At 51.9% G+C, this 90,702-nt stretch carries 74 protein-coding genes (1 of these 74 cut by a window edge); 55 read left to right on the forward strand and 19 right to left on the reverse strand.

The features are described from left to right. The 10 genes from AC4IE8_RS13595 to putP form a co-directional block, all read left to right on the forward strand. Positions 1-836: the 3' portion of a RelA/SpoT family protein gene (locus AC4IE8_RS13595; protein ID WP_068990810.1), read on the forward strand. 1,369 nt of this gene lie to the left of the window's left edge; 836 of the gene's 2,205 nt are visible here — the last part of the coding sequence; the start codon falls outside the window, past its left edge; the stop codon is at positions 834-836. Between the two features lie 150 nt (positions 837-986). Beyond that, a complete protein-coding gene (gene rlmN / locus AC4IE8_RS13600) occupies positions 987-2,072 on the forward strand; it encodes a dual-specificity RNA methyltransferase RlmN (protein ID WP_490791236.1) in 1,086 nt (361 codons plus the stop codon). Beyond that, the gene (pilW, locus tag AC4IE8_RS13605) at positions 2,069-2,857 is read left to right on the forward strand and encodes a type IV pilus biogenesis/stability protein PilW (protein WP_068990817.1); all 789 of its coding nucleotides are present in this window, start codon (positions 2,069-2,071) and stop codon (positions 2,855-2,857) included. The genes rlmN and pilW overlap by 4 nt, the downstream gene beginning before the upstream one ends. Then, on the forward strand, positions 2,854-3,879 hold the full coding sequence (locus tag AC4IE8_RS13610; RefSeq protein WP_490791237.1) for a RodZ domain-containing protein: 1,026 nt from the start codon (positions 2,854-2,856) through the stop codon (positions 3,877-3,879). Before pilW ends, AC4IE8_RS13610 begins: the two co-directional genes overlap by 4 nt. 176 nt (positions 3,880-4,055) lie before the next feature. Continuing rightward, the gene (hisS, locus tag AC4IE8_RS13615) at positions 4,056-5,327 is read left to right on the forward strand and encodes a histidine--tRNA ligase (RefSeq protein ID WP_068990829.1); all 1,272 of its coding nucleotides are present in this window, start codon (positions 4,056-4,058) and stop codon (positions 5,325-5,327) included. Between the two features lie 55 nt (positions 5,328-5,382). After that, positions 5,383-6,009 (forward strand): YfgM family protein, encoded by a 627-nt coding sequence (locus tag AC4IE8_RS13620; RefSeq protein WP_068990832.1) that lies wholly within the window; start codon positions 5,383-5,385, stop codon positions 6,007-6,009. A gap of 7 nt (positions 6,010-6,016) precedes the next feature. Next, positions 6,017-7,174: an outer membrane protein assembly factor BamB gene (gene bamB, locus AC4IE8_RS13625; RefSeq protein WP_490791238.1), complete on the forward strand. Its 1,158-nt coding sequence runs from the start codon at positions 6,017-6,019 to the stop codon at positions 7,172-7,174. Then, positions 7,174-8,565, forward strand: a complete 1,392-nt coding sequence (gene der / locus AC4IE8_RS13630) for a ribosome biogenesis GTPase Der (protein WP_490791239.1) — start codon at positions 7,174-7,176, stop codon at positions 8,563-8,565. Before bamB ends, der begins: the two co-directional genes overlap by 1 nt. 11 nt (positions 8,566-8,576) lie before the next feature. Then, positions 8,577-9,872 carry an SPL family radical SAM protein gene (locus tag AC4IE8_RS13635; protein WP_490791240.1) on the forward strand — a complete coding sequence of 432 codons (1,296 nt, stop codon included), beginning with the start codon at positions 8,577-8,579 and terminating at the stop codon, positions 9,870-9,872. Between the two features lie 11 nt (positions 9,873-9,883). Next, on the forward strand, positions 9,884-11,311 hold the full coding sequence (putP, locus tag AC4IE8_RS13640) for a sodium/proline symporter PutP (protein WP_068991758.1): 1,428 nt from the start codon (positions 9,884-9,886) through the stop codon (positions 11,309-11,311). On the opposite strand, the gene AC4IE8_RS13645 is transcribed toward putP, so the two are convergent. Genes AC4IE8_RS13645 through AC4IE8_RS13660 form a run of 4 tightly spaced genes read right to left on the reverse strand, consistent with a single transcriptional unit; the run spans position 11,249 to position 14,655 of the window. Then, positions 11,249-12,211, reverse strand: a complete 963-nt coding sequence (locus AC4IE8_RS13645) for an alpha/beta fold hydrolase (protein ID WP_490791241.1) — start codon at positions 12,209-12,211, stop codon at positions 11,249-11,251. The genes putP and AC4IE8_RS13645 overlap by 63 nt on opposite strands. Then, a complete protein-coding gene (locus AC4IE8_RS13650; RefSeq protein ID WP_490791242.1) occupies positions 12,208-12,639 on the reverse strand; it encodes a hypothetical protein in 432 nt (143 codons plus the stop codon). Before AC4IE8_RS13650 ends, AC4IE8_RS13645 begins: the two co-directional genes overlap by 4 nt. Next, the gene (locus AC4IE8_RS13655; RefSeq protein ID WP_490791243.1) at positions 12,627-13,925 is read right to left on the reverse strand and encodes an ABC1 kinase family protein; all 1,299 of its coding nucleotides are present in this window, start codon (positions 13,923-13,925) and stop codon (positions 12,627-12,629) included. Before AC4IE8_RS13655 ends, AC4IE8_RS13650 begins: the two co-directional genes overlap by 13 nt. After that, positions 13,918-14,655: a TetR/AcrR family transcriptional regulator gene (locus tag AC4IE8_RS13660; RefSeq protein WP_068990848.1), complete on the reverse strand. Its 738-nt coding sequence runs from the start codon at positions 14,653-14,655 to the stop codon at positions 13,918-13,920. Before AC4IE8_RS13660 ends, AC4IE8_RS13655 begins: the two co-directional genes overlap by 8 nt. Before the next feature lie 271 nt (positions 14,656-14,926). On the opposite strand from AC4IE8_RS13660, the gene AC4IE8_RS13665 reads away from it, so the two are divergent. Continuing rightward, positions 14,927-15,571, forward strand: a complete 645-nt coding sequence (locus AC4IE8_RS13665; protein WP_068991760.1) for a TetR/AcrR family transcriptional regulator — start codon at positions 14,927-14,929, stop codon at positions 15,569-15,571. 218 nt (positions 15,572-15,789) lie between these two features. Next, positions 15,790-16,881: an iron-sulfur cluster carrier protein ApbC gene (apbC, locus tag AC4IE8_RS13670; RefSeq protein WP_490791244.1), complete on the forward strand. Its 1,092-nt coding sequence runs from the start codon at positions 15,790-15,792 to the stop codon at positions 16,879-16,881. A gap of 167 nt (positions 16,882-17,048) precedes the next feature. Here the strand turns inward: apbC and rnt are convergent, their stop codons facing one another. Further along, positions 17,049-17,687: a ribonuclease T gene (gene rnt, locus AC4IE8_RS13675; RefSeq protein WP_490791245.1), complete on the reverse strand. Its 639-nt coding sequence runs from the start codon at positions 17,685-17,687 to the stop codon at positions 17,049-17,051. 166 nt (positions 17,688-17,853) lie between these two features. Here rnt and AC4IE8_RS13680 point away from each other — a divergent pair, with 166 nt between their 5' ends. After that, positions 17,854-18,576, forward strand: coding sequence for an MlaA family lipoprotein (locus AC4IE8_RS13680; protein WP_490791246.1), 723 nt, complete (start codon positions 17,854-17,856; stop codon positions 18,574-18,576). Positions 18,577-18,590: 14 nt separating this feature from the next. On the opposite strand, the gene pyrC is transcribed toward AC4IE8_RS13680, so the two are convergent. Then, entirely contained in the window at positions 18,591-19,625 is a 1,035-nt protein-coding gene (gene pyrC / locus AC4IE8_RS13685; RefSeq protein ID WP_068990916.1) for a dihydroorotase, read from the reverse strand. A gap of 334 nt (positions 19,626-19,959) precedes the next feature. Between pyrC and AC4IE8_RS13690 the strand changes: the two genes are divergently transcribed. The 11 genes from AC4IE8_RS13690 (at position 19,960) to AC4IE8_RS13740 (ending at position 35,786) form a co-directional block, all read left to right on the forward strand. Further along, on the forward strand, positions 19,960-20,292 hold the full coding sequence (locus AC4IE8_RS13690; protein WP_069006257.1) for a sulfur globule family protein: 333 nt from the start codon (positions 19,960-19,962) through the stop codon (positions 20,290-20,292). Positions 20,293-20,382: 90 nt separating this feature from the next. Beyond that, on the forward strand, positions 20,383-21,054 hold the full coding sequence (locus tag AC4IE8_RS13695) for a sulfur globule family protein (RefSeq protein ID WP_068990919.1): 672 nt from the start codon (positions 20,383-20,385) through the stop codon (positions 21,052-21,054). A gap of 335 nt (positions 21,055-21,389) precedes the next feature. Continuing rightward, a complete protein-coding gene (gene aceE / locus AC4IE8_RS13700) occupies positions 21,390-24,044 on the forward strand; it encodes a pyruvate dehydrogenase (acetyl-transferring), homodimeric type (protein WP_068990923.1) in 2,655 nt (884 codons plus the stop codon). A 79-nt stretch (positions 24,045-24,123) separates the two neighbouring features. Then, on the forward strand, positions 24,124-25,473 hold the full coding sequence (gene aceF / locus AC4IE8_RS13705) for a dihydrolipoyllysine-residue acetyltransferase (protein ID WP_490791247.1): 1,350 nt from the start codon (positions 24,124-24,126) through the stop codon (positions 25,471-25,473). Between the two features lie 535 nt (positions 25,474-26,008). Then, on the forward strand, positions 26,009-26,857 hold the full coding sequence (locus AC4IE8_RS13710) for a cytochrome-c peroxidase (RefSeq protein ID WP_490791248.1): 849 nt from the start codon (positions 26,009-26,011) through the stop codon (positions 26,855-26,857). Continuing rightward, positions 26,854-30,087 carry an EAL domain-containing protein gene (locus tag AC4IE8_RS13715; RefSeq protein WP_490791249.1) on the forward strand — a complete coding sequence of 1,078 codons (3,234 nt, stop codon included), beginning with the start codon at positions 26,854-26,856 and terminating at the stop codon, positions 30,085-30,087. Before AC4IE8_RS13710 ends, AC4IE8_RS13715 begins: the two co-directional genes overlap by 4 nt. Before the next feature lie 343 nt (positions 30,088-30,430). Then, positions 30,431-30,652 carry a hypothetical protein gene (locus AC4IE8_RS13720; RefSeq protein WP_068990932.1) on the forward strand — a complete coding sequence of 74 codons (222 nt, stop codon included), beginning with the start codon at positions 30,431-30,433 and terminating at the stop codon, positions 30,650-30,652. A 346-nt stretch (positions 30,653-30,998) separates the two neighbouring features. Next, positions 30,999-32,723, forward strand: coding sequence for a dihydrolipoyl dehydrogenase (lpdA, locus tag AC4IE8_RS13725; protein WP_490791250.1), 1,725 nt, complete (start codon positions 30,999-31,001; stop codon positions 32,721-32,723). A 45-nt stretch (positions 32,724-32,768) separates the two neighbouring features. Further along, positions 32,769-33,965: a class I SAM-dependent methyltransferase gene (locus tag AC4IE8_RS13730; RefSeq protein WP_490791251.1), complete on the forward strand. Its 1,197-nt coding sequence runs from the start codon at positions 32,769-32,771 to the stop codon at positions 33,963-33,965. Then, the gene (locus AC4IE8_RS13735; protein ID WP_068990942.1) at positions 33,965-34,744 is read left to right on the forward strand and encodes an alpha/beta fold hydrolase; all 780 of its coding nucleotides are present in this window, start codon (positions 33,965-33,967) and stop codon (positions 34,742-34,744) included. The genes AC4IE8_RS13730 and AC4IE8_RS13735 overlap by 1 nt, the downstream gene beginning before the upstream one ends. A 91-nt stretch (positions 34,745-34,835) precedes the next feature. Then, complete coding sequence (locus AC4IE8_RS13740; protein ID WP_490791252.1) at positions 34,836-35,786, forward strand: TAXI family TRAP transporter solute-binding subunit; 951 nt, start codon at positions 34,836-34,838, stop codon at positions 35,784-35,786. A gap of 53 nt (positions 35,787-35,839) precedes the next feature. Here the strand turns inward: AC4IE8_RS13740 and AC4IE8_RS13745 are convergent, their stop codons facing one another. Further along, positions 35,840-36,829: a calcium-binding protein gene (locus AC4IE8_RS13745; protein WP_068990948.1), complete on the reverse strand. Its 990-nt coding sequence runs from the start codon at positions 36,827-36,829 to the stop codon at positions 35,840-35,842. Between the two features lie 341 nt (positions 36,830-37,170). On the opposite strand from AC4IE8_RS13745, the gene AC4IE8_RS13750 reads away from it, so the two are divergent. Next, complete coding sequence (locus AC4IE8_RS13750) at positions 37,171-38,133, forward strand: hypothetical protein (RefSeq protein ID WP_490791253.1); 963 nt, start codon at positions 37,171-37,173, stop codon at positions 38,131-38,133. A 279-nt stretch (positions 38,134-38,412) separates the two neighbouring features. Here the strand turns inward: AC4IE8_RS13750 and AC4IE8_RS13755 are convergent, their stop codons facing one another. Further along, complete coding sequence (locus AC4IE8_RS13755; RefSeq protein WP_490791254.1) at positions 38,413-39,147, reverse strand: DUF481 domain-containing protein; 735 nt, start codon at positions 39,145-39,147, stop codon at positions 38,413-38,415. Between the two features lie 64 nt (positions 39,148-39,211). Here AC4IE8_RS13755 and AC4IE8_RS13760 point away from each other — a divergent pair, with 64 nt between their 5' ends. Both AC4IE8_RS13760 and sbcB read left to right on the forward strand, forming a co-directional pair. Further along, the gene (locus tag AC4IE8_RS13760) at positions 39,212-41,722 is read left to right on the forward strand and encodes a TRAP transporter permease (RefSeq protein ID WP_490791273.1); all 2,511 of its coding nucleotides are present in this window, start codon (positions 39,212-39,214) and stop codon (positions 41,720-41,722) included. Between the two features lie 96 nt (positions 41,723-41,818). Next, the gene (gene sbcB, locus AC4IE8_RS13765; protein WP_490791255.1) at positions 41,819-43,255 is read left to right on the forward strand and encodes an exodeoxyribonuclease I; all 1,437 of its coding nucleotides are present in this window, start codon (positions 41,819-41,821) and stop codon (positions 43,253-43,255) included. A gap of 111 nt (positions 43,256-43,366) precedes the next feature. On the opposite strand, the gene AC4IE8_RS13770 is transcribed toward sbcB, so the two are convergent. After that, positions 43,367-43,651: a hypothetical protein gene (locus tag AC4IE8_RS13770; protein ID WP_068990967.1), complete on the reverse strand. Its 285-nt coding sequence runs from the start codon at positions 43,649-43,651 to the stop codon at positions 43,367-43,369. Between the two features lie 36 nt (positions 43,652-43,687). Further along, entirely contained in the window at positions 43,688-44,335 is a 648-nt protein-coding gene (locus AC4IE8_RS13775; protein WP_068990969.1) for an ankyrin repeat domain-containing protein, read from the reverse strand. Positions 44,336-44,640: 305 nt separating this feature from the next. Here AC4IE8_RS13775 and AC4IE8_RS13780 point away from each other — a divergent pair, with 305 nt between their 5' ends. The 3 genes from AC4IE8_RS13780 to AC4IE8_RS13790 all read left to right on the forward strand — a co-directional run bounded on the left by AC4IE8_RS13780 (position 44,641) and on the right by AC4IE8_RS13790 (position 47,579). Further along, positions 44,641-45,033, forward strand: coding sequence for a hypothetical protein (locus tag AC4IE8_RS13780; protein WP_490791256.1), 393 nt, complete (start codon positions 44,641-44,643; stop codon positions 45,031-45,033). A gap of 246 nt (positions 45,034-45,279) precedes the next feature. Continuing rightward, the gene (locus AC4IE8_RS13785) at positions 45,280-46,872 is read left to right on the forward strand and encodes a potassium channel protein (RefSeq protein WP_068990974.1); all 1,593 of its coding nucleotides are present in this window, start codon (positions 45,280-45,282) and stop codon (positions 46,870-46,872) included. Next, positions 46,872-47,579 (forward strand): potassium channel family protein, encoded by a 708-nt coding sequence (locus tag AC4IE8_RS13790; RefSeq protein ID WP_490791257.1) that lies wholly within the window; start codon positions 46,872-46,874, stop codon positions 47,577-47,579. The genes AC4IE8_RS13785 and AC4IE8_RS13790 overlap by 1 nt, the downstream gene beginning before the upstream one ends. Before the next feature lie 91 nt (positions 47,580-47,670). On the opposite strand, the gene AC4IE8_RS13795 is transcribed toward AC4IE8_RS13790, so the two are convergent. Next, positions 47,671-48,018 (reverse strand): hypothetical protein, encoded by a 348-nt coding sequence (locus AC4IE8_RS13795; protein WP_490791258.1) that lies wholly within the window; start codon positions 48,016-48,018, stop codon positions 47,671-47,673. 107 nt (positions 48,019-48,125) lie between these two features. Here AC4IE8_RS13795 and AC4IE8_RS13800 point away from each other — a divergent pair, with 107 nt between their 5' ends. After that, entirely contained in the window at positions 48,126-49,067 is a 942-nt protein-coding gene (locus tag AC4IE8_RS13800; protein WP_068990981.1) for a DUF3108 domain-containing protein, read from the forward strand. A 54-nt stretch (positions 49,068-49,121) separates the two neighbouring features. On the opposite strand, the gene AC4IE8_RS13805 is transcribed toward AC4IE8_RS13800, so the two are convergent. The 4 genes from AC4IE8_RS13805 to AC4IE8_RS13820 form a co-directional block, all read right to left on the reverse strand. Then, on the reverse strand, positions 49,122-49,904 hold the full coding sequence (locus AC4IE8_RS13805) for a hypothetical protein (protein ID WP_068990985.1): 783 nt from the start codon (positions 49,902-49,904) through the stop codon (positions 49,122-49,124). A 54-nt stretch (positions 49,905-49,958) separates the two neighbouring features. Then, entirely contained in the window at positions 49,959-50,804 is an 846-nt protein-coding gene (locus AC4IE8_RS13810) for a sterol desaturase family protein (protein ID WP_068990988.1), read from the reverse strand. A 196-nt stretch (positions 50,805-51,000) separates the two neighbouring features. Continuing rightward, entirely contained in the window at positions 51,001-52,065 is a 1,065-nt protein-coding gene (gene nadA / locus AC4IE8_RS13815; RefSeq protein WP_068990992.1) for a quinolinate synthase NadA, read from the reverse strand. A 14-nt stretch (positions 52,066-52,079) separates the two neighbouring features. Next, complete coding sequence (locus tag AC4IE8_RS13820) at positions 52,080-52,757, reverse strand: NUDIX hydrolase (RefSeq protein ID WP_068991773.1); 678 nt, start codon at positions 52,755-52,757, stop codon at positions 52,080-52,082. Positions 52,758-52,970: 213 nt separating this feature from the next. Between AC4IE8_RS13820 and AC4IE8_RS13825 the strand changes: the two genes are divergently transcribed. Beyond that, a complete protein-coding gene (locus AC4IE8_RS13825; protein WP_068990993.1) occupies positions 52,971-53,837 on the forward strand; it encodes an HDOD domain-containing protein in 867 nt (288 codons plus the stop codon). A gap of 12 nt (positions 53,838-53,849) precedes the next feature. Further along, positions 53,850-55,043: a sensor domain-containing diguanylate cyclase gene (locus tag AC4IE8_RS13830; RefSeq protein WP_490791259.1), complete on the forward strand. Its 1,194-nt coding sequence runs from the start codon at positions 53,850-53,852 to the stop codon at positions 55,041-55,043. 61 nt (positions 55,044-55,104) lie between these two features. On the opposite strand, the gene AC4IE8_RS13835 is transcribed toward AC4IE8_RS13830, so the two are convergent. Both AC4IE8_RS13835 and AC4IE8_RS13840 read right to left on the reverse strand, forming a co-directional pair. Continuing rightward, positions 55,105-56,499: an integrin alpha gene (locus tag AC4IE8_RS13835; protein WP_490791260.1), complete on the reverse strand. Its 1,395-nt coding sequence runs from the start codon at positions 56,497-56,499 to the stop codon at positions 55,105-55,107. 332 nt (positions 56,500-56,831) lie between these two features. Beyond that, positions 56,832-58,349, reverse strand: coding sequence for a dynamin family protein (locus AC4IE8_RS13840; RefSeq protein ID WP_068991003.1), 1,518 nt, complete (start codon positions 58,347-58,349; stop codon positions 56,832-56,834). Between the two features lie 660 nt (positions 58,350-59,009). Between AC4IE8_RS13840 and AC4IE8_RS13845 the strand changes: the two genes are divergently transcribed. The 8 genes from AC4IE8_RS13845 (at position 59,010) to AC4IE8_RS13880 (ending at position 69,309) form a co-directional block, all read left to right on the forward strand. Further along, positions 59,010-59,405 carry an SCP-2 sterol transfer family protein gene (locus AC4IE8_RS13845; RefSeq protein WP_490791261.1) on the forward strand — a complete coding sequence of 132 codons (396 nt, stop codon included), beginning with the start codon at positions 59,010-59,012 and terminating at the stop codon, positions 59,403-59,405. 147 nt (positions 59,406-59,552) lie between these two features. Further along, positions 59,553-60,623, forward strand: a complete 1,071-nt coding sequence (locus AC4IE8_RS13850) for an efflux RND transporter periplasmic adaptor subunit (RefSeq protein ID WP_068991780.1) — start codon at positions 59,553-59,555, stop codon at positions 60,621-60,623. A 113-nt stretch (positions 60,624-60,736) separates the two neighbouring features. Further along, positions 60,737-64,867, forward strand: coding sequence for an efflux RND transporter permease subunit (locus AC4IE8_RS13855; protein ID WP_490791262.1), 4,131 nt, complete (start codon positions 60,737-60,739; stop codon positions 64,865-64,867). A gap of 120 nt (positions 64,868-64,987) precedes the next feature. After that, positions 64,988-65,563: a hypothetical protein gene (locus AC4IE8_RS13860; protein ID WP_490791263.1), complete on the forward strand. Its 576-nt coding sequence runs from the start codon at positions 64,988-64,990 to the stop codon at positions 65,561-65,563. A gap of 278 nt (positions 65,564-65,841) precedes the next feature. Then, a complete protein-coding gene (locus tag AC4IE8_RS13865; protein ID WP_068991016.1) occupies positions 65,842-66,909 on the forward strand; it encodes a hypothetical protein in 1,068 nt (355 codons plus the stop codon). 90 nt (positions 66,910-66,999) lie between these two features. Then, positions 67,000-67,635, forward strand: a complete 636-nt coding sequence (locus AC4IE8_RS13870; protein WP_068991019.1) for a ParA family protein — start codon at positions 67,000-67,002, stop codon at positions 67,633-67,635. A 186-nt stretch (positions 67,636-67,821) separates the two neighbouring features. Continuing rightward, on the forward strand, positions 67,822-68,394 hold the full coding sequence (locus AC4IE8_RS13875) for a DUF302 domain-containing protein (protein WP_490791264.1): 573 nt from the start codon (positions 67,822-67,824) through the stop codon (positions 68,392-68,394). Positions 68,395-68,874: 480 nt separating this feature from the next. Next, a complete protein-coding gene (locus tag AC4IE8_RS13880) occupies positions 68,875-69,309 on the forward strand; it encodes a hypothetical protein (protein WP_490791274.1) in 435 nt (144 codons plus the stop codon). A 105-nt stretch (positions 69,310-69,414) separates the two neighbouring features. Here AC4IE8_RS13880 and AC4IE8_RS13885 read toward each other — a convergent pair whose 3' ends face one another. Next, complete coding sequence (locus tag AC4IE8_RS13885; RefSeq protein WP_068991024.1) at positions 69,415-71,496, reverse strand: EAL domain-containing protein; 2,082 nt, start codon at positions 71,494-71,496, stop codon at positions 69,415-69,417. Positions 71,497-71,620: 124 nt separating this feature from the next. Continuing rightward, positions 71,621-72,676: a 3-deoxy-7-phosphoheptulonate synthase AroG gene (gene aroG / locus AC4IE8_RS13890; protein WP_068991025.1), complete on the reverse strand. Its 1,056-nt coding sequence runs from the start codon at positions 72,674-72,676 to the stop codon at positions 71,621-71,623. Positions 72,677-73,586: 910 nt separating this feature from the next. Between aroG and AC4IE8_RS13895 the strand changes: the two genes are divergently transcribed. From AC4IE8_RS13895 to AC4IE8_RS13960, 14 genes are all read left to right on the forward strand, one after another. Beyond that, on the forward strand, positions 73,587-74,243 hold the full coding sequence (locus AC4IE8_RS13895; RefSeq protein ID WP_068991026.1) for a hypothetical protein: 657 nt from the start codon (positions 73,587-73,589) through the stop codon (positions 74,241-74,243). 652 nt (positions 74,244-74,895) lie between these two features. Continuing rightward, entirely contained in the window at positions 74,896-76,029 is a 1,134-nt protein-coding gene (locus AC4IE8_RS13900; RefSeq protein ID WP_490791265.1) for a glycosyltransferase, read from the forward strand. A gap of 57 nt (positions 76,030-76,086) precedes the next feature. Then, positions 76,087-77,313, forward strand: coding sequence for an O-antigen ligase family protein (locus AC4IE8_RS13905; RefSeq protein ID WP_068991033.1), 1,227 nt, complete (start codon positions 76,087-76,089; stop codon positions 77,311-77,313). A 393-nt stretch (positions 77,314-77,706) separates the two neighbouring features. After that, positions 77,707-78,822 carry a glycosyltransferase family 4 protein gene (locus AC4IE8_RS13910; RefSeq protein ID WP_068991040.1) on the forward strand — a complete coding sequence of 372 codons (1,116 nt, stop codon included), beginning with the start codon at positions 77,707-77,709 and terminating at the stop codon, positions 78,820-78,822. A gap of 286 nt (positions 78,823-79,108) precedes the next feature. After that, on the forward strand, positions 79,109-80,131 hold the full coding sequence (locus AC4IE8_RS13915) for a sugar-transfer associated ATP-grasp domain-containing protein (protein ID WP_068991051.1): 1,023 nt from the start codon (positions 79,109-79,111) through the stop codon (positions 80,129-80,131). 115 nt (positions 80,132-80,246) lie between these two features. Then, on the forward strand, positions 80,247-81,437 hold the full coding sequence (locus tag AC4IE8_RS13920; protein ID WP_490791266.1) for a glycosyltransferase family 4 protein: 1,191 nt from the start codon (positions 80,247-80,249) through the stop codon (positions 81,435-81,437). 76 nt (positions 81,438-81,513) lie between these two features. Then, positions 81,514-82,629, forward strand: a complete 1,116-nt coding sequence (gene wecB, locus AC4IE8_RS13925; protein WP_068991056.1) for a non-hydrolyzing UDP-N-acetylglucosamine 2-epimerase — start codon at positions 81,514-81,516, stop codon at positions 82,627-82,629. A 296-nt stretch (positions 82,630-82,925) separates the two neighbouring features. Next, a complete protein-coding gene (locus tag AC4IE8_RS13930; RefSeq protein WP_490791267.1) occupies positions 82,926-83,330 on the forward strand; it encodes a hypothetical protein in 405 nt (134 codons plus the stop codon). 287 nt (positions 83,331-83,617) lie between these two features. After that, entirely contained in the window at positions 83,618-84,211 is a 594-nt protein-coding gene (locus AC4IE8_RS13935; protein WP_068991063.1) for an LbetaH domain-containing protein, read from the forward strand. A gap of 167 nt (positions 84,212-84,378) precedes the next feature. Continuing rightward, positions 84,379-84,789 carry a serine O-acetyltransferase gene (locus AC4IE8_RS13940; RefSeq protein WP_490791268.1) on the forward strand — a complete coding sequence of 137 codons (411 nt, stop codon included), beginning with the start codon at positions 84,379-84,381 and terminating at the stop codon, positions 84,787-84,789. Positions 84,790-84,917: 128 nt separating this feature from the next. After that, complete coding sequence (locus AC4IE8_RS13945; protein WP_490791269.1) at positions 84,918-86,450, forward strand: exosortase C-terminal domain/associated protein EpsI; 1,533 nt, start codon at positions 84,918-84,920, stop codon at positions 86,448-86,450. A 463-nt stretch (positions 86,451-86,913) separates the two neighbouring features. Beyond that, entirely contained in the window at positions 86,914-87,963 is a 1,050-nt protein-coding gene (locus tag AC4IE8_RS13950) for a FemAB family XrtA/PEP-CTERM system-associated protein (protein WP_490791270.1), read from the forward strand. Positions 87,964-87,977: 14 nt separating this feature from the next. Beyond that, positions 87,978-89,132 carry a glycosyltransferase family 2 protein gene (locus AC4IE8_RS13955; protein WP_068991076.1) on the forward strand — a complete coding sequence of 385 codons (1,155 nt, stop codon included), beginning with the start codon at positions 87,978-87,980 and terminating at the stop codon, positions 89,130-89,132. Continuing rightward, positions 89,133-90,299, forward strand: coding sequence for a DegT/DnrJ/EryC1/StrS family aminotransferase (locus tag AC4IE8_RS13960; RefSeq protein WP_068991080.1), 1,167 nt, complete (start codon positions 89,133-89,135; stop codon positions 90,297-90,299). The last annotated feature ends 403 nt before the right edge of the window (positions 90,300-90,702 follow it).

Raw genomic sequence — 90,702 nt, forward strand, 5'->3', positions numbered from 1 at the left:
TGCGCAGTGGCGAGATGGTTGAGATCCTGACTGCCAAGAACGGCACGCCAAGCCGTGATTGGATCAACCCCCATCTGGGTTATCTGCACAGCTCGAAGGCGAGAAACCGGGTCAAGCAGTGGTTCAAACAGCTTGATTACGAACACCATGTGGAGCTGGGGCGCTCAGCGCTGGAGCGGGAGATGACCCGGCTCTCGATCAGTGAAAAACCCGATCTGGAGAAGGTTGCGGCGAAACATAACCTGCAGCATGGGGAGGATGTCTACGCGGCCATCGGTCGCGGTGATCTGTCGCCAATCCAGGTCGCCGGTTTCGGTGGTCGGGAGAGGCCGGCACCCCGTTCCAGGGCGATTCCCGATTCGAGCAAGTCGTCCGGGGTGGCCAAGGGGGAAGTGGTGGTTGCCGGGGTTGACGATCTGATGACCACGATTGCCCGCTGCTGCAAACCTGTCCCCTACGATGCCATCATCGGCTATGTTACCCGTGGACGCGGAGTTACCGTTCACCGTCGTGACTGTCCCAATGTGCGGGCGATGCCTGATGATGAACAGGACCGGTTGGTGGCGGTGCACTGGAGCGAAGAGCAGCAGGAGACTCAGTATGCGGTGGACTTCATGGTCACCGCGAGTGACAGAAAGGGATTGCTCAGGGACATCTCAGCGGTCCTTACCAATGAGAATATCGATGTGAGTGGCGTCAATACCAACAGTGACCGAAAGACCGATACCGCAACCATGCGCTTCACCATAGAGGTCCAGGATATGAATCAGTTAAGCCGGGTATTGTCCAAAATCGAGCAGTTGCAGGATATCAACCTGGTTAAAAGACTGCTGTGAGCGGGAAATCCGGTGTGGTGTCTCATACTGACCATGCGCAATTGCCAGTCCGCTCCAGCAGGTCTAAACTAACGCACTGTAATTTTATGTGTTTTCCTCGAAACCGGTATCACCATACCCTATTGCGAACCACTCGAATTGGCTAACGAAGTGACAAAAACCAACCTTTTAAATCTTGATCTGCAAGAGATGGAGCGCTTTTTTGTGGCGCTCGGTTCGAAGGCATTTCATGGTCGCAATGTATTCAAATGGATCCATAAGCATGGGGTTGTGGATTTCAATGCCATGACCGATATCTCGAAACGCCTGCGGGAGCAGTTGCAGCAGGTGGCTGAGATCACGATCCCGCGCTTGGCGCTGGAACAGCCGGCACAGGATGGCACCCGTAAATGGCTGCTCGAACTGGAGGACGGTCAACGCATCGAAACGGTCTATATACCGGATAATGGACGTAGCACCATCTGTGTCTCCTCCCAGGTCGGTTGTGCCCTGGATTGCTCCTTCTGTTCTACCGCCAGACAGGGTTTCAATCGCAATCTAACGGTTGCTGAAATCATCGGCCAGGTCTGGGTGGCGGCCCGTGAACTGGGTGAGCCGCCGAGTAATATCGTAATGATGGGAATGGGTGAGCCGCTGGCCAATCTGGAGGCGGTGATCACCGCCATGAATATCATGCAGGATGATCTGGCCTATATGGTCTCCAAATACCGGGTGACCGTCAGCACCTCCGGTATCGTGCCCGGTCTGCAACGCCTCAGGGAGGTCTGTGACATCAGTCTGGCGGTCTCCCTGCATGCACCGGACAATCAGTTGCGCGATCAGCTGGTGCCGATCAACCGCAAGTATCCCCTGGAGGAGTTGATCCCGGCCTGTCGCGAATTCGTGCGCGGGGATAAGCGGCGCAAGGTGACCTGGGAGTATGTCATGCTGGATGGGGTGAATGACTCCCTGGCTCATGCCAAGGCCTTGATACGGCTGCTGGAAGGGACTCCCTCCAAAGTCAACCTGATTCCATTCAATCCATTTCCGGGTACCGATTACAAGGCCTCGCCGGCGGATCGGGTTGAAGCTTTCCGGATGCGTCTGAAACGCTCAGGCATTATTGCCACAACCCGTAAAACCCGGGGTGATGATATCGATGCGGCCTGTGGGCAGTTGGTGGGTAAGGTCAGGGATCGCAGCAGTCGACAGCTGCGTTTTGAGCGGCTGGATAGTCTCAAACAAGGTGTTTCATGAAATCAATCTCTGCTAGCCGGGTGATCTTCACCTTCCTCCTCGTGCTGCTACTGTCAGGATGCGCCACGCAACAGAAGAGTGCAGATACCACCGGCAGCCTCGGGCGCGAGAAGCGTAACAGTCCGGCCAAGATCTATGTGGATATGGGCATCGAGTATATGCGTGATGGCCAATCCGCAGTGGCGCTGAAAAAGCTCAAGAAAGCGATCAAGGTCGATGATGATTATCCCCAGGCACACAATGTGATCGCGATTCTCTATGAGCGACTGGGCAATCAACAGTTGGCCGGGATCCACTATGAAGAGGCGATCAAGCTGGATGGACAGGACCCCTATATCCGCAACGCCCGAGGCAGTTTCTACTGTAAGCAGGGCAGACTGGAGGAAGCGGAGTTCGATTTTCAGCGGGCTCTGGCCAATCCGCTCTATCCCACACCCTGGGTGGCACTGACCAACGCGGGGCTCTGTCGTGAGCGTGCCGGTGAAAAGTCAAAGGCGGAAAACTACTATCGCCGGGCGTTGACGGCCAATCCGAAATACGCCACGGCCCTTTATCAGATGGCGGAGCTTTCACTGGAGCAGCAAAAGGACCTATCCGCACGTGCTTATCTGGAGCGCTATCACGGTGAGTCGAGGCCGTCTGCTGCCTCTCTTTTGCTTGGTATAAAGATTGAGAAGAGACTCAAGGATTTGGCCAAGGCAGACGAATACAAAGGCAAGTTGTTCGCCGAATTTCCTGATGCGCCAGAGATACAGATGCTCTACCAAGCTGAAGAAGTGCAATGAACCAAGCCAAAAATGACGATCAGGATAAAGCAGTATCTGCCTCCGAGCAGGGACCTGGTTCACTGCTGAAAAAGGCCCGTGAGCGACAGGACATGAGTGCCGCATCAGTAGCAGCGCAACTCCACCTCCAATCCAACATCGTTGATGCCCTTGAGCGGGACGAATACGACAGCCTGCCGGGGCCGGTGTTCGTGCAAGGCTATCTCAGGAACTATGCCCGCTTGGTCGGTCTGCAAGAGGATGCTGTCGTCGCTGCCTATCAGCGACTCTTTCCAGAGATCGAGGAACAGACGACCCTGAACAATCCTGAGCGTGGTGAGGGCAAAACCATACACAGCAGTCATGGGTTGATGCGTCTGGTAACCTGGGGCATTGTCATCGCTTTGGCTGCATTACTTTTCTTCTGGTGGCAGACCCGGGCCGAACTGGAACCGCCTGAACCTTTTCCGATTACTGAGGAGAGTCAGCCGCAGGAGTTGCCAATGGCGAAGCCGCCGGCCGATACCGCTAGGCCGGTCGATGCGGTGGGTGGACTACAAGACGAGCCACATCTCCTGGATGATCCCCGGCCTGAGCTTGAGGAGACGGCTGCACCCCTGCGGAGCGAAGCCATGGAGGAGCCGGTAGCTGCCGATCCGCAACCTCAGCAAACCACCCCGATGCCAGAGTCGGCTGAGCCCCAACCTGAACCTGAGGTGGTGGAGATGGAGCCCGCTCAGATTGAGCCCGTAGCGGCCGTTGAAGAGCCACCTGCAGCGGTCGAGAGCCGCTCAAAGTCACTGCTGTTCAGCTTCGAGGGTCCCTGTTGGACTGAGGTCAGAAGCCTGGATGGGAAAGCCCGGATCATCGGCGAGATGCGCAGTGGCACCAAGCGGCGCCTGAGCAGTGACTACGGTCCGTTCAGTGTGGTGTTGGGCGATGTTGCGGTAGTGACCCTGACGATTGACGGTCAACCCTTCGATCTCGCCCCGTTCACACGTGGCAAAGTAGCCCGCTTCACCCTGGATCCCGATAAGCTGTAGCAGTTTTCCCGAAATACTCTGCTAGCGTTTCGCTGAGCGGCACAGAATCGATCAGCCGTTCTGCTGGTGACCGATGGTCCGCTGCCCCACAGATTTCACGCATTCGCATCAGACAGTACACCAGGCCAAGATAACATGTTAATCTTGCCTGCTTTTATCCATATTTTTGAGTCCAAATGGCAAAGCAGATCCAGGCCATCCGCGGGATGAAGGACATCCTGCCCCAGCAGACCCCTGTCTGGCAGTTTCTCGAAGACCGGGTGCGCTCGGTATTGAACCGCTATGGGTATGCGGAAATCCGTATGCCAATTGTTGAGATGACTGACCTTTTCAAGCGCTCCATCGGTGAGGTGACCGATATCGTGGAGAAGGAGATGTATACCTTCGAGGACCGCAATGGGGACAGTCTCACCCTGCGTCCGGAGGGCACGGCCGGATGTGTGCGCGCTGGACTGGAACACGGCCTGATCTTCAACCAGACCCAGAGACTCTGGTATCAGGGCCCGATGTTTCGCCATGAGCGCCCGCAGAAGGGGCGTTATCGTCAGTTTCATCAGATCGGGGTTGAGAGCTTCGGTATGAGCGGGCCGGATATCGATCTTGAACTGATTTTGATCACCGCCAGGATCTGGCGTGAGCTGGGTCTTAAGGATCTGCAGCTGCAGATCAACACCCTGGGCACGCCGGCAGAGCGGGCAGCGTATCGGGATCAGCTGGTCGACTACTTCAAACAGCACCTGGAACTGCTGGATGAGGACAGTAAGCGCAGGCTGGAAACCAATCCGTTGCGGATTCTCGACAGTAAAAACCCCGCCATGGCAGAGCTGATCGCCCAGGCGCCAACCCTGATGCAGCACCTGGGGGAAGAGTCGCTCGCCCACTATCAGGCGATCTGCCAGGGACTGGATGATGCCGGAGTGGCGTATGTGGAAAATCCCCGGCTGGTACGCGGCCTGGATTACTACAGCCGGACCGTGTTCGAATGGATCACCGACGCTTTGGGCGCCCAGGGTACGGTATGCGCCGGCGGTCGCTATGATGGTCTGGTGAAGCAGCTGGGCGGCAGAGAGACCCCGGCGGTGGGATTTGCGATGGGGCTGGAGCGGTTGATCGCGCTGCTGGAAGAGACCGATGTGATGGAACGTCTGTCGGTTCCTGACGTCTATCTGGTGACCCTTGGGCAGGCGCCTGAACGGGAGGGCGTCAAGCTGGCGGAACAGCTGCGGGATCGTCTGCCCGTACTGCGACTGATCAGTCACTGCGGAGGTGGCGGTTTCAAGAGCCAACTGAAAAAGGCGGATAAGAGCCTGGCCCGTTTTGCCCTGATCCTGGGCGAGGATGAGCTGCAGAAACAGGAGATCATCCTGAAACCGTTACGCGGTGGCGAACAGCGCCAGATTGGAATATCAGAACTTGAGTCGACCCTTGCTGAGATCCTTGCCGGGTAATCAGTAAGCACGACCTATCATCAACAATCAAATGACTTTAATGGGTTAGAGCATTATGAGTACATATCAGACCGAAGAAGAACAGGTCGAGGCCATAAAACGCTGGTGGAAAGAGAATGGCACCTCGGTAATTGCCGGCTTGGTGATCGGGCTGGGTGGCGTATTCGGCTGGCAGGCCTGGGGTAACTACCAGGATCGTGTCGGTGCCGAGGCCTCTACAGCGTTCAGTCAGCTGGTGGGTGCCGTACAGCGTGGCGACAGTCCATCTGCAAGCAAACAGGCTGAGCTGCTGAAACAGAATTTTGAAGGCAGCAGCTATGCCACCTTTGCCGCGCTTTCGGAAGCTCGGTTGCATATGGAAGCCGGGGAGAACGATCTGGCAAAGCAGAAGCTGAGCGGGATCATTCAGCAGGGCAAAGTGCCCGCGCTGATCCAGATGGCACAACTCAGTCTGGCCAGAATCCTGCTGGATGAGGGTGACCTGGCCGGTGCGGAACAGCAGGTCGGTGTTACCAGCGGCAGTTTTGCCGGAGAATTCGCCGTGGTGCGCGGGGATATCGCCCATGCGAAAGGGGATCTTGAAGGGGCTGCAGCGGCCTATACCGAAGCGATGACCCATGAGGTCAATGATCGTTCACTGCTGCAGATGAAGCTTGACGATCTGGCCATTGCCAAACCCTGAAATGGCCATGCATCGTGTTCTGATCTGGCTGCCTTTGCTGCTGCTGACCGGTTGCAGCCTTTTTACCGGTACCGACAATACGGATCCCCCCTCTGAGCTGGTTGAGCTGGAGCCGGAGCTGCGCATCGAAACCCTTTGGGATGAGGATTTTGAAGGGGGTGACGGGGCGCAGCTGAAGCTGCCGCCAGCCTACCAGACTGGGGTGATCTATCTTGCCGAGCCCTCCGGTGAAGTCTATGCCCTGGATGCCAAGAGCGGTGACGAGCTCTGGTCGGTGGATACCGAGAGTCCGCTGAGTGGTGGTCCCGGCCTGGCAGAGGGTCTGCTGGCTGTGGGTACCATGGAAGCGGAACTGATCGTACTCGATAGCGAAGCAGGAGAGTTGCGCTGGCGCAAACGGGTCGGAAGCGAAGTGTTGTCGGTGCCTGCCATCGGTGGTGGCTCCGTGGTCTGCAGAACCGGTGATGGTGGTGTGGCCGCTTTTTCCGCCGACAGTGGCGAGCAGCGCTGGCTCTACGATCGCAGTGTTCCTGTATTGTCCTTGCGTGGTGACAGCTCTCCAATGATCAGCGATTCGCTGGTAATCTCCGGGTTTGCCGGTGGCAAGCTGATCGGTCTGACCCTGGATGCGGGATTGGTGGCCTGGGAGGCGTCGATCTCCACCCCCAAGGGGCGTACTGAACTGGAGCGGGTGGTCGATATCGATTCCGATCCGAAACTGGTGGAAGGGACAGCCTATGTGGCCGCCTTTCAGGGTGAGGTCGCAGCGGTCTCCGAATCGAGCGGTGTGGTGCTTTGGCGTCGGGAGATCTCATCCCATGCGGGTCTGGATGCCTCCTGGCGACAACTGTTTGTGACCGATGACGAGGATCATGTCTGGTCGCTGGATGCCACCAATGGGGCTACCCTATGGCAACAGAAGGCGATGCATGCCCGGCGCCTGACCGCTCCCGCAATGGTGGGGGACTATCTGGTAGTTGGTGATCTGGACGGTTATGTTCATTGGCTCTCCCAGGAGGATGGGCATCAGATGGCGCGGATCAAACTGGGAAGTGATGCAATACGCTATCAACCCCTGGTGATCGATGATCGAGTCTATATCCTGGATGAGGGGGGAACCCTGACCGCCCTGAAGGCCCACCCCTTGAATGCCGAGACACCCTGATGTTACCGGTGATCGCTCTGGTTGGACGCCCCAATGTGGGTAAGTCCACACTCTTCAATCGCTTGACCCGCAGTCGCGATGCGCTGGTGGCCGACCAGCCCGGATTGACCCGTGATCGCAAGTACGGCACAGGGAAGCTGGGTAAGCACCCCTATGTGGTGGTGGATACCGGAGGGATCAGCGGCGATCAGTTGGGTATCGATCAACTGATGGAGCAACAGGTGCATCAGGCGATCGGTGAAGCGGACCATATTCTGTTTCTGCTGGATGGCCGTGAAGGGTGTACCGGCGGGGATGAGATCATCGCCCAACAGCTGCGCAAGACCGGCAAACCTGTCACCGTCGCGGTGAATAAGAGCGAAGGGCTGGATGAGACCCTCGCCGCCAGCGATTTCTATCGTCTGGGGCTGGGTGATCCGATTGCCATCGCTGCGGTTCATGGACGCGGGGTTCGTACCCTGATTGACGACATTCTGAGCCAGTTTCCACCTCCGGAAGGGGCGGGTGCGGATGAGGAGAAGGGGATTCAGATCGCTGTGGTGGGTCGCCCCAACGTCGGCAAATCCACCCTGGTCAATCGTCTGCTGGGCGAAGAGCGGGTGGTGGCCTACGATCAGCCTGGTACCACCAGGGACAGCATCTATATTCCGATCACCCGCAATGAAAAACGCTACACCCTGATCGATACCGCCGGTGTCAGACGCCGTGCCAGGATCAAGGAAGCGATCGAAAAATTCAGCATCATCAAGACACTGCAATCAATGCAGGAGGCCAATGTGGTGCTGCTGGTACTGGATGCCCAGCAGGAGATCGGTGAGCAGGACGCCACCCTGGCCGGTCATGTGCTGGAGAGCGGCCGGGCATTGATTCTGGTGATCAACAAATGGGATGGCCTGTCCCAGGATCAACGGCAGTGGATCAAAACCGAAATCGAACGCAAACTGCCGTTTCTGAGTTTTGCCCGGCGCCACTATATCTCCGCCCTGCATGGTTCCGGTGTTGGCGATCTGTTCGGTCTGGTGGATCAGGTCTATAAAAGCGCCATGCGGGATCTGGCCACCCCTGAACTGACGCGGATTCTGGAAGCTCTGGTGGAAGAGCATCAACCGCCGCTGGTCCACGGCCGGCGGATCAAGCTGCGCTATGCCCATCAGGGGGGGAAGAACCCGCCGCTGATCGTGATTCACGGCAATCAGACAGAGCGGGTTCCGGATGGCTACAAACGCTATCTGATCTCCCGCTTCCGCACGGTTCTCAAACTGCGGGGTACCCCGATACGCATTGAGTTCCGTTCCGGCGACAATCCTTTTCAGGGCAAGCAGAACAAACTCACCAAGCGTCAGATACAGAAGCGCCAGCGACTGAAGAAGTTTGTGTCGCGCAAGCGGTGAGGCGTCTAGGCATGACCCACTCCTCAGCCGAACAGGCACGAGTCACCACGCTGCTCAAGCAGGCCGGCATCGACCGCCTGGCCCCGACCCAGCAGCAATTTATCGAACAACAGGCAAACCGGCACCGCTTCACCCAACAGGAGCTGAGGCAGCTGTGTGACATGGCCGCCGATCTGGCGATGTGGGGTGAGGGTGAGCTGGCGCAATACTGGGCAGCGGATGTTCCTCTCGAGCTGGCCCCCAAACAGCGGCGCAAGCTGTTCCTCGATCATCTGCGGGCAGCCTGGCAGGGATTGCGCGAAAAACCTAACCACTACCCCGCCATTCCATTGACCCCAGCGCGGGCGGAGCAGCGAATCCGCCGGGTTGACGTTGAGAAGCGGAAACTGGGGCTGGGACCCTGTCCGGTGGCATCCCCGCGGACCCGCTGTTGTAATCTGCTGACCCTGGATGCGGTGGAGAACTGTGGTTTCGATTGCAGTTACTGCAGCATTCAGTCTTTCTATCACGGTGATGAAGTCCGCTTCGACAGCCGCTTTCCGGAAAAACTGGCACAACTGGAGATCGACCCGGATCGCTTCTATCACATCGGTACCGGACAATCCTCCGACTCCCTGATGTGGGGCAATCAGGGCGGCATACTCGATGCTCTGCTGGAGTTTGCCTGGCAGCACCCGAATGTGATTCTGGAGTTGAAGAGTAAATCGAAAAACATCCAGCATCTGTTGAAGCGGGATCTGCCAGACAATCTGCTCTGCACCTGGTCACTCAATACCCCCACCCTGATCGCCCATGAAGAGCATTTGACCGCTTCCCTGGATGAGCGCCTGATGTGTGCGCGGCGGATTGCCGACCACGGGGCGTTGATCGGATTTCATCTCCACCCGATGATTCACTACGACAACTGGCACGAGGAGTACGCAGCGCTCTTCCAGCGCCTGCTGGATGAGTTCACTGCCGAGGAGGTGGTGCTGCTCTCTCTGGGTACCCTCACCTATATCAAGCCGGTGATCAAAAAGCTGCGCGCGCGCAAAGGTTTTCAGAGCAAGATACTGCAGATGCCCTGGGTGGAGAGCGACGGCAAACTCTCCTACCCGAAGGCGATCAAGCAGGAGATGTTCTCATTTGCCTATCAGTCGTTGCAGCCCTGGCATAAGGATGTGTTTTTCTATTTGTGCATGGAAAACCACGATCTGTGGCAACCGGTATTCGGTTTTGAGTATCCCACCAATCAGGCCTTTGAAGCGGCGATGAAATCGGCCTATCTGGGGAAGATAAAACAACGGCAAAGAAGGAGTGAGGTGTGAGTCAGCAACTGATGGTCGGCTTGAGTTTTGTTTTCTACCTCCTGGTGGTGCTGGGGATTGGTGTGGTTGCCTGGCGACGCACCCGCAATCTGTCCGACTTCGTGCTCGGTGGCCGGCGCCTGGGCAGCTGGGTTGCTGCACTGAGTGCCAGTGCCTCGGATATGAGCGGCTGGCTGCTGCTGGGGCTGCCCGGCTACGCCTATCTGGCCGGGCTCGAAGCGATCTGGATCGCACTCGGCCTGTTGTTGGGAACCTGGCTCAACTGGCGGCTGGTTGCCGCCCGGCTGCGCACCGCATCCGAAACGGCCGGCAATGCCCTGACCCTGCCGGAGTATCTCTCCAACCGGTTTGAGGATAACAGCGGATTGATCCGGGTGGTCTCTTCGATCTTTATCCTGCTGTTCTTTCTTTTCTACACCAGTTCCGGGCTGGTGGCCGGTGGCAAGCTGTTCGAAGCGGTTTTCGGGCTACCCTACGTCTGGGCGGTGGCGAGCGGGGTGCTGGTGATCATTCTCTATACCGCATTCGGTGGTTTTCTTGCGGTCTCCTGGACCGATCTGTTCCAAGGCCTGCTGATGCTGTTGGCGCTGGTCGCCATCCCCCTGTTTGCCCTGCAGGGATTCGGCGGCGTTGAGCCGATGAGCGAGCTGATTGCCCAACAGAATCCGGCTCTGCTCGATCCGATGACCGACAGTAAGGGTGAGCCGCTGGGATGGATTGCGATCCTCTCACTGATGGCCTGGGGGCTGGGCTATTTCGGTCAGCCCCATATCCTGGCCAGATTCAAAGCGATTCAGCAGGTCAGCTTCGTCCCCAGGGCCAGACAGATTGCCGTCAGCTGGGTGTTTATCACTCTGGCCGCCGCCTGTCTGGTTGGAATGGTGGGTATCCCGATCTTCGAGGCACCCCTTGAGGATGCGGAAAAGGTCTTCATCCGGCTGGTCGATATGATGTTTCACCCGCTGCTGGCAGGGATCTGTCTGGCCGCCATACTGGCCGCCATCATGAGTACCGCGGATTCACAGCTGTTGGTCTCTTCCAGCACCTTTACCGGTGACCTGTATCGTCTGATACGCAAACAGGCCACAGAGAGGGAGTTGGTTGTGGTAGGACGCCTGGCTGTGGTTTCCATTGCGCTGGTCGCTTTTCTACTGGCGCTGGACAGAGAGAGCAAAGTGCTTGATCTGGTGGCCTATGCCTGGGCCGGTTTCGGTGCCGCGTTCGGCCCAGCAGTACTGCTCTCACTCTACTGGCGGGGTATGAACCGCTGGGGGGCTTTGGCCGGCATCATTACCGGTGGATTGACGGTGGTGGTGTGGAAGCCCATGTCGGGTGGTCTGTTCGACCTGTATGAGATCGTTCCCGGTTTTATCCTCTCACTGTTGATGATTCTGATCGTCAGTCGCACCACGGCTGTTCGCGACGGGGATTCCGCTTAGAGGTTGTTGGATGAACGCCAGGCAGGCTTGCAGGCAGCTCTGATCCCTGAGGATCTTCTTGTGTCCCAGGCCGCTGGTGGTATGCAGTCTCGCCTGTCCGGCAACAGCGAGAAGATTTTCAGCATGCCGGTAGGGGACTTCCAGGTCCTGTCTGTCATGCAACAACAGAATCTCATGCTCAATGGTTTGGATGGTCTTCAGGGGTGACAGATCTCGCCATTGCCAGGCCTTACCAAGATGTTTTGCGTAACGACGTTGTGCCTCGTCCCGCATCGCGCCAATCACCTCACTGTTCATGCCGAAGGCCTCGCCGAACTGATCAGTTACCCAATAGATATCATCAAAACAGCTGAACAGGATCAGTTTTTCAGCATCAACCTGAAAACGGTTCATCGCCAGTAGGGCAATCCCCGAACCAAATGAGTGACCGACAACGGCTTTAAGCGGGCCCAGCGATTCGGCCAATGCTACCAGGATATTGGTCACCTCCAGCATGTTGGTGCGTTTTCCGCCCGACTGGCCGTGGGCAGGGGCATCGAAGGTAACCGCCTGGTAACCCGCCTCAACGATGAGTTCGACCAGGGCATGGAAATGACTGCCCCGTCCCCCCCAGCCATGGCTGAACAGTATTGGTTCGCCTTCACCCCATCGATAGACTGCGATGCGCTGGCCGTTGATCTGCTGAAACTGATGATCACTGTTCTGCTCTGCAACGCTTTCCCGGCGGCGTGCAGGAAACCTGGGTGGCGTCATGAACAGCCTCAGAGCCAGCTTCCCCGTCAGCGTCGGCGCAACCCTGCCGAGGATCCCGAAAAATGTCCGCGCTGTGGCGAAAAAGAGCCGTGCCCTGAGCGGGAATTTGTGGCTTTTGAACGGGTTGCCTGATCGATTGCGGTTCATTGCAGCGTTCGTCCCATCTGCCGAATTCCGGCCAGATGAAGTGAGCCGATGAGAAAACTGATGATTGAACTGATGATCAGAAAGTTATCCACTTGCCCGGGTGAGATCAAAAGCATTGGCAACAGACCGATACCCCGTAGCAGATAGATCAGGGTGATGATGACCAAGACTGGTTTTAGCCAGGGCAGACGGCGCAACACACCGGCCGCTGAAAAGGCATACAAGGCCCAACCGAAAAACACCAGGGCGATGACCAGGGTGATCACGCCCGGATAGATTGAGCCTTGTCTGGAGAGCTCCACGATCGTCTCACCGGCGCCAAAAAAACCGTACCACTCGGTTCCCCCGATGATGATGAGCAGGTGCAGCAGGGCCGTGGTCAGACTGCAGAGACCTGCGATGATCAGTGTTCTATTCAGATTAGCCATTGATGCTCCATGTTCACTTCGGCCTCCATGCGTTCGAATATCTGATAGAGACCGAATAAGGTGCGATCAAAATAGATGAACTCGTTGGCGATCGTGTCGATTTTCTTTATTTGGCTGAGTTTTCCGAAGATCTCCAGCCCCTCTTTCATATAGGCGGAGTCTCGCTTGGAAAAATCGAATCTGCCGGCTTTGAATGGTTTGGTTAACCAGTCACCGAACGGTTTTAACAGCGCTTCATAAAAGTCCTGTTGCTGGCTGGCGTCGAGACCTTCGACCACCATGCCCAGTTTTTTGTAGTAGTTCAGAACGGCACTGGCATCCTGTTCCAGATAGGCATTCAGAAGCGGCGGCATCAGAGTCACGAAATCCGCAGAAAAATGTCTTACGCAGCCGAAGTCGATCAGACCGAGGGTGCCATCCTCAGCAAACAGGTAGTTGCCGGGGTTGGGATCGGCATGCAGAGCATTCAGGCCATAGAACGAGTCGACGAACAGGTCATAGAGGATCTGTGCAAAATGGTTTCGTTCCGCCTGGCTGGGGTTGCTGGAGAGCCACTGATCCATATGCTCACCGGCTAGGCGGGTGGTGGTGATGATGCTTTTGCTGGAGTAGTTGCGGCGTACCTCGGGGATTCTGATCGGGGCGAGTTGTAGTGCCGAGCTGAACCACTCTGTATTGTCCGCTTCCTGATGATAGTCGACCTCTTCCTGAAGGCGTTGACTGATCTCATCCAACGAAGAGAGCAGCAGCTCAGCATGGGCTGTCCGTTTGACCAACATCCGCATGATTTGCAGATCGCTGTCGATGGTGATATCGATCCCAGGGTACTGCAGTTTCACCGCCAGCTCTTCCCCCTCACGGCTCCTCGCCCGGTGGACCTGACCGAGGCTTGCTGCGGCAAAGGCCTGAGAGTCGAACTCGGTAAATATTTTCTCGGGCGCACGGCCGAACTCCTGCAGAAACAGTTTTCGGATCAGCGGACGTCCCAAAGGTGTTGCCTGATGGCACGACCTGGCCAGCTGTTTGCGCATCGGCTCTGGTAGGAAGTGGCTGTCCATGCTCAACATTTGAGCCAGCTTCAGCGCTGTACCTCTGAGTTGGGAGAGGGCATTGAAGAGAATCTCCGCTGTCTGCTGATCGAGCAGCGTTTTCTCTTCCTGGCAGTTCTCACTGCTCATGAAAGGGCGGCGTGCGAGATGGGAGAGATGTTTGCCACCAGCTTTGAGCATTGCACCGCTGGCCAGACGGGAGCGGGCCAACTTCCCTGTCGGTACCGGTTTAGTCATCGTGGCTGGCCATGAACTGCCGCTTGGCTTTTTTCCAGGGGCGTGTGTAGTCACCGAAGCTGTTGAGGGTTCGGCTGATGTGGGTACGAAACAGAAAAGAGACCAGTTCCATGGTTTTACCGATCACACCGGTCTGCAGCACGATTGCGATCAGCTCGACACTCTGGTCAACCAGTCGGGTGGTATTGGCAAAGCCTTCTGAGTCGTCACGCAACCAGTAGGCGAGTATTGCGGTCGTATAGTCCCAGTAGAGCGGAGCCAGCAGGGATTGGTAGGGCTGTTCCGGTATCTCACCCGCCTCGACCGCATTGTCGATGATCTCATCCACCATCCGATTGAACAGTCGGCGGGTTTCTGCCAGGTTGACCAGGCTGGCGGCGGGTGAGTAGAAGGTCGTATCGAATACTTCTCCAAGAAACTCCCGGTCGGGCAGCCACAGGGTCAGCTCTGTTTCGATCAGCTGATGCAGCTGCTCCTGGATGGTGTACTGATCGAAGCCGTCGAGTTCACGCAGTGCCTGGGCCACTTCGTTCTGGCGGTTTTCACAGTAGCCGTACAGGAGTTTTTCCTTGCTGGGAAAATAGTTGTAGATCGTAGCGTCGCCTACTTCGGCGCGGCGGGCGATTTCTCGCATAGAGGCGGCTTTAAATCCCCGTTCCGCAATCACTTCGGAAGCGGCAACCAGGATTTTGTTACGGGTGGCCGCCTTCTCCTGCTTGCTGATTTTCATGCTCACCCCTTAAAGTGAAAATACACTTAAAAAAAATTAATATAATCGATACTATAGTATAGTAATTATATTTATCAAATCATGATAAGTTCTGATCTCCTGCTATTCTTAATACGTGTTAAAAAATCTCACATCTTTCTTCCACCGTGTGCGACAGATCACTGTGTGAAGATAAAAAATGGTGTGATATTGCTCTGACCCTTGTTTGATAGGGAAGGTCGAAGTTCTTAAAACAGTTAAACACATTGAACGTGTTGAAATGGGAGACAACATGGGAAGACGGGGAGAACACAGCAAGTCAGAAATCGAGAATATGGCACTCGTGGCAGCTGAAGAACTAATAGAAACCCAGGGCTATGAGGGACTATCAGCCCGCAAGGTTGCTTCAGCCATCGGCTATACAGTCGGAAGCCTCTATTTTGTATTCAAAAATCTTGATGAACTGGTGCAGAGGGTGAACGGGAGAACTCTGGATCAGCTCTATATGGTGCTCAGTGAACGGTTGACCGAATGTCGGCATCCACAGGATTGCCTCTACACATTGGGATCAGCCTATCTCGACTTTGCTTCAAAGCACGCCCATCGTTGGCGCATGGTGTTTGAACACCAACCGCAGACAGAAGGGTTGTTGATGGAGATTCATGAAGACAAGTTGGATCGTCTTTATGAACTGGTTGAGCGTCAAATTGCCGCACTGACCATGAACAAAATGCCGCAAAATGAGATCGCATTGGCTGCCAGAGCGATCTGGAACGGCATACATGGCATCGCAATCATGCGCACCACCAACCAGCTCCAGACTTCCGGGCAGGGTTCTGTAGCGTCACTGGTTGAACACCTGATAGAGCGCTATCTGGCCGGTCTTAATGCCCTTCAGTCAACGGATAGAGCTCTTCCGCATCAAGAAGTCATCTGATCCGGCCCAAAGCGGATAGGAAGACTCTCAGCGGCTAAATCCGTGAGATACGGACACGCCTTCAGGATACTGAAGGCGTGGGATTTCCTGTGCTTGAATTAAAACCCAGGAAAATGCTTGGTATCTTGTCTTGTTTTTCGTGTAGAATCCCCCGCCATGAAGTTTTCAGTAATATTGACGGGCCAAACCCATGCGTCCGCTTGCAGGAGTAACTGACGATGTCTGAATTGACACAAGATGCTGTGAAAGAGGCAATCAAAGGCTATATCGAACCAAATCTGGAAAAGGATTTGGTAACAGCTAAAGCGGTAAAGGCTGTGGAACTGGATGGGGGCAGCGTAAAAGTCGCCATTGAGTTGGGATTTCCAGCCAATGGTTGTCACGCCAATATCGAGTCGGCGGTCACTGAGCAGGTTAAAACAGTTTCCGGTGTGGAATCGGTTGAGGTTTCCATTACCACCAAGATCGTGGCCCATTCGGTGCAAAAGGCACTGAAACCCATCGACAACATCAAGAACATCATTGCCGTCGCTTCCGGTAAAGGGGGCGTGGGTAAATCCACCACGGCGGTCAATATCGCCCTTGCCCTGGCGGAAGAGGGGGCCAAGGTCGGGGTGCTGGATGCGGATATCTATGGTCCGTCACAGCCTCGTATGCTCGGCATCAACGGCAAGCCTGATTCCAAAGACGGCAAGAGCCTCGAGCCGATGGAAGGTTATGGTCTGCAGGCGATGTCGATCGGTTTTCTGATTGATGAAGAGACGCCGATGATCTGGCGTGGCCCGATGGTGACTCAGGCCTTGGAACAGCTGCTCAATGACACCAACTGGGACAGTCTGGACTATCTGGTCGTGGATCTGCCGCCGGGTACCGGTGATACCCAGTTGACTCTGGCGCAGAAGGTGCCGGTCTCTGGAGCGGTGATCGTCACCACACCTCAGGACATCGCCCTGCTGGATGCCCGCAAAGGCCTCAAGATGTTCGAAAAGGTTGAGGTGCCCGTGCTGGGTATCGTGGAGAACATGAGTACCCATATCTGCTCCAAGTGTGGTCATGAAGAGCACATCTTCGGTCAGGGTGGCGGCTCCTCCATGGCTAATCAGTACCATGTGGATCTGCTTGGCGCCCTGCCACTGGATATCCGCATCCGGGAAGAGACCGACGGTGGTAAACCGACCGTGGTTGCCGAGCCGGAGGCGCGCATCTCTCAGATCTATCGGGAGATCGCCCGTAAGACAGCCGCCAAGCTCTCCTTGCAGGCCAAGGACTATGCGGCGAAATTCCCCAACATTGTGATTCAGAACAACTGATCTGGATCGATCCGGAAACCCTCCCCGCTATCCATCGGTAGTGGGGAGGGTTGGGGTCTGTTCTGTCGGACAGATCAGACTGAAAATCCATTGGCGTCTCGTCCGCGTTCATTTGCGGACTTTAGAATCTTCCGATTAGCATTGAGGACAAGGGCCCGAATCCGGTTCTATTCGAGTGGTGCCGGTGTGCCGCACGCCTGCTGCCACTGATTGATGATGGTACAGAACAGCCTGGCTGTCTGTTCGGTGTCGTAGATCGCTGAATGGGCCTGGGCGCTGTCCCAATCCAGTCCCGCCGCCTTTGCGGCTTTGGCCAGCACGGTCTGGCCATAGGCCATACCGGCCAGTGAGACGGTGTCGAAGGTGCTGAATGGGTGAAAGGGGTTTCGCTTGATGCCACAGCGCGCCACCGCGGCATTGAGAAAGCCGAGATCGAAAAAGGCGTTGTGCCCCACCAGGATGGCTCTTTTACAGCCGCTTGCCTTGATGGCTTTGCGAATCGGTGTAAACAACTGCTTCAATCCGTCGGACTCCGTTAGCGCATCACGGAATGGATGGTCAGGATCAATGCCATTGAACTCCAAGGCTTTTGGGTCGATATTCGCCCCTTCGAACGGCGTGATATGGTGGGCAAAGGTCTCTGCTGGATGGAGCAATCCCTGCTCGTCCATGGACAGGGTGGTGGCCGCGATCTCCAGCAGGGCATCCTTGCTGGCATCGAAGCCGCCGGTCTCTACGTCGACGACAACCGGCAGGTAGCCCCTGAAGCGATGTGCAATCGCATTGTTATAGATGGTGTCACTCATCCGGCCAAGGATAAAGAAAACAGAATTCTATTTCGAGATTATTTAGATTTTTTTTCTCTAGGGTTTACAATCCCCCCTGGCAACTGGTGTAGTGTGTGTGATTAGCGCCAGATCTTAATTCTCAATTGGGCCGTTCGTCGTGTTAAAAAGGATTCCTGCGATATTATTGATTCTGCTGTTCCTCTCGGGGTGTTCCAGCTTCCAGAGCCGGCATCCGGCAGATCCAATCGAATCGTTCAACCGAAAATCGGATCAGTTCAATCAGGACTTCGATCGGGCCGTGGCCAAACCGGTTGCCCAGGGGTATCGCTATGTGACTCCTTCGGTGATTGATCTCGGGGTTACCAACTTTTTCAGGAATCTGGCCGACATCCCGTCTGCGGCGAACAACCTGCTGCAACTGAAACCTGGACGCGCCTTGTCGGATCTCGGGCGTGTCTGCATCAACTCCACGCTGGGTATTTTCGGTCTGTTCGATGTTGCCAGCGATATGGGGATTCCCAGCTACAAGGAGGATATGGGACAAACCCTGGGTTACTGGGGAATGGGCGATACGCCCTATATCGTGGTGCCGTTCCTTGGGCCGTCCACCTTGCGGGATCTGTTGGGCAGGGTTGGAGATACACTCATAAACCCGATCAGCTATCCCTCCCAGTCAGCCTATCTGGCCTTGAGTACACTGCAGCTTGTGGATATCCGGGCCGACCTGTTGGAAGCCGGCAATGTACTCGATGAGGCGGCCGTCGACCGATACGCCTTTCTGCGGGAGTTCTATCTGCAGCAGCGACAGACAGCGATTAAAGACGGACCGAACCATATGGATGATGACGAGCTGTTCGACGAAAGCCTGTTTGAAGATGAAGCGCTGTTCAACGAAAACGCTGAGTGATCAAATCATCAACCCTACTCGGTGATCAGTTGCCAATGGACTGTCTGGCCAGCCTTTAAGGGCACAACCCTGTCTTTGCCGAATCGATAGCTATCCGCTACCTGCCAATCACGCTTCTGCAGAGTGATCTGCTGAGCATTACGTGGCATGCCGTAGAAGTCGGGGCCATGGTGGCTGGCAAATCCTTCCAGTTTATCCAGGGCATTTTCAGCTTCAAAGATCTCCGCATAGAGTTCGATGGCCGCATGGGCGGTATAGCAGCCCGCACAGCCGCAGCCACACTCCTTGGCGTGCTGTGGATGCGGCGCGCTGTCGGTACCAAGAAAGAAGCGGGGGTTGCCACTGGTCGCCGCTTCGATCAGCGCCTCCTGGTGGGTCTCCCGTTTGAGGATGGGCAGACAGTAGTAGTGGGGTCTGATGCCGCCGGCCAGCATATGGTTTCGGTTGTACATCAGATGCTGAACCGTAATCGTCGCCCCGGTGGGGCCGTTACTCTCGCGCACAAAGTCAACGGCATCGCGGGTGGTCACATGCTCGAAGACAATGGCCAGCTCGGGAAAGTCCTCTCTCAGCATGGCCATGTAACGATCGATAAATACCCGTTCACGATCGAAGATGTCGATCTCAGGTTCGGTCACCTCGGCATGCACCAGAAGCGGCATCGATTCCCGCTGCATGGTTTCCAGCACCGGATAGAGTTTACGGATGTCGGTAACACCCGCATCGGAATTGGTGGTGGCCCCTGCCGGGTAGAGTTTGATGCCATGGATGAATCCGCTCTGTTTTGCCCGGATCACCTCCTCCGAGGTGAGTCGATCTGTCATATAAAGCGTCATCAATGGGGTGAATCCGCTGTTCTCGGGCAGGGCACTGAGGATCCGCTGACGATAGTCTGCCGCCAGTTGGGTATTGGCTACCGGGGGTTTCAGATTCGGCATCACGATCGCTCTGGCGAATCGTTCGGCGGTGTGTCCGACCACGGAGGCCATCGCTTCGTCATCGCGTAAATGGAGATGCCAGTCATCAGGTTTCGTCAGGGTGATCTTCATGTTGTGTTGTCGTTGGAATACTAAATCTAATCCGACATTGTCGCACAGTCACCGGGGATCATAAATCGAGGTGAGGGCAGAGACGGTATCCGATGAAGTGGGCTGTAGGCCGGGACAACCATCGACACAGCCGCTGCCCCAACTCAGTCGACAGTAGAGGAATGAGTTTCCTAAGCAATGTTTCCTTAGGTTTTTGCTATTTAAAACAATTTAACAATTGAAATTTGTTATTTGTTAATTTAAGTAATTTCTAATATTCTATATCTCGAAAGCTGCGCAGTATCTGCTTTCTTAACAAAATTCGAAGACGACATTCTATCTTGAGGAGAGTGAAATGAAAAAGACCGTTCAAGCTGCTGCCGCTGCTGCACTAATCGTTGCTTCCGCTTCTGCATCTGCATGGTGGGGTGGCCCTGGTTACAACCGTGGATGGGGTAACGATGGTTGGGGCGACGGCTGGGGTGATGGCTCCGGTGACTTCAGCTTCGGAATGAGTGGTAGTGCACGTGGTTCTGGTTATGGTCGTGGCAACAACTACTACCGTGGATACAACGGCTATGGTCCTTATGGCTATGGCGCGCCTTACGGTTACGGTTATGCCCCTTACGGCTATCCTGCACCAGCAGCTCCAGCTGCTCCTGCAGCGCCTGCCGCTCCTGCTAAATAAGCAGTTTATATAAAAGGATCTTCTTGCACAGGGACGTGCCTAGATAGACATGCGTAGTTTTCAATACACAGATTTTTTGGGTACTTTAAAATGAAAAAGATTTCAATCATTGCCGCTGCGATTGCCTTGGCAGCCAGCTCCGCAACCGTTAACGCCTGGTGGGGTGACAGCTGGAGTGACGACTTTTTTGGTGATGGCTTCGGCGCCGGAGACTTCGACTTCTCATTCAACATGCGTGCTCGTGGTAACGGCTACGGACGTGGTTATGGCCGTGGTTACGGTTATGATCATCCTTACTACACTGGTTATGCCCCTCACTATGCACCTGCTCTGACCGAAGAGCAGCAGAGTGCCATGGCTGAGCAGCAGAAAGCATTTGCCGAGCAGCAGAAAGCTTTCGCCGAGCAGCAGCAGAAAGCATTCGAGCAGGCTGTCGCCGCACAGCGTCAGTACGCTGAGCAGTTCAGCAACTCTGATCCTTTCGCCGCCATGGAAGCTGACATGAAAGCCAGACAGGAACAGCAGGAAGCTTACCGCAAAGAGATGATGGCCCGTTTTGAGCAGACTGCTCCGAAGCGTCCTGAGATGCCGGAAGCTGTTGCCAAACGTATGGAAGAGTCCAAAGCCCGTCGCGACGAGATGGTTAAAGAGATGGAAACCCGTCGTGCGGAAGCTATGAAGCAGATGGAAGAGCGCCGTAAGGTTGCCATGGAGCGCAAACCTTTCGAAATGCCTTCAATCGACGCTCGCAAAGAGATCTGATTTAATTGAGATCCATTGCAGAAAAGGCGCATCCAGAGCGATCTGGATGCGCCTTTTTTTATGTTTTCAGGATTTTTTCAGAGCTGTGCTTTTGGCTTCATTAAAATTCAGTATAAATCCTAATTCAATTGTAAAAACAGTAGATTAGGTCATCAAAAATTACTATCAGATAACGCTGAAATCCTTCTCATCTTGATGTATATTACTGGGATCAATCCAAATTATTGGTAATCCAAATAGTTTTCATTCTTAGTCTGGCGGATTTCTCCGGCAGAGGTGAATGGAATTGCATCAGCTTAATCCCTGACGCCAAACCGAACAGCTAGAGAATAACAATGCCAAGTAGACCCGATATCGACCCCATTGAGACACAGGAGTGGCTGGACGCCCTGGAGGCCGTACTCGAGAATGAAGGGGTGGAGCGTGCCCATTTTTTGATCGAACGCCTGGTTGATAAAGCCCGGCGCTCCGGTGCTTATCTGCCATTCAGCGCCAACACCGCCTATGTCAATACCATCCCGGTAACCAAACAGCAGCGATTTCCGGGCGACCGGGCAATGGAGCGTCGTATCCGCTCCTTCATTCGCTGGAATGCCATGGCAATGGTGGTACAGGCCAATCGGATTTCCACCGAACTTGGTGGTCATATCTCGAGTTTCGCCTCCAGCGCGACCCTCTTCGATGTGGGTTTCAACCACTTTTTTCATGCTCCCACCAAAGAGCGGGATGGGGATCTGATCTTTTTCCAGGGCCATTCCGCACCAGGCGTTTATGCCAGGGCCTACCTGGAGGGAAGGCTGAGTGAAGAGCAGCTCTACAGCTTCCGTCAGGAGGTGGATGGTCATGGACTCTCCTCCTATCCTCACCCCTGGCTGATGCCGGGATTCTGGCAGTTCCCCACTGTTTCCATGGGGCTTGGCCCGTTGATGGCGATCTACCAGGCCCGCTTCATGCGCTATCTGCATGATCGGGGAATGGTCAGCACGGAAGAGCGCAAAGTGTGGGCCTTCTGTGGCGATGGCGAGATGGATGAACCGGAAGCCTTGGGAGCGATTTCCCTGGCGGGCAGAGAGCGTCTCGACAATCTTGTCTTTGTCATCAACTGTAACCTGCAGCGACTGGATGGTCCGGTGCGCGGTAACGGTAAGATCATCCAGGAGCTGGAAGGAGTCTTCCGGGGTGCCGGCTGGAATGTGATCAAGGTCGTCTGGGGCGGCTACTGGGATCCGCTCTTCGCCCGGGACAAAAACGGCATCCTTATAAAACGCATGGAAGAGTGTGTGGATGGTGATTACCAGGCCTACAAGGCGAAGGGTGGCGCCTATACCCGAGAGCACTTTTTCGGTAAATATCCTGAGCTGGATGAGATGGTCGCGAATATGACCGACGAGGATATCTGGCGCCTCAATCGAGGCGGGCATGATCCCCATAAGGTGTTCGCCGCCTATGCCGAAGCGACCGCCCACAAAGGTCAGCCAACTGTGATTCTGGCGAAAACCGTGAAAGGTTACGGTATGGGTGTGGCCGGTGAAGGGCAGAACATCACCCATTCACAGAAGAAGATGGGTGAAGCGGCTCTGAAGGCCTTCAGGGATCGCTTCAACATTCCGATTTCCGATGATCAGATCGGTGCGGCACCTTTCTATAAGCCTCCGGCAGACAGCGCGGAGATGAAATACATGCATGAGCAACGCAGCAAGCTGGGTGGCTTTCTGCCTCAGCGGCGCACCAAGGTTGAAGCCATGACGGTGCCGCCGTTGGAGAGTTTCAAAGCACTGCTGGAGGGAAGTGGCGATCGGGAGCAATCCACCACCATGGCCTTTGTCCGGCTGTTGAATATGCTGGTAAGGGATAAGCAGCTTGGTAAACAGATCGTGCCGATTGTGCCTGACGAGGCACGTACATTCGGTATGGAGGGTATGTTCAGGCAGCTGGGGATCTACTCGTCGGTGGGGCAGCTCTATGAGCCGGTGGATGCGGATCAAGTGATGTTCTATCGGGAGGATAAGAAAGGCCAGATTCTACAGGAGGGTATCAATGAGGCAGGCGCCATGTCCTCCTGGATTGCTGCCGCTACCTCCTACAGCAACCACGGGGTCAGTATGATCCCCTTCTATATCTACTACTCCATGTTCGGCTTCCAGCGTATCGGCGATCTGGCCTGGGCGGCCGGTGACATGCAGGCACGCGGATTTCTGATCGGCGGTACGGCAGGCAGAACAACCCTGGCCGGTGAGGGATTGCAGCACCAGGACGGCCATAGCCATCTGGTGGCGGCGACCATTCCCAACTGTGTCTCCTACGATCCGGCATATGCTTATGAAATGACTGTGATCGTGCAGGATGGCATGCGGCGCATGTATCAGCAGCAGGAGAATGTTTTCTACTACATCACCGTGATGAATGAGAACTATCTCCAGCCGGCCATGCCCGAGGGTGTGGAAGAGGGCATTGTGAAGGGCATGTACCTGCTGAAAAAAGGCGGTAAGCACAAGAAGCGTGTGCAACTGCTGGGCAGCGGCACGATTCTGCGTGAAGTGATCGCCGCCGCCGAACTGCTGGAAAAAGATTTCAAGGTCACTGCGGATATCTGGAGCGTAACCAGCTTCAACGAATTGCGCCGCGAGGGTCTGGACGTTGAGCGCTGGAATACTCTCCACCCGGAAGAGGATCAACGACAGAGCTATGTGACCCGGCAACTCGCCGGTCAACAGGGGCCGGTGGTTGCCGCAACAGACTATATCCGCAGCTATGCCGATCAAATCCGGCCTTTTGTACCCGGTACATACAGTGTGCTGGGCACCGATGGCTACGGTCGCAGTGACATGCGCAGTCAGTTAAGAAAATTCTTTGAAGTCAATCGCTACTATGTGGCACTTGCCGCCCTGAAATCACTGGCAGATCAGGGTGATCTGAAGGATGACGTGGTCACTCAGGCGATCAAGAAATACAAAATCGATCCGGATAAGCCCAACCCCTGCACGGTATAAACGGTTGGTCAATAAACTTGTGCGGCATGTCCGGACGTTAAGAAACAGAGTGCCGGAATGGCAATAAAGAGGATGAGACGTGGGTAAAACGACAGATGTACTGTTACCTGATATTGGTGATTTCGAATCGGTGGAAGTCATTGAGATCCTGGTTTCTGAAGGTGACGAAGTCTCCGTTGAAGAGTCCCTGCTGACCCTGGAAAGCGATAAAGCCACCATGGAGATCCCCTCTCCACATGGCGGGAAGGTCAAGCAGTTGAAGGTTAAAGTGGGTGACCGGGTCAGTGAGGGGGATGTGATCCTCACAATTGAAGCGGGTGAAAGTGAAGCGGCTGCTGAGGATGCGCCGGCAACCGGATCAGCTCCGGCACCTGCAGCCGAAGAGGTGGAGACTGTACAGGCACCTGCGCCTACGCCTAATGAAGAGGCTGGCGGCGAAGCGGTGACAGGTCGTCGCCCGGGGGACAAAGAGGTCCGCATCCCACCGGTGCCGGAGAGTCCGATAATCAGCGGCGAACAACATAAACCCCATGCCAGCCCTTCTGTCAGACGCCTTGCCCGTGAGTTGGGGGTGGACCTCTCACTTGTGAAAGGTCATGGTCCTAAGCAGCGGGTATTGAAAGAGGATGTACAGAACTTCGTCAAACAATCGTTGCGCCGGGGTGAAGCGAGCGGTTCTGGTCGCGGCAGTTTTGAAATGCCGAGTGGACCGGATGTGGACTACAGCCGCTTTGGTGAGGTTGAATCCAAGCCAATGGGGCGGATCAAGAAGATCAGTGCTGCCCATCTGCACCGCTGCTGGCTCACCGTACCCCATGTCACCCAGTTTGATGAGGCGGATATCACTGAATTGGAGGCCTTTCGAAAGGCACAGAAAGCGCTCGCAGAGCGGCGGGATGTTCGACTCACGCTGATGCCGTTCCTGATGAAGTCGGTTGCCGCCGCACTGACGGAGATGCCGGCGTTCAATGCCTCCCTGGATAGCGAGGCCGAAGCACTGATCTATCGACACTACGTCAATATTGGTGTGGCGGTGGATACGCCCAACGGTCTGGTTGTGCCGGTAATCCGTGACGTGGACAAGAAAAGTGTCTTCGAGCTGGCGGCGGAACTGATGGCTGTCAGCGAGCGGGCCAGAGCCGGCAAACTGGCACCGGCAGATCTGCAGGGAGGCTGCTTTTCAATCTCCAGCCTGGGTGGTATTGGCGGGACCGCCTTTACCCCGATCGTGAATGCACCGGAGGTGGCAATCCTAGGGGTCTCCCGCAGCACCATGCAGCCGGTATGGGATGGGGCGAACTTTCAACCCCGGCTGATGCTACCCCTCTCCCTCTCCTACGATCATCGGGTGATCGACGGCGCAGAAGGGGTCAGATTCACCCGACTGCTCGCATCGTTGCTGGAGGATATTCGCCGCTTGCTGCTGTAGTGGTTGATGAGGTTTGTTTCTATCACAAAGCAGATCCGGGGAATTTAAAAATTTAATTCTGAATCCTTATGCAAATTAACAAGTTGTGGCTTGTTGTATGGTTGCATAACAACTAAAGTTTAGTTATTAGAGTTTCCTTTTGAACGGATTCTCATCAGCTCAGTTGCAGGCACAATCAGCCGTACTCCGCAGATACAGTTGTGATATAGGGGCAGGGATGCGACCTGTGCCTCTTCAACTCGTGGAATCTCCAATTTTCTGACGGAAAGCAATTCCTTAGGCTTTAAAGTAATTTCAAGCTTGTCCGATAAAGAATTAACGGTTGGCTTGAACTTGGATTGGAATAAACAAATACGTATCGAATCTGAATCAAAGGCTGTTGTCGTGGTGCAGCAGTTGGCTGGTTTAGGTTCGGTGTCTGGCTGATATGCATAAGACGCTGTTATTACTGATATTTTTACTATCTTATGTGCCATATCTTTGGGCTGATGAGATAAAGAATGAGCCCATCCGGCCCCTTAAAATGGGTTTTGAGGTGAACCCGAAGCTGGTTGCACTTGGGGATCAGCTGTTTCACGATCGACGTCTCTCCCATGACAACTCTTTAAGCTGTGCCAGCTGTCATCTGCTCTCGACTGGCGGTACGGATCTAAAGCCACGTTCAACCGGGGTAGGTGGCGTGATGGGGGGAATCAAGGCGCCAACCGTGTACAACAGCAGTTTCAATCTTGCCCAGTTCTGGGATGGGCGGGCGGAGAGTCTTGAGATTCAGGCCGCAGGCCCTGTGCACAATCCTCTCGAGATGAACTCAACCTGGCCTGAGGTGATCTCCAAGCTGAGTCAAGATGCCGCCATGGTTGAGGTGTTCGGTCAGCTCTTCAGTGACGGCATCACCGGTGAGAACATTGCAATCGCCATCGCCGCCTTCGAAAAAACCCTGGTGACTGAGAACTCCCGTTTCGATCGCTGGCTGAGTGGCGAGCAAATCCTGAGTGAGCGGGAGTTACGCGGCTACCGACTGTTCAAAAGCTACGGCTGCATCAGCTGTCACCAGGGAGCCAATGTGGGCGGCAATATGTACGCCTTTATGGGTGCCAAGGGTGACTATTTCAAAGACAGAAACACAGAAATTACCGAGGCTGACTATGGCCGATTCAATGTCACCGGACAGGAGGATGACAAGCACTATTTCAAAGTTCCGAGCCTACGACTGGCAGCGGTCAACTCACCCTACTTTCATGATGGTTCCGTAACAACCCTGGATGAGGCGATCCGGGTGATGGGGCGTTATCAGTTGGGTCGTGAGATACCCGATGAGGATATCCGGGATATCGTCGCTTTTCTGCACACTCTGGTCGGCAAGCATCGTCGGTTCAAGCCATGATTAAGTTCCTTAGATCAATTGGCATCAGACGCGCCGCACTGCTGATCGGCTTGAGCCTGGCATTTGCCTTGTTACTGGGGCTGTTCTGGGATGATGAGTCCAGTGAGTATGCAGAGATCTCACACAACATGCTGCAATTGAAGAAGCTGGATGCCCGTCTCGACCGGGATATGTTGAGAATCGCCTCATTTCTGATGGTTCAGTATGACCCATTGGTTATGACGACCAACAATCTGCGAGAAATGAAAGATAAGATCGATCCGCTGATCGATCAGCATGATCAGCAACTCAAGGATCTTTTTTCCACCTATTGGCAGGGGGTGGATGAAAAGCTCTCCCTGCTGGAAAAAATCAAGTTTCAGGCGGCATTGGTGCGCAATGGTATTCACTACCTGCCCATCATCGCGGATGAGTTGAAAGAGAGTGAGCCGAGACTCTACGAAGATATTCTGGTGCTGATCAACCAGCTCTATACCTACCATCTTTTCTCTGCGGATTCACAATTCAATGAAGTAAAACGCTCTCTGGAACAACTCAAGCAGCAGAAGCTAGAGGTCACCGAGAGCCAGTCATTATTGGATCAGGTCCTGTTTCATATCGACTCTGATCTGCATGGTCTTGCCAAGTTGGGTCTATTGAAGCGGCGTTATCTGGCGATTCCAAGTCAGCATAATTTCGAGGCGATTCACATCAGGCATGAAGCGAACCGGATCGCAGAGACCAGCACCAAACGACAGATGATCATGCTGCTGATGGTTGTGGTATTCATTCTGCTGCTCGGTCTATGGCAATTGATCAGGAGTCTGCATAATGCCCATCAGGAGGTGAATCGTGCCTGGTATCGACTGCATGATGCGGTGAACAATCTCTCCGAGGCGTTTGCCCTTTTCGATGCGGATGGTCGTCTGGTGTTGTTTAACCGCTGTTTCGAGGAGTTCTATCCCTGGCTTAAAGAGCGAGATATGGAGTCTCTCACCTTGAAGAAGATGCAGACCGCTGCCGGTAGCCGGGTGAAAAACCTGAACCTTGAAGGCGATGCGATACTCGATGTCTCGCCTCAGGGTCAGTATCTGGAAAAACTCGATAGCGGCGCCTGGTATCTCAGCAGTAACAACCGCACCACTGAGGGTGGGCTGGTCTGTGTTAGAAGTGATATCACAGAGTCAAAAAAGGCTGAATCGGACCTGCGTAAGCTGGGTCGGGTACTGGAGCAGAGTCCTGCGTCAGTGATCATCACCAATACGGAAGGGATTATCGAGTATGTGAATCCGAGATTTGAAAAGGTCTCCGGTTACACGGCAGCTGAAGCGATTGGGCAAAACCCAAGGTTCCTCAAGAGTGGCGACAAGACCAAACAGGAATACAATGAAATGTGGAGCAGCCTGCTCGCAGGTAAAGAGTGGCGTGGTATGTTCCACAACAAGCGCAAAGACGGCAGCATTTATTGGGAATCCGCGTCGATTTCACCACTACGGGATGAGCGAGACAAAATTACCAACTTCATAGCCGTCAAAGAGGACGTCACAGCGCAGAAGCGGGCTGAAGATCAGTTAAGAATGAATGCCACCGTGTTTGATACCACGGCGGAAGGCATCATGGTGACTGATGACGAGAACCGGATTAAAACAGTCAATCCTGCCTTTACAAGAATCACCGGTTACAGTCAGGAAGAGGTATTGGGACGTACACCCAATATTCTCAGTTCCGGTCGCCACAGCAAATCCTTCTATGAAGACTTATGGGAGTCTGTGCTGCAACAAGGCTATTGGTCAGGTGAGATCTGGAATCGGCGTAAGGATGGCAGTGTCTTTCCGGAATGGCTGTCGATCTCAGCAATCAAAGGTGAACACGGCATCGCAAAAGAGTTTGTTGCTGTATTCTCCGATATTACCAAGCACAAAGAGAACGAAGAGCAGATCCGCTATCAGGCCAATTATGATGCCCTGACCGGGCTGCCCAATCGTTCACTGTTGTCCGACCGGCTGAATCAAGCTATCGCTGCTGCCCACCGTGAAAACTGGATGCTGGCGGTGCTGTTTATCGATCTCGATCACTTCAAGGTGGTAAATGATACGTTCGGCCATGTGGTGGGGGATGAGCTGTTGCAGCTGGTGTCCGCCCGGATCAAAGCCTGTCTGCGTGAATCGGATACGGTAGCCAGATTCGGCGGGGATGAGTTCATCATTCTGTTGCAGGATGTTACGGAGATGGATTCTGTGGCGAATGTGGCCACCAATATCATCGATCATATAACCCGAGTTTTCTCTCTGTATGGGCGTGAGATCTATATCGGCGCCAGTATCGGTATCACGGTCTACCCGGATGATGCGGTGAATGCGGACTCTCTGCTGCGAAATGCGGATATGGCCATGTACCAGGCGAAGGAGCGGGGTAGAAATACCTATCAGTTCTTTACAGCATCGATGCAGCAACACACCTTGGAGCGCCGACAGCTGGAGCTGGATCTGCGCCAGGCGATCAAACGGGATGAGCTTGAGATCTACTATCAGCCGGTGATCAATCCAACTCAGAACAAGGTGGTGAGTGTCGAGGCTCTGTTACGCTGGCATCATCCACATCGGGGGACCGTCTCTCCGGCTATCTTTATCCCGGTTGCTGAAGACAGCGGACAGATTGGTCCTATTGGTGAGTGGGTACTGAAGCGATCCTGTCAGCAGTTGAAGCAGTGGCACAATGCCGGTTTCAGTGATCTCAAACTGGCGGTGAATCTCTCCAGCAGACAACGGGAGCTTGGTCTCGAGGCTAGCTTTTTGCTAGGTGTGTTGGCGGAGACCGATCTCTCTTCCGATTATCTTACTCTTGAGATCACTGAGAGCCTGTTGATGCGCGATACCGATGAGGCTATGGCTTGGTTGTCTGATTTCAAGGCGCTGGGCGTTTCCCTGTCAGTGGATGATTTTGGTACCGGCTATTCATCACTCAGCTATCTGAAGCGGTTCCCGGTTGATACGATGAAGATCGATCGCTCATTTGTCAGTGATTTACCGTATGACGTTGAAGATGTCACCCTGGTGCGAACCATTGTTGCGATGGCGCAGAGCCTCAATCTGTCCCTGATCGCGGAAGGGGTTGAGACCCGAGAGCAGGCTGAATTCCTGGTCGATACCGGTTGTGACAATCTCCAGGGCTTCTATTATGCCAAACCGATGTCAGCGAAAGAGTTGACGCATTGGCTCGGTTCCGATGTGCTGGAAACAGGCACCACTTAGGGGCCGTCCATACGCATTCCATCGGCCATGAACTGCTGAACGCCATTATCAAAATTACCGTGCCCGAAACTGAGTGTCCGATCCAGGCGTAAATAATTGCACGCTGTTTTTTGGTCAATATCGGTGCCCCTGTCACAACCTCAATCCCTAATTGGTTATATAAAACCGCTGCGGAATGAACTCCAGCGGTGATACGGATTGAAGTTGCCCTGTGGCTCGATGGTGATCCAGAGAGTTTTTTGATCTGTCGGCTGACTGGAGAAGTGGTTGCAACCTGTTTGACGGAAGTTGTACCACCGAAAGAGATTACTAGGACAAATTTGCAATATTGAGGGATTGAAATATGAAAACACTGACTACCATTGCCTTGTTAAGCCTTACCCTGACACTGGTCGCCTGCAGCGACTCAACTGGCCCGGATAGCAGCACCACAGACAATACCACATCATCGATGACTGAACCGGCAGAGCCCGTCGTGAGCGGCCAGGGTATGGAACAGGGTGATCAGGCAGCATTTGAAGCTGGTATCGATGCTGCCAATCAGACCGCATCTGAGAAACAGTAGTGGTGACAGGGGGAGCCCCTGACTGGAGTACATTCTCCCAGCCTACCTTACCAAACCGCGTTTTCTAACTCATAGGCGGCTTCAGTCTTGCCATTGAGCGGTGTGGTCACGACTTCTGTAGAAACCTCACTCTGTTGTTGAAGCGGCAGAGTGGGGCTACTGGTTAATCCGGCTATTAGCAGGGTTAACAGCTATTTCATGTCTGAATGTTCGTTCTCAGCGGCAGAAATGCTATAAAGGGTTAGTAAATACACTATCCTGTGTTCAATATCGAATCACCCTGGTGGTGATCGATGCCTATTGCATACAAGCATATTTAAGAAAACTAATACTGTGAGGAGCCTACATGAGCGGCATTGTCGAAGTGACCCTTCCCGATATCGGTGATTTCGAGCAGGTGGATATCATTGAAATTCTGGTATCTCCAGGCGACCGGGTCGATGCGGAAGATTCCATTATTACCCTGGAGAGTGATAAGGCGACAATGGACATTCCCTCCCCGCACAGCGGAACAGTCAAGGAGCTGATGGTCAAGGTTGGGGATAAGATCTCCATGGGTGGGGCGATCCTGAAACTGGAACTGGCCGCCGGGGAGAAGGCGGAAACCCCGCCGGCAACCAGCAAGGCGCCGGTATCCGAGGCGGTTAAAGGTGCTGCGGACAAACAGGCTGATGTGGTGGTGCTCGGGGCGGGCCCTGGTGGTTATACCGCAGCTTTCCGGGCAGCGGATCTGGGTAAGAAAGTCATTCTGATCGAACGCTATGGGGCGCTTGGCGGGGTCTGTCTGAATGTTGGCTGTATTCCGTCGAAAGCCCTGCTGCATGCTGCGGATGTCATCAATGAAGCGGCTGAAATGGAGGATATGGGGATCAGCTTCGGTAAGCCGAAAGTCGATCTCGACAAGCTGCGCGCCGGCAAGGACAAAGTGGTGCAGAAACTCACCGGTGGTCTCAAGGCGCTGGCCAAGCAACGTAAGGTGGAGGTGGTTCACGGCCTGGCCCGTTTCGAATCACCAAAGCGAATTGCGGTGAATGGCGCTGAGGGTAGCACCTCGATCGATTTTACCGATGCCATCATCGCCTGTGGCTCCACCCCGGTCGAGATTCCCGGGTTTCCCAATGACGATCCCAGGCTGATCGACTCAACCGGGGCACTGGAACTGGCTGATGTTCCAAAACGTATGCTGGTCGTGGGTGGCGGTATCATCGGGCTTGAAATGGCTACGGTCTACAGCACATTGGGCAGTAAGATCGATGTGGTTGAACTTCAGGACAGTCTGATCCCCGGTTGTGATAAGGATCTGGTCAGGCCGCTGCAGAAACGGATCAAAAAGCGCTACAACGCCATCATGCTGGGTACCAAGGTAACCGATATCCAGGCCCAGAAGAGTGGTCTGAAGGTCAGCTTCGAAGGCAAACAGGCACCGGACAAGCCGCAAACCTACGATCGGGTGCTGGTCTCTGTGGGGCGGGTGCCGAACGGCAAGAAGATCAATGCTGAAGCGGCAGGCATCAACGTGGATGAGCGTGGTTTCATTCCGGTTGACCAACACATGCGGACCAATGTGCCGAACATCTATGCCATTGGTGATGTGGTGGGGCAGCCGATGTTGGCCCACAAGGCCACCCATGAGGCCAAAGTGGCTGCTGAAGTGATTGCAGGGCTGCCATCGAGTTTCGACCCCATGACCATTCCGTCGGTTGCCTATACCGACCCGGAAGTGGCCTGGATGGGGCTCACCGAGACCGAAGCCAAGGCACAGGGTATCGAATATGAGAAGGGGGCATTTCCCTGGGCTGCCAGTGGCAGAGCCTTGGGCATCGGCCGTGATGAAGGGGTGACCAAACTGCTGTTTGATCCAAAATCGAAGCGGATTCTGGGTGCCGGCATCACCGGTCCGAATGCGGGTGAGTTGATCGGTGAAACCGTACTGGCGCTGGAGATGGGTGCCGATGCGGAGGATATCGGTTTGACCATACACCCCCATCCAACCCTCAATGAGACCATCTGCTTTGCCGCAGAGATGGCCGAAGGCAGCATCACCGACCTGATGCCACCGAGAAAGCGCTGAGCAGAGCTGGTTGAGATCCCGACTGGGTAAAACAAGTTGGACCGGGTGACTGCGGCTGTTCGGGCCTTCTATGAAGCCTACCCCTATCCGCCGGGTAACAGGCCCGATTGCGATGCCTACCATGGACGGTTGCTGCTGAGTTACATCGAACGACCCGAAGGCATCCCTATGCAGCTTCAGCTGCTTGAGGCGGGTTGTGGACGGGGGATCAACCTGACCGAGGCCGCCGCCCTGCAACCAGATGATCAGTTCACCGGCATCGATATCAACCGGGTGGCGATCGACGAAGCATCGGCGAATATCCGCACAAAAGCGCTCGCCAACCTCAATTTTCAGCTGGCCGATCTGCTCGACCCGGCCTCTCTGCCAGGGGTGAGTCGGGGCTATGATGTGATTCTCTCCTATGGGGTGATACACCATCTGAGTGACCCACTCAAAGGCCTGCAGCAGCTGACTCAACAACTGGCGCCCCATGGGGTGTTGTCACTGATGGTCGATGGTCGGTATGGCCGCCAGCCTCTGGATCGGTTTCTCCATGCGCTGGAGATGATTTCAGCCTCGGGTGACCGAGATGGACAGAGGGCAGTGACGGCCAGGGCCCTGGCCCGGATCGCCGAGAGGGGGGTATTTCATGGCAACTGCTGGCAGGGTACCTCGTCTGTGGATGAGGTGGAGTTTGCCGACCGGTGTCTGCATGTGCATGAGCAGAGTTATGACATCGAGGGCTTGTGGCAGTTACTGGATAAGGCTGGTTTGAAGTTTATTCGTTGGCACGAGCCTGATGATTGGTCGCTAAAGGCGATCTGTGACGATGAGGCGCTGATCGAACAGCTGCAGGCCGTTGATCCCTCAGTGGCCTATCAACTGATCGAACGCCTTACCTACCGACCCAAACTGACTCTGGTGGCGGCAAGAAAGGAGGATCAGCCCCGACTTCCCCTGAGCAGGGAAGCGTTCCTGTCAAAACGGTTTTACCTGAGTCCTCAGTTAAAACGGGTAACCGATGAGTCCGGTGACACAGAGTGGATGCTGCGTGGACGCAAGCTGTCGATCGCTGCACAAGGGTTGCCGCATCAACTGCTCACTGCTGCGTCACAAATCGACAGCGGTTTTACCGCTTCGCAGTTGCTTCAGCCACTAACCGGGGAGTCCATTAGCCCACAGCATGGCCTGAATCTGCTCATGCAACTCTATGATCTTGAGTGTCTCTACGCCTCCCATGAAACAGAGAGGGCAGTGTGATGAGTGATACTCCACCGCTCTACTTCAGAGATCTGGGTGATCCGCAAAAGCCGGTCCTCTGTCTGATGCATGGACTGTTCGGTTCCTCCAGCAATTGGATGGGTATAGTCCGGCGGCTTCAGGATCAGTTCAGGATCATCAATCTGGATCTGCGCAACCACGGCCGATCTCCACACGACAGTGAGATGAGCTATCCGCTGATGGTGGATGACCTGCTGGCACTGTGTGACCATCTTGATCTGCAGACCGTTTCACTGCTGGGACACAGCATGGGTGGTAAAGTGGCCATGCTGACCGCTCTGACAAACCCTGAGCGGGTGGACAGGCTGGTCGTGGCGGATATTGCACCGGTCGCCTACGAGAACCGTTTTGCATCCATATTCAAGGGGCTGCAGACTATGCCCCTGGAGCAGCTTGAGAGTCGTGATGCGGCCGATCTTCACCTGTCCGCCTATGTTGCCGAGCCAGGAATTCGTCAATACCTGCTGCAGAATCTGCTAAAAAAGGGGGAACGCTGGGAATGGCGCTTCAATCTGCAGAGCTTAATCGAAGCGATGCCGCTGCTGACAGACTTTCCAGAGGTGGGACACAGTGCTTTCCCTGGCGATGCCCTGTTCATTCACGGTGAACTTTCGGACTATGTGAATCAGCAGGCGATCAGGGTCATCGACGACTACTTTCCCCACAATCGCCGAAGGATGCTCCACGCTGCGGGTCACTGGCTCTATGCAGAACAGCCTGCCCCTTTTGCTCAAGCGGTGGCCAATTTTTTGAAGTAACAGCAGCAATTTCCACAGTGGAAGCCTGTCTGAAGTGTGGGCAAACAGAATTAAAATTCAAAGATCAAAAATATAACGGAGGTCGTGAAACATGAAAAAGTTAATCGGGATAGGTCTGTTGATGTTACCGCTGATCGGTGTCAGTGCCGAACAGCAGTTTATCAGTATAGGGACTGGTGGCCTTACCGGGGTCTACTATCCGACAGGTGGCGCCATCTGTCGGCTGTTGAACAAGGGCAGAAAGGCTCACGGTATCCGCTGCTCTGTGGAGTCCACCGGCGGTTCCATTTTCAACCTCAATACCATTGCTGCGAAAGAGCTGGATTTCGGTGTGGCCCAATCCGATTGGCAGTATCACGCCTACCAGGGCAGTTCAAAGTTCTCAAAGCAGGGTGCCAACAAGAGCCTGCGGGCGGTTTTCTCCATCCACAGTGAACCGTTTACCGTAGTGGCTCGTAAAGAGAGCGGCATCAATACTTTTGCCGATTTGAAAGGTAAACGGGTCAATATCGGTAATCCGGGCTCAGGTCAGCGGGGCACCATGGAGGTCATGATGGAGAAACATGGCTGGAGAAAGCAGGATTTCAAACTGGCTTCTGAGTTGAAGGCCACTGAACAGGCCAGAGCCCTGTGCGACAACAAGATCGATGCCATGGTCTATGTGGTGGGTCACCCTAATGCCTCAATCAAAGAGGCGGCGACCGCCTGTGACACCCATCTGGTAGCCGTGGCCGGGGGGCTGGTTGAAAAGCTGATCGAGACAACCCCCTATTATGCACCGGCGGTTGTCGCTGGAGGTGTCTATCGTGGAAGTGATGCCGACACACCCACCTTTGGTGTCAAGGCGACTCTGGTTACAGCTGAGCATGTTGACGAAGAGGTAGTCTATCAATTGGTCAAAACCGTGTTCGACAATCTGGATAAGTTCCGCCAACTCCATCCTGCCTTCGCCCATCTTCAGGCTACAGCCATGCTGGAGGGTAATACAGCGCCATTTCACAAAGGAGCGATGCGCTACTACAAAGAGAAAGGCTGGTTGTAATCTATTTCTGGCAACCTGGGCTGGTGCCGAGCCACGCACCAGCCCATGGATCACTACCTGGGCGATATCAGATTTAACGGAAAACAGTTAGTTCCGAGAGAGGCTCCACCACCGGTGAACAGAGCCATTGGATCGAAGGGGTTGAAGCTACCGCCCGAACTGTTTTCCTGTGACCCGTAAATCGGGCCCGGGCCATCGTCAATAACAATGAAATCATCTTCTGCATCAATTCTCGTATTGTTGCCTGATCCGCCGTCAATACAATCATTGCCACGCTCACCCACCAGGATGTCATCGCCAGAATTACCCCAGAGATGGTCGTCTCCCCGGCCGCCATAGATGCGGTCATCGCCACTGCCACCGATCAGCTTGTCGTTGCCCTCACCGCCCTGCATAAGATCATTGCCAGAGCCTCCCCACAGGTTGTCGTTACCATGGCCACCAACGAGGCGGTCATTGCCGCTGTTACCAACCAGGGTGTCGTTGCCATTGTCACCGCTGACAAAGTCGTTGCCGGCGCCACCCCAGATGCCGTCATCTCCATCGCCACCGTTGAGACGATCATGGCCGTCACCGCCGATCAGTGTGTCGTTGCCCAATCCGCCATGGAGTTTGTCATTGCCACTGCCGCCACTGATCCAGTCATTACCTGAGCCGCCATTGATGGTCTCATTGCCTGCGCCGCCTCGAATGACATCATCACCGCTGCCACCGTTGATTGTAATGTTGTTTTCCGGGCCGCAGAGCTGTTGTCCGGTTACACTGATATTGTCGTTTCCGCAGCCACCGTCAATAATCAGGTTTTTGGCCTCTTGCGCTGTGAGGTGGTGGGTTTCACCATCGATGGTCAGGTCGACCGAACCATCGCTGTTGGTGTGGATGTTGATATGATTGTCTTCACTGCCTGCAAAGACTCGAGTCGTGTCACCATTCCTTTCGATGCGTCCACCATTATCCAGATAGTCGACACGAGTGCAGTTGTTCGGATTGAAACCACCGCTTAAATTGGAAAAACTGTTCGGACTTCCTTGTATGCTGTCCATTGATGTACTCCTTTCGTTTATATTTTGATCACTGATCTGGTCCACGGCGGCTCTGTTATCTATTCACAGGAAGGTTGGACAGAGTGCCGCAAATCTCAAACGGCCAATGATTCCTAGCCATTGAATCAGAACGACAAGACCCCTGTCACTAGGGGATGTCCCTAGGGTTAAGGGTCTTAATATCAGGCAGAAGATCCTCCCGGCAGACTGGGATGATCCAGAACTTGTGTCAGCCTTGTCTGACAGGGTTATTTCTCATATCGTTGAATGATTGAGTGATATTAGAATTTGAAAGTTGGTGTTTACCACATCTTACAATGGAACTACGAGCAAGGATTGCTATGTTAAAAGTAATACACAATATCTATAAATTGATCTTTCCCCTTCTCGGTACACTATTGATCGGTGCCTGTGTGTCTACCACCGACGACGATACAGAGAGTGAGTCCCGACAGGAAGCGGCTAAAAAGATCAGAGCAAACATGTGGCTGACGCCGGACTGTCTGCAGGATAACTCCGGCCAATACTACCGAGGTTTATACAAATTCACGGATGATGGTGAAATCTTGTCAGGTGAACAGGGATTTCAGGATGCCAGCTGTTCGACAAAAACCAATGAAACCACTCAGCCACGAACGTTTTCCGGTAGCTATGCCGTATTGGATAGTGAAACACTGGAAGACGGAACGGACGGTTTCAGTTTCGACTACTCGATCGAGACCAGGAATATCCTTGCCTACTTCAGAATGACCGATAGCGAAACGCTCTGTTTTTCGAATAACCTGGAGTTCAGGGCTGATGTGGTAAACATTGAGACGGGCAGTGTCGATCCAAGAGTTGATTATCGGAATTGTCTGACACTCAACCGTTCATCGGACGATAACGATCCTGATCCAAACCCAAATCCCGGTCCTGCGGTGAACCTGCAGGGAGTGTGGGTACTGAGTACACAGTGCCGGGTCAACGATGCGGGCAATCACTACTATTGGCTGGTTGATTTCACACAGGATAACCGGGTTCTTGAGGCTTATGCCTTTTTCAATAACACCGATTGTTCAGGTACTCCCACCGCAACAGACTTTAGTGATATCAATCTGACCTATACGGATCAGGGTGAAGCGACACTGCCGGACGGAAGAAAAGGGCATCAAATGCGCTTGATACAAGGTGTCAATAGTTTCGATGGCTACTATACGTTCGATGCGCAAAACAGATTATGTATCTCACACAGTTTCACCCTTACGAGAACTGATAATGACTCCACAGAGTTAGATTACAACAACTGTTTTTCAAGGCCCGATTGATTCCCAGGCAACTTCTGCAAGCTGTGGCCAATCCTATTTGGCTGCGGCTTGTTTTGCATTCCAGGTCGGTTACTCCACGATCCACGGCACCTACCTTTTCTAGGGCCTATTGGATGAGTGTTAACAGCCCCTAAAGTCAATATGAGGCGAACTGTGGGAGGATATTCTGATTAAAAACCGCTCAATTGGTAGGTGTGCATTTGCGGTGATTGGCTTCTATTTGCGGATGAATTGTTCACTGAGCCTTGTCAGGGTGTAGGGCATCAGGAAACGGAATATTCAGATCTGCCATAACAGTGAGAGATTATAGTTGAAGTCGTTGTTCTCTTGCTCTTCACTGACATCGCTGTCGTATTCGTTTCTCAGCCCGAGTTTGATGGCAAGATTGCGCGCTTCAGCCATTTTGATCGACCAGTTTAGAGCCGTCAGATTGCGGTACTCTCCGGTCTCGTCGAGATCCGGATAGAAGGCGGTGGTGAATTCGAATCGCTCAAACTCTGAGATGATCCAGCCCAGATCGAGCGCCAGTATCAGTTCCGGGGTCTTGATATCTTCATCATCACCCCGGCTGATCGAGCCACCCAGACCGACCCGGCTGGCGATATCCCAGCTGTCGTTTTTCAGGTGCTGATAACCGGTACCGCCGGCAGCGGAGAGTCGATCGTCCCAATCCTTGAACTCGTCCCAGTCGTAGCGTCCCTGGAGGAATGAGAACCAGGGATTCTGCGGCCAGATCCACTCCCGTTTCAGATCGGCGAAGAAGCGGTTTGCAGAGACATCCCCATCGCTTTTCGAGCGGTCGTAGGCGGATGAGAATTTCCAGGTTTTCAGGGGATCGGCATAATCGGTATTGAATCCCAGATGAAGGTTTAGCGTCTCACTGTTGCCGGAGGCCCCATTCAAACCCAGTTCGACCTGGTGGCGCCAGGAGGACTCTACCCCATCATCCGCAAAAGCGGGCAGGATCGATACTGAACAGATCAAGAGTGATAGAGTAGCTAACAAAGATTTCAAACACATGGCTCGCGTAGCAGGTTGTGAACAGATGGTGCAGAAGAATAACGTAAATCAGTTGGAAATGGTGGAGACGGTTGAGTATGGTGGGAGGCGTGCCACAGGTTTGACCAAAAGTTTTCTCATGGCTACCGCACTCTGCTGGGCATTGTTTCAGCTGTGGGCGGCCTCCCCACTACCTTTTACCTTCGGGATTGGTGTCTTCAACGATACCGAGATCCGCTCAATCCACCTGGCATTTGCGATCTTTCTGGCTTATCTGTTTTTTCCCTTCAGACGACGCATCAGCCATCAGATCCCCTTGATCGATTGGATGTTGGCAGCAACCGCCGCTTTTTGTGCGGCCTATCTGTTTCTCTTTTATGAAGCGTTGGCTGAGCGGGCTGGGGCTCCCTCCGGCTTCGATGTGGGGGTGGCGGTAGCCGGTGTGTTGCTACTGTTGGAAGCAACCCGAAGGGCGCTGGGTTGGCCACTGATGCTGATTGGCGCCTGTTTTCTAGGCTATACCTTTGCCGGTCCCATACTACCCGACCTGCTGGCCCATAAAGGGGCTTCCCTGGAGCGGGTCGCCTCACACCAGTGGCTCTCCACCGAGGGAGTGTTCGGTGTGGCGGTCGGGGTCTCCGCCGGGTTTGTGTTTCTGTTTGTGCTGTTCGGCAGCCTGTTGGAGCAGGCCGGCGGGGGGCACTATTTCATCCGTGTCGCCTATGCCCTGGTGGGCCATCGCCGGGGAGGGCCTGCCAAAGCGGCGGTATTGGCATCGGGGTTGACCGGTATGGTCTCCGGCTCCTCCATCGCCAATGTTGTCACCACCGGCACCTTCACTATCCCGCTGATGAAGAAGATCGGTTTCTCTTCAGAGAAGTCCGGCGCGATTGAAGTGGCGGCTTCGACCAATGGTCAGATCATGCCGCCGGTGATGGGGGCGGCGGCGTTCCTGATGGTGGAGTATCTCAACCTCTCCTATCTGCAGGTGATCAAACACGCCTTTCTGCCCGCACTGCTGAGTTACATTGCACTGCTCTATCTGGTGCACCTGGAGGCAGTCAAGGCGGGTATGCCTGCGGCACATCGCAGCCATGTGGCCACGCTCTGGTCCCGCCTGCTCCGATGGGGATTGACCCTCTCAGGGGTGGCGCTGTTTTTTCTGCTCGCTTATTGGCTGGTGGGGTTGGTCGATCAATTGCTGGGGGAGTACAGCTTCTGGGGAAATGCACTGTTGATCCTGGTGCTCTACGGATTGCTGATCTACGGTGAGGTCCGATATGGATTGCGCCAGCAGGATGAGAATATCCTGGAAGGACTGACCCCGGGCCAGGCCCTGTTGGGTGGGCTGCATTTTCTGTTGCCCATTTTGGTTCTGGTCTGGTGTCTGATGCTGTTGCGCCTCTCTCCGGCCACTTCGGTCTTCTATGCGATCTGTCTGATGATGGTGATACAGCTGACTCAGCAAGCATTGCGGGCCCTCTATAGCGGGAATCGTTTGACTGAAGGGTTCGTCAATGGCTTCAGATCCCTGGTTACCGGTCTGGAGAATGGCGCCAGAAACATGATCGGCATCGGTGTCGCCACCGCCACCGCCGGTATCGTGGTGGGGACCGTCAGCCTGACCGGTATTGGTCAGGTGCTGGGAGAGTTGGTGGAGGTGCTCTCCATGGGGTCCGTGGTGCTGATGCTGCTGCTCACCGCCCTGATCTGTATGATCCTGGGAATGGGCCTGCCGACCACAGCGAACTACATCGTGGTATCGACCCTGATGGCCCCGGTGATCGTTCAGCTTTCCGCTTCCCATGGACTCGATATTCCACTGGTTGCGGTGCATATGTTTGTCTTCTATTTCGGCATCCTGGCCGATGACACCCCACCGGTAGGTCTGGCGGCCTATGCCGCTGCCGGCATCTCCGGCGGCGATCCGATCCAAACCGGTCTGCGTTCATTTTTTTACGATATCCGTACCGCCATTCTGCCGTTTATGTTTATCTTCAATACGGAACTGTTGATGATCGGTGTCTCCGGTGTGGGGGATTTTCTGTTGATCGCACTGCAGGGTCTTGCGGCGATGCTGCTGTTTGTCTCCGCAACCCAGGGTTGGCTGATCGTTCGCAGCCGTTTATGGGAGAGTGCTGCACTGCTGCTGGTGGTGTTCTCCCTGTTTCGCCCCGACTTCTGGCAGCAACAGATGTTTCCGTCCATGGCGTGGCAGCCGCCACAGCAGATGGATGCTTATCTTGCTAAGCTCCAGTCTGGCGACAAGCTGCGCGTGCAAGTTGAGGTGGAGAACGAGCGTGGTGAGTTCATACAGAAGGATGTGCTGCTGCAGGCGCCGACGGTGGAGGGTGAGCTCACCCTGGCGTCGTTTGGCTTGTTGACCGAAGCGGATAGTGAAGGGCTGAGAGTGGTCGATGTGGTGTTTATGAGCGCGGCGGAAGGGGCCGGACTGGAAGCGGGTTTTACCCACCGGGTCCACGGCTACTATCTGCCTCAACAGCAACCGGATAAAAACTGGTTTCTGCTACTGCCGCTGCCACTGTTGGCCTTGATTTTGTTTGTGCAGCAGCGGCGCAGAGAGAAATAACCGATTCCAGTTGAGATCCGGGCTTGTTCAGCGGTTTGATGAGTTGTGAGCCCTGTGTTGATCCAGACGCACGATAACGATGGTTGAACTATAACGATGACTTTCAGCTTCTATTGGCACGATTATGAGACCTGGGGTGCGGATCCCCGTCGCGACAGGGCTTCCCAGTTTGCCGGTGTGCGCACCGATGAGGAGCTCAATCCTGTGGGTGAGCCGCTGGTCGTCTACTGTAAACCCAGTGATGACATGCTGCCCCAGCCGGTTGCCTGCATGATCACCGGAATAACCCCTCAGTACGCCCAACAGCATGGTCTGGTGGAGGCGGAGTTCATTCGCGCCATCCATCAACAGTTGGCAGTGCCGGGAACCTGTGGTGTGGGCTACAACAGTCTGCGTTTCGATGATGAAGTCACCCGCAATACTCTCTATCGAAATCTCTACGACCCCTATGCCCGAGAATGGCAGAACGGTTCATCCCGCTGGGATATCATCGATATGGTCCGACTGACCCACGCGCTGCGGCCTGAGGGGATCGAGTGGCCGAAAAACGACCAGGGGGTGACCAGCTTTCGGCTGGAGGCGTTGAGTGTGGCGAACGGTATAGAGCACGCCGCTGCTCATGATGCCCTGTCGGATGTCTACGCCACCATCGGCATGGCCAAACTGGTCAAACAGCGCCATCCGAAGCTGTATGACTATCTGTTCAACAGCCGTGCCAAGCAGGTGGTTGCTTCACGTCTGAATCTGCAGCAGCGTGAGGCGGTGCTGCATGTATCCGCCATGTATCCGGCAGCTCAGGGATGTATCGCCATGGTGATGCCGTTGATCAAACATCCGGCGAATCCAAACGGGGTTGTGGTTTACGATTTACGGTACGATCCGGATCCACTGTTCTCACTGGATGTGGAGACGCTGCATCAACGTCTGTTCACACCCAAGGATCAACTCCCGGAAGAGGTGGAGCGGTTGCCGATCAAGACGATACACATCAATAAATGTCCGGTGGTGGTGCCGATGAACACCCTGGATCCGCAATCTGCGGAGCGTTGGCAGATCGATCTCGGTCAGGGAGAGCGGCATCGGGCGGCACTGCTGAAGGCGGACCGGTTCATAGCAGACATCGAACAGGTTCATCGGCAGCGTGAGTTCGAGCCGGTAAGCGATCCCGATCTGGCGATCTACTCCGGAGGATTCTTTTCAAGCAGTGATCGGCAGAGGATGAATCAGATCGTCGAGTCGGAGCCTGAGACCCTGTCCGATTTTCCGCCGGTGTTCGATGATCCAAGACTGGTGGAAATGCTGTTCCGTTACCGTGCCAGAAACTGGCCGGACACCCTTAGTCAGGAGGAGCGGCAGCGCTGGGAGGAGTATCGCAGTGAACGCCTGCTGATGGAGGATGGGGGAGGCAGCATCAACCTGGATCTCTACCTGCAGACCCTGGATCAGCTGGAGGCCGATCCAGAGCTGAGTGAACAGAAGCGTGCGTTGATTGCCGACCTGCTGGCCTGGGCCGAGCAGGTGGCGCCGCTATAGCTGATAAAGACCAATCACCGCCAGTATTAAATCTGCACGGTTGATTTCATTCATCATCAATCCGGCGTTGACCGGGTTAATCGTCTGAGGTTGCCTGGTTGGGTTGTGGGACTACTCTTCTGACCACTTCTGCAAGGCATCGATAATGCCTTTCGCCTGATCCTTGCTGGAGATGTTGAATTTACTCTTCTGCATGTATTCACCATTGCGCTTCTGATAGCGTCGAATGGTGTACTTGTCGGCACCGTATTGCTGCTTGGCGCGATCCCAATCCTGAAAACGGAAAATGATTGTGGTCCAGGCCCCTTTGGAGAGAACAACCTTGTCCAGTTCTTTGACCACATCGATGCCGTCTTCCGTATAGTTGACTGTCAGCTCGTCAGGTGTAGATGCCATAGTGTTAAGGTAATCCCATAGGTTGATAAAACGGTGTTAACGATCTTCGGAAGCGCCGAATTGTATCAGCATCCGGATGATATCCTGATTGCCTTTCTGTTTGGCCAGACCCAGTGGGGTCAGGCCCTGCTGGTTGGCAATATCCAGGCTGGCGCCACGATTGATCAGGTACTTTGCCGAGACCCGTTGATCATTGAGTATCGCAGAGTGGAGCGGAGTATTGCCTTTCTCGTCCTGGTTGTCGAGTTTTGCCCCCTGTTTGATGAGAAAACCGACCACATCCCGGTCGGCACTGCCTAGGGCTGCAGTCTCACGCAGGGCGCTGTTTGGCTCGATTTTCGCTCCCTTCTCAACCAGATATTCGGCAATGATCGGATTGCGTGCGATCAGGGCCTTGAGCAGTGGCGTGTGCCCCTGGGGATCGACCGCTTCCAGGTCGGCCTGATTTTTAACCAGGATCCTACTCATCACCAGGCTGCCTTTCTGGGCCGCCACATGGAGTGGTGTCAAACCACTGGTATCCGCTTTGTTGACGTCGGCGCCCCAGTGCAGATTACGCTCCAGCTGGTCGATGTCACCGATCTGTACCGCACGGGAGAGGGTGATGGTCGGTTCCGCCTGCTTGCTGCAGGCCGATAAGACGAGGAAACACAGGCTTATTGTGATTGCGATTCGATATAACATAGGGGGATAGTAAATCCATCACCACTCAGGCTGCAAGGGTCACTTGGATATAGGTCGTTTGAGGAGCTTCTGTTGCTGTCAGGGTTGATACCAGCAGATGTTTATAAACATGGATTAATGTTCATGAAAGCCATTGGGTGCTTGCTATGCTTCATCAGCTTACCGGTTTGCCTCGTCCAACCTGTACTCTGTCTATTTATTCCTTTAGGATGCGGACAGTCTGATATTGTTCCGTAGTCGGAATTTTCACTGAACACACGAATATTGTGTGAATCGCTATCTCTAACACTAGAAGACTCCCGATCGTGATAAGTAAAATACTCCTGACATTGGCTGTAATCGGCGTGGCTTGGCTGGTCATTCGTCATCGCCAACAGTCCCTCAATGAGCCCGCACGAATTACCCGGCCGGTTGCCAAAGAGAAAACCTCAAACCGATCGATCAAGTGGCTCAGTTACGGTCTGTTGGCGCTGATGATTTCGTCCAGCCTGATCTATCTGGGTTGGCAGGTGGAGCAGGGGTATCGTCTGGTCACGGTACGGGTCGTGGATGCCCAGACAGGCCGCAGTGTCAGCTATATCGCAAGAAGAATGGATGTGGATGATCGCCACTTCGTCACCCAGGATGGTCGGGAGATCATTGTGGCCGACGGTGAGCGTATCGAGCTCTCTGCTTACAATCCACAACAGCTCCCCTGACCCGAATGGCGCTTACTTAAGCACTAAAACTCATGGCATCTGGTTTTATCAAAGGGTTTTGGTGGGGCATGGCCCCACCCTACTGTTGAATTCATGGTGTAGGGTGGGGCCATGCCCCACCAAATAACGCTTAAGCAAGTGTCATCCTCCCCTAACCCCATCTTTATACAGCTCCAGGATTTTACTTCTCTGCCGATATAACCGGTTAACAGTGTGATCAACCCGGTGGTGGGCTCATCCTGCGTCATGTCATTTGCGCAAAAAATCATCAAGTATTGTTACACCCTCGAGGGTTCCACCCGCTATAAGGGGTTGAAGGGTGCAGTCTACAATCTGCTGCAGAATCCCCGCGCGCCGATCCGTCCCTACTTTGATATCTTCATGATCCTGCTGGTGCTGCTCAGCGTCTGGCTGCTGATCTATGAAGTGAAACACGATCTCGGATTGTGGGGCGATCTGATCGAGGTGGGGGCGGTGACCATCTTCATCATCGAGTATCTGCTGCGTTTCTGGCTCTACAACGACAGCCATAAGGTGATCATCGAACGCTACGAGCGGGCCGAGTTCATCAATGAGACGTTTCGTCTCGGGCCGGCCCTCTCCAGTGCAATAGTCGGTAAGCTCAGATATATGATCCAGCCCCTGGCGATCATCGATCTGCTGGCGATCATTCCGAGCTATCGCCCGTTAAGGTTTTTGCGTATTTTTCTGCTCTTCAGACTGTTCAAGCTGTTCCGTTATACCCGCAGCATCAGTGAATTCGTCAAGGTGCTGTCTGAAAAACGCATTGAGCTGGTCACCCTGTTCATCTTCATGGCGTTTATCACCTTTACCGCGGCCACCGCGATCTTTTTCTTCGAGGCGGAACATGACGAGGGACAGATCGACGGCTTTTTCGACAGCATCTATTGGGCCCTGGTAACCATGTCGACAGTCGGTTATGGGGATATTACCCCTCAGACCACTGAGGGCCGGGTGATCAGCCTGGTGTTGATCATCGCCGGATTGGGTGTGATCTCGTTCTTCACCTCGATCATCGTCTCCGCCTTCGGTGAGAAGATCCATGAGATACGCGCCCACCGGGTTTTTTCCGAGGTGGAGCGTAAGCAGGTCGATACTCTGGTCTGCGGTTTTGGTCGGGTCGGACAGGTGGTGGCGGACCGGCTCTCCGAGGATAAGCGCTCGTTTGTGGTGGTGGATCCTCTCGAAGAGAACATCAGGCTGGCGAAACAGCGCGGTTATCTGGCAGTGATGGGCAACGGGGAGGATAACTCGCTGTTGGTGAGTATGGGGATAGAGACCCGCATCAACCGGCTGCTCTGTTTGACCGGTGACGATGTGGTGAATGTCTACATCACTCTGATTGCACGGCAGATGAATCCCGATATTGAGATCATCTCGCGGGCCAATCACCGGGAGAATGTCAACAAGCTGCATCGGGCCGGGGCAAGCCACTGTGTGGCACCCTATGAGGTATTCGGCCTGATCGCTGCCGAGTATGCGGGTCAACCGGTGGCCTTTGAAGCGGTTTACGGCCTGCTCACCCGACAGACCAGTGAAGGTATCGAAGCGGTGCGCATCAAACGCGACAGCTCTCTGGTCGGCAAACAGATGGGAGAGATCGATTTTCTCGCCCGGAAACTGATCCCCTTCGGTATCATCAGGGATGGCTGCTGCGACTCAGAGATCGATAACAGCTGCTTCAACCTGAATGAACGCTGTTTCTACTTCAATCCGGGCGAGGGATTCACGCTGCAGGCAAACGACCTGCTGGTACTGATTGGTCATGAATACAGTGTCATCCATCTGCGTGACTGTCTGGAACGGGGGGAGCTCTAGTGGCACGGCAGGATACCTTGATTTTCGGTTGTGGCGCCCTGGGTCATGAGGTGGCCATGCAGTTGTCTGAGCGTGGCATCCAGGTCTATCTCTACAGCAACAACCTTGATGAGGTAGGGGGGCTGCTGGCAAAGGGGCTTCAGGCTGCGGTAATCGACTACACCGATGATGAAAAACTGCTGGGGATTGGTATAGGAAAATGGGTAAAGACGATTTTTTGTCTCTTTTCTGAAGAACCGAAAAACCTCTTCTTGACCCTCTCGGCCCGGGCTCTGGATCCGGATCTGAAGATTGTCTGTGTCGCGGAATCGATTGAATCCAGTGAGCGGCTGCTGGCCGCCGGAGCCACCAAAGTCATCGATCCCTATGAGATCAGCGGTCAGCGGGTGCATGAGATGATTGCCCGTCCCTATCTGGTGGAGATGCTTGAAAACACGGTTTTCGGCAAGCACATCGATATTGCCGAAATTGAGATCCCGGATTCATCGGTGCTGGCCGGTATGGCGTTGAGTGATCTCGAGCTGAATAAAAAATATGATCTGATCGTGCTCGGGGTGGTGGATCTTGAAATGGGCAACCAGCTGATCTTCACAAACAGTGGCGTTGACCACCGTCTTGATGCCGGGGATATCCTGGTGGTGATCGGCGGCAAGCAGGAGATCGAACGACTCAAGCAGGGAGTCTTGGCAGCATCCGGGGAACCCTGAAGGGGGAAAAACCATCCAACGGGATTAGATGCGCCAGTTACCTGCCGGTCCGGTTAGTCGAACAGCAGGCTGCGGGTTACTGCTGGCTCAGCTATGCCGGTACGCTCTCCAACAGATTGGCCAAAGGTTTGGAAACCTGAGCCATCTGTGCCTGAGCTGCCGACTCAGGGGAGTTGGAGATCTGCTGCAACAGGGAATCCAGCATCGAGCGTGCCTGTTGTGGGGTGCTGATCGGATCGGTCTGACCGCTGCGGGTGGTCTCCATCTGGTAGAGATGACGGGCGTTATCCACATCCAGTGTCGGGCGCTCTTCAACCGCTGCCTGGGTCTGCTCTACAGCGCTGCCTTTAGGCTGCTCGGTGTTACCGCTGGCCTGGGACTGGCCCGACTTATCGGTTGTGGTTTGCACGGTTTTGTCGCTGTTGACAGGATTTATCATGGTTTTGAACCTCTAGAGACAAAAAATTGACGCTCTATGCTGCGATTTAATAGGTTATGCACTATTCTGCGAGAAACGTGCCAACAGTGTTTTGCCGAGTATAGCCAATGAGTGGTGTTGAAATCCGTCGATGGGTGATTCTGAGAATAGAAGCCCTATTTCTGCTGTTGTGGGGATTCACGACTCTATCTGCTGCAGCCAGCCAGCCGCTATTGGGGGAGCAACTGGAGTACACGCTCAAATTCCGAGGCCTGATTACCGGCTATGTGGAGCTGGATATCGCCAAAATGACCCTCGATGTGGAAGAGAGCATGGGGCAGGTGCTGACGATGCCTGCCTACATCACCAATCTACATCTGACCACGGCGCCTTATTCGAAAGCGGAGCTGCTCTATCCGGTGCGGCTCAGTTACCGAAGCTGGCTGGATGCCCGGGAACTGCACCCCTTGATCGCCTTCAAGACACTGAAATTTCGTAAGGAGAGGGAAGAGTTCTTCTGGTTCGACCGGAAGACGGGGTATGCCCATCACTATCAGACCGGGGAGCAAGCCGAAGAGAATTCTCCGTCACCGCCTCCCAGTCTGCAACCTGTGGCGGCACTGAGCAATGATCGATGGTCGGCCCTGAGTCAGACCAAGGCACTGGAGATGAATGGCTCCCAGGCGCTGGACTATATGGGATTGATACATCGTCTGCGTAGCATGCCGATCGAGAGTGGCAGACCGATCGAATTCTCCACCTTCAACGGCAAGGAGATTGAGTGGTTTCGCATTGACGTGAGCCGGGAGCGCTTGACCCGCGCCGGTTGGGACAGGCCGTCGTTCAGGCTGAAACTGCGAGAGATCGATCCGGAGAATGGGGAGCTGGGTGAGTCGGTACACATCTGGATGAGTGACGATGATCAGCGGTTGTTGCTGCGCTTCTATGCGGAGCGCACCTTTGGCGCCATGGAGGGGATCCTCGAGACAGGCCGACCGATCGATCGGCAACAGAAGGAGGGGCTTTCAGAAGCGACCCAGTCCTCCTTGGAGACCTACCTCGATTTCTGATACAGAGGAGTCTGCTCTGGATTCTCTCTCAGGGAGGCCTTGTGTAGACTTCCCTCAGTCGTCCGATAACTTGAATTTTGCCTTTTCCCCGGTCGGCTTTTGCTCAGCCCCTTCAACAATCTTCAAATGATCAAGATTTGGGATGGCGGCGGGTTCAGCCTCCTCCTGGCAATCCTCCAGCGTGCCCTGTTTGGCCGGTGAGAGGGAGAGGGAGCCGGTATCGATGTTGGGTGTTGGCGGTGGGCGCTGCTCTTCCAGATCGTGTTCCGAGGTATCAAAATCGAGCGCGGAAGTATCGATGTGCAGTGGCTCGGGCTCCTTTGTCTGATCCAGTTTTGACTCCTCTTTGGAGAATTCCAGATTGCTGATGTCAGGGATCACCTGGGGTGTCACCTCGGTTGTGCAGTCCGATAGATCGAAGCCATCTTTTGACAGTGAGAAGTCCGGCGCCACGATCTCCTGATGGGGTGGCTCCGGTGGCGGCTCCATGGGGCCATCCGCCAGGGTTAGGGTTTCAACCGGCTTGACCGGCTGAGCAGCCTGGGGAGGCAGTGCCTGTTCAGGGCGTTCCGCTGGTGGTGGTTTGGGTGTAGGTGGGGGTTCTCCGGCGGGTACAATATCCACAAGTCCACCGGCGTCACGAAAGGCCACCCGATATTTGATGGCCCGGTCCATATCGATACCCCGTTTGATCGGGATGGGTTTGCCGCTGAACAGACGCTCCAGACGCTCACCCTCCAGTTTGAACATGGCGCCGACTTTTCGTTTTACCTTTTCAGGGTCACTGTCTTTGATCAGTGCACCGGAAAAATAGACGTCGTAGTTCTCAATGTTCAAAAGCTGTCTCCTTGAGCGGGCTTGTATCGTCGTCAATCAGTATGAGACACCACACTAAAACCTATCTTGAATATTATAATCGTCTCCACCCCTGGGATTCTTTAGAAATGGGATTCTCAACATACCACTCAATTTAGTGGTCTGCTGCGGATCCTGCAGGGAGTTGACGCCGATCTGCATGTCGATCTGGCCGAGTGTCGGTGCCGCCTTGTAGGTGCCCATCAAACGGTCCCAGATCGATAGATTGAAGCCGAAGTTGCTGTTGGTCTCAGCTGGAATGACCGAGTGGTGTACCCGATGCATATCCGGTGTTACCACCAACCAGCGCAATAGCCGGTCGAGCGGCTTTGGCAGGGAGACATTGCCATGGTTGAACATCGCCATGCCGTTGAGTACCACCTCGAAGATCAGAACCGCGATGACCGGTGGGCCGAGCGCGGCAATGGTGGCGATTTTGATCAGCATGGAGAGTAGGATCTCGATCGGATGGAAGCGGGCGCCGGTAGTCAGGTCGTAGTCCGGATCGGCGTGGTGCACTCGATGCAGGCGCCACAATGCGGGGACTGCATGAACCATCACATGCTGCAGATAGATAACCATATCCATCAATGCCACGGCGATGATCACACTGAGCCAGAAGGGCAGTTGTATCTCGTTGAGCAGCCCCCAACCCTCCGCTTCGGCGAATGCGGCAAACCCCACGGCGGCAGCGGGAAACAGCAATCGCAACAGCAGGGTATTGAGCAGGGTGATACCCAGGTTGGCGAACCAACGCTGACCTCTGGTGAAGCGTTGCTGGCGACAGGGCTGTACCAGTTCCCAGCCCGCCATCACGGCAAAAATAGAGAAAAATGCCGTCAGGCGGATGGTTAGTTCATAGTCGAGAATAAAGTCTGTCATGAAGGATCCGTTCTCCTCAAGCTGGTGTCACTCGATTAATCTCGTGCTTATGTTACTCCATCTGAACCGACACGATTAAGTGTTAGGGCCTATCATGGAAAGAGATTGCCAGATTCGTTTGTGCCATATCTGAAGTTTAGACATCCGCTGCCTGTAAGCAGAGACAGCAATCACCATTTTGTCAGAGTCTTCCGGGTCAGGCATTTCCCTTGTTACGCATTCCTATACCCTGATGGGCGGCAAAATCGAGCATCCGCTGGATCGGTATGACCGCCTGTTCACGTACCCCCGCATCGATCTCGATCTGATTGGCGCCAGACTCAAGCACCTGATTGAGATTCTGCAGCGCATTCATCCCCATCCAGGGACAGTGGGCGCAGCTGACACAGGTGGCTCCTTCACCGGCGGTCGGCGCCTCGATCAGGGTCTTCTCCGGGGCCATCTGCTGCATCTTGTAGAAGATGCCTCCATCGGTGGCGACGATGAACTCCTTGTTTTCCATATTGGCAACCGCTTTGATCAATGCGGTGGTGGAGCCGATGACATCGGCCTGCTGGATGACATTTTCCGGTGATTCCGGGTGGACCAGTACGGCTGCATCCGGATGCAGACGGCGAATTCTTTCAAGGGCCACGGCTTTGAACTCCTCATGCACCACACAGGAGCCTGGCCACATCAGCATATCCGCACCGGTGACACGCTGCACATAGCTGCCCAGATGGCGATCGGGTCCCCACAGAATCTTCTCACCTTTGGCGGCAAGATGTTCGACGATGGGTAGAGCGATACCGGAGGTGACCACCCAGTCTGAGCGGGCTTTCACCTCGGCACTGGTGTTGGCGTAGACCACCACCGTATGGTCAGGGTGGGCATCACAGAAATCACTGAACAGATCGGCGGGGCAGCCCTCGTCGAGTGAGCAGGTGGCATTCAGGTCAGGCATGATGACCCGTTTCTCCGGGTTGAGAATTTTTGAGGTTTCGCCCATGAAACGAACCCCGCAAACCACCAGGGTCTCCGCCTCCTGCTGAGTGCCGAATCTGGCCATCTCCAGGGAGTCCGCCACGCAACCGCCGGTCTCTTCCGCCAGGGCCTGTAGCTCCGGATCGGTATAGTAGTGGGCAACGACCACCGCCTTCTGCTGGTGTAATTGGTCACGGATCTGCTCTTTCAGCTGCAGCTTCTCCTGCTCCGAAAGCGTCGGCCATTGGGGGTGTTCAGGGACTTTAATCTCGGGCAGTTTCAAAGATTCGATGTTCATGAATGTCTCGTTGACTATTTAATGATCTCAACCTGTCTTGGGTTGAGGACCTGGTAGGTTTTTGCAGGACGATGATTACCGTGCCTGGCAGTTTCACCGGTCTCGCGAATGATGTTACGGGCCAGTATCGCTTTGCGGAAATTTCGTTTATCCAAAGCTTCGTTGAGCAGTACTTCATAGACCGATTGCAACTGACTCAGGGTAAAGGTCTCGGGTAGCATCTGAAAGGCGATGGTGCTGTAGCCCAGTTTGGCGATTAGCCGTTGCCTGGCCAGGTTGATAATCTGAGCATGGTCGAAAGCCAGCTCCGGCAACTCATTGATCGGGAACCAGGCCGCCTCCGCGGCATCGCTCGAAGCTCTGGGGCAGAGATGATCCGATGGGCTCAAGGCAAAATAGGTGACACTGATCACCCGCTCACGTGGATCTCTTTGCGGTGCACCGAAGGTGCCGAGCTGTTCAAGATAGATGCCTTCGATCCCGGTCTCCTCCTGCAGTTCTCTTTTGGCACAGGATTCCAGATCTTCCGAGATGTCGAGAAAGCCTCCCGGTAGTGCCCACATGCTCTGAAAAGGGGGGTTTTTGCGCTCAATGAGAAGGACAGACAGGGTATCCATCTGGATCGTGAACAGCACCACATCGGTGGTCACAGCGGGGTGAGGATAGGGATAAATGTAACGCTGTGGATTCATCTGGGAGTTGGTCAATCGATGGGGGGCGCGTCTAACGCCCGCCAGCTAAACAGGTTGGTGCCATGATTAAGGCCATACTACACCGGTTAGTGTAGTAAGTACACCATCGGTTAATGTTTAATCCTTACTTAAATGGGGGGTTAAAGATCAGTGTGTCAATGCCGCTAAGGGTGTAAGGAAGAAATACCACTTATCCCTGATCCAAATATAACGATGCAAACGGCCATACAAGCGAAAGAGCAGGTGCTCAAACTGCAGCATCTACCCCCACTTTCAACCACCGCAACCCGACTGCTTGCGCTGTTGAGCGAAGAGGATCTGTCACTTCACAAGCTGGCTGAGGCGATCGATCAGGATCCTGGATTGAGTGCACGGATTCTGGGAATGGCCAACTCCGCCTACTTTGGGCAGCAGAATCCCGTGCTCAAGGTTGAGGATGCAATCATTCGTGTATTGGGCCTGAATATGGTGAAAAGCCTGGCCTTCAGTATTGCAGTCAGCGGTGCTTTCGATATTTCAAACTGCCATCAGTTCGATATCAAACAGTATTGGCTTGAATCCCTCTCCACTGCGATTCTGGCCCGGCATCTCAGTGTTCGCAGCACCACCTCAGAGCCGCCGGACCCGGATGCGGTCTATCTGGCCGGATTGTTGATGAAAATCGGTGTCCTGGTTCTGGTGCATCTGTTTCCTGAAGATTATGACAAGGTGCTTGTGCAGAAACGCCAGCAGGGAAGCGATGCGGATATCCTGATGCTGGAAACAGAGATGCTCGGTATCAATCACCGGCAGGCCGGGGCCTGGCTTGCGGATCGATGGCACCTGCCGGAGCTTGTGGTATCAGCCATTGCACAAGCCAATGAGCCTGGTGATTGCCAGCATACCAAAGAGGTAACTCTGGTTGGTGCGGTTTCCTGCTGGCTATCAGAGACTGAACAGGAGCAGCAACCGGTTATGGATTGCGCATCGGAGCTTTCGGACTGTTGTGGTTTGTCGGCTGAAACCATCGCGGTGGTGAAGAGCGGTTTTATCGACGAAGAAGAGGAGATAAAGGTCATTGCCAATATGTTGGCGAGTTGACAGGAGTGTCCCATGGATCTTTCGTTTAACCAGACATCGATGGACTTAAGAGAACGTTTTTTCAATCTACTCGACTCCCTGTCCGCGCTTCGGGCGCTCTCTCAAATCAATCTTGAGCGGGTTACCGAAGCGGAACTGTTGGCCAAAGCGTTGGATGAACTGGTTCGCTATCAGAATGTTGATCACTGCTCTGTATTTCGTATGGACGCGGGTGTATTGCGATGTGTGTCAGGCCGCAGCATGGCGGAGTCCCATGCGGAGATTACCGGCACGCCGAGCTCAAGAACCGTGGCGGATAGTATGGCGTTCAAACCGGGGGAAGGTATCGTGGGTATTGCCTACGCCTCCGGGCAACTGCAGTACTGTCGGGATTGCAGTCAGAGCAGTGAATTCAAAGCTCACGACTCGACTGTCTCCGATATGCCCGGGTCGTTGATCAGTGCGCCGATAAAAATGGGCGATAAGGTCCTTGGTGTACTCAATGCCTCACACCCCATGGCGGAGTATTTCGAGCCCTGGCAACAGCATACCTTGAGTCTTTTCAGCAGTTGCCTGGGTCAGATTCTCTACAATCATCAGATGCTTCATGAGTTGGAAATTCTGATCGATCAACGAACCGAGGAACTGGGTAAATCCCTCGAAGAGGCAAATCGTTTGCGCAAACGCTATGAACAGCTCTCGATGGTGGATGAGCTGACCGGTTTGCACAATCGTCGCTTCTTCTTCAATGAGGCGGAGGCCCATCTCTCCCGTGCGATCCGCTCCAAACAGCCTTGCAGCCTGATGCTGGTCGATGTCGACCATTTCAAGCGGGTTAACGATCAATGGGGCCACCTGGCAGGAGATCAGGTCCTGGCTGCGATATCCCGGATATTGATGGACGAAGCACGAGGTGGTGATCTGGTGGCCCGTGTCGGAGGGGAAGAGTTTGTGATCCTGTTGCCTGAGGCCGGAATCGAAGGTGCTGATCTGATGGCGCAACGGATACAAGAGCGGTTGACCAACATCAACATGGGCAACAGCCATCCCGGTATCAAACTGACGGTCAGTATCGGCATCACGGAATTGGCTAAAAAACCCGATCAGACACTGACCCCGAGTCAACTGGTCGATCAACTCTACTCACAGGCCGATCAGGCGATGTACGAGTGCAAGCGGGACGGTCGCAACCGGCGCACGCGCTATAAAGGGCCGGTTGAAGATTGAGCCTGGTTTCTAAAACCTAAAGCCGCAAGTACACACCAATCACCACACAGGTAGCGCAATACTATTGCTGTTGAACTGCACTGGAGAGGGAGCCGAATATGATCCCCTCGCTGGTGTCGTAGTGACTCTCGGTCGGCCCCAGGAAGAGAATCCAGGTTGCGCCCTTATCGGTTCCGCCATTGTCATCAAAGGGGGCGCCAACCGCCAGATCCTGATGGTCATCCTCATTCAGGTCGCCGATAGCGGCCAATGAACTGCCAAACTGATCGTTGTCATTCAGGCTGCCGTCAAAATCCCCTTCTGTATCGGATATCTTGGAGGCGGAGATGATTTCACCATCTCCTTGCATGAACAGAATCCAGGTGGCGCCCCGGTTGCTGCCGCCATTGTCACTCCCTGGCGCGCCGACCATCAGATCATCGTTGCCGTCGTCGTTGAGGTCGCCAAGATTGGCCAGGGCGCTGCCGAAGCGGTCTCCATCACTGAGCTGATCCTCCAGCCCGCCCCGGTTATGTGAAATTCGCTTCAGGCCATCCACCGTGCCGTCGCTGTTCAGGAACAGCACCCACACCGCACCGCGATCACTCCCCCCATCGTCATCTCCGCTGGTGCCCACGGCAATATCGACCACTCCGTCATCATCCAGGTCGCCGACGGCGGTTACCGAGCTGCCAAACCGGTCTCCATCGTTAGGTTTACGCTCCAGGTCGCCTTTCTCGGAAGAGATTTTTTGCCGCGCACTGACCGTGCCGTCACTGTTCATGAAGAGAATCCAGACGGCACCCCGATCGGTACCCCCATCATCATCGTTGGGCATGCCAACCGCCAGGTCGGTAATGCCATCGTTGTTGAGGTCGCCGATATTCGCCACCGCATGACCGAACTGGTCATCCGCATCGAGGTTTTCATTCAACTCACCGGACTCTTCAGAGATCTTCTGGTAAGACTCCACCGTTCCGTCGTCCTTGAGAAACAGGACCCAGAGCGCCCCATGATCGGTGCCGCCATCATCATCCATCGGCGCACTGACCACGATATCCCTGAAACCATCGCCATTCAGGTCATCCAGCGGGGCGAGGGCGCTGCCGAACAGATCCCCGTCATCCAGGTCACCGTCGAAGGATCCCTTGCTGTCTGAGATTTTCTGCTGGGTGTCGACCTGACCATCGTCATCCAGGAAGAGCACCCAGACGGCCCCCCGGTTCTCGCCGTTGTCATCATCGTAAGGGGAGCCAACGGCCAGGTCGATGACACCGTCTCCCTCAAGGTCGCCGATATTGGCCAGTGCCGCGCCAAACTGATCTCCGTCATCCAGGTCACCGGAGAACTGACCGCGGCTGTCTGAGATCTTCTGATCCTCATCGACCTCTTTGGTATAGGTCTCTTCGCAACCGCTGATGAGCAGACTTAAAAGAATGCTCAATGCGATCAACGCAGACAGTTGATTGGGTTTCATATCGATCAAGACCTTCTCAGTTCCATTGTGATGCTACTCATTGACTCTATTATGGCCTGACTGGTTCGTATTCAAAGCGTGGATCTGTGTTTTTGTTCACGATTGATCCAAATGAACGGAATAATCCCTATTCTCTGTCTGTGTGTCTGCTCAACAGGCCATGATTAAAGCAACCTTCGGTCTATCCATGGTTTACCCTGTCTTCAGTGATGGGGTCTAATAACCGCTCAATCGTTTCTTCTGATCGCAATGATTGTTTTCTGGCGTTGCTCTCTTTGATGACTTGAGGCTGCCCCATGAGGCAGTCTCAAGTCACCTTGGCTGAGAGGGTGTCAGCTGCTGACCACTGGGGATTCATCAGCGGTTTCCGTTGCTGCGGGAGCCGTGGCCGGGGGTTCCGCGGCAAGCAGTTTCTCGCTGCCTGAAGGATTGGTGAATTGATCGTTCAGGGTCTGGATGTAGGTGTCGGTGGATTGCACCACATCGGTCAGCTGTCTACGCGATTTACGGCCCCAGCCGGCCGGTTTTTTCCTGAAGATGGAGCGCCAGGGTTTGGTGCTGCGAATGAATGAGCCGACCGGATTACTCTTCAGGCCCATCTCTTTGGCTTTTCTCCGCAGTCCTTTCAACAGTGTGCGTGCGGCCAGTCCTCTCACGGTAAAATGAATCGCGGTCAGCAGGACGATGATAAGCAGCAGCACAATCCAGGGTATCAGGCTGCTGGCGTCGGCCGCCAGCCAGGGCGGCTGAAAACTGAATCCCTGCCAATATCCCGCATTGACCGAATAGATCAGCAGAGCCAGCAGTGTGATACCCATCAGAACAGCGTCCCCGATCAGGACCCGTTTGCGCCATTTTTCCAAGGTGCTGGATACCAGAGGCACACAGCGTTCTTCAATATCCCGGGCGGTCTTTTCCAGAGCACCGACAATACGATAGGCTCGCTCGATCTCCACCTCTTCCATGCGGCTGTGAATTTCGCTCAAGTCGAGGTCCCGTTTGGTTTCATATCGCTGACGCAGGGCTTCATCCTCGATCGGTACAGCGGCATCAGGATTGTAGATGGCATAGAAGCGTCCGGCGGTGAGCCCTCTCTCCCCCAGGGCCCTCTGCCAGGCGGCAATCACATCTTCCGGGTTGTTTTCCCGGGCGGTAGTGTCGATCTGATTGAGTATGTAGAGGAACTTACCGGTATCGTTGCGATTGATGGTGCGTTCGATAAGGTGGCTGAGGGTATCCTGCATCGCCCCGGGTTCCGGGTGGCGGGCATCGAAAAAGACCAGCACCAGATCGGACAGATCGATGATGTGGTCGGTAATGCGCAGGGTGGAGGTGCGTTGTGCATCCGCATCGAATCCGGGGGAGTCGATCAGAATTTTGCCCCGCAGCTTCTGGCTTGGGCAGGTCTTCAGCTGCAGATAGGCGTCGATTCTGTCGCCTTCCCCTTTGGCGACCTTTTCGATCTCGTCCGACATCTGGTAGAACGGGAATCTTGGGTCAGAATCGAGTGCCACACCTGGCAGGGCGTGGGCTGTCGCCTCTTTGCTATAGCAGATGACAGTGAACTTGTCGTCGACCGCCTGGTTGCCAGAGCGCTGAATCTTGTCACCGATATAGTGGTTGATAAAGGTCGATTTACCCGCTGAGAAGGTGCCCAGAATCGAGATCAGCGGCCACCAGGGGATTTGGGTGGCAAATGAACTGTCACCCTCCAGCAGTCCCATGCGGAAGGCTACCGAGTCGAGTACGCGAAAGCTTTGAACTGTGCTGAGGAGTATGGGATTTTCCTGTTCCAGGTGGGTTTCAAGGTGTTGAAGGCGTGCCTCTATGACCTGTCCTGCTGGATGCATATCGATTTTGCTCCTCTATGATGAATAATTTGTTGTTCGTGTTATCAGGCTCTTATCTGCCGTAGGCATTGATCCCAATCCACGCTGGCACCGATCTAAATAGTATCAGAATGAGAATGGCATCAAGAGTTCATATTCCTGTGAGCTATCTTAATGACTGTCTTCAGTGGATGCATGATTTTTTTCATCCAGGCTACGGAAACTCGCCATGGTCCTGGATACTGCTGCAAAAAATGGTCGACTTGCAGCTTACAGACCATGCCGTTGTCAGGCCATATGCTTTGATTCACGCTTGAAATCGGCCAGTTTTTACCGAAAATCGGTAAGCTTCAGCGACCTTCAGAGGTGGTTTGGGAATCCGCAGATTCATCTAATCCACTGACTGTAATTAATAATAGTGAAAAAGAGTGTTATTAAAATAGTACCATTTGATGTAATTTCAGGCCTTTGAATGTCGGGATATCTTGTTGATTTAAAATGGTATATAATGAAGTTCTAATATATTTAACTATCTGATAACCAAATGATATATAGGGCTTTCTTAGAAAATTCCTCGGTTGCATTACCCCGTCCCTTTAGGGATACTGGGAAGTTCTCAAATAGGGATAGCTTTCGTCCCTAATACAAAAAAATAAGTCAGAGAAATTTGTGGAGGTTGTAATGGCTGAATTGTTTTCGGATAGTTGGATGGGTGAGTTTGCAACGCACTGGAATGCGGAGCCGGAATTGTCCGATGCCCTGTCCCAGATCGGTTTCAACAGTATGATCGGCTATGGATTGGATGGCGATGATGCACCGAAGGGTGTTCTGACAGTCGAGAATGGCAAAGCCGTCTCTGGTGAGGCCTTCAATGGTCAGACCTTGAACTGGGATATTCGCGCATCCGAGGATCAGTGGCGCAAGTGGATGGCTAAGCCTCCCGGCATGATGGGTCTCGGTATGGCCTTTACCTCCCGTAAAATGAAATTCGTCGTCGGTGACTATTCGTCAATGATCAAAGACCCAAGAATGGCCGGACCTTTCATCAAGAGCTTTTCTGTGATGGGACGAGTCTGAGCAATCCTCATCCGGTGATTATTTCCCCTTTATACGTGTCAATACACTAGGTAGTAGCAAAATATGGGTTCACAATTCAAAGCAATGTTAATCACAGCGGGTTTGGCTGCTTCCTTGGCTGCCGGGAGTGTCCATTCCCAGCCGAATATGGCTGACAGTGCTTATTTTGTCGTGCAGCAGACACAAGGTGTACCCCATGTCTCTCTGGGAGGAACCGTGGTTCCCTACAAAGAGGTTACCCTGTCAGCACAATTGCCGGGGCGGGTAAACTACCTGGCCGGTATTGAAGGGGATACCTTTAAGGAGTCTGATCGCCTGGTTGAGCTGGATGACAGTGAATTAATGGCCAAACGGCAGGCCGCGATGGCCCAGCTGGCCAATGCGGATGCCCAATTGCGAAATGCCGGTGTACAGTACAACCGGGAGCTCTGGTCTCCTAAGTCGAAATCGGCAATGGGTGGCATGGGGATGCCCAATCTGTTCGATCAGATGTTCACCCGGCCGATGGAGGATGCCTTTGGCGACCGGGATCAGGGCGCTGAAAGGTCAGCCGATATTTACTCCTCGCGAACCAACATTCAGCAGGCACAAAACACCATCTACCGTGTACAGGCCGAAATTCGGGCCATCGATGCCAAGCTGCGGGATGCCAAGAGTCTTGCCCCGTTTCAGGGGGTGATCATGAAAAAATTCGTTGAGGTGGGAGATACCGTGCAACCCGGTCAACCCCTCCTGAAGTATGCGGATGTGGAGTACCTGCAGATCGTGGTGGATGTGCCGGGCCGGTTACGCCCCGGTTTGAATGAGGGGATGATGCTGAGGGCCGAGCTCGATGTCGGTGACCGGGAGGTTCCGGTAAGGGTGGCACAGATCTTCCCTATGGCTGATGCCCAACGACACACTGTGACGATCAAGTTTGATCTGCCTCAGGGTGTCTCTGCACCCGGTATGTACGCCAAGGTGCTGGTGCCCGATTTCAATGCGCCTGCCAGATCCAATCCAATTATTCCCAACAGTGCGATTCGCTACAATGGCAGTCTCCCCGGGGTCTACGTGGAGGGAGAGGATGGCAAACCCACGCTGCGTCTGATTCGTGTCGGTGAGAAGCTACCGGGTGGTGGTTTTACCACGGTACTCTCCGGATTGCAGGCTGGGGAGCGGATATTACGCAATCCTCCGCTGGACATCAGCACAGGCTGGACAACACCGCAGCAATAAAAAATTCCGGAAGTGCCGACAGTTAGTGATCAAGTTAATCTGGTGCTTCCGTATCCATCTTATATCTTTAGGGTAGGGCCTGAAGGCCCAACACTACAGTTTCGGGATCAAATATGAGCCAGAACGACGACAAACTCGATCAGCTCCATTCAATGGACCCCAATTATGAGGCTCATCTGGGGATAGCCGGCAGGACCGCAAGGTTCTTCATTCAGTCCCCACTCTCGCCGCTCTTCTTCCTGGCCATGATGCTGATGGGGCTGTTGGGCCTGATCATTACACCGCGTCAGGAAGATCCCCAGATCTCAGTGCCGATGGTGGATATTTTCGTCCAGTACCCTGGTGCTGCCGCGGATCAGGTGTCGGCGCTGGCGATCGAGCCGCTTGAGCGGATCATGTCCGAGATCCCCGATATCAAACATGTCTACTCCGCCTCTCAACGGGGTGGTGGCGTGGTGACCCTTGAGTTTGAAGTGGGTGAGGAGATGGGGCCCTCGCTGGTCAAGGTCAACGACAAGATCGACTCCAATATGGATTTGATTCCACCCGGGGTGATGCCTCCGCTGGTCAAGGCGAAAGGTATCGACGATGTCCCCGTGGTCACCCTGACTCTCTGGTCAAAGGACCTGGATCGGGACGGTATACCCGATGTGGACGATGGCCAACTGCGGATGTTGGGGCACGATGTTCTACAGACGCTGAAAGAGCTGCCCGATACCGGTAACGGCTTTGTGGTTGGTGGGCGCCGTGAGCAGGTGACCATCGAGGTCTTTCCTGAAAGGCTGGCGGGCTACGGTATCAGTCTGGACCAGGTAGCCAATACTATCCGCACCGCCAATGCTGAACAGATGGCAGGTGGGGTTGAGGCGGGCAGTACCCACTTCTCCGTGGTGACCGGTTCTTTTCTCAAGCATGCGGAAGATATCAATCGTCTGGTGGTAGGAACACACAACGATGTGCCCGTCTATGTGCACGATATCGCCCGGGTCAAACAGGGACCGGAAGATGCCAAGCAGCTGGTGGGCTACTACACCGGTGCCGCCAGCAGCCTGGATATCAAGGCGGATGGTGTGCCTGCGATCACCCTGGCGATTGCCAAGAAAGAGGGCTCCAACGGTGTCACCGTGGCCAACTCCATCAAGGAGCGGATCGAGCATATCAAGGGTTCTCTGATTCCTGAGAATGTGGAAGTCAGTGTCACCCGAAACTACGGTCAGACCGCGGATGACAAGGTCAGTGAACTGATCTTCAAGCTGTTTGTGGCTACCGGTTTTGTATTCCTGCTGGTTTTGGCAGCTTTCCGCGCCTTCAGACCGGCGATCGTGGTGGTGCTGGTTATTCCGGTGGTGTTGTTGATGACCATCTTCAGTGCCTGGGTGATGGGGTATACCATCGACCGGGTGAGTCTGTTCGCCCTGATCTTCTCCATCGGCATACTGGTGGATGATGCGATCGTGGTGGTGGAAAATATCTATCGGCGATGGCTGGAGGAGAACTCCACCGATATTGTCACTGCGGTGGATGCGGTGCGTGAGGTGGGTAACCCCACCATTCTGGCAACCTTCACGGTTATCGCGGCGCTGCTGCCGATGGGATTCGTCTCCGGCATGATGGGGCCCTACATGGAGCCGATCCCGGCGCTTGGTTCGGTGGCGATGCTGATCTCCCTGTTCGCTGCGTTTGTCTTTACCCCTTATCTCACCGTCTCCCACTGGTTGAGACCCTCCATGCACTACCTCAAGGTGGCAGGCGAACGAGAGCATAAGGAGGCTGAATGGCTGGAAGGTCTGTTCAAGGGCATTCTGATGCCGATGATCGAGAGCCCGCGTAAGGCGAAGATTTTCAAGCTGGTGATGTGGGGCACCTTCCTGATTACCTGCTCGTTTTTCTATTTCAAATGGGTGGCGGTGAAGATGCTGCCGCTGGATAACAAGCCGGAGTTTGCGGTGGTGGTCGATATGCCGGAGGGCACCGCACTGCCGGTAACCGCCAATCTGGCCCATCAGATGGCCGAGAAGATTCGGGTGATGCCTGAAGTGACGGCGGTACAGGTCTATGCCGGCACGGCCAGACCCTTTGATTTCAACGGCATGGTCAGGCACTACTATCTGCGTAAGGATCCCTGGCATGCGGAAGTTCAGGTGCAGCTGCTGGACAAGACGGAGCGTTCGAGAACCAGCCACGAGATTGCGGTTGAAACCCGTTCAATGCTGGCCAAGCTGACCCAGGGAACAGGCGCCAAAGTGGCTGTGGTTGAGATGCCGCCTGGTCCTCCGGTGTTACAATCCGTGGTCGCTGAAGTGCATGGACCAAGCCCGGAAGTCAGGCGCCAGGTTGCTCAGGATCTGACCAAGATCTTTGAAAAAACCGAGAGTCTGCGGGATGTGGACAACTATATGCGCGACCCCTACCAGTACTGGCGTTTTACTGTGGATACAGAAAAGTCGGTACGTCGCGGCATTTCAGTGGATACCATCAATCGTAACCTGGGTATGGCTCTGGGTGGTTCACCGCTCGGAGATGTCAAACAGCGTGCCGGTCATGAGCCGATCAATATCATGATGCAGGTGCCACTGGCTGAACGTTCCGAAATCACTCGTCTGGGTGATCTTCCGATTCAGTCCAGTAAAGGGGTGACTGTTCCACTGCGAGAGCTGGGACGTTTTGAGCAGGTCTATGAAGATCCAATCATCTACCACAAGGATCTGCGTGATGTGGAGTATGTGGTCGCTGAAGTGGGCGGCAAACTGGCTGCGCCGGTCTACGGTATGTTCCAAGTGCAGGATCTTCTCAATGGATTGGGAGAGGCTGATCCTTATGTGGCGCCGGACAATGTGCCGATCGATGCGCACTGGCTGGGCGCGCCAAAGAACGACTCCTCAACGGCAATTGAGTGGGCCGGTGAATGGACGGTAACGTTTGAGACCTTCCGTGACATGGGGGCCGCTTTTGCTGTGGCGCTGGTGCTGATCTATATCCTGGTGGTGTGGGAGTTTGGCAACTTCAGGATCCCGGCACTGATCATGGCGCCGATTCCGCTGACGCTGCTCGGTATCATTCCGGCCCATTTTCTCTTCTTCCAGGCCGGTTGGGGCGGTGAGTTCACCGCGACCTCGATGATCGGATGGATTGCATTGGCTGGTATCATTGTGCGTAACTCCATCCTGTTGGTGGACTTCTCAATTCATCAGGTTCAACAGGGTGTCTCTGTGGTCGATTCCGTGATCATGGCCTGTAAGACCAGAACCCGACCGATCATGATTACCGCGTTCGCGCTGGTGTGCGGTTCATCGGTGATCTTCTTTGATCCCATATTCCAGGGCATGGCGATCTCTCTGGCTTCCGGTGTCATGGTCTCCACCATATTGACTCTAATCGTCATTCCACTGGGCTGTATCAAAGCGAGCAAGGATATTCTGGAGGTTGCCGCGGCAACCGCGCCGGCCGGTAGCGAGCACCTGATCGCGCAACTGGAAGAGCCAGCTGAAAAGCAGATTGAGGCGGCCGCTGAGGCAGCTGTGGAGAGCGTTCAGTCTGAGCAGAAGAGTTCCATCGGTATGCTGATCTGGACTAACGTGATTGCGCTCTTCAGCCTGGTCTTCTATCTGTTCAAAGGTATCTTTCTACTGATTGGTCAGTTGTTTAAAGGACGGGCTAGAAAACCGAAACAGGCGTCATCCCCAGTAGAGAAGAAGAGTGAATTCAACAGCTCCGGGGGAAGCAACTCCGGTGGGGGAAGCAGCAGCTCGGCACCAACGGGTGGCGGTTCGACTCCAGAGGATTCTGAGCCACCTGTTGCAGCGGCACCTGCTAAACAGGAGAGAGCTCAGGTCGCAGCCGAAGCGAAGACAGCCGGCGGTGAAGCGAAAAAGCAGGATGATGTGAAATCCAAGCCGGAACCGGTTGAGCCTCCAGCTGTAGAATCTGAATCAACAAATCAGGTTGCTACTGAAGCGTCAGATACACCAGAAGCGCCAGAAGCGGTTGAGATTGAGAGCAAAGAGGTTGCTCAAACTGAGAAGAGCCCGGTCAAAACAAAACAGCAAACCACGGCCAAACCGAAAAAACGTCCATCGACCTTGAAGAAGCAGGTCGCTAAGAAAAAGGCGGGCAGTGCCGCAAAGAAAGGGAATGGTGAGAAGAAGGTCAAGGAGTCCGCAGAGCCAAAGCGCAAAACCGCTTCAAATGTTGCGAGTTTTCCGGTTCGTAAGAAGGCTGCTCGACGCGGAATTCGCCTTAAGTAGGCGGGAGACGTCTGATCATGGGCCAGCTTCAGGTCCATTGATCAAGCCGGTTTCCTGCTGAGTTGACCATAGTCTGTTGCAGCCTGATGCTGCGCCGGGCTTACTGCGGAGTATGCGGGTTTGCACATCAACATCTATCTGCTGTTGTCCTGGTTGGTCTGCCTGATGGTACCCGTACAGCTGTTTGCCGAGCGCTACGCCTATCCTGTGAATGATCCCAATTCTGTAAAAAGCCGGTCAGCCAGCGGGATCTATGGCCAGTATCAGTGGCGTCCACGGAATCAACAGCAGGAGGCTGCGCCCCTGGCAGGCAGTGATTGGAAGGGGGCGGCTGGGCGCTCGGCCCAGTCCTATCGAGACTATACCGATAGCCCCTTTGGGTTGCCTGAAGGTACCTATAAGCCAGTACCCCAACGGCATGAGATAACCCCGTACCATCAGGGCTACAGATTTCGTCCTCTCAATCCTTCAGAGCAGAAACGGATCAAGCAGCATAACCTGACCAACCGGGAGATTCGCCAACCGTCTGGGGAGCTCCGCTTCCGTCCACAGCAATCAACATCCGAAATCGGGCGGTTTGGCTACTCACAGGGCAATCAGTACCGGTTTCGTCCGGATGAGCGCCTGGATCGTGGTTTTCCCTCAGGCACAACTCCCTTCTACACCTCTGAGCCGCAACTCATGGCGCCTGAATGAGGCAGTCGACCGGTAAGTGGATTGGTAAAGTGGAAAAAAACGTTAAAACAGTTTTGCACTCGGCTATTTACCGCTAAACTGTCGAGTATTTACTTAATAAAAGAATCTGCTTGAGCGAGCAATGCTGAACAAGGCTGCTGAGTCGAGTCGACGTTGATGACAGAACGATCGCAATGCCGCCTGGAACAGAGAGAGAAACTCAAGATGATTCATACAATATCCGGTTGGGTGACACAGCCCAATCTTACAAACTGATAACAAGGAAACAGGTAACCCTGATGAAAATTGCAGCGTTTGCATTACTGCTTTCTGGTGCCTTTACCGCAACCATGATTCCCACCGCTGAACTGAAGGCTGAGGGTGGTTATGGCGCAGCGAAAACTCCATGGCAGATGCCTGCCGGCAACGGCGCCCCGGGTTTTGGACAAAACAGGCAGCAGCGGCAACCCTACTACGCCGGCAACCGGTTTCCTGCCAGACAACCCACTTATCGCTTCAGACCCCGGTCAGCTGAGAGACAACGGACAGCGCAAGGCGCTGCTCCAAACTATGCCGCCTACAATCAGATGGTGCAGCCCCATCAGAGCTATCGCTTCAGACCGATGAAGCCGGTGCAGGCCCACCGACAGGCTGCAGCTACACCGTCTTCTGTCGCCTACCGCCCGGCGAATATCACCATACCGGACCACTATGTCTATCGCCCACTGAGTCCGGTGAAAAAGGCGAAACCCAGATCCTATGCAAACAACAGCCCGTGGATCAATCCGCGAATGCCTCGATATGGGTATGGCGCTTATCAACCGAGGCCCGCAATGCAGCCGGCGTACAGGGCAGATCCCAGGATCAACAGATCATCACCGATACCACGCTATGTCTATGGCAATGGGCGTTATTCAGGACATAAATTCAGACCTGACCACAGGGGCTACGCAGCTGCGGCGCATGGCACGTATGGCAGACCGATGGTAGCGATGAATCGGATGCCAGGCTACGCCTATAACCGTTGGCCGCAACCCCTCAGATTCAGACCGGCTCCACAATTACGTATGCCGCAACCGGCTTATGCCTATCTACCTCCCAATCGATATCCGGGCATGGTCCAGCACTACCCTGCAGGGGGGGCACCATGGGGGCGCTATGCGGCACCGATGCCTCAACCAGCCTACCCAAGCTGGGCAGTGCACCCCGAGCGCCATGCCGGCACGGATCACAAACGGGTCAACTGGTATGATGGCCACTCTGATGGAGAGGGCGCCTGGTATAAACTGGCGCAGCAGCAAAACTGGCCTCAGGTCTCGCAAAACTGGACTGGACAGAATAGTGTCTACTCACAAGGCCCAAGATAGATAGTTTTGACAGTTTGACGGCAATCCATTCAGCAGCGGGTACCGGATCAGTCTAATAACGGGGCGAATCACAATAATAAAGGGGAGTGTATGATAACTGTAATCGGTAGTCTGAAAGGAGGGTCCGGCAAGAGTACGGTCACCTTCAATCTGGCTGTCTGGTTGGAAATGGCTGAGGCCGATGTCCTGGTCATTGATGCAGATCCACAGGCAACACTGAGTGATGTTTCTGAAGTCCGCAATGAAGAGGGTTTTGAGCCCTTTCTGAAGATAAAAAGCGGCTCTGCTCTGAGCCGTAAAAAACTGGCCGGCTATGATGAGGTTTTGATCGATGTGGGGGCGTCCGACATCGAGTCAATGAAGCTGGCACTGGCGTTGGCAGATCGGGTGGTGATACCGGTACCACCTTCCCAGGCCGATATCTGGTCCACTCAACGCTTTATAAATTTCCTCGATGAGGCGGTGGATGGGGAGCGCCCCGAACTGCTGACATTCATCAATCGTGCCGATACACACCACGCGATACGGGAGTCTGATGAGGCTGCGGCAGCTCTGGTCTCCCTGCCGGATGTTCGATTTGTAAAGCATCGTCTCTGCCAGAGAACGGTGTTTCGGCGCTCTTTCAGTGAGGGTTTGGCCGTCTACGAACTCGATCCCAGGGGCAAGGGGAGTAAAGAGTTCTATGCTTTAACGGCAGCCCTCTACCCGAAATATGTCTCACAATAGCCGGTTGCTCAATCAATTCATTGGGCTCTATTATCATTTGTGAGGCATAATTGTTAAATCGCCTATCAGCGAGTGTGTCGTGCTGGACACACAAATGCGAGTAACAGCGCAGTCGGTCTGACGGTAATCACCTACCGGGAGACTGCATTTAGAAAGATAAATTGTTTGTTGGAGAGAGAGATGGGGATGTTAAGAAATTTATTTGCTTTGATTGGACTGCTGGCGGTAATTGGCGCCGCAGCCCTTTATGCAAAATTCAATAGCGCACTCGATGGCTTTGATCCTGGAGCCGGGAATGTTTTCAAAGAGTTCGGTCAGGCATTGGTGGAGACCAAAAGCGCAGCAGAAGCGAGTATCTGGAAGGTACAGGTGGAGGAGGGCTTAAGCGCTGACGATGTGGAAGAGACCATGAAATTCGTTGCCAACGAACACAACATGTCCAACGTGGGTGAATTGCCCCTGTCGCTTGATATCGAGGCCAAATCCGGCAGTGACTATCGCTTTGTAAAGATCTATCTATTTTGTAATTCACTGATCGCAGCGGAGATGCTCGATTACTCCGATGCCTATTCGGCCTATCTACCCTGCCGGATTACCCTGATTGAAGACAAACAGGGTAAGTTGTGGTTGATGACCCTGAATATGGACATGATGATCTATGGCGGGGAGCCACTGCCGCCGGCGCTCAAAGAGAAGGCCATTCAGGTTAAAGAGTACATCCTGGACATCATGCATCGCGGTGCGGCCGGCGATTTCTAACAACCGAGAGTCGATGAGGAGGATCCGTTGGTTATTACCATGTGATATTTGTGGTAATGCGGCGGATCTTCCATAGACTGTACCCTGGTCACGAGCAATCCACTGATTTTTCACCAAATCTGATTGGCAGTGAGAGTCGGGTGCTAGTTTCTGATAATTAACCCTTTGTTTTGAAAGGAATCTAGGTGGAATGGCTAAAACCAAAATTGTTTTCCTGGTTTAGCTCCATCAGGTCGCTCCACTCGAGATCAGCTGTTTACACTCCCCAGATTAAGTGCCACTGAGCCGATTCAGTCTATTAGCATATAAAGAGACTTTTATTGCGATAAATAATTGTTATGCTAATATTTTCCAACTAAGTAATGAGAAGGTAACAGTCAGGTTCTGCGAAGCATGACAGATAAGTATGACGATAAAACGCTAAACGACCCTTCTGGACAAACGGATATTGACCAGGAAGTGAGTGAAAACCAGTCCTCAATGGACCGTCTTTCTCTGGCATTCGAGACCAGTGCCAGGCGCTGGGAACTGATTGTCTACCCATCTCTTTTCGCCTTTATCCTACTGGCTGCCTACGGTTTCTACCTGATATTCAGTCTGGCCAAGGATGTTCATTTTCTGGCATTGAGCGTTGACTCCAACATGAATGTCATGTCGAGTAATCTGATGACTATGACTGACAGTGTTGGCCAGCTCTCTGCGAATGTGCGTACCATGGCAGTGAGTGTCGATTCCATGGCTCAGGATGTCAGGGCTCTGGAGCCGATGCTGACCAGTATGAACTCCATGAACGAATCGATGAAGACTATCACCCACTCCACCTACAGCATGCAACGGGGAATGCACAACATGAATCACAATATTCATGATGTCTCCCGGCCGATGACTTTCTGGAACAATTTTATGCCCTGGTGAAGGATCGGTTCGGTCCAGCCGGGTATCGGATTGAGGAAGGCGCTGAGGCGCCTTTTTTAATGGCGGCGTTATGGCCGAGGGTGAGTGGTGATCTCTGACACAGACTCAGTCACTGTTGAAATCGTAATCGATGGAGTCTGAGGGTTCCTGGATGAAGTATCCCCGAATGTAGTTGATACCGATCGACCAGAGTATTGCCAGGCTGCCAGCTTCCTCCACTCCGGAGGCGATAGTCTTTATCTCCTCTGCCTGAACCACTTCGTTCAGATGGTTCAGCTTGTCCTGTTTGTCCTGATTTTCAGACAGATCACTCAGAAACGAGCTGTGGAACTGCACGAAATCGAGGGGAAAGCTGCTGAGTATCGCTTCGGGTTTTTTCGCCATGCCGAAATGGTCCAGACAGGTTTTGCATTTGATCTTTTTCAATCCTTCTGCAAACTTCTTCAGCTTCTGCAGATGACTCCTCGCCTCACTATCATCAAACTGAAAGGTTACCCATGAGCCCTTGGCTTCATAGTCCCTCAGGCAATCGCAGACGAACAACAGCAAGGTCTCATCATCCAGAGAACTGCCGGAGATATTGACCAGAAAATTGATCTTCTTACCCTGTTTGCGCTGTTTTGCCAGCTCTTCGATGGCATTTTTGATGACCCACCTGTCCAACTCATGCATACGACCCATTTCCTGGATCTGACTCAGGAAGTGGTCCGGTTGGATCTCCTCTTGTTGCTCGTCGAGCAGACGCAGGGTGACCGCATAGTTTTCCCGGGTATCACCATGCAGGCTGACGATGGGTTGAAAGGCCAACTGGAATTTATCGTTGTCGAAGGCGAAACGAATCAATGCGGAGAGATCCGCCTCTCCCGAGGTGCCGCTATCAGTGGCCGGAATCAAATCCTCGGCAATATAGTAGCTGTTACCACCTTTTGAACGAGCCACTTCACAGGCCTGATAGGCATGGGTGATGAAATCATTGCCTGTGGAGAACTCTTCAGAGCAGAACACCACACCAATACTGCAGGTGGCCTGGATCTCCTTATTTGACTGTTCATTGTTTTCAATGGCGTCGCAGATCTTTTTCGCACTCTGTTCGGCGTTTTTGGGCTCAGTCTCTTGCGAGAGTACAGTGAATGTGTGATCCCCAAAGCGGGCCAATACTTCCTGGCTTCCGACAGTTTTACGTAGTAGACCGGCAATTTCCAGCAGCAGTGAGTCGCTCGCCTTGATGCCTGTCTTGCTGCGAATCTCTGTGAAATTGTCCAGGGTGACGTAGAACAAGGTGTTGCCTTTACTGCCGGAGGGTCGGCTGCGCTTGACCTCCTCTTCGAGCTGGTTGAGGAAGTATTGGCGGTTGTAGAGCCCTGTCTGCACATCCTGGGTGCTCAGCAGGCGTAGTTTCTCTTCGACCTCTCGAGTGATCGATTGGTCTCGAAATACTACCTGGGTGCAGGGTTCACCGTCGATGCTCGCGGGTGTGAAGTGGAGTTCAGCACTGAACTCTGCACCATCACTGCGTAGGCAGGTGGTTTTCATTTCACTGGAATATTCACTGTCAGCACTCAGCTTACGCAACAGTTTCTTGAAGCCGGCGTGTTCGGAGGGGGCGATCATGTCCATGATTGGAAGCCCTTCGATCTCCTCCTCACTGGCCAGTCCGAACAGCTCCAGGTAGGCGCGATTAGCGGTGACATGCATCCCTTCGTGGACATAGGCGATCGCATCCCTGGAGCTTTCGGTCAGAGCGTCGCAACGCTCCTCGGCTTCTTCCAGTTGGTGCTCAATCGACTGCAGTCGCCGCGCGATATTGAGATTCTTATACTCTCGCAGGATGACCTGAACCAGGTGGTCGAAATTTTTACGTTCAACCAGGTCCGCAATGCCCTGTTTCATCAGTGAGATTCGCAGCTCGTCTTCGGCTTCATCACTGACGCCGATCACCGGGGTGGCAGAGCTGGTAACACCCAACAGTGCAAGCAGCTGATTGACCTCCAGAGCGTCGGCTTCAACCGTATAGATCAGCAGATCCAGAGGGTGTTTTTTCTTCAGTTGTTCGGCCAGCTGATCTGCATCGTGATCGATTCGAATCGCATGGGCCGGTGTGCCGCTATTTCGCAGGGAGTCCAGACAGGTTTCTACTTCAGGGGTTGTATTTCCTAAAACCAGTAACTCAATCGCTTCTTCGGGCATGCCGTACTATCCTGATACCAATGCGTTTATCTGTTTCATAGCTTCTATGATTCGCGCCAGTCAACTCCACTCTGAAGTCAATGCTACACCGACTGTTTTACGCAATCCTTTAGCCTTATGAGGCTTAGCCGCTCTGTCGTCTCTGCCTGACCGCTTCAGCCAGTGTGTTGAGCAGTGGCACACTGTCATCCCAGCCGATGCAGGCATCGGTAATACTTTGACCATAGGTCAGGGTTTCCCCTTCAACTCTATCTTGTCGACCGGATGTCAGGAAACTTTCAATCATTGCACCCATAATGCGATTGTCGCCACGGGCGATTTGGCTCGCCACATCACTTCCGACCAGCAGCTGGCGGGGGTGCTGTTTACGACTGTTCGCATGGCTGAAATCGACCATCAGGCGGGGTTTCAGACCATTACTTTCCATCTCATCCGCAGCGATATTGATGCTCTCCGAGTCATAGTTCGGGCGGCTGCCGCCTCTCAGGATTACATGACAATCGGGATTGCCGTGGGTGGAGAAGATGGCGGAATTACCCTCTTTTGTCACTGAGAGAAAGTGGTGTGGGCGGGATGAGGAGCGGATCGCATCCATAGCCACTCGCATGCTGCCATTGGTCGCATTCTTGAAACCGACCGGGCAGGAGAGGCCTGACGCCAGCTCCCTGTGTGCCTGGCTCTCGGTGGTGCGTGCTCCGATCGCACCCCAACTGATCAAATCAGCGATATATTGGGGGCTGATCAGATCCAGATACTCAGTTCCGGCTGGAACTCCGAGGTCATTGATATCCAGGAGCAGTTTCCTGGCCAAGCGCAGTCCGGCATTGATTTCGAAGCGGTCATCCAGGGTCGGATCGTTGATCAGTCCCTTCCATCCCACGGTTGTGCGTGGTTTTTCGAAATAGACCCGCATCACGATCTCCAGGTCATCTTTCAGGGATTCCCGCAGCGGCTGCAGTCTGCTGGCATAGTCGAGGGCAGCCTCAGGATCGTGTACCGAGCAGGGGCCTATGATTACCAGCAGGCGGTCATCCTCTCCGTGCAGTATCCGGTGGATCTCCTGACGGGCAAAATACACCGTATTCGAGGCCTGATCGGTGATCGGCAGTTCCTGGTGAACTTGTGCTGGAGGGGTAAGCTCCTTAATGGCATTGATTCGAAGGTCGTCAGTTTGTTTCATGCGTAGAAAGCCGGGATATCATTAATTCAAGGAGCAGCTGATTATACATGCATCGACCGAATTGGTGGCATAAGTTTAGCGGCTTCAGGCACGCCCTTGCTTCGAAGTATGGTCATAACCCTTCAGTTTGAGCCAAGCCTTGATCAAGAGCATGCCTGAAGCCCTAAAAAGCGATAGTCATGGTTGCCGGGTTAATGATAGTCAGTGATTGCGAAGTTTTTTATGTGGCTGTGAGTTTTACTGCCGCTCCAGGAGGCCCGAATAGCGAGCAGGGGCCGCCTGCGGAACTGTAGATGTGCTATCCCATTGTTTCACCGGGGCTCCAGCTAAAGTGTCAGGCTGAGGTGAGCAGGCATCTGGATTGTCTGTGTCGGTAAAGAGTGAATGTGTCAAATAAAGCAGGAATTAAACGCCTTCTGCAAATTCTCTCGTATGCTAGAATGGAATTTTCTATATCATTGAAAATTAAGACAATGTTCTGATATTGGTCAGTGTGTGGCCAGGGGTTCGTAATCAAACAGGAAAATGCAAATATTAGTGTATTATTGGTATGTTTGATCATCATCACATAGCTACTGTGACCCCATTAGTAATAAAAAATATTCAGCTTTCAAAAAGATGTCTATACCATCTATGATTGTACTATAGAGAATACAATGTATTGGTTGAAATTAATTAAACTCGCCAAGGGGCTGTATAAATCATGAGACGGAAACACTTTAGTTCGCTGTATTTCGGGTTATTTTTACTTTGTCCGTTAGTCGTTAATAGTCAAGTATTGTTTCAGTGGGATGCTGAGAGCTCCCCTGTTGGGTCACTCAATAATGGAACACCAGGACAGCCTTTCGACGACATAAACAGGTATGGTCGGACTGTCTCTGAGTATATCCAGTCTGACATCGTAGACAGTGTGCCTGGTAGCAGACCTTACTCAGGTAACAGATGTATTAGGCTCGGTTATCCTGCCGATGAGGCCGGCGTCGAGCTTCAGGTAAACAACCTGCCCTATACGACTTCACTCTACACCAGAAAGTACGAGTACTACGGTAGTGAATGGCAGACCAACTGGCCGGTGGGTCTGAAAACCTCCCGCTATTTCACCGAGGGTAGAGCCTATATGTCAGAAAAGCTGATCTGGCAGACCTATCAAGGCGATCCTAATGATACGCATGGTAGAGGTATGAACAATGCTATCGGCAACCGCGATCTGGAAGATGTGTATCAGAGTCACGAGTTGTTCGATAACAACCTGCCCTACATCCGTACCGGGCACTGGTATAAGTTTGAAACCTGGATGGTGTTGGACTCAGCTGTCGACGCCAATGACGGGGTGTTAAAAATCTGGATCGATGATGTCTTGGTCTACGATAACAACTCTGTGCCATGGAGATCCAGCAGTAGGGGTGTAACAACCGGTACCCGGTGGACCAACATGTGGTTTGGCGGCAACTACTCCGGCGCAGTGTTTGGTGATCCCAGTCAGACTGTATACAGATATATCGATGATCTCTATCTCTCGACCACACTCGATAGATCTCCAGCCCCAAACCCTCCGGTTCTGGAGTGAAGTAGCCTAAAGCTACTCCGCTCTGTAATCTAAATCAGGCCAAGGTTTCAGCGATAGATCGCCAAAACCTTGGCCTGTTCTTATTTTGAGACTTGGCAAACTCTCCATTTTTACTTATCTGTACTCCCGCTTCCCCTGGCTGCGAGGTTTGACCCGGGCTGAAGACCCTAGTCGACGCGCCACCAGGAATAATCTCAATTCTGGCCTTTCCAGTGATCTCTCCCATATAAAATAGAACTCATCTCCTGAACTGAAATAGCAAACACCGCTCCCGCGTTGTCTGTGTTGAATAATCGCCGGGTATAGAAGGGTTTGTTCGGTGAAAACGCACATGCCGTCTGTAGCTAGGTATCCGGGTAGTTGAGCCACAGGCTGGTTTGATTATTATGAGTGAATGATTGGAGTAAAAATCCTGATTTATCAGGCCATTACTGGTATTTGTACAGGGGTTGAGGTATTTTTCACATAACAGTGATGGTTGTTTTATATTATAGTGGTCTGATAAACAGACGAGGCCTGCAGAGTGAATGGCCTATCCGTTTTAGGGGCTCCAGTCAGATAAAGAGGTATTTCCTTACCCTTCCCAACGAACAGACCCGATGCTCCAAGACCTCGTTTGATTTTAACCTCGAATAAAAAAGTGCAGATAAATATGAGTAGTAAGAAGATTAATCTCATGCTGGTCACTCACGATTTGGCGATTGGCGGATTACAGCAAGTTGTCGTAAACATCTGCCGCACAATCGACAGAGATAGGTTCAATGTGTCTGTATTGTGTTTGAGGACTCTAGGAGAGTACCTTCCCGAAGTTGAGGAGCTGGGAATTCCGGTATTTTCACTACCCAAAAAGGAGGGTGGTACGGATTACCTCTCTTTTCTGAAAGTTGCAAAGATATTACGGGACAATGCGATCGATGTAATTCACACCCATAATACGCAACCTTTTTTTGACGGTACTATCGGATCGTTGATGTCGGTAAGAGCCAAAATTGTACATACGGATCATGCAAGAGACTTTCCCGATAAACTGAGGTACATGATTGCTGAACACCTCATGTCCTATTTTGTCTACAAGGTGATTGGTGTGTCTGCGCACACTTCCGCGAATCTCAACAAGTACGAGAAAATCCCATTGAGGAAGATCGAGACCATTGAGAATGGTATAGACGGCACAAAATATGAGATTTCGGTGAACAGGGCCGAGAAGTTGAGTGAATTGGGCATCAATGGAGAGTGTGGGCCCATACTTGGGGTTTGTGTAAGGCTAAGTGAACAAAAAGGTCTCGAGTATCTCCTCAACGCGATGCCGAAAATTCAGAGCGTTTTTCCCAATGTGAAATTGGTTATCGCCGGCGATGGTGATCTTCGAGCACATCTTGAAGAGGTAAGCCGAAAAAACGGTCTCGCGGAAAGTGTGCTGTTTTTAGGTGGGCGGCTCGATATTCCCGAACTGCTTAAAATCTTTGACCTCTATGTATTACCCTCACTATGGGAGGGATTACCCATGATAATCCTCGAAGCCATGGCCGCCGGGTGTCCCATAGTCGCAACCGATGTCGGTGGGGTGGCCCGTGCCGTCAAGCATGACGATACCGGTTTACTGGTAGAGCCTAAAGACCCTGATTCACTGGCGACTGCGGTTACCACACTACTTCAGGACAATGCGTTACGCGAACGTTTAATAAGCAATGCAAAGGAGCTGTTTCAAAATTCATTCAGTGCGGAGATCATGACAAAACAGTACGAAACTCTGTTTCTAGAGAGCTTGGGTGTCGAAACGACATAGGCTATCGACAGGTTACTTTGATCAGATACTCAGTCAATTGGCTTACATAAACAATCCATGAATCAGTTAAAGCTGGATAGTAAACCTAAATCACAGGATAAAATGTGGTTTTATTTGCTGATCTTCTATCTGCTTGTTGATATTGGCAGGATTCAGGACGTAACCGGTATCAGTGTGATCAGGCCGGGTCTTCTTAGTATTGTGTTGTTGGCTCTGTTTGTTTTAGCGAAGGGAGAAATATGGCCGAAAGAGAAAGAGATAAAATACATCTGGTACTTTATTTTTCTCCTGGCAATCTATATCCCGCTTGCGCGAAACAACTTTTATGCTTATAAAACAACAACTACGATGTTGCTGTATATGCCGTTTGTTCTCTCGGTTATCTCATTCACTTCAGATCCGACTAGACTGAGAAATATTATCAATGCATTTCTTGCGATCAGTTTTTATGTGGCAGTCACAGGGATAAAAAACGGCGGTCTTGGAACTGGTGGCTATTTAGCGGACGAAAACGACCTGTCTCTCTATTTGAATATGGTATTTCCCATATTCTATTTTCTCTTCATCAATGAGCATAAGAGCAAGCTGCTAAAACTTTACTATCTCGCAGGGGCACTGGTCTGTCTGGTAGCTATAATCATATCCTTTTCCCGGGGTGGTTTCGTCGGTTTCGTCGCTGTTATATTCTCGATATTGCTGTTTAGTGAGAATAAAATCAGAAATTTCTTCGTGCTCATCGTCTCCGTTGGTGCAATAGCTGCTTTCTTCGTCTCGGATATCTATATGCAGGAGATGTCGACTTCATCGGACGTAGAAAGCGGAACGGCGCAGGAGAGAATACAGTCTTGGTTATCCGCCTTTTATATGTTCCTTTACAACCCACTCGGTGTGGGAGGGAATAATTTCCAAATCCATTTTCCTGACTATCAAACAGACTATTTCAGACGGGAAATGTGGGGGAGGGTCGCCCACTCTATCTGGTTTACCCTTTTGCCCGAACTGGGTGTGATCGGTGTATTTCTCTATATCAACCTGATGTCCAGCTCAATTAAAAAGCTTTTTTATGTGAAAAATCACTCCAATCAAGATGAGTTGAAATATTACAATAATCTGAGCAAGGGCCTGTTTGTTGGGATGATCGGCTTTTTTGTCTCCGGCTCGCTTCTATCCGTTTTGTATTATCCGTTCTACTGGTATTTTCTGGCCTTTACCGTGGCCCTGTATCGGGTGGCAACAAAACAGATCGAGTCACATCAAGAGAAAGAGACTGGTCTATCAAGATGATTTCGGAGATTCATTGCGAATAATAATCAACATGATTACTGCCAGAGTAAAGCTACTGCAGGTACCGAGGCTGACTCCTGTATTAGTCATTGGCCGGTAGTCGCACGATTAATTAAAAGTGGTCGTCTCGAATCTTGTGTGAAACAATAGAACGACATATCTAAATAGGGTAACTAGTTGATGAACCAGGCCATTCCCAGGTGATCAATTTAGATTGAAAGTGTAAAAACAAGTCAATTGAGGGTTGGAATCAGGCGATAGCAGAGGAACCAATCAGTATCAATGGTACAATTGTTGCTAATTAGGGTGCGGAATCAGTAATTCCAATCTACCGGCTGCCAGTTGAGTTAAAAGACCAACCTTCAATAAGAATAGAATCTGGAGTTTTTCAAAATGAAATATCGGGTCGTGATTATATCGCCTGGTCCCAAGATGACACTCGATGAAGAGTATTTCACACTTCTGTCTGAGCAATGCGAGGGAGATATTTTAACCTCTTCGACAGAGGAGTCGATAATCAACAGAAAACAGATCGGCTCTTTCAAAGTCAATTGTATTGAGTACAAGCGCAACAATAAACTACTTTCAATCGCGGATTTTGTACTCAATGGGATTAAGTTTGCCTACCGAGCAAAGAAGAATAATGAAAAATATGACCTGGTTACGACATATGATCCATTGAAGTCCGGTGTGGTTGGTGTCATTGTCTCCAAAATGTTAAAAGTTAAATTTATATCGTCTGTCAATGGTGTCTATACGTCAGATGCAGAGTACCTGGATACAAAGGATACACTCTCTACAAAACTAAAAAGATTCATTACACCGTTGGTTATGAAGTTCGTTCTGAAAAATACAAATGGTATAAAACTGCTATTCGATAGCCAGATTGATGTATTTGAAAAACAGATCAAAGGAAAGAAGATTGCCAGGTTTCCTAACTATGTGCCGATAGAACGTTTCAGTAATATTCGTGAAGACAAAGAGATTCTGTTTGTCGGTTTTCCGTTCAAAAGAAAAGGCGTAGATATCCTTATTGAGGCGTTTAAGAAAATCACTGATCAATACCCGGATTGGAAATTGAAAATTCTTGGTTGGTTCCAGGATCGGACTGAATTGGACAAAGCCATAGATAATCACCCAAGAATCGATTACTACGAACCGGTCTATTACAAAGAGATGCCTAACCATATAGGCACCTGCGGTATATTTGTTTTACCGTCTCGATCCGAGGCAATGGGAAGAGTTCTGGTCGAGTCTATGGCAGCGGGTAAGGCAAGAATCGGCTCGAATGTGGATGGTATACCCACAGTCATTAATGACAACGTGGATGGGCTGTTGGTTGAACCTTGTAACGCAGAGGATCTCGCCGAAAAATTCAAAAGCCTTATTGAAGATGACGAGTTGCGCAAGCGATTAGGAAAGAACGCTGAGAAGCGGGCAATGGAAGAATTTACCAAGGATGTCTATTTCAAGAATTTGTTTAACTTCTATAAAGAGGTGGTTACCTGAAATAGGTGGTTGAGGGTTTGGCGCTATGAGATGCAGACACTCTCTTCGATAGCACGCCTAGCCCGAGAATGCTTTAGGGGGAGAGGGTGAAAGCTTATCAGTGATATTTCCAACGGAATCTAGATTGTTTTGTCATGGACCATGACTGAACTAATTCAACAGATCAGATTTTGAGAAAAAACAACAGAAATAGAGTGAGCTTTTTAAGGTTATGTTATCTGAAAGTCATCCCCTAATAAGGCGTTTAATCAGGTTTTGCCTTCTTCCGTACTGTTATATAAAGCTTGTGCCCTGGCATGACTGTGATAGAGGGTATTTTAAGGTACTCTATGATTTGCTATTCATCTTTTTTAAATATAAATACTATCCGGACAACTATGGTCCCTGCAGGCTATGGGAAAAAGATAGAAGTTTATGGCCCTACTACTATGGCTCAACCTATAACGCCTATCCAAGAATAAAGTTAAGAAAAATAGTACAAAGATACGATTATCAGATCGTATTTAATGACAAGGAACTCTGGGATTCATTCAGCAAACATCAAGACCTTAAAGCACCTAAGAGCTATGGGGTTCTCGCGCCGGACGAGAATTATCAGCAAAAGTTGAAATCACTGTTTGCTGAAATCAGCGATGAAAAACTGATTATTAAACCGGTGTTGGGGCATGCAGGGCAGGGAATAGTCCTGGCTGAGCGTACAAATGATAGCATTCGAATAAGATTGTCAGATGGAAATGTTGGGCTAGACGAATTTGCCTTACTGGAACGTTCCATCGTTCAAGAAGTAATCACTCAAGACAGTGAAATAGCAAAAATTGCTTCATCGTCGATAAATACGATAAGAGTCGTAACGCTCCTAACCCAGGAAGAGGAGATTCAAGTACTGAAAGCGTCGATGCGCTATGGGCAGGGAGATTCATTTATCGATAACTGTAGTGCAGGTGGTTTGAGTATAGGTGTCGATGTTGAAACGGGTAAGCTATTTAGTCCCGCCTATGACAAACATGGAAATCTCTACTATAAGCATACCATATCCAAGGTTGAATTTGATGGCTTCCAGATTCCCAGATGGGATGAAGTAATAGCGTTGGCAAAAAAGGTACAGGAACTCTGCCCGTTCTATCGACTGATAGGCTGCGATATTGCAGTTACAGAAACTGGTGTTGTTTTGATTGAAGCGAATGCAAATCCAGACATTGTATTTCAAGAGCAAGTATGTGGCCCAATCCTCGCTGATAAGAGGATATACAATGAGTTTAAGAAATATGATCTGCTGATTAACAAATATCAGAAAAGGCTCTATGGCTGATGATTCTGTCTATATTTCGTTATCGGCAATCCATGGCAAATTTATGCAAATGATCTATAGCCGTTAGATTGTAATCATGGATATTGAAATCACAAAGTTCGACTAGTTACCAACAATGAAAATACTATACTTATGGGATGCCGATTACCCTTGGGATGTCAGGGTTGAGAAGATATGCAAATCCTTGCATGCGAACGGACATGACGTTCATATTGCCGCTCGTAATCTCAAAAAGCAACAACAGCGTGAAGTGAATGATGGACTTGTGATTCATAGATTGCCGGTATGGAAAAGCGATCGTTTGAACTACATCTTCTCATTCCCGCTATTTTTCAGTCCTGTATGGATGCGATTTCTGAGAAAGATCGTTACGGAGGAGGGGATTGATCTAGTGATGGTTCGTGATCTACCTTTAGCTATCTCAGGAATCTGGATTGCAAAGCAGTTCAATATACCCAGTGTTTTGGATATGGCAGAGGACTATGTGGCTTTGGTAAAGAGCATATGGGATAACCGAAAGTTCCAATCACTCAATTTAATAGTCAGAAATCCATATTTTGCCAAATTGGTGGAGCGTTATTCTCTACCTAAATTTGACAGAATAATGATTGTGGTGGATGAAGCGAAAAACGTTGTTCTTGATGCGGGTGTTGAAGAGCAAAATATTGTTTTGGTCGGTAATACACCAAACATAGAAAAAACAAGACAAAGAAGTGATTCAAATAGTGATCACGATGAAAATATTAATAGAATTACTGAAGCATATTCTTTGATCTATACAGGCGGAGTTACGCTAGGCAGGGGTATACAGGAGGTTGTTAAAATCATCCCTGATATCGTGGAGCGTATACCCGATTTTCTGCTGGTGGTTGTCGGTGCTGGCTATGCAGTTGAACGGCTAAAAAAGATGGCTGCAGAACTGGGCGTGGAAAAGAGGATTATCTGGTCAGGCTGGGTTGATCACAATGAGTTGTATAAATATATCAATGCAGCGAATATAGGGATAATACCCCACTATAGATCTACGCATGTGGATACAACGATTCCAAACAAGATATTTGACTACATGGCCTGCGGTCTTCCGGTGATCGCATCTGACTCTCCACCGATGAAGCGAGTAGTCGAAGAGTCGAACGTGGGCCGGGCCTATCAATGCAAAGACGGCGATTCACTGCGACAAGCTATTATTGAGATTTTTGAATCGAAGGAAGATTACGGTGCAAATGGGATTAAAGCGGTCGAAGAGATTTATAACTGGAATGTTGATGAATCCCGCCTACTGACGATGATTGAAAGTATCAACTAGAGGGGAGTTAAGGCTGATAGGTTTAGTGTTAACAGGCCCTGGTTGAGATCTATCTTAAGACTTGGATCATGACAAAATGACAGCAAAGAAAAAAGTACTCTGTGCAATTGGTACACGACCAGAAGCGATTAAGATGGCGCCTGTCATTTTAAAACTCAGGGAGCAGGCGTGGTGTGACTTGGTTGTCCTTGCTACGGCGCAGCATCGAGATATGCTGGATCAGGTACTGTCGATCTTCAATATCGTGCCGGACTATGACCTGGATATAATGCAGAAGAACCAGGCATTGCCGGAATTAACTGCGAGATTGATCATGTCGATGGATCAGCTATTGACTGATATTGAACCCGATCTCGTCCTGGCGCAAGGTGATACCACGACGGTGATGGTCACGGCGATGTCCTGTTTCTATAAAAAGATACCCTTTGCCCATGTTGAAGCAGGTCTACGCACGGGTGATATCTACTATCCCTATCCGGAAGAGATGAACCGCGTAGTCACGGGGCATATGACTACACTCCATTTTGCACCCACTGAGACCTCCAATAATAATCTCTTGAAGGAGAATATTGATCAATCCAGTATCTATGTGACTGGGAATACGGTCATTGACGCTCTGATCTACACGGCAAAAAACGAGTATGATATCGGCATAGATCTTGATTCCGGAAAGCGCCTGGTCTTGCTCACTTCTCACCGCCGGGAGAATTTTGGGGCTGCAATGGAGGAGGCATTCACTGCCATTTTAGAGCTGGCTGAGCATAACAGAGATATAGAAATACTCTATCCGGTGCATCCAAATCCAAATGTTTTAGAAGTAGCTAATAGAATCTTAGGCAACCATGACAGGATACATCTAATTGAACCCCTTGCTTATCCACAATTTGTACAAGCAATGAAGTCGGCCTATATCATCATATCGGATTCCGGTGGTGTGCAGGAGGAGGCGCCAGCGTTAAGCAAGCCGGTCCTGGTGTTAAGAAATGAAACCGAACGACCGGAGGCTGTGGATATGGGAGTAGTTAAGCTGGTTGGTACAGATAAAGAAGTTATTCTGCATGAGGCGAATAAATTACTGAATGATGAAGATTACTACAGTTCTGTTGCGAAGGGAGTATCTCCCTATGGTGACGGCCACTCTGCGGAAAGGATAGTAAACATCATAAAAGACTATTTCTTCACTAGGGCCTGATAACAGGCCTTAGCCAATCGAGTCTTCCGAGGTCGAGTCGACAGTTGTTGCTGATGAGGGATATGGGCTAATTTTAATTTATTAAATAAGTAATAAATAAAATAATAAAAAACTAAATATAATCCACTTCTCTATAATAAAAATTAGATATCAATTCAAGTGAGTATTCTACTAGAGTGGATGTACAATATGTGTGTATAGTCTAAATTAGTATCGATCCAGAAAACTACTGTCAGTGAATAATACCAACAAAATTAATAGCTTATAGGGTAATTGTTATTGAGAAAGGAAAAATTATGCGTATGAACCACGCTTTACATATTTTATTTCTGTCCATACTCCTAGGAGCGTGTGGCGGAGGTGGAGGTGGTGGAAATGATACGGGTGATAATACAGAGCCAGGGGATGACGACAACAACAACGATATAAATATTCTGTCTGTAGCGCTCGACTGGACGCCGCCTACATCGAGAGAGGATGATAGCTATCTGGACCTGAGTGAAATTAAGGGGTATAGGGTTTTCTACGGAGAATCGGAATCGGATATGCAGCTATTAGCGGATACCGGTTCTAGCGATTATACAGATAATATTATTCAGGTTCCTGAGGCCGGTGAATACTATTTTGGTGTGAAAGTATATGATATGGACGAGCTGGAAAGTGTCATGTCCAATTTAAAAAGAATTAACGTTCAAAACTAGCGAGTAAATCTTAAAAGTAGATGTATCGTAATGAGATGTTAAATTACAATTGCAACTTCTATTTGAGTTAAACGGTACCCTCTATTCAAGATAAAGCTCGATGTATGGCCTTATATAGTATGAACCCTATGCAGTATATTTTTTGAAAATATTAATATTTGTGCTTTTGCAGAATAAAAAAATATAATTAAAATTCGAAGAATATATCGGCATGGTACAGCATGGCTTGACTGCTCTGTAGTGCGATGGGTTAGTGTGTCTTTAAAAGACTAAAAATAGACGACTAAATGACTCTGATGATACTTTCTAAAGATATAGATAGATACATAGAAGTTGTATCGAAAGGTCAAACCTACACACCCGTCGGCAAGTGGTTCTTACTCCTCCGAAGATCAAGTTTATTCGCAATAGCAGTATTTAGATACGGCTATTGGGTACAGCAGAAATTTCCGGATAAAAAGCATAAACTGATTAGAGTGATGCTTAATATCCTCTATCATATCGGTCGAAAAGTATGCATGATTTGGGGTAAGTACGAAATACTGGAGACTACACCTGTAGGCCCGGGGTTGGTTATTGCCGATAAAGGCCGGATTGTAGTCGGGGCAAACAAAATCGGTAGCAATGTTACAATCTTTTCCAATGTGACCATTGGCATGGACATGGACGGGAAAAAGTCTGAAATCGGTGACAATGTTGTAATCTGTAGTAACTCAATAGTCTATGGGCCGATAAAAGTTGGAAATGGTTGTGTCGTGGAGCCTGAAAGTGTTTTAACCAAAACCATACCGGATGGGTTGTCTGTAAAGGGTAATCCGGCGAGGGTAAGCGGTAGAAATGTTGATGTTCAAAGCTTTATAGAAAATGAACTCAGTGCTTAGTAGATATGATGATAAGCCACATCAAAAAGGACCTTCAGCGATACTATAAGATCGAACTGAATGGGAATATGAATCCGTCTACGATGGCAATTGCTCGGTTGCTTATCGATAATGCCGGACTGCAGGCAGTCATCATATATCGATTCGGTAGGCATATAAGAGATCTTGTGGAAGACGGCAAGGGGTTAGCTGCATCAGTGATGCATCCTCTCTATAAAATTCTCAACTGGATTGCATGCAAAGCGTTCGGTATAGACATCAGCCAGGATGCAGATATCGGTAGTGGATTCTATATTGGCCACTTTGGCGGTATTGTCATTCAGAAGTGCAATATCGGTGAAAATTGTTCAATCAGCCAACAAGTTAACATTATATTTCAAGAAGATGCGGTGAGCACGATCGGCAGCAGCGTATGGATGGGAGCGCATGCCTATATAAGCCCTGGAGTTACCATTGGCAGTCACGCTACCGTAGCGGCAGGGGCCAGGGTCGATAGTGACTTTTCAGACAATGTACTTATTATGGGTAGTCCTGCTCGTGTACTCTCAGCCAATTATGACAACTCTCGGCTTTTGTAGTGCACGCAATAAATAACTCATGAGTCTAATGGCCGGACTAACTAGGGCCTATTGGATTAGTGTTAACCGGCCCTGGCCAACCCAGGCTAGCCAATTCCTAACAGACAAACTTACCTGGTAAAGCAATAGTGGCCGAAGCGGATACTCAAAGCATGACGTTTAAGATGACTCATATCACTGGCGGTCTCTTTCTGGCCTTGGGAATAGCCGCGATCCTGTTGGTTTACTTGCCAACAGTAGAGAGTTTTCACTCAGTGTGGACTCGCGATACCAGCCCTTATGCCCATGGATTTCTACTAACGGTAATTTCTCTCTACATACTAGCTAAAGAGTGGTGGCAAAAAAGAGGGATTCTTACTATAAGGCCGAGATTCACCGCCCATCTGTTGATATTGTGTCTATCGTTAATGTGGTTGGTGGCAGACCAAGTCTATGTTCAGGTTGTAACACAGATCGTATTAATACTTCTAATCATAACCTACATCTACGGTCTGTTTGGGTATAGAAACAGTGGTAGTTTAACGTTCCCAGTTTTTCTGCTTTTGACTGTAGTTCCGGTATGGTCCGTATTCTCAGAACCGTTACAGTATCCAACCGCCTATCTAGTTAAGATACTACTGGATATTACAGGCTACACCTCATTTATTGATGGAATAGATATACATATACCCGAAGGCGTATTTGAGGTATCCAGTGCATGTAGCGGCCTGAACACTCAAATAGCATCCATAGTATTGTCGTTACTCTTTGCCTACTCTCTCGATTTGAGAAATAAAGGGATAGTGCTGCTCGTTATTCTTGGTTCGCTTCTGGCATTTACGTCGAATGTAATCAGAATATATATAATTGTGCTGGCCGGTCACTACTCAGATATGCAACATAGTCTTATTGAGGACCACATTTGGTTAGGCTGGGTTATTTTCAGCATATTGTTTTTTGCATACATCATGGTAATCAGTAGATTTGTTCCCGCTAGTGAGAAAGATGCTACTGCAAGCAATCAGAATCAGTACACTGAAGTCGGGAATAGCAATAAACTACAAAGGTCTTTAGTGGTATTGACGTTGATTTTATTGGCATCTGTCGGGCCTGCTTACTCCTACTATCTCAATCTAAATAAAGATACTCTCGATCATGTAGAGGTCATCGTACCCGAGCGTGTCGGTGACTGGGATCAGGCGGGAGTATTTAGCGGAAATTGGAAGCCCGTTTGGCGTAATGCCGATGTAGAGCAGACCTTGCGATATGATTCAGTGCATAATCTAGGAATAGACCTCTATTTCGCACACTACTACTATCAGATGCAAGGTAAGGAGATTATCAGCAGTCAGAATTTAGTCTACGATAAAGCATGGTCTGCACTGAGTAGGCAGCCAACTACGCTAAAAATAGATGATAATGAGTTTCAGCTAAATGAATATATCCTGGCTGATAAAAATGGTACGGAAAGGATTGTCTGGCAATGGTATGTTCTCGATGGCGCTATTCTGAATAACGCGTTAGATGTCAAAATCAAAGGATTGATTGCAAAGATGAACGGGAATAACGATGCATCAACCTATATGATCTCGACATCCGACTATGCGACCCAAAATCAGGCAAGATCGGAGTTAAAGAAGTTTGCGGTAAAATTGTTTAAAGAGTATGAGATGCTAAGATAGATACCGGCCAATTAATCAGCACAAATATACTCTATAACATTCAGTGAAGAATACGACTTGATCCCAACTGAAGCCTAATTCTCGAATAGGGAATAGGTATTCGAATAGAATTTCCGAGAGTGCTGAGATTGTTTGTTTTCTACCAAAAACGATCTAATCTACCGTTACAAACAGTAACCTTATTGCAAAATCATAGTTATATTTTCCTGTCCGCGTGATCGACCGGAAAAAAGACCCCTGTTTGAGGTTGGCACTCTATTTAGTCGAGCGGGATAACATCCGCTTGGTAGAGAGTAAAGCCTTACAGTTTCTCCGGTGGAGCTTCATACAATGGCCATGTCGTGCCCGCTTCGTTGTTCGTCGGAAATTGGTGCTACTGTTGTGTAAATATGCCGTGAAATAGTTTAATATTTGTGATAAATAACGATATCTCTCTCCAATTAGGCAGCATACTACACAAGCTATGAGTATCTCATTGAGAATTGCAGGTGATGGTGATAAAGGCAAGTGGGATGAGTATGTGAAACGCCATCAGAGTGCATCCCCTTATCATCTCTATTCTTGGAAAACGGCTATCGAGGTATCCTATCGGCACAAAGCCTACTATATCCTGGCCGAAGAGGGTAATAACATAGTGGGTGTACTGCCTTTGGTGCAGCTCAAATTGCCCATCTATCTCAATAACCTTGTTTCGCTTCCGTTCTGTGATGTGGGTGGCGTGATTTCAGATAGCCAGCAGATCCAGGATGAACTGCTCGCCTATATTCTAAAACTCAAATCCGAGCTTAAGATCAATAGTATCGAATTGCGAGGCGATCTGGCGCGAAACGCCTATAACGAGAACTTTTTGCACCAGGATGATACCGACAAGGTTAGAATGATGCTCGATATTGAGGGTAGCTCAGATGAGCTGCTCTCCAGCTTTAAGTCCAAGCTTCGCAGCCAGATAAAAAAATCAGAAAAGAATGGCTTGGTATTCAACTGGGAAAATGAGCATAAACTGGACCGGTTTTACACGGTTTTTAGTCAAAACATGAAAGACCTCGGCTCTCCGGTCCATTCAAAGCGCTGGTTTCAAGCTGTTCTGGACTCCTATGGAGAGAATGCCGCTATCGGGCTCGTTGAGCTGGAAGGCCAACCGGTAGGCTGTTGCCTGATTTTGATGACAGATACCAATCTCGCAATACCCTGGGCCTCTACGCTGCGTCAATATAATCGTTTGGCCCCGAATATGCTGTTGTATTGGAATATACTGAAATATGCCTGTGACAACGGATACAAACAGGTTGATTTCGGAAGATCGTCACAAGATCAGGGTACCTACCGGTTCAAGACCCAATGGGGTGCAAAGCCGAAAGATTTAGCCTGGTACACTATTACGGATAATGGTAATACCAAGAGTGAGAGCGGCCTAATGGGATATAGAAGAGTTGCGGAGTCTGCCTGGCAAAAATTGCCCTTATCGGCAGCAAACTATATCGGCCCGTTAGTACGTAAATACATCAGCCTATAACTACTGTAATCGTCATGATTTCATTTATCGAAATAGTATTCTATATAACCGGCTTTCTTTGTGGCTATAGCTACTTCGTCTATCCGTTTGTGTTGAAGGTTATCAAAGAGAGACAAGATATAGACGCTAAAACGCTGCAGGACCAGGAGGGCGACAGCCCCAAAGTCAGTCTCATAATCACCGTACATAATGAAGAGAAGCGAATAACCGAAAAACTGCTAAATACATTGGAAATAGACTATCCTGCCACCTCTTTGCAAATCATCGTTGCATCGGATCAATCGACGGACGGCACAGAGGAGATAGTAAAGTCATTTTCGGACAAGGGTGTTGAGCTGGTTCGTGCCGATGCCAGAAAGGGTAAAGAGTATGCACAGCTCTGTGCCATAAAGAGTGCGACCGGAGATATCGTGGTATTTTCTGATGTGGCGACATCGATCCCAAAAGATGCCCTAAATTTACTTGTGGACAAATATAGCAATACGGCGGTTGGCGCTGTGTCAAGTGAAGATCAATTTGTCAGTGACGACGGCAAATTGGTAGGTGAAGGGGTCTATGTTAAATATGAGATGTGGTTGCGCAGGTTGGAATCGACCAGAGGCGGACTTGTCGGTTTGAGCGGCTCATTCTTCTCCGCAAGAAAGGAGATGTGTGATGAGTGGGATATCTACTCTCCAAGTGACTTCAATGTCGCATTGACCTGTGCAAGAAAAGGCAAGATCGCAATCACCTGTCCAGAGGTTGTCGGTATCTATAAAGATGTAAAAGATAAGAAACTGGAATTCAGTAGAAAGGTACGTACGGTAATTCGTGGTGTAACTGCAATAAGCAGGCACAGCGAGGTTCTCAATCCATTCAAATTTGGACTCTTTTCGTTTCAAGTGTGGAGCCATAAAATTATGCGATGGGCTGTTCCCTGGTTTATGCTGATTTTTTTTGTTACAAACCTATTACTACTGGGCGAATCAAGCTTTTATCAATATCCCTTTGCGGCACAGCTGCTGTTTTACTTTATTGCGCTCATAGGTTGGATTACTTCAGCATCACATAAGTACAGTATCGTAAGAATCATCTATTTCTTTGTGCAAACCAATATAGCATTGGCTCAGGCAACGCTATCTTTTGCGTTCGGTAAGCGTATGTATACCTGGACGCCCTCTAAACGATAAATGTTCTATAAACATACACCGGTTGGAAACCGCATACGCTATGTCGCATCAGATGGAGCGGATCTGACCGGGCAGCTTCAACAACTCTTCGATCCATTTAAAAGCATCTTTTACGATTCTGGCACCTCGGCACTGGCGGCGGCCCTGGTTGCGGCGAAGAGATCGAAACAGTGCCGCAAGCCGGAAGTGATACTGCCGGCATACGGTTGTCCGGATTTGCTTAGCGCTGCGGTTTTTGCCGGAGTAAAACCAATATTAGTCGATCTTGAGCAGAATCGGCCATGGATGCAGATTGACGAGATCGAGAGAAAGGCCAATAGGGATACAGTAGCTATCGTTTGTGTTAATTTCCTGGGTATTCCAGAACGGGTTGAGCAGATCAGGGGTGTTGCAGCACGTGTCAACGCCTTTGTTATCGAGGATAGTGCCCAATATTTCCCCCATACCAGAGATTATGATTCCTGGAAGGGCGACCTGATTGTTTTGAGCCTAGGTCGCGGCAAACCGGTAAATCTGTTGGGAGGAGGGGTTCTGTTAGCAAGGGACGATGCCATTGATACACGACTTCCCGAGATTGAGAAGGCCATGGATAGCGCCAAGCCAAAGGAATTTAGGTATCGTCTGAAGGTGCTCCTATATAACCGTATCATCTCTCCCAGACTCTACTGGATACTGTTGAAGGTGCCATTTTTAGATATCGGGTCTACGGTATATAAGCCAATGGCTAACATTGCACCATTGAGCACAGCTACCAAATCACTGCTGGCATCTAATATTGAACTCTATAGATCGGATCGGCTCGATACTCAGAGAAATCTCTCCTCGATACTTGATGAACTGAAGATTGATCAAGACAAGCTGATCGATCTGCCTCGCAGTTGTGAGCTTGGCGAAGGGAGTAAACTGCTTAGATATCCTCTGCTGATTGCGCAACGTGAACGAGACAATCTGCTTCAAGTGTTAGAGGAGAAGGGTCTTGGCCCTTCGGTGATGTATCCTACAACGCTGAATCGCATACCGAATATTGACGATCTGTTTGCGGAAGATTCGGATACATATCCCCACGCAACAAATTTTTCAAAGCGTATTATTACCCTACCCACCCACAACCGTATCACTCCGCGGGATTTCAGGCAGTTCAAACTACTTCTCTCTTATTTAAGTTAATAATAAGAATCAATCTCGAGTAGTAACCGGATTTGCCTGTTCCACAAATCGATGATGCTGAACGGAATAGGTCAGGCAAGCCTAAAAGTAGAAATTTTGTATGAACTCTTTCAGGGCCTGTTAACACGAATCCAATACCCCCTGCTGGGACTCTAGTTGTGTCAAGCAAGGCAGAATGAACATGGTGTAGCGCGGCTACATGAGTGAATGATAACGCCGCTGGGCGCAACAACAGACCCAGCTCCTCTTTATTTAACTCAATATGGGGGGTGCCTGAGATAACGTAAAATTTCTTTCGCACATTTGAAGAGGCGGTGGCCTTGTTGATTAAATGGTAAGTGACCAAACGAACCAACAATCAACAGAAGGACCACCACCATGAATAAAGATACCAAAACTTTGG

The organism is Candidatus Thiodiazotropha sp. AKAK2 (genome assembly GCF_058244685.1).

What these genes read in the sequence shown, in the direction of transcription:
- AC4IE8_RS13660 (WP_068990848.1), bottom strand. Translation starts at nt 14,655, where the DNA reads ATGAAAATCAGCAAGCAGGAGAAGGCGGCCACCCGTAACAAAATCCTG.
- AC4IE8_RS13650 (WP_490791242.1), bottom strand. Translation starts at nt 12,639, where the DNA reads ATGGCTAATCTGAATAGAACACTGATCATCGCAGGTCTCTGCAGTCTG.
- AC4IE8_RS13610 (WP_490791237.1), top strand. Translation starts at nt 2,854, where the DNA reads ATGAACCAAGCCAAAAATGACGATCAGGATAAAGCAGTATCTGCCTCC.
- wecB (WP_068991056.1), top strand. Translation starts at nt 81,514, where the DNA reads ATGACAGCAAAGAAAAAAGTACTCTGTGCAATTGGTACACGACCAGAA.
- AC4IE8_RS13845 (WP_490791261.1), top strand. Translation starts at nt 59,010, where the DNA reads ATGGCTGAATTGTTTTCGGATAGTTGGATGGGTGAGTTTGCAACGCAC.
- AC4IE8_RS13745 (WP_068990948.1), bottom strand. Translation starts at nt 36,829, where the DNA reads ATGGACAGCATACAAGGAAGTCCGAACAGTTTTTCCAATTTAAGCGGT.
- AC4IE8_RS13870 (WP_068991019.1), top strand. Translation starts at nt 67,000, where the DNA reads ATGATAACTGTAATCGGTAGTCTGAAAGGAGGGTCCGGCAAGAGTACG.
- AC4IE8_RS13645 (WP_490791241.1), bottom strand. Translation starts at nt 12,211, where the DNA reads ATGAACCGCAATCGATCAGGCAACCCGTTCAAAAGCCACAAATTCCCG.
- AC4IE8_RS13810 (WP_068990988.1), bottom strand. Translation starts at nt 50,804, where the DNA reads ATGACAGACTTTATTCTCGACTATGAACTAACCATCCGCCTGACGGCA.
- AC4IE8_RS13875 (WP_490791264.1), top strand. Translation starts at nt 67,822, where the DNA reads ATGTTAAGAAATTTATTTGCTTTGATTGGACTGCTGGCGGTAATTGGC.
- AC4IE8_RS13770 (WP_068990967.1), bottom strand. Translation starts at nt 43,651, where the DNA reads ATGGCATCTACACCTGACGAGCTGACAGTCAACTATACGGAAGACGGC.
- AC4IE8_RS13750 (WP_490791253.1), top strand. Translation starts at nt 37,171, where the DNA reads ATGTTAAAAGTAATACACAATATCTATAAATTGATCTTTCCCCTTCTC.
- AC4IE8_RS13830 (WP_490791259.1), top strand. Translation starts at nt 53,850, where the DNA reads ATGGATCTTTCGTTTAACCAGACATCGATGGACTTAAGAGAACGTTTT.
- AC4IE8_RS13715 (WP_490791249.1), top strand. Translation starts at nt 26,854, where the DNA reads ATGATTAAGTTCCTTAGATCAATTGGCATCAGACGCGCCGCACTGCTG.
- AC4IE8_RS13825 (WP_068990993.1), top strand. Translation starts at nt 52,971, where the DNA reads ATGCAAACGGCCATACAAGCGAAAGAGCAGGTGCTCAAACTGCAGCAT.
- AC4IE8_RS13785 (WP_068990974.1), top strand. Translation starts at nt 45,280, where the DNA reads ATGTCATTTGCGCAAAAAATCATCAAGTATTGTTACACCCTCGAGGGT.
- apbC (WP_490791244.1), top strand. Translation starts at nt 15,790, where the DNA reads ATGTCTGAATTGACACAAGATGCTGTGAAAGAGGCAATCAAAGGCTAT.
- AC4IE8_RS13935 (WP_068991063.1), top strand. Translation starts at nt 83,618, where the DNA reads ATGACTCTGATGATACTTTCTAAAGATATAGATAGATACATAGAAGTT.
- AC4IE8_RS13820 (WP_068991773.1), bottom strand. Translation starts at nt 52,757, where the DNA reads ATGAATCCACAGCGTTACATTTATCCCTATCCTCACCCCGCTGTGACC.
- nadA (WP_068990992.1), bottom strand. Translation starts at nt 52,065, where the DNA reads ATGAACATCGAATCTTTGAAACTGCCCGAGATTAAAGTCCCTGAACAC.
- sbcB (WP_490791255.1), top strand. Translation starts at nt 41,819, where the DNA reads ATGACTTTCAGCTTCTATTGGCACGATTATGAGACCTGGGGTGCGGAT.
- AC4IE8_RS13735 (WP_068990942.1), top strand. Translation starts at nt 33,965, where the DNA reads ATGAGTGATACTCCACCGCTCTACTTCAGAGATCTGGGTGATCCGCAA.
- rnt (WP_490791245.1), bottom strand. Translation starts at nt 17,687, where the DNA reads ATGAGTGACACCATCTATAACAATGCGATTGCACATCGCTTCAGGGGC.
- AC4IE8_RS13620 (WP_068990832.1), top strand. Translation starts at nt 5,383, where the DNA reads ATGAGTACATATCAGACCGAAGAAGAACAGGTCGAGGCCATAAAACGC.
- AC4IE8_RS13885 (WP_068991024.1), bottom strand. Translation starts at nt 71,496, where the DNA reads ATGCCCGAAGAAGCGATTGAGTTACTGGTTTTAGGAAATACAACCCCT.
- AC4IE8_RS13635 (WP_490791240.1), top strand. Translation starts at nt 8,577, where the DNA reads ATGACCCACTCCTCAGCCGAACAGGCACGAGTCACCACGCTGCTCAAG.
- AC4IE8_RS13760 (WP_490791273.1), top strand. Translation starts at nt 39,212, where the DNA reads ATGGTGGAGACGGTTGAGTATGGTGGGAGGCGTGCCACAGGTTTGACC.
- AC4IE8_RS13910 (WP_068991040.1), top strand. Translation starts at nt 77,707, where the DNA reads ATGAAATATCGGGTCGTGATTATATCGCCTGGTCCCAAGATGACACTC.
- AC4IE8_RS13850 (WP_068991780.1), top strand. Translation starts at nt 59,553, where the DNA reads ATGGCTGACAGTGCTTATTTTGTCGTGCAGCAGACACAAGGTGTACCC.
- aceE (WP_068990923.1), top strand. Translation starts at nt 21,390, where the DNA reads ATGCCAAGTAGACCCGATATCGACCCCATTGAGACACAGGAGTGGCTG.
- hisS (WP_068990829.1), top strand. Translation starts at nt 4,056, where the DNA reads ATGGCAAAGCAGATCCAGGCCATCCGCGGGATGAAGGACATCCTGCCC.
- AC4IE8_RS13955 (WP_068991076.1), top strand. Translation starts at nt 87,978, where the DNA reads ATGATTTCATTTATCGAAATAGTATTCTATATAACCGGCTTTCTTTGT.
- der (WP_490791239.1), top strand. Translation starts at nt 7,174, where the DNA reads ATGTTACCGGTGATCGCTCTGGTTGGACGCCCCAATGTGGGTAAGTCC.
- AC4IE8_RS13690 (WP_069006257.1), top strand. Translation starts at nt 19,960, where the DNA reads ATGAAAAAGACCGTTCAAGCTGCTGCCGCTGCTGCACTAATCGTTGCT.
- AC4IE8_RS13840 (WP_068991003.1), bottom strand. Translation starts at nt 58,349, where the DNA reads ATGCATCCAGCAGGACAGGTCATAGAGGCACGCCTTCAACACCTTGAA.
- pilW (WP_068990817.1), top strand. Translation starts at nt 2,069, where the DNA reads ATGAAATCAATCTCTGCTAGCCGGGTGATCTTCACCTTCCTCCTCGTG.
- putP (WP_068991758.1), top strand. Translation starts at nt 9,884, where the DNA reads ATGGTCGGCTTGAGTTTTGTTTTCTACCTCCTGGTGGTGCTGGGGATT.
- AC4IE8_RS13900 (WP_490791265.1), top strand. Translation starts at nt 74,896, where the DNA reads ATGAGTAGTAAGAAGATTAATCTCATGCTGGTCACTCACGATTTGGCG.
- AC4IE8_RS13960 (WP_068991080.1), top strand. Translation starts at nt 89,133, where the DNA reads ATGTTCTATAAACATACACCGGTTGGAAACCGCATACGCTATGTCGCA.
- AC4IE8_RS13795 (WP_490791258.1), bottom strand. Translation starts at nt 48,018, where the DNA reads ATGATAAATCCTGTCAACAGCGACAAAACCGTGCAAACCACAACCGAT.
- bamB (WP_490791238.1), top strand. Translation starts at nt 6,017, where the DNA reads ATGCATCGTGTTCTGATCTGGCTGCCTTTGCTGCTGCTGACCGGTTGC.
- AC4IE8_RS13800 (WP_068990981.1), top strand. Translation starts at nt 48,126, where the DNA reads ATGAGTGGTGTTGAAATCCGTCGATGGGTGATTCTGAGAATAGAAGCC.
- AC4IE8_RS13950 (WP_490791270.1), top strand. Translation starts at nt 86,914, where the DNA reads ATGAGTATCTCATTGAGAATTGCAGGTGATGGTGATAAAGGCAAGTGG.
- AC4IE8_RS13835 (WP_490791260.1), bottom strand. Translation starts at nt 56,499, where the DNA reads ATGAAACCCAATCAACTGTCTGCGTTGATCGCATTGAGCATTCTTTTA.
- AC4IE8_RS13855 (WP_490791262.1), top strand. Translation starts at nt 60,737, where the DNA reads ATGAGCCAGAACGACGACAAACTCGATCAGCTCCATTCAATGGACCCC.
- lpdA (WP_490791250.1), top strand. Translation starts at nt 30,999, where the DNA reads ATGAGCGGCATTGTCGAAGTGACCCTTCCCGATATCGGTGATTTCGAG.
- AC4IE8_RS13720 (WP_068990932.1), top strand. Translation starts at nt 30,431, where the DNA reads ATGAAAACACTGACTACCATTGCCTTGTTAAGCCTTACCCTGACACTG.
- AC4IE8_RS13740 (WP_490791252.1), top strand. Translation starts at nt 34,836, where the DNA reads ATGAAAAAGTTAATCGGGATAGGTCTGTTGATGTTACCGCTGATCGGT.
- AC4IE8_RS13665 (WP_068991760.1), top strand. Translation starts at nt 14,927, where the DNA reads ATGGGAAGACGGGGAGAACACAGCAAGTCAGAAATCGAGAATATGGCA.
- AC4IE8_RS13905 (WP_068991033.1), top strand. Translation starts at nt 76,087, where the DNA reads ATGAATCAGTTAAAGCTGGATAGTAAACCTAAATCACAGGATAAAATG.
- AC4IE8_RS13920 (WP_490791266.1), top strand. Translation starts at nt 80,247, where the DNA reads ATGAAAATACTATACTTATGGGATGCCGATTACCCTTGGGATGTCAGG.
- AC4IE8_RS13775 (WP_068990969.1), bottom strand. Translation starts at nt 44,335, where the DNA reads ATGTTATATCGAATCGCAATCACAATAAGCCTGTGTTTCCTCGTCTTA.
- AC4IE8_RS13880 (WP_490791274.1), top strand. Translation starts at nt 68,875, where the DNA reads ATGGACCGTCTTTCTCTGGCATTCGAGACCAGTGCCAGGCGCTGGGAA.
- pyrC (WP_068990916.1), bottom strand. Translation starts at nt 19,625, where the DNA reads ATGAAGATCACCCTGACGAAACCTGATGACTGGCATCTCCATTTACGC.
- AC4IE8_RS13930 (WP_490791267.1), top strand. Translation starts at nt 82,926, where the DNA reads ATGCGTATGAACCACGCTTTACATATTTTATTTCTGTCCATACTCCTA.
- AC4IE8_RS13865 (WP_068991016.1), top strand. Translation starts at nt 65,842, where the DNA reads ATGAAAATTGCAGCGTTTGCATTACTGCTTTCTGGTGCCTTTACCGCA.
- AC4IE8_RS13695 (WP_068990919.1), top strand. Translation starts at nt 20,383, where the DNA reads ATGAAAAAGATTTCAATCATTGCCGCTGCGATTGCCTTGGCAGCCAGC.
- AC4IE8_RS13655 (WP_490791243.1), bottom strand. Translation starts at nt 13,925, where the DNA reads ATGACTAAACCGGTACCGACAGGGAAGTTGGCCCGCTCCCGTCTGGCC.
- aroG (WP_068991025.1), bottom strand. Translation starts at nt 72,676, where the DNA reads ATGAAACAAACTGACGACCTTCGAATCAATGCCATTAAGGAGCTTACC.